Source organism: uncultured Pseudophaeobacter sp., assembly GCA_905479575.1.
In the GTDB taxonomy this organism is placed as follows: Bacteria; Pseudomonadota; Alphaproteobacteria; order Rhodobacterales; family Rhodobacteraceae; genus Pseudophaeobacter.
This window is the reverse complement of record CAJQNB010000041.1, coordinates 1-101,677: the sequence shown is the minus strand read 5'-3', so window position 1 is coordinate 101,677 and position 101,677 is coordinate 1. Positions and strand designations below refer to the sequence as shown.

98 protein-coding genes, 1 tRNA gene, 1 other RNA gene and 3 pseudogenes are annotated in these 101,677 nt (G+C 58.6%); 41 read left to right on the top strand and 62 right to left on the bottom strand.

Annotated features, from left to right (window positions below; genetic code table 11):
* Window positions 1–78: 78 nt before the first annotated feature.
* The 10 genes from QZ268_RS12575 to QZ268_RS12535 all read left to right on the top strand — a co-directional run bounded on the left by QZ268_RS12575 (window position 79) and on the right by QZ268_RS12535 (window position 9,420).
* Window positions 79–738, top strand: coding sequence for a hypothetical protein (locus tag QZ268_RS12575; protein ID WP_295453072.1), 660 nt, complete (start codon window positions 79–81; stop codon window positions 736–738).
* Window positions 738–1,388: a hypothetical protein gene (locus QZ268_RS12570; RefSeq protein WP_295453069.1), complete on the top strand. Its 651-nt coding sequence runs from the start codon at window positions 738–740 to the stop codon at window positions 1,386–1,388. Before QZ268_RS12575 ends, QZ268_RS12570 begins: the two co-directional genes overlap by 1 nt.
* Before the next feature lie 2 nt (window positions 1,389–1,390).
* Window positions 1,391–1,984 (top strand): hypothetical protein, encoded by a 594-nt coding sequence (locus QZ268_RS12565; RefSeq protein WP_295453067.1) that lies wholly within the window; start codon window positions 1,391–1,393, stop codon window positions 1,982–1,984.
* 2 nt (window positions 1,985–1,986) lie between these two features.
* Window positions 1,987–2,391, top strand: a complete 405-nt coding sequence (locus QZ268_RS12560) for a hypothetical protein (protein WP_295453064.1) — start codon at window positions 1,987–1,989, stop codon at window positions 2,389–2,391.
* Window positions 2,388–6,362, top strand: a complete 3,975-nt coding sequence (locus QZ268_RS12555; RefSeq protein ID WP_295453060.1) for a DUF1983 domain-containing protein — start codon at window positions 2,388–2,390, stop codon at window positions 6,360–6,362. The genes QZ268_RS12560 and QZ268_RS12555 overlap by 4 nt, the downstream gene beginning before the upstream one ends.
* Window positions 6,363–6,375: 13 nt before the next feature.
* Window positions 6,376–7,452 carry a pyocin knob domain-containing protein gene (locus tag QZ268_RS12550; RefSeq protein WP_295453057.1) on the top strand — a complete coding sequence of 359 codons (1,077 nt, stop codon included), beginning with the start codon at window positions 6,376–6,378 and terminating at the stop codon, window positions 7,450–7,452.
* An 11-nt stretch (window positions 7,453–7,463) separates the two neighbouring features.
* On the top strand, window positions 7,464–7,799 hold the full coding sequence (locus tag QZ268_RS12545) for a hypothetical protein (RefSeq protein ID WP_295453055.1): 336 nt from the start codon (window positions 7,464–7,466) through the stop codon (window positions 7,797–7,799).
* Window positions 7,800–7,802: 3 nt separating this feature from the next.
* Window positions 7,803–8,210 (top strand): DUF4376 domain-containing protein, encoded by a 408-nt coding sequence (locus QZ268_RS12540; protein ID WP_295453052.1) that lies wholly within the window; start codon window positions 7,803–7,805, stop codon window positions 8,208–8,210.
* 129 nt (window positions 8,211–8,339) lie between these two features.
* Window positions 8,340–8,543 carry a Com family DNA-binding transcriptional regulator gene (locus QZ268_RS20190; protein WP_365322199.1) on the top strand — a complete coding sequence of 68 codons (204 nt, stop codon included), beginning with the start codon at window positions 8,340–8,342 and terminating at the stop codon, window positions 8,541–8,543.
* Window positions 8,497–9,420, top strand: coding sequence for a DNA cytosine methyltransferase (locus tag QZ268_RS12535; RefSeq protein ID WP_295453050.1), 924 nt, complete (start codon window positions 8,497–8,499; stop codon window positions 9,418–9,420). The genes QZ268_RS20190 and QZ268_RS12535 overlap by 47 nt, the downstream gene beginning before the upstream one ends.
* Window positions 9,421–9,569: 149 nt before the next feature.
* Here the strand turns inward: QZ268_RS12535 and QZ268_RS12530 are convergent, their stop codons facing one another.
* Window positions 9,570–11,069 (bottom strand): RNA-directed DNA polymerase, encoded by a 1,500-nt coding sequence (locus QZ268_RS12530; RefSeq protein WP_295453047.1) that lies wholly within the window; start codon window positions 11,067–11,069, stop codon window positions 9,570–9,572.
* A gap of 232 nt (window positions 11,070–11,301) precedes the next feature.
* On the opposite strand from QZ268_RS12530, the gene QZ268_RS12525 reads away from it, so the two are divergent.
* From QZ268_RS12525 to QZ268_RS12515, 3 genes are all read left to right on the top strand, one after another.
* Window positions 11,302–11,529 (top strand): hypothetical protein, encoded by a 228-nt coding sequence (locus QZ268_RS12525; RefSeq protein WP_295453044.1) that lies wholly within the window; start codon window positions 11,302–11,304, stop codon window positions 11,527–11,529.
* A 475-nt stretch (window positions 11,530–12,004) separates the two neighbouring features.
* Window positions 12,005–13,897, top strand: coding sequence for a propionate-CoA ligase PrpE (prpE, locus tag QZ268_RS12520; RefSeq protein ID WP_295453041.1), 1,893 nt, complete (start codon window positions 12,005–12,007; stop codon window positions 13,895–13,897).
* Window positions 13,898–14,068: 171 nt separating this feature from the next.
* Entirely contained in the window at window positions 14,069–15,499 is a 1,431-nt protein-coding gene (locus tag QZ268_RS12515; RefSeq protein ID WP_295453038.1) for an amidase family protein, read from the top strand.
* A 460-nt stretch (window positions 15,500–15,959) separates the two neighbouring features.
* On the opposite strand, the gene QZ268_RS12510 is transcribed toward QZ268_RS12515, so the two are convergent.
* A complete protein-coding gene (locus QZ268_RS12510; protein ID WP_349376574.1) occupies window positions 15,960–16,715 on the bottom strand; it encodes an NAD kinase in 756 nt (251 codons plus the stop codon).
* A gap of 187 nt (window positions 16,716–16,902) precedes the next feature.
* Between QZ268_RS12510 and glyA the strand changes: the two genes are divergently transcribed.
* Window positions 16,903–18,198, top strand: coding sequence for a serine hydroxymethyltransferase (gene glyA / locus QZ268_RS12505; RefSeq protein ID WP_295453033.1), 1,296 nt, complete (start codon window positions 16,903–16,905; stop codon window positions 18,196–18,198).
* Window positions 18,199–18,387: 189 nt separating this feature from the next.
* Here the strand turns inward: glyA and QZ268_RS12500 are convergent, their stop codons facing one another.
* The 4 genes from QZ268_RS12500 to QZ268_RS12485 form a co-directional block, all read right to left on the bottom strand.
* Window positions 18,388–19,431, bottom strand: coding sequence for a succinylglutamate desuccinylase/aspartoacylase family protein (locus QZ268_RS12500; RefSeq protein WP_295453031.1), 1,044 nt, complete (start codon window positions 19,429–19,431; stop codon window positions 18,388–18,390).
* Complete coding sequence (gene rimK, locus QZ268_RS12495) at window positions 19,431–20,336, bottom strand: 30S ribosomal protein S6--L-glutamate ligase (protein ID WP_295453028.1); 906 nt, start codon at window positions 20,334–20,336, stop codon at window positions 19,431–19,433. The genes QZ268_RS12500 and rimK overlap by 1 nt, the downstream gene beginning before the upstream one ends.
* Window positions 20,333–20,788, bottom strand: coding sequence for a RimK/LysX family protein (locus tag QZ268_RS12490; RefSeq protein ID WP_295453026.1), 456 nt, complete (start codon window positions 20,786–20,788; stop codon window positions 20,333–20,335). The genes rimK and QZ268_RS12490 overlap by 4 nt, the downstream gene beginning before the upstream one ends.
* A gap of 162 nt (window positions 20,789–20,950) precedes the next feature.
* Entirely contained in the window at window positions 20,951–21,316 is a 366-nt protein-coding gene (locus QZ268_RS12485; protein ID WP_295453024.1) for a hypothetical protein, read from the bottom strand.
* 94 nt (window positions 21,317–21,410) lie between these two features.
* On the opposite strand from QZ268_RS12485, the gene QZ268_RS12480 reads away from it, so the two are divergent.
* Window positions 21,411–22,199: an alpha/beta fold hydrolase gene (locus tag QZ268_RS12480; protein ID WP_295453022.1), complete on the top strand. Its 789-nt coding sequence runs from the start codon at window positions 21,411–21,413 to the stop codon at window positions 22,197–22,199.
* A gap of 83 nt (window positions 22,200–22,282) precedes the next feature.
* Here QZ268_RS12480 and QZ268_RS12475 read toward each other — a convergent pair whose 3' ends face one another.
* Window positions 22,283–22,474 carry a hypothetical protein gene (locus tag QZ268_RS12475; protein ID WP_295453020.1) on the bottom strand — a complete coding sequence of 64 codons (192 nt, stop codon included), beginning with the start codon at window positions 22,472–22,474 and terminating at the stop codon, window positions 22,283–22,285.
* Window positions 22,475–22,561: 87 nt separating this feature from the next.
* Complete coding sequence (locus tag QZ268_RS12470) at window positions 22,562–22,960, bottom strand: rhodanese-like domain-containing protein (RefSeq protein ID WP_295453018.1); 399 nt, start codon at window positions 22,958–22,960, stop codon at window positions 22,562–22,564.
* Window positions 22,961–23,239: 279 nt separating this feature from the next.
* Between QZ268_RS12470 and QZ268_RS12465 the strand changes: the two are divergent.
* Together QZ268_RS12465 and QZ268_RS12460 are read left to right on the top strand one after the other, a co-directional pair.
* Window positions 23,240–23,692: pseudogene (locus tag QZ268_RS12465) on the top strand (transposase); the annotation flags it as partial.
* Window positions 23,693–23,696: 4 nt separating this feature from the next.
* Window positions 23,697–24,182 (top strand): annotated as a pseudogene (locus QZ268_RS12460) (transposase); the annotation flags it as partial.
* Window positions 24,183–24,324: 142 nt separating this feature from the next.
* Here the strand turns inward: QZ268_RS12460 and fabG are convergent.
* The 10 genes from fabG to QZ268_RS12410 form a co-directional block, all read right to left on the bottom strand.
* Window positions 24,325–25,041, bottom strand: a complete 717-nt coding sequence (gene fabG, locus QZ268_RS12455; RefSeq protein ID WP_295453015.1) for a 3-oxoacyl-ACP reductase FabG — start codon at window positions 25,039–25,041, stop codon at window positions 24,325–24,327.
* The gene (locus tag QZ268_RS12450) at window positions 25,038–25,463 is read right to left on the bottom strand and encodes a hypothetical protein (RefSeq protein WP_295453013.1); all 426 of its coding nucleotides are present in this window, start codon (window positions 25,461–25,463) and stop codon (window positions 25,038–25,040) included. Before QZ268_RS12450 ends, fabG begins: the two co-directional genes overlap by 4 nt.
* A complete protein-coding gene (locus QZ268_RS12445; RefSeq protein WP_295453010.1) occupies window positions 25,460–26,251 on the bottom strand; it encodes a beta-ketoacyl synthase chain length factor in 792 nt (263 codons plus the stop codon). The genes QZ268_RS12450 and QZ268_RS12445 overlap by 4 nt, the downstream gene beginning before the upstream one ends.
* Entirely contained in the window at window positions 26,248–27,438 is a 1,191-nt protein-coding gene (locus tag QZ268_RS12440; RefSeq protein WP_295453007.1) for a beta-ketoacyl-ACP synthase, read from the bottom strand. The genes QZ268_RS12445 and QZ268_RS12440 overlap by 4 nt, the downstream gene beginning before the upstream one ends.
* Window positions 27,435–29,630: an MMPL family transporter gene (locus QZ268_RS12435; protein WP_295453004.1), complete on the bottom strand. Its 2,196-nt coding sequence runs from the start codon at window positions 29,628–29,630 to the stop codon at window positions 27,435–27,437. Before QZ268_RS12435 ends, QZ268_RS12440 begins: the two co-directional genes overlap by 4 nt.
* Entirely contained in the window at window positions 29,627–30,055 is a 429-nt protein-coding gene (locus QZ268_RS12430) for a hypothetical protein (RefSeq protein ID WP_295453002.1), read from the bottom strand. Before QZ268_RS12430 ends, QZ268_RS12435 begins: the two co-directional genes overlap by 4 nt.
* Before the next feature lie 76 nt (window positions 30,056–30,131).
* Complete coding sequence (locus QZ268_RS12425) at window positions 30,132–31,061, bottom strand: hypothetical protein (protein ID WP_295452999.1); 930 nt, start codon at window positions 31,059–31,061, stop codon at window positions 30,132–30,134.
* Between the two features lie 338 nt (window positions 31,062–31,399).
* Window positions 31,400–31,801 carry a hypothetical protein gene (locus QZ268_RS12420; protein WP_295452997.1) on the bottom strand — a complete coding sequence of 134 codons (402 nt, stop codon included), beginning with the start codon at window positions 31,799–31,801 and terminating at the stop codon, window positions 31,400–31,402.
* Window positions 31,798–32,556: a glycosyltransferase family 2 protein gene (locus tag QZ268_RS12415; RefSeq protein WP_295452994.1), complete on the bottom strand. Its 759-nt coding sequence runs from the start codon at window positions 32,554–32,556 to the stop codon at window positions 31,798–31,800. Before QZ268_RS12415 ends, QZ268_RS12420 begins: the two co-directional genes overlap by 4 nt.
* Before the next feature lie 16 nt (window positions 32,557–32,572).
* Entirely contained in the window at window positions 32,573–33,307 is a 735-nt protein-coding gene (locus QZ268_RS12410) for a class I SAM-dependent methyltransferase (RefSeq protein ID WP_295452992.1), read from the bottom strand.
* 207 nt (window positions 33,308–33,514) lie between these two features.
* Here QZ268_RS12410 and QZ268_RS12405 point away from each other — a divergent pair, with 207 nt between their 5' ends.
* Window positions 33,515–34,291 carry a lysophospholipid acyltransferase family protein gene (locus QZ268_RS12405; RefSeq protein WP_295452989.1) on the top strand — a complete coding sequence of 259 codons (777 nt, stop codon included), beginning with the start codon at window positions 33,515–33,517 and terminating at the stop codon, window positions 34,289–34,291.
* Between the two features lie 50 nt (window positions 34,292–34,341).
* On the opposite strand, the gene QZ268_RS12400 is transcribed toward QZ268_RS12405, so the two are convergent.
* The 4 genes and pseudogenes from QZ268_RS12400 to QZ268_RS12385 form a co-directional block, all read right to left on the bottom strand.
* Complete coding sequence (locus QZ268_RS12400; RefSeq protein ID WP_295452985.1) at window positions 34,342–35,688, bottom strand: AMP-binding protein; 1,347 nt, start codon at window positions 35,686–35,688, stop codon at window positions 34,342–34,344.
* 2 nt (window positions 35,689–35,690) lie between these two features.
* Window positions 35,691–36,329: a hypothetical protein gene (locus QZ268_RS12395; RefSeq protein WP_295452982.1), complete on the bottom strand. Its 639-nt coding sequence runs from the start codon at window positions 36,327–36,329 to the stop codon at window positions 35,691–35,693.
* Complete coding sequence (locus QZ268_RS12390) at window positions 36,326–36,619, bottom strand: phosphopantetheine-binding protein (RefSeq protein WP_295452980.1); 294 nt, start codon at window positions 36,617–36,619, stop codon at window positions 36,326–36,328. Before QZ268_RS12390 ends, QZ268_RS12395 begins: the two co-directional genes overlap by 4 nt.
* 222 nt (window positions 36,620–36,841) lie before the next feature.
* A pseudogene (locus QZ268_RS12385) lies at window positions 36,842–37,291 on the bottom strand (transposase); the annotation flags it as partial.
* On the opposite strand from QZ268_RS12385, the gene QZ268_RS12380 reads away from it, so the two are divergent.
* Window positions 37,227–37,553 (top strand): hypothetical protein, encoded by a 327-nt coding sequence (locus tag QZ268_RS12380; protein WP_295453075.1) that lies wholly within the window; start codon window positions 37,227–37,229, stop codon window positions 37,551–37,553. The pseudogene QZ268_RS12385 and the gene QZ268_RS12380 sit on opposite strands and share 65 nt — an antisense overlap.
* A complete protein-coding gene (locus QZ268_RS12375; RefSeq protein ID WP_295452978.1) occupies window positions 37,550–37,975 on the top strand; it encodes a hypothetical protein in 426 nt (141 codons plus the stop codon). The genes QZ268_RS12380 and QZ268_RS12375 overlap by 4 nt, the downstream gene beginning before the upstream one ends.
* A 426-nt stretch (window positions 37,976–38,401) precedes the next feature.
* Here the strand turns inward: QZ268_RS12375 and QZ268_RS12370 are convergent.
* Window positions 38,402–38,488, bottom strand: a tRNA-Leu gene (locus QZ268_RS12370).
* Between the two features lie 264 nt (window positions 38,489–38,752).
* Here QZ268_RS12370 and hemN point away from each other — a divergent pair.
* Window positions 38,753–40,108, top strand: coding sequence for an oxygen-independent coproporphyrinogen III oxidase (gene hemN / locus QZ268_RS12365; protein WP_295452976.1), 1,356 nt, complete (start codon window positions 38,753–38,755; stop codon window positions 40,106–40,108).
* Between the two features lie 92 nt (window positions 40,109–40,200).
* On the opposite strand, the gene proS is transcribed toward hemN, so the two are convergent.
* The gene (proS, locus tag QZ268_RS12360; protein ID WP_295452974.1) at window positions 40,201–41,556 is read right to left on the bottom strand and encodes a proline--tRNA ligase; all 1,356 of its coding nucleotides are present in this window, start codon (window positions 41,554–41,556) and stop codon (window positions 40,201–40,203) included.
* Window positions 41,557–41,830: 274 nt separating this feature from the next.
* Here proS and QZ268_RS12355 point away from each other — a divergent pair, with 274 nt between their 5' ends.
* The 4 genes from QZ268_RS12355 (at window position 41,831) to QZ268_RS12340 (ending at window position 46,829) form a co-directional block, all read left to right on the top strand.
* Window positions 41,831–43,195, top strand: coding sequence for an FAD-dependent oxidoreductase (locus QZ268_RS12355; protein ID WP_295452972.1), 1,365 nt, complete (start codon window positions 41,831–41,833; stop codon window positions 43,193–43,195).
* Window positions 43,196–43,424: 229 nt separating this feature from the next.
* The gene (locus QZ268_RS12350; protein WP_295452971.1) at window positions 43,425–44,507 is read left to right on the top strand and encodes an AI-2E family transporter; all 1,083 of its coding nucleotides are present in this window, start codon (window positions 43,425–43,427) and stop codon (window positions 44,505–44,507) included.
* A 1-nt stretch (window position 44,508) separates the two neighbouring features.
* Entirely contained in the window at window positions 44,509–45,228 is a 720-nt protein-coding gene (locus QZ268_RS12345; protein ID WP_295452969.1) for a DnaA/Hda family protein, read from the top strand.
* A 56-nt stretch (window positions 45,229–45,284) separates the two neighbouring features.
* Window positions 45,285–46,829 (top strand): Ppx/GppA family phosphatase, encoded by a 1,545-nt coding sequence (locus QZ268_RS12340; RefSeq protein WP_295452967.1) that lies wholly within the window; start codon window positions 45,285–45,287, stop codon window positions 46,827–46,829.
* A 59-nt stretch (window positions 46,830–46,888) separates the two neighbouring features.
* Here QZ268_RS12340 and QZ268_RS12335 read toward each other — a convergent pair whose 3' ends face one another.
* From QZ268_RS12335 to QZ268_RS12320, 4 genes are all read right to left on the bottom strand, one after another.
* Complete coding sequence (locus QZ268_RS12335) at window positions 46,889–47,293, bottom strand: hypothetical protein (RefSeq protein WP_295452964.1); 405 nt, start codon at window positions 47,291–47,293, stop codon at window positions 46,889–46,891.
* 30 nt (window positions 47,294–47,323) lie between these two features.
* Entirely contained in the window at window positions 47,324–48,319 is a 996-nt protein-coding gene (locus QZ268_RS12330) for an endonuclease/exonuclease/phosphatase family protein (protein WP_295452961.1), read from the bottom strand.
* A complete protein-coding gene (locus QZ268_RS12325; RefSeq protein ID WP_295452958.1) occupies window positions 48,300–48,998 on the bottom strand; it encodes a molecular chaperone DjiA in 699 nt (232 codons plus the stop codon). Before QZ268_RS12325 ends, QZ268_RS12330 begins: the two co-directional genes overlap by 20 nt.
* A 103-nt stretch (window positions 48,999–49,101) precedes the next feature.
* Window positions 49,102–49,704 (bottom strand): VOC family protein, encoded by a 603-nt coding sequence (locus tag QZ268_RS12320; protein ID WP_295452954.1) that lies wholly within the window; start codon window positions 49,702–49,704, stop codon window positions 49,102–49,104.
* A gap of 263 nt (window positions 49,705–49,967) precedes the next feature.
* Between QZ268_RS12320 and QZ268_RS12315 the strand changes: the two genes are divergently transcribed.
* Window positions 49,968–50,435: a hypothetical protein gene (locus QZ268_RS12315; protein WP_295452952.1), complete on the top strand. Its 468-nt coding sequence runs from the start codon at window positions 49,968–49,970 to the stop codon at window positions 50,433–50,435.
* A gap of 169 nt (window positions 50,436–50,604) precedes the next feature.
* Here QZ268_RS12315 and scpA read toward each other — a convergent pair whose 3' ends face one another.
* On the bottom strand, window positions 50,605–52,734 hold the full coding sequence (gene scpA / locus QZ268_RS12310) for a methylmalonyl-CoA mutase (RefSeq protein WP_295452950.1): 2,130 nt from the start codon (window positions 52,732–52,734) through the stop codon (window positions 50,605–50,607).
* Entirely contained in the window at window positions 52,697–53,632 is a 936-nt protein-coding gene (locus tag QZ268_RS12305; protein WP_295452947.1) for a hypothetical protein, read from the bottom strand. The genes scpA and QZ268_RS12305 overlap by 38 nt, the downstream gene beginning before the upstream one ends.
* Before the next feature lie 180 nt (window positions 53,633–53,812).
* Here QZ268_RS12305 and QZ268_RS12300 point away from each other — a divergent pair, with 180 nt between their 5' ends.
* Window positions 53,813–54,259, top strand: a complete 447-nt coding sequence (locus QZ268_RS12300; protein ID WP_295452944.1) for a DUF4174 domain-containing protein — start codon at window positions 53,813–53,815, stop codon at window positions 54,257–54,259.
* Between the two features lie 61 nt (window positions 54,260–54,320).
* On the opposite strand, the gene QZ268_RS12295 is transcribed toward QZ268_RS12300, so the two are convergent.
* The 8 genes from QZ268_RS12295 to QZ268_RS12260 all read right to left on the bottom strand — a co-directional run bounded on the left by QZ268_RS12295 (window position 54,321) and on the right by QZ268_RS12260 (window position 61,169).
* Window positions 54,321–54,821, bottom strand: a complete 501-nt coding sequence (locus tag QZ268_RS12295; RefSeq protein ID WP_295452941.1) for a hypothetical protein — start codon at window positions 54,819–54,821, stop codon at window positions 54,321–54,323.
* Window positions 54,822–55,007: 186 nt separating this feature from the next.
* Window positions 55,008–57,059, bottom strand: a complete 2,052-nt coding sequence (locus QZ268_RS12290) for an acetyl/propionyl/methylcrotonyl-CoA carboxylase subunit alpha (RefSeq protein ID WP_295452938.1) — start codon at window positions 57,057–57,059, stop codon at window positions 55,008–55,010.
* Window positions 57,060–57,196: 137 nt separating this feature from the next.
* Complete coding sequence (locus QZ268_RS12285; RefSeq protein WP_295452935.1) at window positions 57,197–57,400, bottom strand: hypothetical protein; 204 nt, start codon at window positions 57,398–57,400, stop codon at window positions 57,197–57,199.
* 280 nt (window positions 57,401–57,680) lie between these two features.
* Window positions 57,681–58,037 (bottom strand): hypothetical protein, encoded by a 357-nt coding sequence (locus QZ268_RS12280; RefSeq protein ID WP_295452933.1) that lies wholly within the window; start codon window positions 58,035–58,037, stop codon window positions 57,681–57,683.
* Window positions 58,038–58,106: 69 nt separating this feature from the next.
* Entirely contained in the window at window positions 58,107–58,247 is a 141-nt protein-coding gene (locus tag QZ268_RS12275; RefSeq protein ID WP_295452930.1) for a hypothetical protein, read from the bottom strand.
* Between the two features lie 214 nt (window positions 58,248–58,461).
* Window positions 58,462–59,037 (bottom strand): DUF6497 family protein, encoded by a 576-nt coding sequence (locus tag QZ268_RS12270; RefSeq protein WP_295452927.1) that lies wholly within the window; start codon window positions 59,035–59,037, stop codon window positions 58,462–58,464.
* Window positions 59,034–59,453 carry a hypothetical protein gene (locus tag QZ268_RS12265; RefSeq protein ID WP_295452924.1) on the bottom strand — a complete coding sequence of 140 codons (420 nt, stop codon included), beginning with the start codon at window positions 59,451–59,453 and terminating at the stop codon, window positions 59,034–59,036. Before QZ268_RS12265 ends, QZ268_RS12270 begins: the two co-directional genes overlap by 4 nt.
* Window positions 59,454–59,636: 183 nt before the next feature.
* A complete protein-coding gene (locus tag QZ268_RS12260) occupies window positions 59,637–61,169 on the bottom strand; it encodes an acyl-CoA carboxylase subunit beta (protein ID WP_295452921.1) in 1,533 nt (510 codons plus the stop codon).
* Between the two features lie 410 nt (window positions 61,170–61,579).
* Between QZ268_RS12260 and QZ268_RS12255 the strand changes: the two genes are divergently transcribed.
* From QZ268_RS12255 to QZ268_RS12245, 3 genes are all read left to right on the top strand, one after another.
* Window positions 61,580–62,728 carry a M10 family metallopeptidase gene (locus QZ268_RS12255; protein WP_295452919.1) on the top strand — a complete coding sequence of 383 codons (1,149 nt, stop codon included), beginning with the start codon at window positions 61,580–61,582 and terminating at the stop codon, window positions 62,726–62,728.
* Window positions 62,729–62,776: 48 nt separating this feature from the next.
* Window positions 62,777–63,988 carry a multidrug effflux MFS transporter gene (locus QZ268_RS12250; protein WP_295452916.1) on the top strand — a complete coding sequence of 404 codons (1,212 nt, stop codon included), beginning with the start codon at window positions 62,777–62,779 and terminating at the stop codon, window positions 63,986–63,988.
* A 93-nt stretch (window positions 63,989–64,081) separates the two neighbouring features.
* Complete coding sequence (locus QZ268_RS12245; protein ID WP_295452914.1) at window positions 64,082–65,470, top strand: helix-turn-helix transcriptional regulator; 1,389 nt, start codon at window positions 64,082–64,084, stop codon at window positions 65,468–65,470.
* Between the two features lie 125 nt (window positions 65,471–65,595).
* Here the strand turns inward: QZ268_RS12245 and QZ268_RS12240 are convergent, their stop codons facing one another.
* The 4 genes from QZ268_RS12240 to betC form a co-directional block, all read right to left on the bottom strand.
* Complete coding sequence (locus tag QZ268_RS12240; protein WP_295452911.1) at window positions 65,596–65,835, bottom strand: YdcH family protein; 240 nt, start codon at window positions 65,833–65,835, stop codon at window positions 65,596–65,598.
* Between the two features lie 215 nt (window positions 65,836–66,050).
* Window positions 66,051–67,706, bottom strand: coding sequence for a choline dehydrogenase (gene betA, locus QZ268_RS12235; RefSeq protein ID WP_295452909.1), 1,656 nt, complete (start codon window positions 67,704–67,706; stop codon window positions 66,051–66,053).
* Window positions 67,707–67,909: 203 nt separating this feature from the next.
* Window positions 67,910–69,367, bottom strand: coding sequence for a betaine-aldehyde dehydrogenase (gene betB / locus QZ268_RS12230; RefSeq protein WP_295452906.1), 1,458 nt, complete (start codon window positions 69,365–69,367; stop codon window positions 67,910–67,912).
* Window positions 69,368–69,429: 62 nt separating this feature from the next.
* On the bottom strand, window positions 69,430–70,938 hold the full coding sequence (gene betC / locus QZ268_RS12225; RefSeq protein ID WP_295452903.1) for a choline-sulfatase: 1,509 nt from the start codon (window positions 70,936–70,938) through the stop codon (window positions 69,430–69,432).
* Window positions 70,939–71,299: 361 nt separating this feature from the next.
* Here betC and betI point away from each other — a divergent pair, with 361 nt between their 5' ends.
* Entirely contained in the window at window positions 71,300–71,875 is a 576-nt protein-coding gene (betI, locus tag QZ268_RS12220) for a transcriptional regulator BetI (RefSeq protein ID WP_295452902.1), read from the top strand.
* A 70-nt stretch (window positions 71,876–71,945) separates the two neighbouring features.
* On the opposite strand, the gene QZ268_RS12215 is transcribed toward betI, so the two are convergent.
* The 3 genes from QZ268_RS12215 to QZ268_RS12205 form a co-directional block, all read right to left on the bottom strand.
* Entirely contained in the window at window positions 71,946–72,911 is a 966-nt protein-coding gene (locus tag QZ268_RS12215; protein WP_295452900.1) for a DUF1036 domain-containing protein, read from the bottom strand.
* 121 nt (window positions 72,912–73,032) lie between these two features.
* The gene (locus QZ268_RS12210; RefSeq protein WP_295452897.1) at window positions 73,033–73,953 is read right to left on the bottom strand and encodes a DMT family transporter; all 921 of its coding nucleotides are present in this window, start codon (window positions 73,951–73,953) and stop codon (window positions 73,033–73,035) included.
* 120 nt (window positions 73,954–74,073) lie between these two features.
* Complete coding sequence (locus QZ268_RS12205; protein ID WP_295452894.1) at window positions 74,074–74,694, bottom strand: LysE/ArgO family amino acid transporter; 621 nt, start codon at window positions 74,692–74,694, stop codon at window positions 74,074–74,076.
* 128 nt (window positions 74,695–74,822) lie between these two features.
* Between QZ268_RS12205 and QZ268_RS12200 the strand changes: the two genes are divergently transcribed.
* From QZ268_RS12200 to QZ268_RS12190, 3 genes are read left to right on the top strand one after another with little or no spacing between them, the layout of a single operon-like run.
* On the top strand, window positions 74,823–75,728 hold the full coding sequence (locus QZ268_RS12200; RefSeq protein ID WP_295452892.1) for a LysR family transcriptional regulator ArgP: 906 nt from the start codon (window positions 74,823–74,825) through the stop codon (window positions 75,726–75,728).
* A 33-nt stretch (window positions 75,729–75,761) separates the two neighbouring features.
* Window positions 75,762–76,454 carry a nitroreductase family protein gene (locus QZ268_RS12195; RefSeq protein ID WP_295452890.1) on the top strand — a complete coding sequence of 231 codons (693 nt, stop codon included), beginning with the start codon at window positions 75,762–75,764 and terminating at the stop codon, window positions 76,452–76,454.
* 33 nt (window positions 76,455–76,487) lie between these two features.
* Window positions 76,488–77,336, top strand: coding sequence for an ATP-dependent Clp protease proteolytic subunit (locus tag QZ268_RS12190; RefSeq protein ID WP_295452887.1), 849 nt, complete (start codon window positions 76,488–76,490; stop codon window positions 77,334–77,336).
* Window positions 77,337–77,458: 122 nt separating this feature from the next.
* Here QZ268_RS12190 and QZ268_RS12185 read toward each other — a convergent pair whose 3' ends face one another.
* Window positions 77,459–78,199, bottom strand: a complete 741-nt coding sequence (locus QZ268_RS12185; protein ID WP_295452884.1) for a YebC/PmpR family DNA-binding transcriptional regulator — start codon at window positions 78,197–78,199, stop codon at window positions 77,459–77,461.
* 161 nt (window positions 78,200–78,360) lie between these two features.
* On the opposite strand from QZ268_RS12185, the gene QZ268_RS12180 reads away from it, so the two are divergent.
* Window positions 78,361–80,136: an SLC13 family permease gene (locus QZ268_RS12180; protein WP_295452882.1), complete on the top strand. Its 1,776-nt coding sequence runs from the start codon at window positions 78,361–78,363 to the stop codon at window positions 80,134–80,136.
* A 141-nt stretch (window positions 80,137–80,277) separates the two neighbouring features.
* On the top strand, window positions 80,278–81,948 hold the full coding sequence (locus tag QZ268_RS12175; protein WP_295452879.1) for an FAD-binding dehydrogenase: 1,671 nt from the start codon (window positions 80,278–80,280) through the stop codon (window positions 81,946–81,948).
* 401 nt (window positions 81,949–82,349) lie between these two features.
* Here QZ268_RS12175 and QZ268_RS12170 read toward each other — a convergent pair whose 3' ends face one another.
* From QZ268_RS12170 to mgtE, 4 genes are all read right to left on the bottom strand, one after another.
* On the bottom strand, window positions 82,350–84,128 hold the full coding sequence (locus tag QZ268_RS12170) for an SLC13 family permease (RefSeq protein ID WP_295452877.1): 1,779 nt from the start codon (window positions 84,126–84,128) through the stop codon (window positions 82,350–82,352).
* A gap of 198 nt (window positions 84,129–84,326) precedes the next feature.
* Complete coding sequence (locus QZ268_RS12165) at window positions 84,327–85,145, bottom strand: TIGR00282 family metallophosphoesterase (protein WP_295452874.1); 819 nt, start codon at window positions 85,143–85,145, stop codon at window positions 84,327–84,329.
* A gap of 133 nt (window positions 85,146–85,278) precedes the next feature.
* Complete coding sequence (locus QZ268_RS12160) at window positions 85,279–85,836, bottom strand: 5-formyltetrahydrofolate cyclo-ligase (RefSeq protein ID WP_295452872.1); 558 nt, start codon at window positions 85,834–85,836, stop codon at window positions 85,279–85,281.
* A gap of 60 nt (window positions 85,837–85,896) precedes the next feature.
* A complete protein-coding gene (gene mgtE, locus QZ268_RS12155; protein WP_295452870.1) occupies window positions 85,897–87,288 on the bottom strand; it encodes a magnesium transporter in 1,392 nt (463 codons plus the stop codon).
* Window positions 87,289–87,424: 136 nt separating this feature from the next.
* On the opposite strand from mgtE, the gene guaD reads away from it, so the two are divergent.
* The gene (guaD, locus tag QZ268_RS12150) at window positions 87,425–88,711 is read left to right on the top strand and encodes a guanine deaminase (RefSeq protein ID WP_295452868.1); all 1,287 of its coding nucleotides are present in this window, start codon (window positions 87,425–87,427) and stop codon (window positions 88,709–88,711) included.
* A 54-nt stretch (window positions 88,712–88,765) separates the two neighbouring features.
* Here the strand turns inward: guaD and QZ268_RS12145 are convergent, their stop codons facing one another.
* From QZ268_RS12145 to QZ268_RS12130, 4 genes are all read right to left on the bottom strand, one after another.
* Window positions 88,766–89,218: a CAP domain-containing protein gene (locus tag QZ268_RS12145; RefSeq protein WP_295452865.1), complete on the bottom strand. Its 453-nt coding sequence runs from the start codon at window positions 89,216–89,218 to the stop codon at window positions 88,766–88,768.
* A gap of 1 nt (window position 89,219) precedes the next feature.
* Complete coding sequence (locus tag QZ268_RS12140) at window positions 89,220–90,575, bottom strand: 8-oxoguanine deaminase (protein ID WP_295452862.1); 1,356 nt, start codon at window positions 90,573–90,575, stop codon at window positions 89,220–89,222.
* A 232-nt stretch (window positions 90,576–90,807) separates the two neighbouring features.
* Window positions 90,808–91,602, bottom strand: coding sequence for a histidinol-phosphatase (gene hisN / locus QZ268_RS12135; protein WP_295452859.1), 795 nt, complete (start codon window positions 91,600–91,602; stop codon window positions 90,808–90,810).
* Window positions 91,603–91,803: 201 nt separating this feature from the next.
* Window positions 91,804–92,172, bottom strand: coding sequence for a helix-turn-helix transcriptional regulator (locus QZ268_RS12130; protein WP_295452856.1), 369 nt, complete (start codon window positions 92,170–92,172; stop codon window positions 91,804–91,806).
* Window positions 92,173–92,522: 350 nt separating this feature from the next.
* On the opposite strand from QZ268_RS12130, the gene QZ268_RS12125 reads away from it, so the two are divergent.
* Window positions 92,523–93,479: an NADPH:quinone oxidoreductase family protein gene (locus QZ268_RS12125; RefSeq protein ID WP_295452853.1), complete on the top strand. Its 957-nt coding sequence runs from the start codon at window positions 92,523–92,525 to the stop codon at window positions 93,477–93,479.
* Between the two features lie 192 nt (window positions 93,480–93,671).
* On the opposite strand, the gene QZ268_RS12120 is transcribed toward QZ268_RS12125, so the two are convergent.
* A complete protein-coding gene (locus QZ268_RS12120; RefSeq protein WP_295452850.1) occupies window positions 93,672–94,553 on the bottom strand; it encodes a LysR family transcriptional regulator in 882 nt (293 codons plus the stop codon).
* A gap of 124 nt (window positions 94,554–94,677) precedes the next feature.
* Between QZ268_RS12120 and QZ268_RS12115 the strand changes: the two genes are divergently transcribed.
* The 3 genes from QZ268_RS12115 to QZ268_RS12105 all read left to right on the top strand — a co-directional run bounded on the left by QZ268_RS12115 (window position 94,678) and on the right by QZ268_RS12105 (window position 96,560).
* Window positions 94,678–94,911, top strand: coding sequence for a DUF1127 domain-containing protein (locus tag QZ268_RS12115; protein ID WP_295452848.1), 234 nt, complete (start codon window positions 94,678–94,680; stop codon window positions 94,909–94,911).
* A 293-nt stretch (window positions 94,912–95,204) separates the two neighbouring features.
* Complete coding sequence (locus QZ268_RS12110; RefSeq protein ID WP_295452845.1) at window positions 95,205–95,981, top strand: Bax inhibitor-1/YccA family protein; 777 nt, start codon at window positions 95,205–95,207, stop codon at window positions 95,979–95,981.
* Between the two features lie 105 nt (window positions 95,982–96,086).
* Complete coding sequence (locus QZ268_RS12105) at window positions 96,087–96,560, top strand: GNAT family N-acetyltransferase (RefSeq protein ID WP_295452842.1); 474 nt, start codon at window positions 96,087–96,089, stop codon at window positions 96,558–96,560.
* Window positions 96,561–96,651: 91 nt separating this feature from the next.
* Here the strand turns inward: QZ268_RS12105 and QZ268_RS12100 are convergent, their stop codons facing one another.
* The 7 genes from QZ268_RS12100 to gatC all read right to left on the bottom strand — a co-directional run.
* Window positions 96,652–97,092, bottom strand: coding sequence for a hypothetical protein (locus tag QZ268_RS12100; RefSeq protein WP_295452840.1), 441 nt, complete (start codon window positions 97,090–97,092; stop codon window positions 96,652–96,654).
* Window positions 97,093–97,382: 290 nt separating this feature from the next.
* A complete protein-coding gene (gene rpmG / locus QZ268_RS12095) occupies window positions 97,383–97,550 on the bottom strand; it encodes a 50S ribosomal protein L33 (RefSeq protein ID WP_008206879.1) in 168 nt (55 codons plus the stop codon).
* 214 nt (window positions 97,551–97,764) lie between these two features.
* An RNA gene (gene rnpB, locus QZ268_RS12090) (RNase P RNA component class A) lies at window positions 97,765–98,186 on the bottom strand.
* A 150-nt stretch (window positions 98,187–98,336) separates the two neighbouring features.
* On the bottom strand, window positions 98,337–99,077 hold the full coding sequence (locus QZ268_RS12085) for an N-acetylmuramoyl-L-alanine amidase (RefSeq protein ID WP_295452834.1): 741 nt from the start codon (window positions 99,075–99,077) through the stop codon (window positions 98,337–98,339).
* Window positions 99,077–99,871, bottom strand: coding sequence for a hypothetical protein (locus QZ268_RS12080; protein WP_295452831.1), 795 nt, complete (start codon window positions 99,869–99,871; stop codon window positions 99,077–99,079). Before QZ268_RS12080 ends, QZ268_RS12085 begins: the two co-directional genes overlap by 1 nt.
* Before the next feature lie 39 nt (window positions 99,872–99,910).
* Window positions 99,911–101,398: an Asp-tRNA(Asn)/Glu-tRNA(Gln) amidotransferase subunit GatA gene (gatA, locus tag QZ268_RS12075; protein WP_295452829.1), complete on the bottom strand. Its 1,488-nt coding sequence runs from the start codon at window positions 101,396–101,398 to the stop codon at window positions 99,911–99,913.
* Window positions 101,398–101,677, bottom strand: a 280-nt coding sequence (gatC, locus tag QZ268_RS12070) for an Asp-tRNA(Asn)/Glu-tRNA(Gln) amidotransferase subunit GatC (protein ID WP_295452826.1), incomplete at its 5' end; no start/stop codon positions are given. The genes gatA and gatC, both read right to left, overlap by 1 nt.

The following is a 101,677-nucleotide window of genomic DNA, read 5'->3' as shown; positions in this document are numbered from 1 at the left end:
GCGTCTTATGACACTCAAAAATCCCATGTCGATCACTCCATGTCTCCCTGAACAAAACCGTCAGGGCAATGTGTTCACATGGGTCAATTCTCAGTGACAATTTATGAGGCTACCGGGTCAGTTCTCAGTGACATTCAACACTCTTTGACCGAAGGCTTGGTAAGAGGCGGCGAAGAAGCCGCCGACGCCTGGGACAAAGTTAAGGCATCCATCGCGGCTGCGGCCCTAGAAGCGCTCCTTCTGGGTGGCGGCCCCTTGGGCAATCTCTTCGGCCTGGGTGGTAAGGATGGCGAACTCGGCGGCCTTGTGGGCATTTTTCTCGGCGGCTTGGGCCTGGCTGAGGGTCACGTCGGAATCGGGACGGTCCACGGCGACGGCGGCAACCGCGACGACAAGGTTCCGGCCTGGCTGTCCCCAGGCGAAACCGTGGTCCACGCAAAGGCCACTCGCAAGTACCGCCCTGTCCTGCAGGCGATGAATGACGGCGCCGAAATCCCCGGCTTTGCGAGCGGTGGCGAAATCCCCGGAGGCAAGGCAACTGGGGCGAACAGCTCGGCCACGGGCAGCGCGGGCGAAATTCCCTACGCCCGCGTCGTGATCCAGCCAAGCCCTCTGTTTCATAGCTACGTCGAAGAGGTCTCGGGCAGGATCACCGTCGAGGGTCTTCAAGACTACGACCGCAACACCGCCCCCGAGACCGCCCGACGCGCCCTGAACGACCCACATGGAATAGGCTAATGCCCGCAACCTGGCCCCTCCCCACCTCTGAATTCATGGACTTTTTGCCCATTGCAAAGGTCACGTCCTTTCCCGGCCGCGCGGTCACGACCACCGAAGGCGCGGACGGATCGATCATTCCCCATAAACGCGGTGCACGGCTCTGGCAGGGCAGCATCACCCTGGACATTGAAGCCCACGGTTTCTGGACCGCTATTGAAGCGGGTCTTTCCGTTCTCGAAGACCCCGGCGCGTCTTTTCTGTTCCGCGACCCCCGAATGACCGGCCCGATTGCTGACCCCGGCAAGGTCATTCTGGGCGCGGCCTCCCCCTATATCTCGGCCCTTTCCGTCAACAATCGGGAACTGACTCTCGCTGGCCTGCCACAAGGGTATGTTTTGCAACGGGGCGATTTGCTGGGCTTTAGCTACGGGGCAAACCCAACCCGCTATGCCTATCACCGGATTTTCACGGGCGGCACCGCCAGCCTGGGCGGCGAGATCACCGACATCGAGGTCACGCCAAAGATCCGCCCCGGAGCCGCGATTGGCGCTTCTGTGACGCTCGGAACCCCGGTCCTGAAGGCCGTTTTGAAATCAGCAAACTACGGCGCGAGCCGCTCAAATATCAGCGAAGGCGGGTCGTTTGAGTGGGTCCAGACCTTGAGGTAGAAATGTCAAATCTCAGTCCAGAAGCACAGGCACAGTTAGAAGAGCGCCGGGGCACTGAGGGCCACGCCCTTTTGTGGATCCAGGCGAAGAACCGCGAGACCGGCGCGCCAGAAGCCCTCGGACTTTGGAGCGGAGACGACCACCAGGAGTTCTTGATCGGGGGCGAAATCCGCACCTACTACGGTGCGGGCAATGTGATCGACGTGCCCCCAATCATCGCCAAACCCGGCTTTGTTGTGCGCAATTTGAGGATCAAATTACCGCCTTTAACGGACGAGGTTAAAACCCTTCTGCACGCCTATGAGCCACGCCTTGCCGCCGTCCAGATCCATTCCTGCCCGATGGATATCGACACCGGCGCCCCCCTCGGCGAGCCCGTGCGCATGTTCAAAGGTTTCCTGAACCAGGCCCCGCAGGAAATTGCCGCAAAAGGCGGCACGGGCTTTACCGAATTGGTGCTGGTCTCCGCTGGCCGCCGCCTGACCTTTGGCCTGCCCTTGAAGCGTTCAAGCGCTGAATTGCAACGCCGCAATCCCTTGGATCGGGGCCGCGAATACAGCGACGTGGCGGGCGAATGGTCGATCCGATGGGGCTGACAATGAACAACCGAGCGCCCCTTCTGTTTTGCTACCTGCGCGAAATCCGCGCAACGGGACGCCGCTTTCGGGCCGGGCGTTTTGACTGCGCGCTCTTCGCGGCCGAGTGGGTCAAGCGGTGCTCGGGCAAGGACCTGGCAGCGCAGTGGCGCGGAACGTACCGTCGCCTGGATCAGGGGCGCGACCAGCTCGCCATGGCAGGCTTTTGCAGCCTGGACGATCTGGCGGCGCACCACCTGGTCGAAATCGACGGCTGGTCCCAGGCGCAGGTCGGTGACATCGCCGCAATTCAGGAAGCTGGTGAAATCGCACTTGGCATCTTTGGCGGCCCGCAAATCCACGTCTTGAGCCTAGACGGCCTGGACTACCTCAACCCCGCCAGCGCCTACCGGGTGTTTCGCCCATGACCCGCCTACTGTCCTACGCTCTGATTTGCCTCTTTCTGTTCAGCCAACCCGCCCACGCGGCGCCCATTATTGGTGTTCTGGTGGCCCTCGGGCAGGCCTTCGCCGCCTCTATCACAGTAAAAGCCCTGGTCGCCGCCGCGCTCAAAACACTGATCACCACCGCCATTTCGGTGCTGATGGAGAAATACCAAAAGAGCAAGCGGCGTGACCCCGGCCTAGTCACCACTCACACGACCAAAGGCGGCATTGACCCGCAGGCCACTATCATCGGCCGCTACGCCACAGGCGGCCACGCCGTCTATCAAAACGGCTTCGGTGCGAACAATATCTACAACGTCCACGTTGTCGAGGTCGGGGACCTCCCCGGTGCCCGTTTGCGCCGCCTGGTGATTGACGGCGAGATCTCAGAAATCGGCACCGACTGGCAAGAGCCCTATGGCTACCCCATTGAAACCAAACGCCACACATCGACATCGTTTACAGGTTTCATTCGCTTTCTGGACGGTTCGCAAATCGCCGCTGACCCGGAATTGGTCGCGCGCTTCAAAGACGACCCGGAACGCCCCTGGACAGACGACCACATCCTGACCGGCGTCTGCTATGCGGTTCTGACTTTCTACCACATGGCCTATCTTTACCCCAATGGCCGTCCAGAATACCTCTTTGAGTTGGACGGCCCCGGTTTCTATGACCCACGCCAGGACAGCACCGTCGGTGGCAATGGGCCGCAGCGCTGGGACGCGCCGGAGACATGGGAATTCACCGACAATGCGATGGTGATTGCCTATCATATCCTGCGCGGGATCACTTTGCCTTGCGGGCGTATCTATGGCGGGGATTTCGACGCCGAAGACCTCCCCCTTCCCGACTGGTTCGCTGCGATGAACGCACGGGAGTTCATTGACGAAAACGGCGATACGCAGCCCGCGCGTTGCGGCTATGAGATCAAGTTTGAAGAGCCGCCGGCCGACATTCTCAAAGAACTGTTCGCGGCGGCCAACGCGCAGATCGTGGAAATCGGCGGCTATTGGTATCCCATTGTTGGCGACAGCGGCGACGCGGTGGCGGAGATCGTTCTGGACGCGGATCTGTCTGTCTCTGACGCCTGGACGCATGATCCCTTCCCCGATCTCAACAGCACCTTCAATGGCGTCATCGTCTCGCACCCCTCTCCTGAGGCGCTTTGGAACCCGTCGACATTGGAGACGATCTCCAAGGCCAACTGGATCGCTGAGGACGGCCGCGAAAAACTCTATGACCTATCTCTGCCCATGGTCTTTGACGCCAACCAAGGCCGCCAGATTGGTGACGCCCTGCTGAAGGAAAACCGGCGCTTCAGAACCCACAAATGGCCTATGCTGCCAGAGTTCTTCCGCCTGCGTCCGCTTCAGACAATCAACGCCACCTCCGAAGACTACGAATACACCTCAAAGAGCTTTCGCATTACTGAGGTTGCCTATGATCTGCTGACCCTGAATGTCTCGATCAGCGTGCGCGAATGCGACCCCGAGGACTATAACCCGGACCCCGCCCTTGCCCTGCCAACCGTCCCTCAGGTGACCAGCACGCCATCCCCGACCCACAGCGGCGTCACCGGTTTTGCGGTCTATGGGGCAGCGATCAAGGACGGCGCAGGCAACAACCGCGCGCCCGCTATTCGTATCGTCTGGGATGGCGACATTGCGGACGCAACCGACGGGCTGGCATTCCGGGTCAAAGTAGTCGGCGCCTCTGAAATCATCACGGCCAGCACTCAGGACGTCAGCGCCGGTGAGTTCGTCTTTGCGCCGACCATCCGCGCGACAGACTATGTGGTCCAGGCCAAACCAGTCGCGAGAAACCGCGCCACGAGCTGGTCTGCCTGGTTACCGGTCACGACCCCGGACGTCGGGATCGCCCCTGCTGATCTTTCGACCGAGACCTTTGAAACTCTGTCGGACGCGGCCTTTGACGTGGCCTCTGTCCTGGACGATGAGTTGCTCGCCGCCCGCATAGATCCGCTGGATACCGCGCTGGAAGTTCAGGCGGTCTCGCAACAAACACAGGCCGACGCCCTGAACCAGATCGGGGAGCAATCCCTTTGGGCGCTCACCCATCTTGCCGGGCTGGACAGTTTGATGGCAGACGCGGGGATCGTGATAGACTCCGAGACCGGCGCGGTCAGGATTTATGGGCTGGAAGCCGAAGGCGAGCGGATCAGCCAGGTTGAACTCCGCATGAGCGCGGCCGAGGGCACTATCAACCTTGCGGCCACGCAGGCCTGGGTAAATCAACAGATCACCCTGGCGGCCTTAGATCCGTCCGGCCTTCCGCTAGTCGATGATCTGCAGTTAAAATTGAACCAAGTTGAAATCGACCTGGACGCCGCCGAAGCCGCGCTTGCCTTGATGGCCTCTCAAACCACCGTCACCGGCATTGACGCCCGCCTTTCGCAGGCGGAACTTGACCTGGACGCCGCCGAAGCCGCCATCACGCTAAAGGCCTCGCAGTCAGAGTTCACCGGTCTGCAAGACCGCCTGCAATCCGCCGAAATCCAGATCAGCGCCATGGATGGCCCCCAAATCAGCCAAACAGTGGCGGATACGCGGAACCAACAAGCCGCACAGGATCTTGCGGACCTCGCCACATTGGAACAGTTGCTCCAGAGCTATGAAAACCGCGAAGCCTGGCGCGTGGATCTGGCCTATGCCTCCCAGGACCTGCGCGCCCACGTCGACGATCAGGGCGAGGCCTTTGCAGCGCAAACGGCGGCGCTTGGCGCTGTGATCGCAGACAACGCCGCCCTGATCGAGGCGGAACGCACCGCGCGGGCCAGTGAGACCGCCGCCATTGCCCAGGACATCGTACAACTGGACGCACAACTGGGCGGCGCGGGTGACACACTCGCAGGCCATTCCGCTGCGATTTCAGAGCTGGCCACCGAGATTGAGCTTGTAGACGGCGTGGTTGCGGCGCAGGCCACAGCTCTCACGGCGGTGCAAGCCGAGCTGGACGGCGCGGGTGACACACTCGCGGGCCATTCCGCTGCGATTTCAGAGCTGACCACCGAGATTGAGCTTGTAGACGGTGTGGTTGCGGCGCAGGCCACAGCTCTCACGGCGGTGCAAGCCGAGGTGGACGGCAACAGCGCCGGAGTTTCTCAGTCGCTGGCCGCTATCGGCGGCATTAATGCTGAATACACTTTGCAGCTCGACGTCAACGGCGTGATCTCCGGCCTGGTCGTTCGCTCCGAGCTGGACGACGAAGGCGCGGTTGTTTCTGACACGGTGTTCAAATCGGATCGTTTCGCAATCGTCGGGCCGAACGGAAGCAACCGCACCGCGCCATTTGTGGTCTACACCAGCTCGCGCACCATTGACGGCAAGCTGTTTCCGGCAGGCGTCTACATGGAAAACGTGTTCCTCGGCCGAGCCAGTATTGGCCGCGCGCAGATCGAAGACACCATCCAGAGCGACGACTACGCCGAAGACGCCGACGGCATTCCGACGGCCGGGCTGAAGCTGGATTTTGCAACGGGCCTAGTCAAAGCGGCGGGCGTTGTTTTGTCCCGCCCAATGGTCCTGGCGAAAGGGTCGTTCACCCTGACCGGCAACATTCAAGACGGCAACCAATGGGCCTTTGTGAACACTGGCATCCGTGTCGGGAAATCCGACGTCTGGCAGGCCAGCTCGGTTGCCCTGGTCGCGGCTGCTTCGGTGACGACTGGAGCAACCGCTCCCGGTGGGTTTGATCCAAATAATGCGCTGTGGTCCCTGAACGCATCCATCCAGCCGGGCGCGCGCTGGAATGGATTTGGCGGGGTCAATCCTGACCCATCAGCGAACTGGCAAAAAGACCCGAACAAGCTGGTGACGCCCTACTGGTCCAGCGGCACCGACCAGCGGGTCTTTCTCAAGATCGATCTGGAGGCCACCCAAGGCGTCTATTTCAGCAACCCCAAAATCGAATGGACCGTGTTCCAGGTAACCTAAAGGAGGCCCCGTCATGGCATGGGTAAAGACAGGTACTGTATCAGTTGAAAACGGCTCTGCCGTGGTGACCGGCACCGGCACCAGTTGGTTCGGCAGCTTGCAGACAGGTTGGGGCTTTGTCGGCCCAGATGGCCGCACCTACGAGGTGTTTTCGGTTGAGAGCGCCACGCAAATCACTCTGGCCTCCCCCTATATGGGAGCCACCGCAGCCGGGCAAACCTACGCGGCCTTTCCCACGCAGTCTTTGGCGCATGATCTAACGGCCCGGCTGCAGGATCTGATCAGCAACTACCAAGGCATCTATGACAAGGCCGGTCAGGGCCGGTTCCCAGGCGACGTGGTCTTTGACGCCGACCGCGATACCGGCATGACAAACCCCGCAGGAAACGCCATTGGCCTCAAGGCCGGTGACGTTCTTCAGCTCATGCTCGCGGGTGGGGTTGCCAGTGGCGCGGCGGTGCAGAGCGGCCCTTTGGATGTGACGCCGGGCAAGATACCGCTAGTCGGCGGGTTTGGCTGGGGTGAAATTGCTGCGCCAGTTCCGAATGATAATATCGACAATATTGTCGCCTCTGGGAACTATCTGATAAACGCTCAGGTTATTGCGGCTTCCGCAGATATTCCTCCTTGTTCATCTGGCTCTTGCCTGCTGCATCTCCAGTACAACGCCTCAAATGCGGCGCAGTTGTTTTTCTCCCACGGCAACAACCTCAGTTACCATCGCATCAAAGACGCCGGTGTTTGGTCAGACTGGAAAGCTCTCAACGCGGCCTCCGGCAGCAACGCAAATGGCGAGTGGGTAAGGCTTCCGAATGGCACCCAGATCTGCACCAATCAGGCCTTCCAAACCAGCGACACTGCCGACACGACCTGGACCTATCCTGCCAGTTTCCTCTTTCCCGCGTCACCTGGGCGGCCTGCTGTTTCCGGGGCTGTCTCTGCCCTGTCATCAGCGCCAGCTTTTTTGTCGATCGGTGGGATCGCGGGGAGCGGAACCGTTGCGACTGATGTGGCCGTTCGGGCCGTCAATCTTAACGGCGACAGGGTTGCTCTGGCCGCCAGCCTCATCGCCATTGGCCGATGGTTCTAAAGGAGAAACACATGATGAAAATCACTTGCCTATGCATCGCCGGTCTACCCGGCCAACTGGAAACCATCGCCAGCGTCAGCGGCGATATTCTTACCGTTGATAGCGTCGCCTTTGACCTGTCCTCCGTGCCCGAAGGCGGCTTTGCTGAGCCAGAGGGCGATCATCCGTTTGCGGGGCGCATTGAGCGCACGGGGGGCGTTCTGCACCTTGCGCTGCGCTGGCACTATGACGCTGCCACGGCAGAGCCGATCCAGCCCGCCACAGCGCCGGTTCTGACTGTCACCTCGGGGCCGGTCCCAGATCCGGTCACTCGCTTGCCGCAGTCCCCCACAGTAGACGAGGACTAACCCATGAGCTTTTCCCTTGCTATCACCACCGCCGAAGAAATCGCCGTCACCGCGCGTGCTGCCTTAGTAACAGATCTGGCTAACACCCGCTGGAAACATGAAGTGGGCGGCCTCACCTTGCCAGACGGGGCAATAGTCCGCACCGACCGCGAAACCCGCGCCGCTCTGACCGAGGCGGTCAACTCGCTATCAAATGGGCTAATGCAGGCTCCAATTGCCTGGAAGATGGCCGCAGGCTGGACGGATCTGTCGCAACAGGATCTCGAAGCGATCACCGCCGCCGTGTCAGCTCACGTGCAAGCCAGCTTTGCCGCTGAGCGCGCCGTCCAGGAGCAAATTGAAGCCCAGGATGATTTGACGGGCTTCGACCTTCAAACCGCCTTTGAAGAGGCTTTAAACGCCTCCCAGTAATGGGAGGTTAAAGGGTGCTACAACACCCCTTAACACGGGTCCAAATTCTGACAATGACCCCGCCGACCAGCGAATTCTTCATGGCCGCTCCCTGTCCTCGAGGACCCGGCCTTCATGAGGTGATTCCACTTGACGTTGCAAGACCAGCGTTGCGGCGAATGCCGTAGATTGCTATTCAAAATTGAGCCTGGCGCATTAAGCGGCGCGCTCTCTATCAAGTGCCCAAGATGCAAGGCACATAACACCCTGAGGCCACAGAGCCCTTCACCAAAGCGCCAGGAGCGCGATGGAAAGGACCCACAGTGTGGCTCTTCACTCCCCCAACCGATCTAACGACCTTCTCGGCATCAGCCTTTGTGCCGGTGTCGGAGGACTTGACCTCGGCCTACATCTCGCAGAACCCGGGTATCGAACTGTGTGTTATGTCGAGCGAAACAGTTTCGCCGCGGCCACTCTCGTGGCGCGGATGGCAGACACGTCCCTGGCTCCGGCTCCTATATGGGACGATCTCAAATCCTTCGATGGCAAGCCGTGGCGTGGCCGCGTTCATATCATCACTGCCGGTTATCCCTGCCAGCCGTTCACACTATCCGGCGTGCGAAAAGGCGAGGATGACCCCCGCCACCTCTGGCCAGACGTCGCCCGGATCGTTGACGAAGTCAGGCCAGAATGGTGCTTCTTCGAAAATGTCGTCGGCCATCTCACCCTTGGCCTGCAAGACGTCGTCAGAGACCTTCAGAGCGTGGGCTACAGCGTTGCAGCGCGCGTGCAATCGGCGGCTGAAGTCGGCGGGTCTCATATCAGGCAAAGGCTCTTCATTCTGGCCCACGCCAACGGTCAAACAGGGAGGCAACAAGACATCAATCCGAATGGGGCCAAACAGCTTCCTCTTTGTGGCGGACCAGAACCAGATCGGCGGTCAGGTCTCACTGAGGACCGCGGCAACGTGCTGGACTGTGATGTGGGAATTATTGACCGCAACGGGGTGGCAGCCAGGCCCCCTGGCCTCTTCCCCCCGATGCCTGGTGACTTTGCAGGCTGGGGACGCACACTCGAAAGGGAAAGCGTTTTTCCAGCCCAACCCTGCCTTCAGCGACTGGATGATGGGGTGGCCTGTGGGGTGGACCGATCCGCTGCAGCCGGTAACGGGGTGGTCCCAATGGCTGCAGCACGCGCGTTTGTTGAGCTAAAGAAAGAATTCCCGGCTTAGGCCGGGAACCACAATTGCCGTATGTCCCTCGGGACGGCCGCTATGCGCAGTTAGTGACCTTTGCAAAGTCGCCAAATCGGCCCCTTTGAGGGCAAATAAATCCGCTGGTGCGGTGGATCCCAAACGGTGGCGATTACGCTTATAAAAAATTATCCGTATTCCTTCCAGAAAGCGTCAAACTCTTCATTCTGAATATCGGGCGGCAGGTTTTCTAAGATTGCCCTGTCAATGATTGAGAATTTATCAAGAGCATTACGGAACTCTTGCCTACCGATCCAATCGTTCGGCCACAGGGACTGAGCGCCCTCGTCCTCCACGAGTTTGCACATAGGCTCAACGCTTAGGAAACCAATGAAGTTAGGCTGGGCAATCCGTTGAAGCCAAATTTCCATGTAGCCGTTGTTGGGTATTCTTTTTGTTCGTTGCTCCACTAAGTTAAACAAATCTTCGCGCTCACTGGTTTCCAAGTAGAGCATAATCTTGCTAATGGTCGTCGCAACTGCAGGGAAAACCGCTGGTGTCTTGGCCGCAATATCAAGAAGGATTGCGGAAAGAACTGTTGGGTTTTCGATCTTCCAAGCGTTTTTAGGCAAACGTCGTTCGAGACGATCCAGAAATTCCCTGATTAGGAACTTTGTTGCGCCAGACCCTGGCGTCTTGTTGCTGAAGCGATGAATGATCAGAAGTTCTTTTTGAAGCGTTGTTTGGCGACGGGTTAGCGACAGGGCGTCGATTTTGTCCTGCTTTACAGCCCCTAGAACAACGTTTGAAGAGCGTAGTGTTTTCGATGCACCCAGCTTCATGCCGAACATATGTAGACATTCAGAAATGGCTTTCAAACCTTCAGCGCAGTCCGCATCTGAGTTGGCAAAAATCCTATAGTCATCTCTGTACCTTAGAATGATGATACCTGTTTTACCCTGCAGCTTCCTTTTGATGTATGTATCGCAGTAGCCGAGAATCAGCTCTGCAAGCAGATGTGAAAGCAGTGAGGCTTGAGGAATGCCGTTTGTCTGTCCTTCTCTTGAACTTACTATCAGATTGTCAATTTCGTTTCCGAGAATGGGTTTCCCACGGTTCGCCTTGGCATCGGCCCGATCATGCAGCGCCCATGCAATGGCATGGGTGTAGATTGATGGATAACAGTTTGAGACATCTGTTAAGCTGACGTGGCTATATTCGAGCGAAAGTTCCAACGAGCGCTGTTCGATCTTCTTCCACCAGTTAAGGATCTGTTGTTTTTTAGGGCTGTCTCCTGCTTCTAGAATGACAACTGGCATTGAACAACATTCCACGATTCCACCTGAGAAATGGGCGAATCTGTCTTGGATTTGTTTCCAGTTCTCCTTTTGGGTGATGATATCCACGCATTTAGCGTAGATGACGGGGTGCATTAACTCGAAGGGTCGCCAGCCGATGTCGCCATCTTTGTTGAACATCAAGGTGTAGTTCAACCCCTCGTGGTTCCTTGGTTTCCACGCAGTAATCTCCTTTATGGTCATCTGTTCCACTTCGGAAAGAGTGAATTCAAGAAGGGGCTGGACATTGAAGTATGGCGGTAACTCCATGTCGAAGTATGAGTTGGTTCGGCAAAAATATGATCTTGCCTCTTCTGCGGACAGCTCGTTGAGGAATTTCGGCTCTTCCATAAAGGTTTGTGCCCCCCTTTTGTGGTGTTTAAGGTGGCGCGGCGAACCACTTTTAGGTTGCTTATTCAAATCGGCAAATCGATTTATAAGTGTAGGGTTCCACATTATGAATGCAATCGAATAAGTCGAACTTGGTGTGCCTGGGGGCTCCTTCGGGCTGGGAGCAGGCGCTAGCGCCAATCGAGGTTGAGATGCTATCTGTAGCGGTGACATCCAGCAAGGAATCCAAGCCATGCGCAAATTGAAACCCGTCCGGGAGCGCGCCGCCCGCGCTCTGTGTAAGTTAGAAGGCCTTGAACCAAACATAACAATGGAGGGGGCGCCCATGTGGTGCTCGTTCCTACCGGAAGTCGATGCCGTTCTGAGGGCAGCACTCAAACCCGAATGCTGGGAGGCCTTGAAAGATACCTCTGATGAGCTGGAAGCCGAGCACCTTCAAAAGCCTTTAAACACCCTTTAAAGACCTCCGCCGCCCGATGATTTAAACGGTTTGGGCGGCGGATTTTTGGAGTTTGAAACGGGAAGTGTCCCAAACCTCCCTCGCCGCCTCAAACCAGCCGCGCGGCTATGGGCTGGTCAAAGGCTCGATTTGGGGTTAGAAAACAGGGAATTCGCCAAATTAGTTTGCTGCAACGGGAAGTGTCCCGTACTGCAACGCGAAGTGTCCCGCTACATACAACGCGAAGTGTCCCGCTACACGTAGCGCCCTAATCGAGCCTCACATTCTTAGCTAGGCCAGGTTAGCAAATTTGCAAAAATTGTTAAAAACTGCCCGAAAGTCCGCAATACCGCTGGGTTTGCAAAAATTTGCATGGTCTTTGCGGCCATAGTGCAAATTTTTGCGCGGCGCTGTGACGCAAGGTTATGATGATTACTTGCTCCAGAGCCACGCTTACGCATAACTCGTTTGAGAACAAAACGCGTGGAGGACGCCGATGTCTTACAAAGAGATATATGCCAACTGGAAAGCCGATCCTGAAGCCTTTTGGATGCAGGCCGCCGAGGCAATTGATTGGGTGGAGGCCCCAACCAAAGCGCTGACCGACAAAGGTGAGGGGCTCTATGAATGGTTCGCGGATGCCCGCGTCAACACCTGCTACAATGCGGTGGATCGCCATGTAGAGGCCGGCAGAGGGGAGCAGACAGCGATCATCTATGACAGCCCCATCACCCACACCAAGCGCGAAATCTCTTATGTGGAGCTGCGCAACCGCGTGGCCAATCTGGCAGGCGCCCTGCGGGCCAAGGGCATCGAGAAGGGTGATCGCGTCATTATCTATATGCCGATGATCCCCGAGGCGCTGGAGGCCATGCTGGCCTGCGCCCGTATTGGCGCGGTGCATTCGGTTGTCTTTGGGGGCTTTGCCGCCAATGAGCTGGCGGTGCGCATTGATGACGCCACCCCCAAGGCCATCATCGCCGCCTCCTGCGGGTTGGAGCCTGGCCGGGTGGTGCATTATAAACCCCTGCTGGACGGTGCCATCGAACTCGCCTCGCACAAGCCTGATTTCTGCGTTATTTTGCAGCGAGAACAAGAGGTTGCCGAGCTCGTCGAAGGCCGGGATGTCAACTGGCACGGCTTTCAATATGGTGTGGAACCGGCCGACTGTCTGCCAGTGGAGGGCAATCATCCTTCTTATATCCTCTACACCTCAGGCACCACTGGCCAGCCCAAGGGGGTGATACGTCACACCGGCGGGCAATTGGTGGCGCTGAACTGGTCGATGAAAAACATCTACAACGTTGATCCGGGCGATGTGTTTTGGGCGGCGTCCGATGTGGGCTGGGTCGTCGGACACAGCTATATCTGCTACGCGCCGCTGATCCATGGTAACACCACCATCGTCTTTGAGGGCAAACCCATCGGCACGCCAGATGCGGGCACCTTTTGGCGGGTGATCTCGGAACATAAGGTCAAAAGCTTCTTCACCGCCCCCACCGCATTCCGTGCGGTAAAACGCGAAGACCCCAAGGGCGAATTTGTCGGCAAATACGACCTCAGCTGCCTGGGCCAGGTCTATCTGGCTGGCGAGCGCGCCGATCCTGATACCATCACCTGGGCGCAGGAAAAGCTGAATGTGCCAATTGTAGACCACTGGTGGCAGACCGAAACCGGCTGGTCGATTGCCGCCAACCCGCTTGGCATTGAAGAACTGCCCACCAAACTTGGCTCCCCTGCGGTGCCGATGCCGGGCTATGAGGTGGATATCCTGGACGAAGGCGGCCATCCCGTTGCCGCCGGAGAGCTGGGGGCCATTGCCATCAAGCTGCCCCTCCCCCCTGGCACCTTGCCAACCCTGTGGAACGCCGAAGCGCGCTTTAAGAAAAGCTATCTAACCACCTTCCCCGGGTATTACGAAACGGGCGATGCGGGCATGAAGGACGAGGACGGCTATCTCTATATCATGGCGCGCACGGATGATGTGATCAATGTTGCCGGCCACCGTCTGTCCACAGGCGCCATGGAAGAGGTGCTGGCAGGCCACCCGGATGTGGCGGAATGCGCAGTGATTGGCGTCGCTGACCCGCTGAAGGGCCAGGCACCACTGGGCTTCCTCTGCCTCAATGCCGGTGTCGGTCGCGACCCCAGCGAAATTGTGGCCGAAGTGGTCAAGCTGGTGCGCGAAAAGATCGGCCCTGTGGCCGCCTTCAAACTGGCCGTTGTGGTCGACCGGTTGCCCAAGACCCGCTCGGGCAAGATCCTGCGGGGCACCATGGTCAATATTGCCGATGGCACCCCCTGGAAGATGCCGGCCACCATTGATGACCCGGCAATTCTGGATGAAATCACCGGCGCCCTTCAGGGCCTTGGCTTTGCAAAGGCCTAACAGCTGAGCCTTGTGGTCGAAGGGCAGCCCAACCTTTCGACCACATAACGCACAGCTCTGCCGGTTTCTTGTCCGATGAGCTAAATTCTAGAAAAGGAAACAGAATTTACCTCTGGTTTCCCTTGCAACCGCAAACCACAGCTCTACCCTGCCGCGCAGGAGATGAGCAAAATGAACACAGATGATATTTGGCGCCTGAGCGCCACCGAACTTTCCACCCGAACCCGCGCTGGCGATGTTTCCGCCGAAGCGGCGGTGCAGGCCTCGATTGACCGGATGAATGCGGTGAACCCCGGCCTGAACGCGGTGGTCGAAGACTTGAGCACCGAGGCCCTGACCCGTGCCCGGGAACTCGATAAAGCCCGCGAAGCCGGTGCGGCGCCAGGGCCGCTTCAGGGGCTGCCTGTCACCATCAAGATCAACGTCGATCAGGAAGGCCATGCCACCTCTAACGGGGTGACAGCCTTGAAAGACCTGATTGCCCCCGGGGATGCGCCCGTGGTCGCGAATCTGGAAAAAGCCGGCGCCGTGGTGATTGGCCGAACCAATACACCCGAGTTCTCCTTTCGCGCCGATACGGACAACCCGCTGTTTGGCCGCACCCATAACCCCTGGGGACGACATATTTCCCCCGGCGGCTCTTCTGGGGGGGCGGGTGCAGCAGTGATGGCAGGCATCGGCGCCCTGGCCCATGGCAACGATATCGGCGGCTCGCTGCGGTTTCCGGCGGCTGCCAATGGTGCGGTGACGGTTAAACCAGGTCTAGGACGTGTGCCCGCCTGGAACCCCAGCCAAAAGGCCGAACGCGGCATGCTGGCGCAGTCCATGTCGGTTCAGGGGTTGATTACCCGCTCGGCTGCGGATCTGCATCTGGCGATGCCTTCGCTGATTGCACCAGATCCGCGCGACCCGTTTCATGCCCCCCTTCCCTGGCGTGGCGCGCCTCTGGACGGCCCGATCAAGGTTGCCTTTACCCGCAACACCTTTGGCTATGACCTGCACCCGGAGGTCAATCTGGCGCTGGAGACCGCGCGCGATGCGCTGACAGATTCCGGGTATGTCGTTGAAGAGGTCGAGCCCCCTAATGCCTTTGACGCCGGGCGCACCGGCTATCGGGCGCTGATGGGCGAAGTCTACGCAATGATGAAGCAGGATGTGGACGCCGCCGGATCCGATACCGTGCGACAGATCTTTGAGGTCTATTTCCAGGAGTTCCCGCCCTTTGCCGGTACCGAGCTGTTGCAGATGATGGCCAAGCGCAGCCACTATGCACGCGAATGGTCCCTGTTCATGCAGGACTATCCTCTGGTTCTCACGCCGTTTCTGCCGCAGCCGTTTTTCAAACCCGACCGCGATACTGAAGGTGCGGAAGGCGTGCATGAGGTTCTGGGCTGCGCCGTCTATTCCTATGCAATGAATTATCTCGGCCTGCCTGCGGGCTGCGTCCCTGCGCGACTGGCACCACTGGCAAGCGGTCCCCAGCCGATCAATGTGCAGATCGTCGCCCGTCGCTGGCGCGAAGACATGGCGGTGGACGCCTGCATTGCGATCGAACAGCGCGTTGGGAGGTTCAGTCCACACCTTTGGGATCTCATGGCCTAAACCAAACCCTGCCGCAGCAGGTGTTTTGACCCGAGCCATGCCATCAAACTCCAAGGGAGCGGGCGGTGCATCAGCCGCCCGCTCCCTGTCTGTCTGTGGGTGTATATTGCCAGCGAACTGCAGTGCCGCCGGACGCCTTGCGGACCAGACGCCACAAAAAGAAACCGGGAAATGGATCAGTCCATTCCCGGCACCTTTCATACCATGAAAACTAGCTCACACAGGACGATCATTCGCCAAGGGCCAAAATCGTCTCTGAAAACAAGGGGTAGCTTCAGCAGAATGCACACAACGCCAAAACTGCAGCTACCGTACCGCCAGGATGCCCCAATCAAAGCGGACCAGGCCAGCCTTTTCACAATAACCTGATCGCATTTCGCACAAGATTTCTACAGCTGGGAAAAAAGTCACAGTTATTCGCTTGAAATTTCTTGCCTTTCACAATTCCCAAAGGACGGTCTCAGGTGAACTGCTCGGAGATGAGGCGTTCCTCCAGGCCATGGCCTGGGTCAAACAGAATTTTGTGGCGGATGCTGGGTTCGGTCTGAATTTCGACCCACTGAATATCCGGGCAGGAGATCGAATCCGCATCTGCCATGACCGGGCGCTTGTCTGCTTCCAGCACGTCAAAGCGCACTTTGGCACCGCTGGGCAGCAACGCCCCCTGCCAGCGACGCGGTCGAAAGGCCGCAATTGCTGTCAAGGCCAGCACATCCGATCCAATCGGCAGGATCGGCCCATGGGCGGAATAGTTATAGGCGGTGGATCCCGCCGGCGTAGAGACCAGCGCCCCGTCACAGACCAGCTCTGCCAGTCTTTGGCGCCCGTCGACCGATATCTTCAGCCGCGCCGCCTGCGGGCCCGCCCGCAACAGGGAAACCTCATTGATCGCCAAGGCCTTGTGGACGGCCCCATCGCGGTCCATCGCAGTCATCGACAATGGGTTGATAATTTCTTCCTCTGCCGCCTCAAGCCGGGCAAGCAGACCATCCTCATGGTATTCATTCATCAAAAACCCAACCGTGCCCCGGTTCATACCATAGACGGGCAAGGCCAGATCAACCGCCTCGTGCAGGGTTTTCAGCATAAAGCCGTCCCCGCCAAGCGCCACAATCACATCGGCATTTTCCGGCGGCGCATTGCCGTGCAATTTGACCAGGGTGTCACAGGCCGTTTGCGCCACGGGGGCATCACTGGCCAAGAAGGCGATTCTCATTGTCACAAAACCCTGTTTCCGGAGTGAGCCATTTTGTTCCGAAACAAGCACAGCCGAGCCACAAAGACCAGTGTTGCCGCTCTATGTTCCGTTATTGCCGCTTTACAGCCTTTAAGATCTGTGAAGTTTCCGATAGGAAATCTCTCAGATTACCCAATCTTGCCACTTGCTACTTAGCGGAGCCACCATGACAGCGACCACCCGTGATCCCGGATTCTTCACTCAATCCCTCTCTGAGCGTGACCCAGAACTCTTTGGCTCAATCACCGACGAGCTGCACCGCCAGCGCGACGAAATCGAGCTGATTGCCTCCGAGAACATCGTTTCCGCTGCCGTAATGGAAGCGCAGGGCTCTGTGCTCACCAACAAATACGCCGAAGGCTACCCCGGTCGCCGCTATTATGGCGGCTGCCAGCACGTCGACGTTGCGGAAAACCTCGCCATTGACCGCGCCAAGCAGCTGTTTGGCTGTGAGTTTGCAAATGTGCAGCCCAATTCCGGTTCGCAGGCCAACCAGGGTGTGTTCCAGGCGCTGATCCAGCCCGGTGATACCATCCTTGGCATGGATCTGTCTGCTGGTGGTCACCTGACCCATGGCGCACGCCCCAACCAATCGGGAAAATGGTTCAACGCCATTCACTATGGTGTGCGCGAAGGCGACAACCTGATCGACTATGATCAGATCCAGGCGCTGGCAACCGAGCATCAGCCCAAGCTGATCATTGCGGGCGGCTCTGCCATCCCACGTCAGATCGACTTTGCCAAGTTCCGCGAAATCGCCGATTCCGTGGGCGCCTATTTCATGGTCGACATGGCCCATATCGCCGGTCTGATTGCCGCCGGAGAGCACCCCTCGCCCTTCCCGCATGCCCATGTGGCAACCACCACCACCCATAAAACTCTGCGTGGCCCGCGCGGCGGCATGATCGTCACCAATGACGCGGATATCGCCAAAAAGGTCAACTCGGCGATCTTCCCCGGTATCCAGGGTGGCCCATTGATGCATGTGATCGCAGGTAAGGCCGTTGCCTTTGGTGAAGCGCTGCGTCCAGAGTTCAAAGACTACCAGAAACAGGTTCGCGCCAACGCGGTCGCCCTGGCAGATGAGCTGATCAAAGGCGGGCTGGATATCGTCACCGGCGGCACCGACACCCATGTGATGCTGGTCGATCTGCGCCCCAAAGGCGTGACCGGCAACATCGTCGACAAGGCCCTGGGCCGCGCCCATATCACCACCAATAAAAACGGCATCCCCTTTGACCCGGAAAAGCCAATGGTGACCTCTGGTATCCGTCTAGGCACCCCTGCGGGCACCACCCGCGGTTTTGGTGAGGCTGAATTCCGCGAGATTGCTCAGTTGATCGTCGAAGTGGTCGATGGTCTGGCCGCCAATGGCGAAGAAGGCAATGCCGAGGTCGAGGCCACTGTCCGTGGCAAGGTCTCTGCGCTTTGCGCCAAATTCCCGCTCTACCCCAACCTCTAAGGTCGGATAAGCAACGTAATGACAGGGGCGCCGCAGGATCTTTCAGCGGCGCCTTTTTCATACCTGCTAAACGTGATCTCGACGCGACCACGACGTTTATAGCGGCGCTTCCACATAGACACAGAGCACGGCAATATGGGCGTCTGTCTGCACCTTCGCCGAGGCTGGGGTTGCAAGGTCACCCTGCGATCAGATGATTTCACCCTCATCAAACATTGGATCGTCGGCCAGCTGTGTTGAATGTTCATCCATCGCGTCCTCGGCCTGTTCTACTGACCGAACCCGTGCGAGATGGAACACCGCATCGCCTTCGTTCACAATCGGCAAGACCGCGCGCCCGACAATGATACCGCTGAAAGGTGCCTCGATCTCACGTTCCAGTTCTCCAAAGGGATCAGAGACAACACCGAGCAAATCCCCTTTGTGGACCAGTTCACCGTCGGATTTCAGACTGCGAAACAATCCGCCCATCGGCGCGCGCAGCCATTTGCTGGCGGTACAAAACTGCGGCTGCCCCTTGGACGCAGCAACGCCACGCCCTGAAATCATGCTGAGCGATTTCAAGACCCGCAAAATTCCGACCTGCCCAGCGCGCACAGACACCTCGTCAAAGCGCAAGCCTTCGCCAGCTTCATAGAGCAAAACAGGTGTTCCCAGATCTTGGGCCGCCTGCCGCAAAGACCCTTCGCGGATTGTCGATTCCATGATGATTGGCGCCCCAAAGGCATCCGCCAGCTTACGGATCTCGGTTTCACCCGGTGACACCCGCACCTGCGGGTAGTTGGTGCGGTGGATGGCGGCTGAATGCAAATCAATACCGAGATCCGCCCGCGACACAATCTGGGTCAAAAACTGATTGGCCAGTCGCGCAGCAAGCGAGCCGCCTTCGCTGCCGGGAAAGGATCGGTTGAGATCCCGCCTGTCGGGCAAGTAGCGGGATTTATTGATAAACCCAAATGAGTTCACAATTGGCACCACGATCAATGTCCCGCGCATTCCACGCAAAGCAGAGGACTTGAGCAAGCGGCGCACGATCTCGATGCCGATCACTTCGTCGCCATGGATACCGGCGCTGACAAACACCGTGGGCCCGTCTAGCTTCCCATGGATCACATGCACAGACATCATGACCGGTGTGTGATCAGACAAGGAACTGACCGGCAAATCAATGGTCTGGCGGCTACCCGCGGCCACCACTTCACCGCCGATTTCGAACGCAGGCCGTTTGGGCATTAGCCTTTGCCCTTTGTCTTGGTGGCACCGGGCTTTGCGCTCTTCTCGATGAACTCAATGATCTTGCCAGCGATATCAAGGCCGGTTGCCTTTTCGACACCTTCCAGACCGGGAGAGGAGTTCACTTCCATCACCAGCGGCCCATTGTCAGAGCGCAACATATCAACGCCACAGGCATTCAACCCCATCGACTTGGCAGCGCCAACCGCAGTGGCACGTTCGGCAGGCGACAGCTTGATCACCTCAGCTGTGCCCCCGAGATGAAGGTTGGAGCGGAATTCGCCCTCGGCGCCTTTGCGTTTCATCGCTGCCACCACCTTACCGCCAATTACAATCGCGCGGATATCGGTGCCGCCGGCCTCTTTGATAAATTCCTGTACCAGGATATTTGTTTTTGTCGCCCGAAAGGCCTCGATCACGGATTTGGCAGAGCGGTCAGTATCCGCCAAAACCACGCCCATGCCCTGGGTGCCTTCCAGCAGTTTGATGACCAAGGGCGCACTGCCTGCCACTTTCAGAACTTCTTCGGTTTGTTTGGGATCATGGGCAAATGTGGTTGCCGGCAGGCCGATACCATCGCGCGCCAACAGCTGCATTGAGCGCAGCTTGTCACGTGAGCGGCCGATGCCGACGCTTTCGTTCAATGGATAGACACCCATCATTTCAAACTGCCGCAACACTGCCATGCCATAGAAGGTAATGGATGCGCCAATCCGAGGGATTACCGCGTCATAGCCTGTCAGCTTTTCGCCGTTGTAATAGATTTCGGGACGCCGCGACACGATGTTCATGTAGCACCGCAGGGTGTCGACAATTCGAATTTCATGGCCGCGGGCCTCGGCGGCTTCAACCAGGCGTTTATGGGAATAGAGATTCGGATTTCGGGCAAGCATGACAATTTTCATGAAGGCGAGCTCCTTTCATCAGAGTGTTGGGCCGAAACTGGCGTCGTCAGATTGCTTTTGCTGGGATCGACAAGGATATTGTGTCGCCGCAAAGCGGTGCGTCCGACAATCATTCGAAACTTCATGTCTGAGCGCTCAGTCAGCGACAGATCGATCTTCCACAGGCGGCTGCCAATCCGAAATTTGGTTCGAATGACGACACGGGACTGCGGGATGCCACTGGTGTTGCGAATATCCCGTTGGTCGAAAATCGGGCATTCCACATCCGTATCCAGCGCGTCATCATCGAACCGGGTGTGAAACTTGACCCAAGGGACGCCATCGCGTTCAAAGCTCACGATATCGGTCGCATGCAGGGCAGATGTACGCGCCCCGGTGTCTATTTTTGCTTTGAGGTTTCTGAGACCCAGAAGCGGCAGATCGACACGCTCCCGCCAGCCAACAATGAGCATACAACGCATCTCCAGTTTCTCTATCGCATCCACCATGACAGCTTCACGCGGGCGTACCAACCTTATTTGTTGAGCTGGATTAGGTAGATGCTACAGCCGCCTGCTGCCAGGACCCCGCGCCGAACATCCCCCAACAGGCCGGTAACTAGACCGTTCTGCAGGTCAGATAAACCCACGCCAACGCAAAACAGTCACCAGCAGCACAAACACCACCAGTATAGCGAAGGCCATACTGCCCAGGATCTCGAGCATACGTCCCTTGCGGCGATCTGCGGTGTCGATCTTTTTCAGGTGGTTTCTCACTTCCCGCGCTGCCTGTTGCAGGGATTTTTCATCCTGGGTCTGGCGCAGCTTTGGATGCTCCAACATCGGCAAAGCATTGGCCAGACGCATCCCTTGTTTATAAATTCGCCGCGGCAGCTGACGCCGCGCCTTGCCTAAAGCGGATGCCAGATCCCCCGAGACCTCGGCATGGGATCTCAACAACTCCTGCACCTCTTCGATATCGGCAAAGATGTCTTGCGCCATTGATCTGTGCTCCGCTTTTGGGACGCTGTGCTCGCCCCGGTTTCCTGCCCCCAGTAGTTACCGCAAGCGTCCCTGCGCCTCAATGGGTCTGGCCATGCCCTGGCCGCAAGGCTATCACTGGCGCATGCTGAACTACATTCTACATGGTACCCCCACCGATAAACCTCCCTTGCTGGTTGCCCATGGTCTCTATGGATCTGCGCGCAATTGGGGGGTGATCTGCAAACGGCTCGCGGATGAGCGCCAGGTTGTTGCCGTTGATCTGCGCAACCACGGGCAAAGCGCCTGGAGCGACAGCCACAGTTATCCGGAAATGGCCGAAGACCTGGCCGAAGTCATCGCAGCGCACGGGGGCCATATGGATGTGATCGGCCACTCCATGGGCGGCAAAACCGCCATGATGCTGGCCCTCAACCACACGGAAATGGTGCATCGCCTGATTGTCGCCGATATTGCGCCTGTGCCCTATAGCCACAGTCAAATTCAATTCATCGACGCAATGCGCGCAGTGAATTTTGACCAAGTGGAACGGCGCGGCGATGTTGAGCAACAATTGGCAAAAGCGGGTGTCGAACCTGCCCTGCAGAGCTTTTTCACCCAGTCCCTAGATATCCCCAACAAGGGATGGCGGCTCAACCTGGACACCCTGGCGCGGCATATGCCCGACATCATGTCTTTCCCTGAGACCGAGGCCCAATGGCAGGGATCTGTGCTCTTTCTGTCTGGTGGCAATTCGGACTACGTGCGGCGCGAAGACCGCGACGTCATCCTCGCCCGCTTCCCCAACGCCCGCTTTGCCAAGATCCCCGGGGCCGGTCATTGGCTCCATGCAGAAAAGCCGCGCGCCTTTGAGGCCAATGCCCGCGCCTTTCTCAACGCCTGACTGCCATAAACAGGACCACCCCAAAGTCCGTGAGCTTTGGGGGCCACCTTTTGCCAGATTGGTGGATCAGTCCCGTGAAACAGTTAGTGGGCTCCGTTCTGATAGAGCTGGCGCGCCACCAGCCAGGCCACCGGCAGGCCCAGAACCGCGCCGCCAACAGCCGCAAGCAAGATCGCATTTACCGACACGAATCCAGCCACCAGAACGGCGATAACACCGACGCCAGCCAGGCTACTGCCGATCAGGGAATAAAGAATGGATGCAAGGCGTAACATACAGGCCTCCTCGACTATTGGGTTTCGAATGTGAATCATGTCTTACCCAAATCTGCGCACCCGTTCTTTGATCCGGATCAGTTCACCTCAAAGCCCCATGCCGCGATCGACAGGTTCTTCTACCGGCGCCCCAGCCTCTTTCCACTCAGCAAAGCCACCTAGGTTGTAGACCTCGTCGTACCCCATGTCTTTCAGCAGCTTGCCCGCAAGGGCCGCACGGCCACCACTAGCGCAATGCAGTACCACAGGGCGATCCGCACGCAGGGCCACATCATAAAAGGGGCTGGCAGGATCGGCGCGAAACTCCAACATCCCACGCGGAATATGATGCGATCCAGTCGCGCGCCCCTGCGCTTCCAATTCAGGGGCGTCGCGCACATCGAGCAACAAAGCCCCTCGCGCGATCAACTCCTGCGCCTGGGCCACCGGAATGCGCGCCACTGCCGCATTTGCGTCAGCCATCATCTCTTGCAAGGAAATTGCCATTTATCTCTCCTGGAGCTCATAGGCATCACCGGATGCCTGCCGCTTTGATCCAAGATGGCGCTGTTCGAAAGCTGAGAAAACCCCTGTTCAACGGGATGTGACTATTTGGCCAAAGGCCAATCATACAGGCCAACACCGCGATGTATTGCCCAGTCATCGCCATTGCTGGCGGCAAAACCGTCACGCGGCTTTGTTGATGGCATGGATGCCCCCTCCCGACGGCATCATAATGTGCCAAGGTGATGTTTTCTGAAGACATCACAGAAGGAGAGAGCAACCATGTCCGAAGTTACCATTGTCGGGATTGATCTTGCAAAGCGCGTTTTCCATTTGCACGGCGCGCGCGACGATGGATCTGTCATGTTCCGCAAGCAGCTTTCACGGGCTCAGCTGCTCGCGTTCATTGCCTAACATCCGAGGTGCATTGTAGCCAAGGAAGCTTGCGCCATGGCACACGGGTGGGGGCGCGATTTTGCCGCCTGGCTCGGGCTCGTGCCAAAACAACACTCGACGGGCGGCAAGCCGCGGCTCGGGCAGACCCCGAAGATGGGGCAGCGCGACATCCGCAGGCTGCTGGTCTCGGGTGCGATGGCCGTTCTTCAGGCGGTCGAGCGGTTTGATACGCCGAACAACGGCTGGCTGAAATGCCTGCTGCCCCGCAAACCACGCATGGTCGTCGCGAGCGCGCTGGCCAACCAGATGGCGCGTGCCCTATGGGCGATGCTGACGAAACAAGTTGAAGCAGCGCGGATTACTGTCCATTTAGCTCGTCTCCGAGATGGTCTGGGTTCCGCCGCCGAATGGTAAGCGCGGGCGAACCCAGAGTTTCAGTGATGCGGCGATCCAGGCGGGCCTCAGCCTGAAGGTGCTGTTCGGAATGCCGCTTCGGCAGAGTGAGCCAGTGAAGGCGCCACTGGTTCGAGCCCACTGGCGAACGGGGGTCGTTCAGAGCCTGTTGCGTTTGCCGGGTCTGGATTGGTCTGCGCCGGATTTCAGCACATTGAGCCGAGGTCAAAAGACACTGAACGTGAACCTGCCTTATCGTGGTTCCAAGGGCCCACGAAACCTCCTTGTCGACAGCACGGGGATCAAGGCCGAAGGCAAAGGCGAGTGGAATGCTCGCAAGCATGGTGGTCCAAAACGTCAGCTCTGGCGCAAGATACACATAGGAATTGACAAAGAAACGCTGGAAGTGCGAGCCGTGGAGGTCACGACCAGCAGTACCTGTCACAGAACCCGCAGGATAACTCCCTCCGGGGAAAGGGGGAGTCTGTCCTTCAGTCGATTTGCGCAACAAAGCCGCTCAGATCTGTTGGCTGAACTTGAGGGTTGTATTAACGATACTGACCCCGCCAAAGCGGGACTTAGGAACAGCCGCCATCAATGCTGATCTGCTGGCCGGAAATGAACCCGGCCTTGTCGCTGGCCAGATAGCCGACGAGGGCGGCAACTTCCGCGACCGTGCCGGCGCGGCGTGCTGGCGTCATTTTGACCAATTCGTCGTAGTTGCTGAGGTTGGTGGTTTCGGCGGTGTCGATCAGCCCCGGGGCCACCACATTGGCGGTGATGCCACGCGAGCCGTATTCCTGGGTCAAGGATTTCATCAGGGGCAGGAACCCGCCCTTTGCGGCGGCGTAGTTGGTCTGGCCGCGATTGCCGCGCACAGCCGTGAGGGAAGACAGCGCAATAATGCGCCCCCATCTGCTGCGCAGCATTGGCATGATCAGGGGCCGCACCGCAGAGTAAAAGCTTGTCAGATTGAGGTCGATGACATTTTTCCAGTCGTCAAACGCCATCGCGGCAAAGGGTTTGTCGATTTGCCCACCGACGCAATGCACCACCACCTGTATCGGCCCTTCTGTGGCAAGCGCCTCCAGCTGATTGGCGGCCTCGGGGGCCAGAATGTCCAGCTGCAGAGCCTCGGCGCTGCCGCCATTTGCCGTGATGTTGTTCACGCAGGTCTGCGCCTGATCCAGATTTTTGTTCGCATGAACAAAGACATGCATCCCCATTGCCGCCAACTCACTGCTCACGGCCTGCCCAATCGGGCTGGATCCGCCTACCACCAAGGCCCGCTTCATTCTGCTTCTCCCTGCATCTTGAGGGTTGCGCGACCCTCGATGTATCTTTGCTCCTGAGAGCTGATTTCAAAATCATAAAGGGCACCGTTGCCGTCAAAATGCAGCTGACGGGCCGTGATATGCAGATTGTCAGAGCAATCAATCACTGTGGAGGTCAGGAGGTTGACGTTCTGCAGACCAATCAACAGGCCAGTATGGTTGCCTTTCAAATCCCCAATCGAGGCATGGGCCGCTGCTGCTTGTGCCCCAAGCTCAACAAGATTGGCGGCGTATAGGATACCGTTTAACCGCAGTGGGTAATCTACCTCACCGTGAGCCACGCCCAGGCAGTGGATTACCGTGTCGTCGACCGAAATAATCCGTTCAATCAGCCGCATTGCCCCCTTGTGGGGCATGCGTTCCAATACGTCGTCAAAGGTCACAGCAGGGTCACCTCTAGGTTTAAATTCATCCCACCGTTGAGCCCAAGAGTAACATCGCCTGCGTCTCTTTCGACTAGTTTTTCAAATAGGGGCAGGATGGAAAACACCGGGTTCAGGGTTGCAAGCGCTGCTTGGGCATATCTGGTCCGGGGGCGTGTTTCAGCCCGTTGTGCCAGCGAGAAGGCGATGCTGGCAAAGGACTGTGGGCTTTGTCGGCTGGACAGGGCCAGACCGGCACCAGCGGGGCAGGTTAGGAAATGTGATGTATCAAGCGGTGCAGGCAGCGGCGCATCAAACAGCACCACCCCAACGGGGCGCTGTTCAAGCTGCACCTGCAACAGGGCCTTTAGCAGGCTGGATCCTGCGGTATGATCGGCGCCACAGATGCTGGTGGCGGCTGTCTTGATGCTCTGTGCAATGGTCCACTGGCCCGAGGCCGCATTATGCACCGAGTTCTGGAACCGGGTGGGTCGGATTGCCATGGTCGGGCCGCGCAGCGCTTCCAGGATCAGCTGTAGGGTCTCGCCTTCTCCATAGGCGGAGCCAAAGACCCAGGCTGCATCCTGTGCCAGTGCCGGGGCAATGTTTTCCGCCGCCTGTATCGCCAGAAGCGTTTGCGGGCTATAGCGCCGACGGGCGCGTGCAGGGATGCTATCGGGGCTGGGTTTCCAGCCTTCGGGGAAGGTGGTAAAATTGGCGGTCGCAAGTGATTTCGCCAGGGGCTCGGTATGCTCTTTTGAGGGCGCGATCAGCGAAACGGCATCTACAAAGATCTGTGTCTGGGTCATCGGCTTAGCACCAATGCGCAGTTGGAGCCGCCAAAGCCAAACGAGTTGCTGACAACATGTTTCAAAGGTGCGTTGCGGCATTGTGCGGCGACGTTTGGCAGGGCCTTGGGATCCAGTTTTTCGAGGCCGGGGTTGCCGGGAATGATGCCGTGTTCCAGCGCGTAGAGACATAACACCGCCTCGGCGGCACCAGCGGCGCCCAGGGTATGGCCAATGGCGCCTTTCAGAGAGGAGGCGGGGACCTGCGCGCCGATCGCAGAGCTGACGGCCTGAGCTTCGGCCGCGTCATTCACAATCGTGGCGGTGCCATGCAGATTGACGTAGTCGATATCCCCCGCTGTAAGGTCGGCACGTTGAAGCGCCTGACGGATTGCTGTGGCGGCCCCGGCCCCGTCTTCGGGAGGGGTGGACATATTGGTTCCATCCGAGCTTTCGCCAAAACCGCTCATCCGGATGCCGTTTTTACTGTCACGTTCGACGATCAAAAAGGCTGCGGCCTCGCCGATGGACAGGCCATCACGGTTGCTGTCACAGGGTTTACAGGGGCTGCGTGAGATCAGTTCCAGGGATTCAAACCCATTTAGCGAAGTCAGGCAGAGACTGTCGACACCGCCAACCAGCACCGCATCACAAAGACCGGCCTCGATGAGTTGATAGGCGTCAACCAGCGCCTTTGCCGAGGAGGAGCAGGCGGTTGAAATCGAATAGCTTGGACCCTGGAAATCCAGATAGTCCTGCAGAAAAGCCGCAACAGCCTGTTGGCTGTCATGATGGCGCATCGAATAGCTTTTGGGCATTGGAGCGTCGTCATCCCGCGCGCGATAAACACGTTCCAGCATCTCAACGCCTGCAGTGGAGGTGCCTATGACGATGCCACAGCGTAGCGCGCCCCATTTTTCCCGCGTTGCCAGTGCTGCCTGATCAAAGCCATCGCTTCCCAGTGCGGCCAGGGCCAGGCGGTTGGCCCGATTGTCATAGGCGCTCAGCTCTACCGGAAAGCGGAGGTCGGCCAGGTCATCAACTTCACCGAGAAAACAACTGAAGGGCAGGTCCAGATGATGGTCTGCGCGCAACCCGGAGGTGCCATTACGCAGCGCCGTCACATGGGCGGCACGTCCGCGACCCAGGCAGGACACAAGCGCGCTATGGGAAATGCCGATATTATTGGCACCTGGTAAATTCGTCATAGGTCTTCATTTCGTTTTGTCTGTGCAAGAGTCAGAAACAGCATCAACATCAATCCCATAGTCACTGTTGTACCTATCTGATGAAGGATCTGAACTTCAGAAAGAGAAAGAACAAGGAAGGCGATCAGGGTGGATCCCGCGCATACAAAGACTGATCTGGCAGAGGTCTTGCTGTCTTTGTCTCCCTTCATGCCGGTCAGGATGAGATCATAATCCACGCCAATTCCCACAACAAGAGCCATAGCGACGATGTGAAAGATGCTGAACGCACCGTAAACCGCGATGATGATGCAGGCGCTGCCGCCCAGAACCGCGCAGCAAGTGCGGAAAATGCGCAGGGCTTCACTCCGGCTGCCCAGTCCAACAGCCAGCACCCCCATACCGCAGAGCAATCCAGCAAGAAGCCAGGAGGCAATGCGACTGCGCAGATCTGTCATGGTTTGGCGAATGGGGGCCAGTAGGTCGACCAGCTCAGCGCCTGGGGTGGTGAGGGTCAGATCCAACTGAGAGCTGCCCTGTGGCAAGACCAGTTCAACCCTTTCCTTCCAGCGCCCCTCTGAGACCGACAGCCGCCTGGCCAAGCCCTGCAATTCCGGGAACCTGCTCAGGTCTTCCGGCTGCAGGCCTGGGGCCAGGAGGGCGCGTTCAAACGCAAGGGTCTGTTGCTCGGCAAAGGCAACGGCCATGCCTGCCTGCTCCAGTGCCAGTTCTGCCTCGGCTTGGAAGTCGGAAACTGAGCTGTGAAGGGCGCGCGAGGGGGAGAGCCATTGAGAGAGCATCTGATACGAGTGCAAATCCCCGTCTTCGATGGCCTGATCCAATTTTGCTGCCAGTTGCACCTCGTTTTCAAGCAGCGCGCTGAGCGTTTCGCCCTCTACGTCGATGGCATAAGTGCTGGAGGGCAGGACCAGTTTTTGGTTCAATTCCGCCAGCTCTGTGCGGATGTGCTCTGGCGGTTCAAAGAGAGTGATGGGGGGTGGTTGATTAAACAGTACCACTGTGACGAGCCCAGCCCCAATGAGCGTGGCCTCGATCCAGGCCTTGGCAGGCAGGTAAAAGCCAAAGGCGCTGAGCGCGATGCCGCGTATTTCCGCCCTTTTGGGCACGGGCATCACGACGGAGGCAATGGCGGCGACGGACAGCCCGACCAGGATAAAGACCCCGGCTTGAACCAATGCGGGAACCTGTGTGCCAACCATGGCCAAAAACGAAAGCCCGGTGGTGGCAGCGCCCAGCAGGATCAGCCTATTGGCATTGCTGCGGCGACTGCCATGATGGGCCATGACATGGATCGGATAGTCCAGTGCCAGCCCCAAAAGAACGCCACCAAAGGCCAGGGCCAGAATATGCACCGAGCCAAATGCCAGATTGACCACGCCAATGGCTGCGGCCACTCCCAGGGCGAGGGGGAGAAAGGTATGCACCACCAAGGCCACCGAGCGCAGTGACCAGATCAGCCAAATCACCAAAAGCAGGCTGGCGATAGTTGAGGCGCGCGCCGAGGCTGTGGAGTTGAACTGGGTGGTCTCTGCGGCGATCACCCGGACCCCTAGCAGATGCGCCGTCATCCCCTTATGAGCGGCAAGGTCACGCAGTGCCGATGACCAATCCTGTAGCGCCTGGGCGTCAAAGGGGAACTGTACCAAGCGGATATGCAGAATTGCTGCGGAGTTATCGTTGGATTGCCAAACGCCGTTTACAACCGGGAAGGCGTCTCCGGGGCTCTCAAACCGCTTTATGATGCGCCAATAGCTTCCTGTTGGATCCCGCAGAAAACGGTCCCCAAACACGATGCTCGCCGCATCGGAAAAATAGTCTTTTGCCTCTACGAGCCGCCGAACCATGCTCTGGCTCTCCAGATCCGACTGTGCTGGCGGGGCCAGCTTGAGCCGGTTTTCCCAGACCCAGCTGTCAAATTCTTCCGAGGGGGCCGGCGTGGTGACAAGAACCTCATCGACCAAAGGGTCTTGCCTCAGGTGGTGTGCAATTTCTTTTGCTGCTCTGTTGCGCTGGGAGACCTGCTGGTGGCTGAGCGCGACAAGCACATCCAGCCCGGTACCATCGGTGAGAGAGGGGAGCCCGGCATTGTCCCCGACGGTCAGGGCCTCGGTGTCAGAGCTGATCGTGACCCAGGGCGCCAAGAGCAACACCAGTCCGATCAGACCCAGAACAGCCAAGATAATCCGCGTCATTGCGACACAAACCTGATTTGACGGTTTTGATTGCCTGCCATTTCAAGGTCGATGGCCTGCAAGGTCTCGCCACAGCCGGAAAAGACAATGCTGCCGCCGCCATTTTGGCGCAGCGAAATGCGGGCGGTCCAGCCCGTTGATGTGGATGTAATCTTATGGGGCAGCGGCGGCAGTTCAGAAATGCCCTGATTGAACACTGCCGCTTGCAGGATAGTAAAAAACGCATGCATGCGTTTGGGAATTGCGCGGGTGATCTCTGTTCCGTCACGCTGGATGGTGATGGTCTTGGCGCCGATTGTCATATCTTCTGCTTTGGGCGTGATTTGCCGCCGCACCAGGGATTTATCGCGGGTCAGGACAAAGACACCGCCATTTTGGACTGCAGTGCCAAAGGCCGGATGTACAATGGTTTCCACGTAGGCCACTGAGCCGTCCACAGAAATGGGCTCAGCCCTCAAGGCGAGCTCCAGCGTTGCAGGGGCCGGCTGCGAGCAGCTTGGCTCAGCGGCGCCAGATATCGAAGAAGTTGAACCAGTTATAAGGATCGACGCGACACCAGCCTTCAAGAGCCTTTGCATAGTCCTGCGCCATATGTGCAGCGGCTTCAGCGCGCTCGGGTCGTGGCACAGGCGCCCCATCATAGAACTGTGTGAATTCAGCGGCATAGTGGTCTCTGGATTCCCATCTGGCGAAACTAAGGATAATTGGAACCCTGGCTGCCATTGCAGTCAGGTAGGGGGATAGGGGCACTTCTATATCATCGCCCAGAAATGAGACATCCTGTTTTGCACGTACAGTCGCATCGGGCAGCCGATCCCCCAGAATGGCCACAAACTCGCCGCGGCTCAGGGCATCAGAAACCTGGATCATGGCCATGGGGCCATTTTCCAAAGCGATGATCTTTTCGCTGACGTCCGGGTTGATGCCTTCCAAAATGCCGGTGCTTTTGCTGGCGTGTTGCGTGAACATCATATAGCGAACCGACAGGCCTGGAAGCTCTCGATCCAACGCTCTGAGGGCTTCAAAACTACCGTAATGCGCGCCTAGCAACACGGCCCCTTTGCCCTGGTTTACCAGGTCTTGAATAGGCTCCGCACCGCGCGTCGACACGGTAAACTGCTCAACCCCGCGCCCCAACAACCGCACCCGGTCAAAGAAGGCATGGCTGAAGGTCCTGGCGTGCCGCATGCGTTCCAACAGCGTTGGCGCGCGGCCCAGAATGCGGGTGAGAAAGGCGATCGAGGCTCGGGTGCTCAACCGTCGTTTGTCGATCGCAAAGACCAGTGCAATACCCCAGAGCAGGGGCACGTATATCAGGCTTGGGGGTCTGCTTGCCAGTAGCCGCATGAATTTCAACTGCCACAAAGACCCAGATTCCCTGGCTTTGGTCCAGCCAGTCGCCTGGTCCACCCCGGTTTCTTGCTCAGCCATTGGTCGGCCGCAGTTCTACCCGCGCATTTGCCAGGGTTTCTGTCCCTGAGATCCACGCAAGTTTCGCAAGGGTACCCCCTGCCCCTATTTCCAAGGTGATTTCATACGGCTGATCTGGGATGAGTTGGCGCAGAAACTTCATGCGTTGAACGCATTTCATCTCATATCCGATGTCGCGTAAGGCCTGTTCGGCCAGACCCAACAGAACCGCCCCGGGAACAATTGGGTTCCCGGGGAAATGGCCGTCCAGGCACCTGGACTTGGGATCAACGCCCTCTGATCTGATCAGCTGCACAGCCAAGCCTCCGAGCAGATGTGCCGGATTGGATAGTTGGGGGTTACTTCAGGCAAAAGATCACATCGTTGGTCAGGTTTTCGATCCAGCTGTTGTAGCGTTTGTGGATGGTGTTCTTTTCGGCGTCGAATTTCATGTTCTTCGAGTCTCTGTAAGAGATCTTGAAGGCCTGGCTGCTGTATTCAACGTCAACTTCAACATAATGTTTGCCGCGCACCGTCAGTTGGCCGATCAATTTGCCTTGTGCGACACGGCTGAACTTCCAGCCACGTGCCGAGCTGCAGGTTTTAAGGGCATTCTCCACACCACGGATCGTGGTGTTCTTTGATGTCACTTCGCTGAGCTGAACATAGGACGTCCGGACTTTCTGCAAAGCCGCCGCGGTTGTCGCTGTCAGCGGTTGCAGGGCCAGGGCGCCCAGGAAGGCATAGGTCAAAAGTTTCATTTCGTCTCTCCTCGATTATGTTTCTGGTCAATAAGTCCCAAGGCCTTCAAAAAGCCCATTGGGCGCAGGCCTCTAAGAAGTAGAAATTCGGTGACAAGCCCAAACAGCCGCATGAAGTCACGCAGGGGGTCAAAGTGGCTTGGGCGCAGGACAAAGCCCTCATAGCGGGCTTTCAGGGGCACGTATTCAAAGGGAATTCCCTTCTCCGCAGCATAGAGCAGTGCGGCGGTTTCAAATTTGAACCCCCCAATATGGCGCCTGGGAATGTCCAGCCGCTTCAATGCGGTCGCGGGGTAGAGCCGCATGCCACATTGGGCGTCCTTGATCCGGCGGCCGCAGGCCCAGCCAATAAAGAAGTTGCCAAATTTGATGCCTTTGCGGCGGGACCCGGGCATGTTTGCCATATCGGCAGAGCGATCCCCCATGACAATGGCCAGGGGATTATCCTGATGCTGCGCCAGAAACTTGGGGATATCCGCAGGGTCGTGCTGCATATCAGCATCCAGCACGATCACTGCCGTTGCACCTTTGTCCAGTGCCGACTGGAAGCCTTCGACCAGGCGATCCCCCTTGCCCAGGTTGGTTTCGTGACGCAGCACAGTAGCGCCGGTGCTGGATAAGGAGCCCGCCGTGCCATCCGTTGATCCATCATCGACCACAATGACCTTGTCCACCAAAGGGATGGTTTCCTCGACCACCTGCCGAACGGTCAGGATCTCGTTGTGTGCCGGGATCAGAGCAAAAGGACTGGCCATGAGGGATCAGCGTCCGCTATCGGCGCGCGACATATTCGGAAAAACAGCCCAGCAACGAGTTGTGCTCGACCGTTGTGAACCCGGCTTTGCGCAGGCTGTCCAATACGTTTTCTATTGGTACCATCTGATCCATGGATTCCCAGTAATAGCGCATCAGACGAAACACATTACGGTCTCTGGTCAGGATCATCGCCACTGTAGGCAGGATATGCTTGAAGTAGAGACGGAACAGGGCCTTGGGAATGGCTTTTTCTGGTACTGTCACATCCATGATCAGCACCTTGCCGCCGTCTTTCAGAACGCGGTGATACTCAGTGAAACTGTCATCTAGGCTGTCCACATGACGCAGGGCAAACCCCATGGTCAGAAAGTCGAAGCTTTGGTTTTCAACGGGTAGTTTTTCCGCTGTGGACTGGTGAAAAGTCACCGGAACACGTTTCTTGGCCTCTGCGATCATGCCGGCCGAGGGTTCAACGCATTCAATCTGTTTGGGGTCATCCAGAATGGTCATCAGCGCCCGTGCCACCTGACCGGTGCCGGTGGCAACATCAAGCACCCGCATCTCGGAGGTCACACCATTGCGGCGCAGGGCCTCGCGGCGATACCAGTCGCCAGAGCCGAACCAGCCCCATTTTGCGATGGCCTCATAGTTTTTAGCAGTGTCGTCAAACACCTGACGCAGGAAGGCCTGCTTTTCTGCGTGTGACTCGTAATACTCACCAACTACGATTGGTTTGTTGCCGTCGGACATTGATAAGACCTTGTCGCCTAGATATTCGGCCAAAACTCTCGAATCAGATCCTTGGCTCTTCAGCGCAACTTATACCAGTAGAGAAATCAAGCCTGCCAGCCCTGCAAGGTGCTAAACCTACACGGCGCAGTGGTTTTAAAAGGTGTTTGTAGCGTTACATTCGACGTGTATAGACGGTTTTGCCCTCGTACCAAGCTGATGGAAGTCATGAATACCTTTGCCCGCGAAGAAAACGTTCAGTCAAAACGGCTTTTGCCATATTTAGCTGCCTGGCTGAGAACCCGTGTCTATGAAGCCTTCGTTTTCCTGGTCAGTATTACAGCAGGCGCCTGCATCATTTTTTACCTGCATTGGCGGCCAACGCCGGTGTTGGTGCGCCGATTGCTTCGGTTTTGGTCCTGTGGGTATATTTATGGTGCCAAATACATCCTTGGGGTGACTTACAAGATCGAAGGTCGGGAACACATTCCCGCTGGGCCTGTGATCTATATGGGCAATCACCTTACCGCCTGGGAATCTGTGATGATGACGGTGCTGGTGCCCCATGTGAACATGGTGACCAAGCGCGCTGCTATGTCTATTCCGGTGTTCGGTTGGGGTTTGAAACATGCGCCAATGACCCCCATTGATCCCGAGACCCCAGGCAAAAACATCCGCCGCCTGTTGAAAGAGGGCAAGACCTCGATCCGCGAAGGTAGGAGTATGGTCATTTTTCCAGAAGGGTCCCGCGTTCCCATCGGAGAAACCCGCCCCTACGCGCGTGGGTTTGAGATCCTGTACAAACACTGCGGTGTGCCGGTTGTGCCTTTTGTGACGGATTCAGGTCTTCATTGGCCATCGGGCTACGCGACAAAACCACCCGCAGTGATTACGTTGCGGTTTCTGCCGCCCATCGAAGCAGGCAAAAACCCAAATGAATTTGCAGCAGAGCTGGAAGAAAGCGTTCGCACGGAGGCGGCAAAACTGATGGCTCCGCAGGTATAAGCCTGCGAGCCAAAATTCGCGGACCCGAGCCAAAGCGCACAGACAGCGGGCTAGCTCTGCAATCCGGCTTTTTTCAACAGTTCTAGCGTTGTTGCGCGGGTGATCTTTCCGGTAGCAGAGCGGGGAATTTCGGGTAAAAATAACAGCTTTTTAGGAACAAAGGCCGCGTCGAGATGGCGCAAGAGGTGGCGGCGCACCAGGCTGCGTATCTCTGTTTCTGACAGGGAACTGTCCAGAGGCGGCACCACTGCTATGGCCAGGGCATCGGACTCGCTGCGCTTGGCGTGCAGGAAAACCCCATCGGATATTTCGGAAACCTCCGAAAGGATCGCATTCAAGGCCGCAAGCCTGTTCCGCTTTCCCCGCACGCTCACCATGTCGCCGGCGCGGCCAAGCAAGGTAAAGCGCCCATCGGGATGTTGCTCGATCTCGTCTTCCAGCGCGATAGGTTCTGGCAGATGCGGTGCAAATGCCAGGCAGGTTGCCTGCGCCTTTTTCAGCTCAAACCCAGCCGAGAGGCTCCAAGCCTGTTCATGTGCGGTTTGTCGCAGCGCCATGGAGCCGGTCTCGGTGCTGCCATATATCTCCATGACCTTCAGGTTTTCTCTGCGGGCCAGTTTCTGAGCCAGCGCCTGAGGGAAGGGTGCTGTGGCGGAGAGCACGCAGATGATTTCCGGTGCGGCCAAAATGGCAGCCTCAAGAAACCGCAGATGTGCAGGGCTGGTGATCAGTACAAGTTTGGAAATTCCGCAGGCGCGCGCCGCCTCAACCGCCGCTTCCAGGTCGGCGGGATAAAAAATGGTGTCCCGATAGGTCGCGTGGCCAAAACCAAGCGTGGCAAAGATTGTGGCTTCCAGCCCGTACATATGACCATGCGGCGTGGTGCCCAGCAGCCCGACCTCTGATGGGGACGCATCCAGATCCTGAATGATCTGATCGGTTATCGCCGCACCGCCGCGTAGCATCTTCCAGGTTTTGACGTTACATTTTGGCTGCTTGGTCGAGCCTGAGCTATAGACGCGAATTTCTGTGGAACTGTCTTGCAGCAGTGTTGCAAAATCCCGAACCTCTACCTCTCCGGGCTGCGCAGCTTCAAACGACAGGCGGGGTGCAAGCGCGTCATGATCTGCGTTGGTGCTCAGAATAACTGGGGCGGGCGCATCGGAAATCGCGGAGCGGATCGCCTCTGGTGCCAGCGACGGCGGCAGGACAATCGTTTGTTTGTTCAACAACCCGGCGACAATGCCGAGGGAGAATTGGTAGCGATCCTGAAACAGGTTGCAGATCGATCCCGCCCCCTGCACCTGACCGCGCAGGGCAGCAATATCGGTGACAAATTGCTTTTGATCAATAGTGCCATCTTTTGAAAAGAACAGGTTTCTGTCTGCTGCATACATGTTCAGATGTCCAATTTCTTCCAGGTATCACGCTGCATTATCAATGATATAGAGCGCTGCCAGGTTTCCGGCCGTTTAAACCGGAGGCGGGCAATTTCATGAGATATGACAAACCACAGCACCTGAGCAACCAGAAGCGTGACCAATATCACGCTAGCAAGGGGGCGCAGGGGTTCACTCCCAAGGGCCAGTAGGCCCAAACCAGCGCAAAACAGACCGACGCCCAGCCAGACCCCGCATTGCCGCCTTAGGTAGGCCGTGAACTCTGCAGATGGGTTTGGTCCTAGATGAGCGGCGGTGACGAACTGGAGCAAAACGCTGGGCTGCCCGCGCAGTAGATTGTGGCCAAAGACATAGGCCATGCTCAGGTTGATTGCGATGACGGCGAGATAGGGCACAAATTGCAGCTCTGGCTTCCAGAACGCCAGGAGTACCCCCAAGGCCCCCCCGATCCTCAGCAGGATTAGTCTGGCCCATTGAAGGCCGCAGACATCACGCAAGAACAGCGAAAAGACATGCAGGGTGAACAGAATGAATACAGCATTCAGCAGAGGCGAAGCAAACAGCCAGCAGGAGACAAGCAAGGCACCCGTGACGGCCGCCCTCAGATGAGGAGGCCAGCCTGCTGGATTTAGGCTCACGTCTTGCGGTTTTCCGCGATGTGACTGGAAAGAGCACGCACGCAAGAGAAGATCTCTTCGTTACGCTCATCATCGGAGCGCAGTTTGAAGCCATAGGTCTCGCTGATGGCAAAGGCGATTTCCAGGGCGTCGATGGAGTCAAGCCCAAGCCCCTCACCGAACAGAGGAGCATCAAAATCGATTTCCGCAGCAGTCACGTCATCCAGAACCAATGCCTTCACAATCAATTCAGCGACTTCAATCTGTAGCTTTTCAAAATCGCCCTGATCTGCAAGTTGGGTTACTGACATGTCTGCTCCATTTTTTGGCACTGCCCCGAAGCAGATTTCGCTACGGCCTGTTTAGTGGCAATTTATTATCTGCCGGGAACTGTCCCGTCTAGCCAGAAATGGGGCGAGTTTATTCGCTATCATGCACAATCACCAGACGAGTAACCTGGAGGCTTAGTGAAGTGGCCCGGCTTTGTTACGCAAATCGTCTGAAGGACAGAATCCCCCTTTCCCCGGACGGAGTTATCCTGCGGGCTCTGTGACAGGTTTGCCAAGAGCGGTGTAGTGGTTCAAGACGGCGATCCGGAATTGGATCTCAGCGATCTATCGCTCGAAGTCTCGGGCCATCAAGGATTGGTCCAATTGCTTCACACAGTGCATCTTGGTCTCGACGCGGCTCCTGCGGTGATATCCGCTGCATCGCTTCCAAATGGTTCGTCGAGGTAGCGCGAGGCATCCACTGCATCGTTCCGAGCGATGGCTCCGGCCGGGGTGGGTTGCCGCGGTTTGGCGTTCTTGCGTGGTGGTAGGACAGCATGGGCACCACGAGCGGCACTCGCGTCATGGCATTTCTTTGTCAATTCCTATGTGTATCTTGCGCCAGAGCCGACGTTTTGGACCACCCTGCTTGCGAGCATTCCACTCGCCTTCGCCTTCGGCCTTGAGCCGGGAGCTTGCGCCGTCGCGTAGGACTGCAGGTCTGCTCAAGCAGCTGCGGGAAATCCTTTTTCTCGAACACGTCGACGATCCTGGTCGGATTGAATCAGGGGTCTTCGCGGCCATTGACCCCGCCGATCCGGTCGTCGAGGATATCTGCCTGCTGGCGGAGGGTCTGGCCCAAGCATTGCGCAACTCTCCGACCGTCTCGGGACTTCTTGGCTGTTCGATTGATGTCAATGGCACACAAGGTCCTCATTACAGCGTCGAAGCCCAAAAAATGGGAGACCTGAAATGAGCGCAGAACTTTCCCACCGAGAGTTTCTGTTGGCGTTAACTGCGGATGCAGTGATGCAAGCGCGCATCGTGCGTGACCAGCTCCATGAAGTCATCATCCCGTCACTGCCTCCGCATAGGTGCGTGCTTGCCGAGGCAGTGAAACGCCACCTGCATGCGGATGCACTGCTCACTGAGCCACTTTTGCGCGACCTGGAGATCTTGATCGATTTCATGCGGGTAGAAATCGAAAAAGGTATTCAGACAACGTGGATCGCCGATGAGCACAAAGTGCATGGCGGCCATCATGAGCGCCATTTCGATACGCGCGCACATTCTCTGGCGGTCGCTGTCGGGAATCCGGTCGGCCTGTACGAAGCCGCCACCGAAGTCATCGACTATGCGAAAGCGGAGCGTCTGATTGACGATCTTCTTCAAGAATGAGCCAAGACGGCGCCTATCATCGGCGCCGTCATCTTGAGGGCAGAGATGCCCAGGGACTGGTTTAGACAACCAATCTCATGCGTGCCGACACCCATACCTTCTGCTGCTCAAGCGTCGGCACGCCTTTTGACAGAAATCGGCGGTGATACCGCGGAGAACGCAATTCTGGGCCAACCCGGATAGCGGGGCGGTGCAGTTGTCGAGGATGGCCTGGGTTTGTCAGACGGTTGTCGAGAGGCGCATTTCGTAGCCAGTGTATGCGGAGGATTTTCCTGTCGCTTTGGTCTCCGCCCTCGCAGCTTCAGCGAGTAGATTCTGGTCGGGATGCGGACCCCATAAGGTGGAGCAGTTTGTGGGGCAATTTGAGAACTCAAAATGGCAAACCCCTTAAAAAACATATCTTGTTGATTTTTAGGGGAGTGATCTTGGTGCCCAGGAGAGGACTCGAACCTCCACATCGTTGCCAATACTAGCACCTGAAGCTAGCGCGTCTACCAATTCCGCCACCTGGGCAGGTGTCGTGTTGGGGCCGTATAAGGCGATGCGCGGCGGGCGTCAAACGGAAAAGCGAAGCTAGGGCCATAAAAAATCACGACACCGTGCAATAGCAGGCAGGATCCGGGGAGGTTTTCATAGTCAGGTTTCTTTTCAACAGCTTATCCCGCCAGCCAGAGGGAGGTCAGAGGGCGGGTAAAGAGGGAAGTAAGAGGACCAAATTTTCTTCCCTATTTGATCCTGCGCAAAGCGAGATCACGGATTAAGGGACAAATGGGAGTCATGAAACAGATTGATCGCCTTGCTGCGCTTGGGCTTTTTGACAGCCGCGTGCCCCGCTATACTTCCTATCCCACCGCGCCGGTGTTTAGCCCCAATATCGGGCTGATGTCGCAACAGCGACAGCTGGCAGCCCTGGACCCAAAGGTTCCGGTCTCGGTCTATATCCACATCCCCTTTTGCGAACGCCTTTGCTGGTTCTGCGCCTGCCGCACCCAGGGCACCCAATCGCTGAGCCCGGTTGAGAGCTATATAGGCACGCTGGAGGCCGAGCTGGCCTTGCTGGCAGACACCCTGCCAAAGGGCCTGCGCATGGGGCGGCTGCATTGGGGCGGTGGCACACCCACCATTCTGCCCCCTGCTTTGATCCACAGGCTGGCGCGCGCCGTCAAAGACGTGTTTGCGCAGACACCGGACTGGGAGTTCTCGGTGGAAATCGACCCAACCCTGGTGGACCGGGACAAAATCGCCGCCCTTGCCGCCGAGGGCATGAACCGGGCCAGTATTGGCATCCAGGATTTTGATCCCCTGGTGCAAGAGGCCATTGGCCGCCAGCAGCCCTATGAGGCAACCCTGGCCTGTGTCGAAGATCTGCGCGCTGCCGGGATTACCTCGCTGAATGCCGATCTGGTCTACGGTCTGCCGCATCAAACCCCGGCTCGCATGGCGGATACGCTGGACAAGGTGCTGAGCCTCAAGCCCGACCGCATCGCCCTGTTTGGATATGCCCATGTGCCTTGGGTTGCCAAGCGCCAAAAGCTGATTGATGAGACGGTTCTGCCGGATGATCAGGCGCGCTTTGCCCTGGCGGGACAATCGGCAACCGCCTTTGCCGAAGCCGGGTTCCAAGCCATTGGTATCGACCACTTTGCCCTGCCGGACGACGGCCTGGCCAAGGCGGCGCGCAGCGGTCATCTGCGACGCAATTTTCAGGGCTATACAGAAGACATCTGCCCCGCCCTCATTGGTATTGGTGCCTCGTCCATCTCGCGGCTTCCAGGTGGCTATGTGCAGAATGCCGCGGCCACTCCGGCCTATATCAAACATATCGAAGCCGGGCACCTGGCTGGCGCACGAGGCCACGAGATGACGCAGGAAGACCTGATGCGCGCCCGCGCCATTGAAATGATCATGTGTGATTTTGCCTTGGATCGAGAGGCTCTCACGCAGCAATTTGGCACGTTGACCGCCGGGCTGGACGCGGATCTGGACCAGGTGGTTGGCCGCTTTGGCGATCTGGTCAGCCTGACGGATGCAAAGCTGGAAATCACCGAAGATGGACGCCCGATGACCCGGATTATTGCCAGCCTGTTTGATGCCCACATGCCAGCGGATGCCAAATTCAGCCGCGCCTCATAACGCGGAACATACCGTAAATTCAAAAAAGGGGAGGCGCGCCATCTGGCCCGCCTCCCCTAGACGCCATGTAAGTCTTGCCGCCCAATCTGGGATCAGAAACCCCGGGTGGCCCCGTGCTTGGCATAGATTGCGGCGATCTTTTTCACCGCATCTTCCGGGCTCAGCTCTTCGCTTTCGCCGCTGCGACGCGAGGTCAGTTCAACCACACCGTTTTTCAGACCACGGGGGCCAACAGTGATGCGCCAGGGCAGGCCAATCAGATCCATGGTGGCAAATTTGCCGCCGGCGCGTTCTTTACGGTCATCATAAAGCGGCTCCAGCCCCAGTGCGGTCAGCGCCGCATACAGCTGGTTACAGGCAGCGTCTGCCTCGTCATCGCCCTGCTTGAGGTTGACGATACCACAGTGGAACGGCGTCACGCCTTCGGGCCAGATGATGCCCTTGTCGTCATGGCTGGCTTCGATGATGGCGCCCAACAGACGCGACACACCAATGCCATGCGAGCCCATGTGAACCGGGGTGGGTTTGCCGTCTGGCCCCTGCACGGTTGCGCCCATGGCCTCGGAATATTTGGTGCCAAAATAGAAGATCTGGCCAACCTCGATACCGCGCGCCACCCGGCGGCGCTCTTCTGGCACCTCGTTGAACAGCGCCGCATCGTGGGTCTCATCGGTGCGGGCATATTTTGAGGTGAACTCCTCCAGCACGCTCTGACACTGCTCGACACTGTCATAGTCGATTTCACGATCCCCAAAACTCAGATCGGTGACGGCGCTATCATAAAAGACCTCGCTTTCACCGGTTTCCGCCAGCACCAGGAACTCATGGGTATAATCGCCACCAATTGGCCCGCCGTCAGCGCGCATCGGAATGGCTTGCAGGCCCATGCGTTCATAGGTGCGCAGGTAGCTGACCAGGTGACGGTTATAGGCGTGCAGCGCGTCCTCCTGGGTGAGGTCGAAATTATACCCGTCTTTCATGTAGAATTCGCGCCCCCGCATCACGCCAAAGCGCGGACGGATCTCATCGCGGAATTTCCACTGGATATGATAGAGGGTCAGCGGCAGATCCTTGTAGGAACTGACGTTGGCACGGAAAATATCGGTGATCAGCTCTTCATTGGTGGGACCATACAGCATATCGCGGCCATGGCGGTCGCTGATGCGCAGCATTTCGGCCCCATAGTCATCATAGCGACCGGACTCTTGCCACAGATCCGCCGATTGGATGGTGGGCATCAGCATCGGAATGTGGCCGGCGCGCTGCTGCTCTTCGTGCACGATGCCTTCAAGCTTTTTCAGCACTTTGAAGCCAAGCGGCAACCAGGAATAGATGCCAGCAGAGGATTGCTTGATCATTCCGGCGCGCAGCATGTAGCGGTGGCTGACAATTTGGGCCTCGGAGGGGGTCTCTTTCAGAACAGGCAGGAAATAGCGGGACAGGCGCATGATGGCTCCAGAGCTGATGTGGTTCGTGTTTTCGCGATCCCGCCCGGTGTAGTGGCTGCGACGAAGGCGAGCAAGAGCAGAGGCACGAAAGCACGGACCGCCTGGCAAGCCGTCGGCCCGACCCAAGTGATTTTTACCGGCCTGTCAGCGCGATGTTGTCACTTTTCCATCCGAGCAGCGCAAAAATAACTTGAACGACCATACAAGAATATATCTGTTAGCGGAAACCTCACGACCAGCCCGGAGCTGCTTCGCTGTCTTTAAGGAGAAAGACTTGACCAAAACCATTCTTGAACCAGCCCGTGAGATACCGGTGATCCATGAAACCGAGGTACTGGTGGTGGGCTCTGGCCCCGGCGGGCTGGCCGCAGCATTGGCTGCGGCACGGGCTGGTGTTGCCGTGACTCTGCTGGACCGGTTTGGCTGTTTTGGTGGCAATATCACCACCGTCGGCGTGGAGGGCTTTGCCTGGTATCGTCACGAGCAAACGGTTGAGGCCGGGGGGATAGGCTGGGAATTCGAAGACCGTGCCAAATCCATGGGCGCCGCCGTACCCGAAAGCCAATCCCTGTCCTATGAGCTGGACAGCGAGGGCTTCAAACTGGTGGCAGATAAGCTGGTAGAAGAGGCCGGAATCCACCCCATGCTGCACCGGGTCTTTGTGGCCCCGATCCGGGAAAGCAGCCGTGTCACCGGCGTCATTGTCGAAAGCAAGGCAGGCCGCGAAGCGGTGCTGGCCAAACGGGTGATCGACGCCACTGGGGATGCGGACATTGCCCATATGATGGGGGCGCCTACAGTGAAAACCCCGGTGGAGGAAATGCAGGCGGCCAGCGTCATGTTCCACATCGCAGGTGTCGACAAGCAAAAATTCATCGAGGGCGTCAAGGCCGACCCGCAGACCTATGCTGACTGGTCCACTGGCGAATGGCAGGTCGAAACCTCCGGGAAAGAAGACGAGATGTATTCGCCCTTTTTGGCCAAACCCTTTGGACAAGCGATCCGCGACGGGGTGATCCCCGCGCATCTCAACACCATTGGCGGCACCTGGGGCGCGGTGCATGACAGTGGCGAGATGACCTATATGAACCTGGTGCATCTGGCAGGCATCGACGGCACCGACCCCGACAGCATGACCATTGGCGAAATCGAAGGCCGCAAACAGGCCATGTTGGCGATAAAAGCGCTGAATGCCTACACGCCGGGCTGCGAAGCGGCGCGGTTGCGCAATTTTGGCATGACCATCGGCATTCGCGACACCCGCAAGATCGACGCCCACCACAATATTACCGAGGATGAGACCCGCAACCAGGGCCGCTTTGACGATAGCATCGGGATTTATCCGGAATTCATTGATGGCTATGGCGTGTTGATCCTGCCCACCACCGGACGCTACATGCAGATCCCCTATCGCGCCATGTTGCCAAAGGGAGTCGAAGGTCTGCTGGTGACCGGTCGCGCCATTGGTGGCGACAGAATCGCCCATGCCGCCACCCGCAACATGGCCTGTTGTGCCGTCGCGGGCCAAGGCGCAGGCATTGCTGCGGCCCTGTCCGTCAAGTCAGACTGCGCGCTGGAGGCTGTGGACATCACCGCTTTGCAGGCGGAACTGAAACGCCAAGGCGTCAGGATCGAGTGACCTGCCCCATCCCGGCGCTGTTCTCGCCTTGGGCAGGACCACACCACCCCGGCAACACAGCCTGGGTGGGATTCGCAGGGACCGGAGCACGCGCCAAAGTAGGACTTTCGGCGCAAAAAAACAGCTCAGATTAACCCCAGAGCCGCGCGCTCCTCTTGCAAGGGGCGCGGCCTTGGGCGATGACTGAGCAAAGATCCTACGGATCAGTCCGCAAAAAGGCAGCGCAGTCATGGCCCTTCCGGCAAAAAAACAGTTCAAATACTGGGGCATTGCCGCCCTGATTTTTTCCATTGTGATGTGGTCGCTGGGCGACGTTTTACTGCCATTTGTGCTGGGCGCGGCCATTGCCTATCTGATCGACCCTGTTGCTGATCGACTGGAAACCATGGGGCTCAGTCGGTCGACGTCCACGGCTGTGATTGTCGTGTTCTTGATGCTGATCTTTTTGCTGGCTTTGCTTGTCTTGCTGCCGACGCTGATCAATCAGCTGATTGATCTGACCGAGACCCTGCCCAAGGCCTTTCGGGATCTGCGAGCCTTTGCGCAGACTCATTTCCCTTCTGTCTTTACCGAAGGCAGCCGGGCGCAACAAACCATTGCCTCGATTGTTGGCACCTTGCAGGGCAAAGGGATTGAACTGGTTGAGGGCATCGCCGGATCCGCAGTTTCGCTTCTGAATGTATTGGTATTGTTTATCATTGTTCCAGTGGTTGCCGTCTATTTGCTGCTCGACTGGGACCGTATGATAGCCCGTGTGGACGAACTGCTGCCGCGTGATCACGCCCCAATCATCCGCCGCCTGATGTCGCAGATCGACGCGGTTCTGGCCTCCTTCATTCGCGGCATGGGCACCGTCTGCCTGATTCTGGGCAGCTACTACGCTGTCACCTTGATGCTTGTCGGCCTCAACTTTGGCCTGGCGGTTGGCTTTATTGCCGGAATGGTCACCTTCATTCCCTACCTCGGAGCGCTGATTGGCGGCGCGTTGGCCATTGGCCTGGCCCTGTTCCAGTTCTGGGGCGACTGGTGGTCGATTGGCATCGTCGGCGCCATCTTTGCTTTTGGACAGGTGATCGAAGGCAACTATCTTACCCCTAAACTGGTGGGCAACTCCGTCGGATTACACCCGGTCTGGCTGTTGCTGGCGCTGTCGGTTTTTGGCGCCCTTTTTGGATTCGTTGGTATGCTGGTCGCCGTGCCCCTGGCCGCCGCGCTCGGGGTGGTTGCGCGTTTCCTGGTAGAACAGTATCTCGACAGCCGATTGTACCGGGGCTTGGAACACCCGGCCTTGCAGCAAAAAGACGAGACCTGAAATGGCCCAACAGCTGAGCTTTGATTTGCCCGCCAAAACGGCCCTGGGGCGGGATGACTTTTTTGTCGCCCCCTCCAATGCTATGGCTGTGGCCTTGTTGGACCCTTCCTTTCACTGGCCCAGCGGCAAACTGGTTCTGACCGGCCCTGCCGGCTCTGGCAAGACCCATCTCGCCCATGTCTGGGCCAGTCAGACCGGTGCCAAGATCCTGCAGGCCAGCAGCCTGCGGGAAGAGCAGGTGCCCAAATTGGCGCAGGCGCCGGTGGTGGTGGAAGATGTTCCGGCCATTGCTGGCAACCCAGAGGCCCAAAACGCCCTGTTCCACCTACACAATCTGGTTCTGTCCAATGGCCATGCGCTGATGTTGACGGGGCGGGCTGCGCCGAATCTTTGGCAACTGTCGCTGGCAGATCTGCAAAGCCGGGTGCAGGCCGCGACCCACGCCGAGCTGCAAGCCCCGGATGATGCGTTGCTTGCCGTGGTTCTGGCAAAACTGTTTAACGACAGGCAGGTAACGCCAAAACCTGATGTTATACCTTATCTGGTAGCCCATATGGATCGCTCATTTGCAGCTGCGGCTGTCATCGTAAAACAGCTTGATAGTCTGGCGCTCTCCGAAGGACGCACCCTGTCGCGCCCTCTTGCGGTCAGGCTGATGTCACAAGACCTTCCAAATGATCCGCTACAAGTAACCAAAAATGTAGCATATACCAGCGATTGACCCAAATCTGGGCATGGCCCATCGTGATAACACAAAGCAGAATTGATGAGGCGACCATGACCCCAGCCAAGGCCAGCTCCGCCCCCGATGGAGGCCCTTTTGGTCGCCCCGTTTTTGAAGACCCCAGCGCCCGCGCCCTATCGCGAGTCGGCGTGGTTGATGTCGGCTCCAACTCGGTTCGTATGGTGATCTTTGACGGCGCTGCACGTAGCCCGGCCTATTTCTACAACGAAAAGATCATGTGTGCCCTGGGCGCGGGCCTGTCAGAAACGGGCAAGCTGAACCCCAAGGGGCGCGTCCGGGCGCTGGCAGCGCTGCGCCGGTTCCAACATCTTGCCCAGGGCATGGGGCTGCCGGGCCTGTCAGTGGTGGCCACAGCCGCAGTGCGCGACGCCGAGGATGGCCCGGCGTTCTGCGAGGAAGTCCTGCAGGAAACCGGGCTGAAAATCTGGGTGATTGACGGGCGCGAAGAGGCCCGGCTGTCGGCCCAGGGTGTGTTGCTGGGCTGGCCCGGGTCTTATGGGCTGGTGTGCGATATTGGCGGCTCCTCGATGGAGCTGGCTGAAATCCACGATGGTGAGGTTGGAAAGCGTATGACCTCCTCGCTTGGGCCGCTGAAACTGCGTGACATCAAGGGCGGGCGTCGCGGGCGCAAGGCGCATATATCTGCGGTCATGAAGGAGCTGAGCACCGAAATGGGGCGGCAGACGGATCGCCTGTTTCTGGTCGGCGGCAGCTGGCGCGCCATTGCCCGTGTTGACATGATGCGGCGTGGCTATCCCCTACGGGTTTTGCATGAATACCGTATGACCGCGCGGGATGTCCGGGAAACCCTGAAATATATCGATACCAATGATATCGAAGATCTGCGCACCGCCTGTGGTATCTCTGCCGCGCGGATGTCGCTTGTGCCCTATGCCATCGACGTACTGTCGCGCCTGGTCAAAACCTTCAAGCCCAAGGATATTGCGGTGTCCAGTTATGGCATTCGCGAAGGCCTGCTCTATGAGCAGATGCCGCAGCGGCTGCGTAACCGGGACCCGCTGGTGGAATCCTGCCGCTTTGCCGAGTCCAAAGACGCGCGACTGCCAGGCTTTGGCAAAACGCTCTATGATTTTGTTCTGCCGCTGTTCAGCTCTGGCCCGCACGCCCAGAAGCGCCTGATCAAGGCCGCTTGCCTGCTGCATGACGTCAGTTGGCGCGCCCACCCGGATTATCGCGCCGAAGTCTGTTTTGATAATGCAACCCGCGCCAATCTTGGCGGCTTGAAACACTCTGAACGGATTTTTCTCGGCCTGGCCCTGCTGCATCGCTACCGCAACAAAAGACAGGGCACTGCCTTTGAGTATCTTTACGACCTTTTGGACGAAAAGGGCCAAAAAGAAGCTGAGATCCTAGGCAAGGCCATGCGTTTTGGCGCTATGCTGATGGTCAGCGAAGAGGGTGATATTGGCACGTTGAAATGGCAGCCCCGCAAACGTCATCTGTGTTTGGAACTGCCCCGCGCCTGTGAGGATCTGTTTGGTGAAGTGGCCGAGAGCCGTCTGAAATCGCTGGCTGAGGCCTTGGAGGCTGAGCTCAGCGTCAAGATCACCAAATAAGGTCGGCTGATGTGATCACATGGGAGCTCTGCTTTGGCAGCGACCGCATGTGCTATCGCTCACAGATCTGTGGACCCGTCGCCTGCCCCGTCAGCTGAGCCACCTTCAGGTGGCGTGCTGTCTGGTTCATCTGGTTTACGGCGAATGATGATATCGCCATTGGGCAAGATTTCCGGCGCCTCATAGCGGCTCCAGTCTTCGACTTTGCCCGCGATTTCTGTCAATGCCGGGCCCATTTCCGCCAGGAAGCTCTGCATTGAGGGGCCAATCTGAGACATCAGCCCTTCCAGCTCCTCCAGGGAAGGCGCCATTTCTTCGCGCAAGCCTTTCCAAAACAGCTCAGCCCCGCGCTCCATCAGGCTGGAGCCCCCACTGTCGCCATCCTGCGGGACACTGTCCTGGGCAACAAGCGGCGAGGCCATCAAAAAACTGGCGATCAGGGCGGGAGCGAAAATATGTTTCATGGGGTCAATATAGTCTCTCTGTGTAAAAAATTAAGTCAGCCCAAGGTCCAATGAGACCGGAAAATGATCAGACGCCGCCAATAGCGCCTCCCGCAGGGGAATGTCGCCATAACACTCGGCATCCTCAAACGGGTGCCAGATACGCCAGCGCGGTGCGTAGGCCTCCAACCCGTGGGAAATCATGATATAATCAAGAAGCGCACCAAAATAGCGCTTGGTTGCGGCGTTGTAAAACCGGGAGGTCGAGGGCTGCACAATCTCGCGCGGTTTCAGCAGACCTTGTGCATGGGGATCGGTCAGCTCTGTCCCCATGACGATCTCAACCGAGGATTTTCCAAACAGGCGCTCATATTCGTCCAGCCCTGGACCGTCATTGAGATCCCCCATGACAATCACATGTTCGCCGGCCTCGGTGTGGTCTGCGACACGCCGATGCAGCCAGATCGCCTGGGCCAGCTGCTTGCGCCGGTTGGCGATGGAGAGCCGCACCACGTCTTTGGCGTTTTCAGCCCCATGGGGGGCCTTTGATTTCAAATGCGCACCGATCAGGCGCAAAGTCATGCCCTCTTTGGTGTTGACCCGCAGTTCCAGCGGCGGCTTGGAAAACCGGACCCGGTCCATCCGGTCATCCACATCCAGATCAATATGAAAGCTATCATCAAAGCGTGGCGTGTCTTTGCTGACCTGGGGATCCACCTTCACGGTCAGCACCGTTGGATCATAGAGCAGCGCGATTTCTTGATGGGTGTCGGTGGCAAAACCGGAAACCGCAGTATCCGTGCGCAGGCCTGCCTCGGCGGCAAAGCGTTCCAACGCTCTTCTACAGCTCTGATTTCGCCCGGTGTTAGGCGCCTCCACGACCATAACCGCATCCGCATCCAGGCGTTGCAGCACATGGGCAATACCCCGGCCCTGGGTGTAGCGATCGACGCCATAGCGCCCAGAAGATTCACCATCGAGCATCAAATTGTCAGCATCGTCAAACAGATGCGCAAACCATTCGATATTATAGGTGACCAGGCGCATGTTTTTCACATCCGTTGATCTGATCCCAGGCGCGGTTGATATCTATCATGCGTTTTTCCGCCAGCCGCACGGCCTCTTCCGGTACTCCGCGCCCGATCATTGCATCCGGATGGGTGTCGCGCACCAGCTTGCGCCAATATTTGCGGATCTCCTCACGCGGCATATCCGGGGACACGCCAAGCACCGTATAGGGATCCTTGGGAGCATCCGGGACAAATCGCGCCCTAAGCGCCTGAAACTGCTGTGGTGTCTGGCCAAAGATCCGGCTCACATCCTCCAGAAACTCGTTTTCACCGGGATGATAAAAGCCATCTGCCATGGCGATATGGAACAGCCCCTCCATCAGATCACACAGGGTGCTGCTGTCCGAGGCAAACATCCGTTGGATACGCGCCGCATAGTCCTGATATCCGGCAATATCTGTCCGAGCCATATCAAAGACCCGCGCCGCGCCGGCCTCGTCGTTTTGGGCGATCTGGAACACTTCGCGAAAGGCGGTGACCTCATCCCGAGTGACCTGGCCGTCTGCCTTTGCCATTTTGGCGCCCAGAGCCACCACCGCAATGGCAAAGGCTACCGATCGCTCGGGCGGGGTGCGCAGGCGGTCAAAAACATCCGCAAGGCTTTCGCCCTTTCCAAGCGCAGACAGCGCATCTGAGATTCGGGACCAAAGAGTCATATCAATACCTTAGCTGGAAACCCAGCCGATGTCAGTGCTGCCACGCGTTGCCGCTGCACACCGCGGCGGGCAACTGGCAAATCACCGCCGGTAGCGTCTGATTTCAGCGCAGATGGCGGCGCCCGTGGGGCGTGTCAAACTCAGCCTCAAACCCCATCGGACCGGTCTCAAAACTGATCCGCGGATCAGACATGGGCATCACCTCTTGCAAAGCGCCCGCCTCGGGGTGGGAAATCACCAGGTGGTGCAGCCGACAGCCCTGCTGCTGCAGACTGGGCGCCGGATGGGCAGAATGCCACTCAATCAGTGCTGGAAACATATTGTCATAGGGCAGAATCCCGTCCGCCGGCACCGCCATATCCCACTTCAGATCGCCCCGCGTCAGCGAAACAGGCTCCCCTGCCCCCTTTGGCAGCCCGGCCAGTTGTGCGGGCAGATCGGTGCAGCGGCAAATCCAGTTGCTGATCCGGGGCGCCCCGGTAAACCGGTCCAGATCAAACCAGCAGGGCCGCCGCTGTGGGGTGGCAGATGGATCAATGGCGATGGCTTCAAGATAAAGCCCATCCGCCAGCCCAAGCAGGTAATTATGGGTGCCAAACATCGCATGTTGCCCGCCTGGCTGCAGCGCCACGCCAAGCGCCTCTTCCACGTGAACCCGCGCCTCTTCCAGAGTTGCGCCTGCGACGGCCAGGTGATCCAGTTCCATCATGCTCTCCTATTTTGGCCACACCCTAGCCGGCCCCTTGCGACATTCAAGCGCAAAGCTGAGGAGGTGATCACTGGCAGACATTCATAGTTTGGAAACCATAAGGTACTGCCAGCGCTTGAATTATGGCCTGCCCCCTATGAAATTAAGGAAACTTTGGGCATGGCGCGGGCTTCAGATAATGAGGCCCCTTCTTCCATGTCCGTGTCAAAAGCGCGCCAGGACACCTGGTGCCGTGTGAACGAGGTATAGGAGGTCATCTGATGCTGATCCAAGGTTCAATGAGCCAGGAACTACTGTCGAGCCTGAATAGGAAATCGACAAAGATGAATGGTGAGCAAGCAGAAAAGCTCGCAGCCTTTCTGTCCAGTTTCGAGCCTGACAAGCTATTGGACGCCAATGCCCGCACAATGCTCATTCAGGTCAAAGACCCGGACCTGGGCAGCGGAAAAAATCTTGACGCAGCCTTGGCGGGGTCAGGCAGCGCGGCAGCCGAGCGGGCAGCCCAATCCGGAGCCGATGCGGCCTTGCGCGCGGACCGCCCGCTGCCGCCACAGGAAAGGCAGGGGATTTCGACCGTTGACGACGAAATTGTCGAGCTGATCGCCGCCACCGTTGAGGCCTATGATTCAACCAGTGAAGACGCGTTGAGTTTAGGCGACACCGTTTTGGCCGCCTTGGAAGAGGCGGGCTATGATAAGTCACAACCGGCCATCGATTTTTACGCGTGAGGGGCTGAAACGGCTGCGCACACCAGATCCAGGCCAGTGCAAGGCCGCGCTCCAAAACCGGTTTAAGGCTGCAACACATATGGGCGCAGGAAGACCCGCGCCCATAGATCTGATGACCAGAATATCCGGCGGATCCAGTCTATGACCGGATCTGCACCTGTGTCTTTGCTCAGCTGCGGGCTTCGCGGATCAGTTTCAGGACATCCTGCGCCGCTTCGGGGATGTTGGTGCCGGGGCCAAAGATCGCTTTGACGCCGTTGTCATAAAGGTACTGGTAGTCCTGTTGCGGAATAACTCCGCCGCAGATCACCAGAATATCCTCGGCGCCCTGCTCTTTCAGTTCCTTTACCAGCTGCGGTGCCAGGGTTTTGTGACCTGCCGCCTGGGATGAGATACCGATAACATGCACATCATTGTCGATGGCATCCTGCGCCGCCTCGGCGGGGGTCTGAAACAGTGGACCTACGTCCACATCAAACCCGATATCGGCAAAGGCTGTGGCGATTACCTTGGCGCCCCGGTCATGCCCGTCCTGGCCCATCTTGACCACCAGAAGACGCGGACGACGCCCTTCTTCTTCGGCAAAGGCTTCGATGCTTTTCTGGATCTCGGCAAAGCCTTCGTCGCCCTCATAAGCCGCGCCATAAACCCCCGCCAGAGTTTTCACCTCGGCGCGGTGACGGCCAAATTCTTTTTCCATCGCCATGCTGATTTCTCCAACTGAGGCCCGCATCCGCGCCGCTTCGACAGCAGCTTCCAGCAGGTTGCCGCCATTTTTGGCACGATTGGTCAACTCATCCAACGCAGCCTGACAGGCCGCCTCGTCGCGCTCGTCGCGCATTTTCTGCAAACGGGCAATCTGGCTTTCGCGCACGGCCACGTTATCCACGTCCAGGATGTCGATCGGGTCTTCTTTTTCCTTGCGGTATTTGTTGACGCCGACAATCACCTCTTCGCCGCGGTCGATCATTGCCTGACGACGGGCGGCGCTTTCCTCGATGCGCAGCTTGGGCATGCCAGAGGCCACGGCCTTGGTCATGCCACCCATTTCCTCAACCTCCGACATCAGCGCCCAGGCCTTGTCGATCAGCTCGTTTGTCAGGCTTTCCACATAGTAAGAGCCGGCCAGCGGGTCGACCACATTGGTAACACCGGTTTCTTCCTGCAACACCAGCTGGGTGTTACGGGCAATACGCGCCGAGAATTCGGTGGGCAGCGCGATGGCTTCGTCCAGCGCATTAGTGTGCAGCGACTGGGTGCCGCCCAAAACCGCCGACATCGCCTCATAGGCGGTGCGGATCACGTTGTTATAGGGGTCTTGTTCCTGCAGGGACACGCCCGAGGTCTGGCAGTGGGTGCGCAGCATCTTGGACCGGTCGGACTTGGCGTCAAATTCGGTCATGACGCGATGCCACAGGGTGCGCGCCGCGCGCAGTTTGGCGATTTCCATGAAGAAGTTGGTGCCAATGGCAAAGAAAAAGCTGAGACGGCCGGCAAATTTATCCACATCCATACCCGCCTCGGTGGCGGCGCGGACATATTCGCGACCATCAGCCAGCGTATAGGCCAGCTCCTGCACCAGATTGGCACCGGCTTCCTGCATGTGGTAGCCGGAAATCGAGATCGAGTTGAACTTGGGCATCTCATTGGAAGTGTATTCAATGATATCCGAGATGATCTTCATCGAAGGCTCTGGCGGATAGACATAGGTGTTTCGCACCATGAATTCCTTCAGAATATCGTTCTGAATGGTGCCCGCCAGCAGTGCCTTGTCATGGCCCTGCTCTTCGCCCGCCACGATGAAGCTCGCCAGGATCGGGATCACCGCGCCGTTCATGGTCATCGACACCGAAACCTTGTCGAGCGGGATACCGTCAAACAGGATCTTCATGTCCTCAACAGAATCGATGGCAACGCCAGCCTTGCCCACATCGCCCACAACCCGTTCGTGATCGCTGTCATAGCCCCGGTGGGTGGCCAGATCGAAGGCCACGGAAACCCCCTGCTGGCCCGCTTCCAGATTGCGGCGGTAAAAAGCGTTGCTCTCTTCGGCGGTGGAAAAGCCCGCATATTGCCGAATGGTCCAAGGGCGGCCTGCATACATCGTGGCCTTGACGCCACGGGTAAAAGGGCCAAAGCCGGGCAGCGTGCCCATATGCGGCAGCTCGGCGGTGTCTTCAGCCGTATACAGCGGCTTGACCTCAATACCTTCCAGTGTCTTCCAGGTCAGGTCTTCGAGTGGGCGGCCACGGAGCTCTTTTTCAGCCAGAGCCCGCCAATCGTCTGTCTTGCTTGTCATGGGGTCTTCCTCTTGTCATATCTGTTTGGGGCAGGTTTAGTCCTGCCGCCTGGTGTTCTGGATCCTGGACCAGCTGCGCCAGCCCATCGGCGCCGGCAGTCAGCCACATCAGATCATCTGAATAATTCTCGCGCAGCATAGCGCTTTGGGTCTCGTCAAAGGGGCGCCAGCGCCCCTCTCCTTCGGGCAGCTCAAGGGCTGTGTTTGTCAGCACATGGGCCCGCAGATCTTCCAGCCGCAAGGAGGCGTTGAGCCGCACCCGTGCATGGTTGCGCGGGGCTTCGCAGTTGCTCAGCAGTTGCAGTTGCAGTTCAGGGCGGCCACAAAAGATCTCAAAGGGCAGGACCTGGATCTCCACCCCGGGCATGGCGCAGGCGATATCGGAAATAACATCGCGCCAGCTGCGGCTGCTCTCGGCAAGGTTTTGCAATTGCAAATGCGACGGGACGCGGTGCCCCCGGGTGACCGCATAGGTCAGGGCAGAGGTCCAGTAGCTTTCCAGGCTGCGAATATTGAGCGCCACAGAAGAAATCTGGCCATCAAAGGCTTCGGCGTAGCGTGCCAGCCGCTCCCCGACGCCACTATAAAGCCCGCCGAGCCGCAGATTTGTGCGGGTGCTGCCGATGAGGTTTTCATCACTGACAATAAGTTGCTGAATGCCGCGCTCCCGGCTGTGGTTCAGGTTCATCCTGATCCGCCCCTGCGCCCGTTTTGCCAGCGCTGTGGAATTCACCACCGAAGGTGTGGGCAAGACCCCGTGCAGCAAGCCATTGCGGGTGCGTCGTGGTCCCCAAAACCCTATCCCTTGCGTTTCAAGCTCTGCTGCATTCTGGCGCAGGTATTCCTGAAAAGAGGTGGTGGCACAGCGGTGTGCCCCAAGATGAAGACAGGTTTGCATCGCATTTCCAATTCTTTGGACGGGAGGCGCGTTCCGCACCTCTGAAAAGGGAGACTGCGCGATCATTGTCCACAGACCCTCTCAAAGCGATTAACAAGCGTGGTTTTTTTTCTGCAAACAGGCCGATTGCCCATCGCATTTATGCGCCATGCGCATATATTGAGGCCAACAGGAGAGATTATGAAACCAATCCTAGCCCTTGTTTTGTCGAGTTTTCTTCCGCTTACCCTAGCTGTAGCAGCCCAAGCTTCAGAGCCTGAGCCCCCCACGCTTGTGCAGCCCGGAGAAGAGGTCGATCTGTCCAGTTTTCTGTGGCACAAGCGCCCAATTGTTGTCTTTGCCGACAGCCCGGAAGACCCCCGGTTCAAAGAGCAAATGATCCTGTTGACCAGCGAGGCAGCGGCCTTACTGGAGCGCGATGTCGTGGTCCTGACCGATACCACCCCAAAACCCACCTCGGCGCTGCGCAAGCAACTGCGCCCGCGTGGGTTCATGCTGGTCCTGGTGGGCAAGGACGGAGGCGTGAAGCTGCGCAAACCACATCCCTGGACAGTCCGCGAGCTGTCGCGCACCATCGACAAGTTCCAGGACCGTCTGCGAGAGGTCGAAGATCGGCGCGAGAACTGAGAGCCATTCGCGCGCCAGCCGCGCCTTTTACGCATGGGAGTTTGCGCGTTTGGCCAGGGGTTTAGCCGTTGCTGCGCACGTAGATCACTGCCTTGGCCTGTGAATCCACAATCATTACGCCGTGCCCTTCGGGGATAAAGGCCATGCGCGAGCTGGGGTTCATAATCGCCTGATGGTAGATGGATTTCACCAGCTCGCTCATGCAGTTGACCCCGGCCAGGCCGGAGTTGAGCACGCTGATCCCATGGGGCAGATCGCGCGACATGATCGCTTCGACCAGCGCATTGGGGGATTTGTCGCCAACCTTGAACACCACCGGCTGCCCATCGGCCAGCATCTTGAGCCCGGTATCCACCGAACGCGCGGCGCCAAGCAGCGACGAGATGCGTGGGCTGTCGGTGTGAAACACTGCCGCCGTGCAGGTGCCGTTGGATTTGAAGAAATAGGTATCGCCCAGTGTGACCCATTCGGAGAGCTGAACACGCAGCTCTTCTTCCTTGTCCAGCGCGCAGCCTGACAGAAGAAACAAAGCCGAAATCAACGTTACTGCCAGTCGAAACATGTGCCACCCTGCGATAAACCAATGGGATTGATCTCGCACAGAGGTCTGAAGATTTGGTGCATGCACCTGCATTGCATGTGGAAAAAGCAGGCTCAGCGCGACCCGAAGGTCGCAACTGACACCGGAATTTCGCGGCCAGAGCACCCTGCCCCGCCCGTGAAATCCGGCTTATGCCTGCTTCTGTGATCACCCCTCAAATTCCATGATCACTTCGTCAACCGCCAGGCTGTCGCCTGCACTTGCGTTGATCTTGGCAATCACGCCTTTCTTTTCGGCGCGCAGAATGTTTTCCATCTTCATCGCTTCAACCGAACACAGGGCCTGGCCTTCCTGGACTTCGTCGCCAACCTCGACATCGATTTTCACCACCAGACCGGGCATCGGGCAGAGCAGCAGTTTCGACGTATCAGGCGCCACTTTTTCCGGCATCAGTTCGGCCAGTTCCGCCTGACGCTTCGTGCGCACATGCACTTTGATATCAGCACCACGGGACCGGATACGGAAGCCACCCGAAATCTTGCCCACTTTCAGCACCAGCGGGGTGCCATCCACATCGATTGTCGCCAGCTGATCCCCTGGCGTCCAATCGCTGGCGATGCGCATGGCCGCGCCATCCTGGAAGGTGACCGTGGCCCCCAACTGGTCGGCCTCAATGCTGACCGGGAAGTTCTGTCCCTGCAGGGTAACAACCCAGTCGCTGCCAACCCGGCGCTCGTGATTGTCCATCCGGCCAGACACCCGCGTGCGGCGGATTTCGGCAACCCGGTGCATCGCAGCCGCCGAGGCCGCAATCCGGCGCAGCGCCTCTTCGGGCAGATCAACACCAACAAAACCTTCGGGATACTGTTCTTCGATAAAGGCGGTGGTCATGGCGCCCTCAATGAAGATCGGGTGATCCATCACCGCCGACAGGAAAGGCAGGTTGTGGCCAATACCTTCGACCTCAAACCCGTCCAGCGCGTTGCGCATTGCTTCGATCGCCTGATCGCGGGTGGGTGCCCAGGTGCAAAGCTTGGCGATCATCGGGTCATAATACATCGAGATTTCGCCGCCCTCATAGACGCCGGTATCATTGCGCACCGCGATGCCCGCGCCCGCAGGTGCATCGCCCTGCCATTTGCCATTGTCCAACAGCGGACCACCCGACAGCTCAGCCGGGGGACGATAGCGGGTCAGACGGCCAATCGAGGGCAGAAAGCCCCGATAGGGATCTTCGGCATAAAGACGGTTTTCAATCGCCCAGCCATTCAGCTGCACGTCGTCCTGCGAAATCGTCAGCGGCTCACCATTGGCGACCCGGATCATCTGTTCCACCAGATCGACACCGGTGATCAGCTCAGTCACCGGGTGTTCAACCTGCAAACGGGTATTCATTTCCAGGAAGTAGAAGTTCTTATCGCCGTCCACGATGAATTCCACTGTCCCGGCAGAGGCATAATCCACCGCCTGCGCCAGGGCGACAGCCTGCTCCCCCATGGCCTTGCGGGTGGCTTCATCCAGGAAGGGGCTTGGCGCTTCTTCCACAACCTTCTGCTGGCGACGCTGGATCGAACATTCGCGCTCGCCCAGGTAGATGCCATTGCCATGGGCATCGCAAAGCACCTGAATTTCGATATGGCGCGGTTGCGTCACAAATTTCTCGATAAAGATCCGGTCATCACCAAAGGAACTCGCCGCCTCGTTCTTGGAAGACTGAAAGCCTTCGCGGGCCTCTTCGTCGTTCCAGGCAATCCGCATGCCTTTGCCGCCACCGCCAGCTGAGGCCTTGAGCATCACCGGATAGCCGATCTCGCGCGAGATCTTTACCGCCTCATCGGCGTCTTCGATCAGGCCCATGTGACCAGGAACTGTGGAAACACCCGCTTCCTTGGCGATTTTCTTCGAGGTGATTTTATCACCCATCTTTTCAATGGCCCCCACAGGCGGGCCAACAAAGGCAACACCCTCGGCCGCCAGGGCTTCAGCGAACTTGGAGTTTTCCGACAAGAAACCATAGCCAGGATGAACCGCCTGAGCGCCGGTTGCGCGAATGGCCTCCATCACCTTATCGATAACAATATAGGACTGATTGGCAGGGGGGGGGCCGATATGAACCGCCTCATCGGCCATTTGCACATGCAGGGCCTGCTTATCCGCATCCGAATAGATGGCAACGGTTTTGATACCCATCTTGCGGGCGGTCTTGATAACACGGCAGGCGATCTCGCCCCGGTTCGCGATCAGGATCTTTTCAAACATTGGCAGTCCCTTGTTCTTTTGTATGCCGAAATGCAAAACGCCGCAGGCGAGCTCTGGGCTCGCCGGCGGCGCTTGCGTGAGTATCTGCTGTCGCCCGAAGGGGCTGACAGATCAGTGAAACTGGTGCTGTAGTCGCCCTAGCAACGGCCAGGGTTTTCCTTGCAATAGATAAGATTGGCCGCTGTACCGACGGCCGCACCGGTGAGCAAATGCCCCCCCAGCAAAGCCGATCCGACGGCCCCGGCACCGGCGCCAAAGGCGACTTGTTCGCCGGTGGTGTCGCCACAGGCTGACAGGGCTGTGCAAAGCCCCAACGCAGATGTGAAAAGGATTGCCCGCATAGTATTTTAACTCCTTTTTGTGGAGAGCGCTGCTCTCTTCTCCAACAAGCAGTTGTCGGGCCAGCGGGCAACAAATCAGTGTGTGAGCCGCAAAAATGAGCAGCCCTGCGCCCAAAGGTGCTGCGCGCTCGGCGGGCTTTCGCCACTGGCGCCGCCCTGCCCGCACCGCGAGCCTGTTCAGCAGGGTTAAACAACGGGGCGAAGCCCACAATCCGACCGACGACAACAGTGCCCATGCCCCGCCCCCGCTGGTCGCCTGCGCCTGGCTTCGCCCCGCGCATCACAGGCTTTTCCCCTCAAAGGCTTCCGGAAAGGACCGCTGAGCCAGCTCTACATCAAGAACCAGAAGAGCCTCATAGGAAGCCGGATCAAAGGGATCTTCTGCGGGGAGAACTTCACGGCCAAAAAGCCAGCTCAATCGGCCCGCATCCAGGTTGCCCCGTTCAAAGGGCTGGTCGCCAAACTGCTGCAACAAAGCCTGCATAAAGGCGGCATCAGCACGCCGGTCTGCCGGTTTGCGATCCCGGAACCGTTCGCGTTTGGTCAGCTCGGTCACCCCTTTGGGATTGGGGCGACGAACGACAAATTGAAAATCTGTTCCCGGCAGACGGCCAGGAAACCCTCGGTGCTTTAGCATGATGGTGCCTCCGATCCGGCACCCCGAGGGACGGCTGGGGCCGGCCACAGGGCCGGACCCCATGTGTCGTTACTTGTATTTTCCGGTGTATACTGGCTCAACCGAGATGGGTTCGGGATCGACCACAACGAACTCTTCTTCACGGTTACCACAGGCGGCAACCATCGCCAGCAGACCTGCCAGCGTGATAAACTTGATGCTCTTGGACATTTCTGTCTCCTGAATGTGTTTAAGAGACCGCCAGGACCTGCAGCGCTGTCCAGCCTCAACCTCAATTTGCGAAGGGTACTGTGACCATTCGCGCCAAGAATAGCCCGATTACCGGGTGAATCACATCGAAAACCATCCCGAACAGGGGGCTGTGGCCGCAAAGCCGCAAAACACCGCCCATCGCAAGAGTGCGCCGCAAGATGTTGTAGAGACATCAAAAAGCCTCCCAAATGCAGCGACCTTCACCAGGACGATAGGCTTCAAAAAACTGGGTTGCGTCGGGATCCGGAGTGCCAAATTCTACCGGGCGGTCCGAAAAGGAGATCACCACCATGCTGGGGGACAGGGCATGCTGGGCCAAATAGTCCAGCGCCAGCGAGTCGCACAGATAGTCCATATCCGCAGCGCTGCGCTGGAAATCCGCGCCCGCTTCTACGCCCGCTTCTGCCCCCTCCGGCGCCTGACGCGAAATTCCGGGCACAACAAACCGGAACCGCGCCCAAAGCGCACCAGGACTGTCGTCCAGCAAGACTTCCGACAACAGCACCTGCTGCCCCGAGGGCACCGTCACAGGCACAAAGGCCCCAGAAAGCGCGGCCTCCTCAGCCTCAAGGATCTGAGCCGCAAGCAGCAGACAAAGGCCACCGCCAAAAAAGACCTTTTGTACAGGGGGAAACAGCCAATCACCAAATCCGCAACCCCACCCCCCAATGACTTGGGCTCCTCCGGGCGGGGCTGCTGGCGCTGCGCCACTGGCGCGCGCTGTCTGGTATTGGTGCTGGCAGATCATTGTCCAGTCTCGGCCTCTTTGTCAAACCCTGTTGTAGATTTGTGCAGTTTTACTTCTGATTGCGCGCTCTTTAAGCGCTTCTTGTCTCGCCTTGCATGTCGCAGCCAACGGCTGCGCTTTGCCTCATCCTCCAGTACCGCCTTGATTTCAGAGGCCAAGTTACCCGGAACCCGCCCAGCCACACGACCACCCGCTGTGACCAGCAAGCCATCGCCCTGCTCTTCGACCTTCACCACTGGAGAAAAGCCCCGCACGGCCTGAACCGCCCGCCACATGTCTTGGCGGATCTGCTGCGCCAGTCGCAGCGGCTCCGCTGGAGGTAACACCACGGACACGGCGACATCAAAGCGCGGCGGGACTTGGCGCGCCACTGTCAAAGAGCCCTCTTCGCGAAAGATATGCCACTTGCCGCGCATCACGTTGCGCCAAGCCCACAAACCGCAAGCAGACCACCAGCTTCGAGCGCGCCGCAAACCACAGCTGACACCGTGCACGCCTGATCTTTCCGAAGCCCTGTCATTGCCTCACGCTTTCCTTTTCATCTTTCCAAAAATACCTTCGGGGGTGCGGGGGCAGACAGCCCCCGCGACAACACCCGCTCAAAGCGGAATGTTGTCGTGCTTTTTCCACGGGTTTTTCAGTGACTTGCCCCGCAGGGAGGCAAACGCACGCGACACCCGGCGGCGGGTGGATTTGGGCTGGATCACCTCGTCAATAAAGCCCCGCTCGGCTGCCACAAAAGGATTGGCAAACCGGTCCTCATAGTCTGCTGTATGGGCCGCGATCTTTTCCGCATTGCCCAGATCGGCGCGGTGAATGATCTCGGTGGCACCCTTGGCGCCCATCACCGCAATTTCCGCCGTGGGCCAGGCATAGTTGAAATCGCCGCGCAGGTGCTTGGAGGCCATAACGTCATAGGCGCCGCCATAGGCCTTACGGGTGATCACAGTGACCTTTGGTACCGTGGCTTCGCCGTAGGCGAACAGCAGCTTGGCACCATGTTTGATCACACCGCCATATTCCTGGCTTGTGCCAGGCAGGAAGCCAGGAACATCCACCAGGGTCAGGATTGGAATTTCAAAGCAATCACAGAAACGCACAAACCGCGCTGCCTTGCGCGAGCTGTCGATATCAAGGCAGCCCGCCAGCACCATTGGCTGGTTGGCAACCACACCCACGGTCTGGCCTTCAAGGCGGATAAAGCCGGTGATGATGTTTTTGGCGTAGTCTTCCTGAATCTCGTAGAAATCCCCCTCATCCGCCACTTTGGTAATCAGCTCTTTCATATCGTAGGGCGAATTGGGGTTCGCCGGGATCAGCGTATCCAGGCTGTCCTCGATCCGACCGGGTTCATCAAAGAAGGGCCGCACCGGCGGCTTTTCACGATTGTTGAGCGGCAGAAAGTCAACCAGGCGGCGGACCTCGGCCAGGGCCTCGACATCGTTTTCAAAGGCCGCATCAGCGACAGAGGACTTTTTGGTATGGGTGGACGCCCCGCCCAGCTCCTCGGCGGTGACGACCTCATTGGTGACAGTCTTGACCACATCCGGGCCGGTCACAAACATGTAAGAGGTGTCTTTCACCATAAAGATAAAATCAGTCATCGCGGGCGAATAGACCGCACCACCGGCGCAGGGCCCCATGATTACCGAGATCTGCGGCACAACGCCGCTGGCCATGATGTTGCGCTGAAACACTTCAGCATAGCCTGCCAGCGAGTCGACACCTTCCTGGATCCGGGCACCCCCAGAATCATTCAAACCGATGATGGGCGCGCCGTTCTGAATGGCCATATCCTGGATCTTGCAAATCTTTTGCGCATGGGTTGCGGACAGGGATCCGCCAAAGACCGTGAAATCCTGGCTAAACAGATAGACCATGCGCCCGTTAATGGTGCCCCAGCCGGTGATGACACCATCCCCCGCAGGCTTTTGTTCTTCCATGCCAAAATCGGTGCAGCGGTGCGACACAAACATGTCGAACTCTTCAAAACTGCCCTCATCCAGCAGAAGCTCGATCCGCTCGCGTGCTGTCAGCTTGCCACGCCCGTGTTGCGCGTCAATGCGGCGCTGGCCGCCACCAAGTCGCGCGGCATCGCGACGGTCTTCCAGCTCGGACAGAATATCTTTCATGGCACAGATCCCCATATAGAATTTGCCGCAGACTACCGCCGAGAGGCGCCAAGCCAAAGGCCTAAATGGCAAATTTGCAAATATTTTGCATATCAATATCGAATAGTTGAATATTTGCTAACCTTCTCGCATTGTTTCCAAATTCGATTCAATGCAACACATTCTTGCCGTAATGCGTTCACCCTTCGTTCAGCATCAAGGTCGCAGGATCAGGCTCGTCTCAATCAAATTCGGGCAGAGCAATGTTAAGTCGCGATGAAATAATCAAGGCCATGCAATACGAGCGTTTCCACATCAGCAACCCGCTCAACACCACGGGCAGCGCCCCGATCAAGATAACCTACCAATATGCTGGCGGAAGCGAACCTGGAGACCTGCCTACGCAAGCAGACTATGACGGATGGCGCCGCATGAAGGACGCAGAAAAAGCCAGCTTTGAGGCGGCATTGGAGCATATTGAAAGCTACCTCAACGTCGATTTTGTTCAGACCAAACGTACCAGTGACCCGGATTTGAACGTGGCCGCCGTCAGCCTACCCGGCGCCACCATTGGCAGCGGTGGCTACAGCATTCGTTACCAAGACAAGAACATAACCCAATGGGATGGCTTTGTTGCCTATGACGCAACACTGGACTTGACGTCTGAGCGCCATACAGACCTGCTGCTGCATGAGCTGGGACATGCCATGGGGCTACGCCATACATTTGAAGCCGATATTCCCCTGCCGACCCAATATGAAAGCAACCTATTTTCTTTGATGTCCTACCGGGCCAACCCCTTCAACGGCGCGCATAGTGATGCGCTTATGCTGTTTGATGTGCTGGCCCTGCAAAACATCTGGGGCGCTGCAGTCAACAATGAAGAAAACAGCCGCTACACTGGCTGCAGGACCAATACCGTGGACAGCATCTGGGACAGTGGCGGCATCGACGCCCTGGATGCAACGGGTCGCACACACCCGGTGACCCTGGACCTGCGACAAGGGGCTTTCTCTTCCTTTGATACGGAGCATGACCTGATTATAACCTTCAGCACCGAGATCGAAAACGCCTATGGAGCCAAGGGCAATGACCGGGTTATCGGCAATGGTTTGGACAACCTGCTGCGCGGCCATGGCGGCAGGGATCTTTTGGCGGGCAAAGGCGGCGACGACCGGATGAAAGGCGGGGCTGGCGGTGACACCCTGTGGGGGGATCAAGGGGATGATGTGATGCTTGGGGGCCGTGGCGGCGACCGGATGCGCGGTGGAAGTGGCGATGACTTTCTCAGTGGCAACCGCGGCCAAGACAGGTTGGATGGTCAGGCCGGTGATGATTTTCTGATCGGCGGACGCGGCAAAGATGTCTTCATCTTCAAGAATAATGGCGGCTCGGATACCGTCGGCGACTTCAAACCCGGCAAAGATCTTCTGAATATTATCGGCCATGGCACTAGCGCGGATCTGCTGGATCAAGCACGAGACACAGACGAGGGGCTCTTGTTTGAGTTTGGCGCTGGTGACAGCCTGCTGCTACAGGATGTCACATTGGACAGCCTGGGCGATGACTTTCTCGTTTGAGACGATCTTAGAATAGACAATCCCAAAAAGCTAATCTAAGCCCAAGATATGCAAAATTCCCCAAGCTCCCCAAAGCGCGTACTGAGCAAACCGCATATTGCAACATTGATCCTGCTGGCCGGTCTCTCCGCGCTGGGAATGAACCTGCACCTTGCCGCTCTGCCCAGTATGTCCAGCCATTTCGAGGTTGACTACCGAGTGATGCAGCTGTCGGTTTCGCTGTACCTCGCTGGCAACGCAGTTGTGCAGATATTTGTGGGGCCAATTTCGGACCAGATGGGACGCCGCCCGGTGCTCCTGGCCAGCATGGCTTTGTTTCTGGTGGCGACGGTGGGCTGTATCTTTGCCACCAACGTGGAGGTGTTCTTCTTTTTCCGGGTGGCGCAGACTGTCGTCGCCGCCACCATGGTGCTAAGCCGCGCCGCGGTGCGGGATATGTATGATACCAATGACGCAGCCAGCATGATCGGCTATGTCACCATGGGAATGGCCATCGTCCCGATGATTGGCCCCGCCATCGGCGGCTTTCTGGACCAATGGATGGGCTGGACTGCGGTGTTCTGGGCGCTCTTTTTGATGGGTGCCCTGACCCTAGCGATTACCTATTTTGATTTTGGGGAAACCGCACATAAAAGCGGCAAAACGCTGGGTGCACAGTTCGCCGAATACCCTGAACTGCTCTGCTCTCCCCGCTTCTGGGGCTACTCTCTGGCCTCAGGCCTCGCCTCTGGCTCATTCTTTGCCTATCTCGGCGGTGCGCCCTTTTTGGGCACCGAGATTTATGGCCTCAGCAGTGCGGAAATTGGTATCTACCTCTCTGCGCCGGCTGTTGGTTACTTCGTTGGCAACTTTCTCTCGGGTCGGTTTTCTGGTCGGGTCGGGATCAACCGAATGGTGCTGTGGGGCTGTATCATCAATGGGGTTGGCGTGCTCGTTTCGCTCATTATCGCCCTGGCAGGTGCTGATACCTTCCTCACCTTCTTTGGCTTTATGTGCTTTGTCGGCCTGGGCAATGGAATGGCCATTCCCAATGGCACCACCGGCGCGATTTCCGTCCGCCCGCATCTGGCGGGCACCGCCTCCGGCCTGAGCGGCGCCATTATGATTGGCGCCGGCGCTGCGCTGAGCGCCTATGCCGGCTTTCTGTTGAAACCCGATTCTACGGCTGTGCCCCTCTTGCTGTTGATGTTTGCCACCGCCATCGCCGGGCTGGTGGCGATCCTGCTGGTAATCCTGCGTGAAAAGCAATTGAACAGCTAGGCTCAGGATCCATTCATCCGGAGCCGAACTTGCCGCGCCTGTAACTTTGCAATTATACTGCCTTTGGATAGCAGGTTTGCAAAGGTATCTCCAATGGCGACACAGAAACTCTATGCAGGGGCAAAACTGCGCGAAATGCGGACCCGGCTTGAGCTGACACAAAAAGGATTTGCAGCCAAGCTTGGCGTGTCATTGCCCTACCTCAACCAGATGGAAAACAACAACCGGCCGGTATCGACCACCGTCGTTCTGGCGCTGGCGCAGGAGTTTGGCCTGGATGTGACGGAGCTGTCGACAGGCGACAGCGAGCGGCTGGTGAGTGACATGCGCGAAGCCATCGCTGATCCGGTCTTTGCCGATGAGCCCCCGCCCCTGGCCGATCTGCGGCTCACGGCCTCCAATGCCCCTGCACTGGCCCGCGCCTTTCTCAGCCTGCATCGCGCCTATCGCCAAACCCATGAACGGCTTGCCTCGCTGGATGAGGCCCTGGGGCGCGAGGATTCCCGCATTCAGGCCAGCCCCTGGGAAGAAGTGCGCGACTTTTTCCATTATTGCGACAACTACATTGATGCCATGGACCGGGCCGCCGAACGCTTTGCCGGGTCCGCAGATGTGCGGCTTGCTGCCACAACTGCGCTGGAAAACGCCGGCATCACCATTTCCATCACCGATATGGACGGGCTGCGCGGCTATGATCCGAGCACCCGTACGCTGCGGCTCTCTAATCGGTCCAGCCCGCCGACGCAGGTGTTTCAGCTGCTTTTGCAGGTGGCGCTGCTTAGCCAGGAAAGCCTGCTGGAGGCGACATTGGATTTTGCCCGCTTCCAAAGCGATGAGGCCCGAGCCATCGCCAAAATTGGCCTCGCCAACTATTTCGCCGGGGCCGCGCTGATGCCCTATGGTCGCTTTCTTGCTGCCGCCCAAGAGGACCGTCACGACCTGGAGCGCCTCGCCACCCGGTTTGGTGCCTCAATCGAACAGGTGGCGCATCGCCTTTCAACGCTGCAACGTCCCGGCGCCAAGGGTATTCCGTTTTTCTTCGTCCGCGTGGATCAGGCAGGCACCATCACCAAACGCCACTCTGCCACACGGCTACAATTTGCCCGTTTTGGCGGTGCCTGCCCCCTGTGGAACGTGCACCGCGCCTTTGAAACGCCTGGGCGTTTCCTGCGGCAATTGGCCGAAACCCCGGACGGGGTGCGCTATATCTCGCTGGCGCGGGATGTGTCCAAATCAGGCGGCTCCTTTGGCTCGCCCGTGCGGCGCTACGCCATCTCTCTGGGCTGCGAAGTGCGTCATGCTCAGGCCCTGGTCTATGCTGACAATCTGGAAATGAGCCATGCCTCCGCCTATGAGCCCATCGGCATTTCTTGCCGCATCTGTGAGCGTAAAACCTGCCATCAGCGCTCGGTTCCGCCATTGGAACGCCGCCTCAGCATCAACAATGATCAGCGCGGCATTCTGCCCTACGAAGTAAGCTGAAGACCAGCTGCCCCCAGAGCTGAACAACAAAAATGGGGGGCGTCAAACGCCCCCCTGATACTCGTGACTGAACATATCACTGCGCTGCCTCCATCTGTTTCAGATCTTCGCAGCCCTAGCAGACATCAGGCCTTGGCCAGGATGTTCCAGATCTCGTCTTTCAATGCGCCGCGCTTTTTGCGCAGTTCCACCTCGGCCAGCTCTTCCAGTGGCTCGACGTTGGTTTCGGCGCGGTGTACCGCGCGGTTGACCTCATGGTACTCATCCGCAAGCTTGGAAAAATGCGCATCGTTTTGTTTCAACTGGCTCATGGCTTCCACTTTGTCGGGGAATTCTTCTGCCAGTTCATGGGGGGTATTGGACATCTGTTCGCTCCTTATATTTGGGTCAAGAACAGGCTATTGCCCCCAGCCCTCCGTCACATTGACGCGGATCAAACAAACATCTGAAAACACAAATATGGCGGCATTTTTTCTGCCCCAAATCCCGTAGGCAAACAGCCCAGCCGCCGACGAAAAAAGCCGCCGCTCCCAAACAACAGGAACGACGGCTTGCCGCCTTTGTGGACTGCAAAACAGCCCTAACGTTGGCTCTCCTGCCAGTTTTTATTGAACCAGGGTTCGGCATTAGAGGCAGGCAATCGCCGTCCCAGAATATGGTCTGCCGCCTTCTCCCCTGTCATGATTGAGGGGCCGTTCAGGTTACCATTGGTAATGCGTGGAAAAATGGAACTGTCGGCAACGCGCAGCCCTTCGACGCCAATCACCCGACATTCAGGATCAACCACTGCCATCGGATCCTCCAGCGCGCCCATTTTACAGGTGCCACAGGGATGATAGGCGCTTTCCGCATGTTCACGGATAAAGCCGTCAATCTCCGCATCGCTTTGCAAAGCGTCACCAGGCTGGATCTCGTGCTTCACAAAGGGCGTCATGGCCTCCTGTGCAAAGACCTCTCGCGTCAGGCGCACACATTTGCGGAAATCAATCCAGTCCTGTTCCGTCGACATATAGTTGAAGAAAATCTTTGGCGCCTCTTTGGGGTCAGCGCTGGCGAGGGTAATCTCGCCACGCGATTCTGAACGCATCGGCCCCACATGGGCCTGAAACCCGTGCCCTTCAGCCGCAGCCTGACCGTCATAGCGCACCGCAATGGGCAGGAAATGGTATTGGATATCTGGATAATCGACCCCTTTGTCGGACCGGATGAAGGCCGCGCTTTCAAACTGGTTCGAGGCCCCCAGCCCGGTCTTGCTAAAGAACCACTGGGCCCCAACCCAGGCCTTGCCCAAAAGGTTCCAGTATTTGAACAGGGTGATGGGCTGTTTGCAGGCATATTGGAAATAGAATTCCAGGTGATCCTGCAGGTTTTTCCCAACGCCGGGACGGTCTGCAACCACCTCGATGCCATGCTCCGCTAGCTGTTCCGCCGGACCAATGCCCGACAGCATCAACAGTTTCGGCGAATTGATTGAACTGGCGGCCAGAATGACCTCGATCTCGGCCTCAATGACCTCAACCTTGCCGCCGCGCTCAATCTCGACCCCGGTGGCGCGGCCTTCGGTGATCACCACCTTGCGGGCAAACCCCCGGATCATCTCGCAATTGTCCCGCTTGAGCGCAGGCCGCAGATAGGCATTGGCGGCTGACCATCGCTGGCCTTTGTAAACGGTCATCTCCATAGGGCCAAAGCCCTCTTGTTGCTCACCGTTGTAATCTTCGGTCACCGGGTAGCCCGCCTGCGCGCCTGCCGATACAAAGGCATCATGCAGTGGGTTGTCGCGGGGGCCACGGGTCACATGCAGCGGGCCATCCGTGCCGCGCCAGTCGGCATCGCCGCCCTGCCCGCGGCTGTCCCAGGTTTCCATCCGTTTGAAATAGGGCAGCACATCCGCATAGGACCACCCCTGGGCGCCGCTTTCGGCCCAATGGTTGTAATCGCCCGCGTGGCCGCGCACATAGACCATGCCGTTGATAGAAGAAGAGCCGCCAACCACCTTGCCGCGCGGTGTCACCAACTCACGATTGTCCAAATGTGGCTCGGGCTGGGATTTGTAGCCCCAGTCGTAGAGCGACATATTCATCGGATAAGACAGCGCTCCCGGCATCTGGATCAGCGGCCCGACATCCGTGCCACCATGTTCGATAACCAGAACGGATTTCCCCGCCTCAGACAGACGATAGGCCATGGCGCAGCCCGCCGAGCCCGCCCCCACAATCACATAATCCGCTTTCATCACTTCTCTCCGTCGCGCATTTGGGGCTGGTCAAGACAGCCGTCAGGCCCCGCGCGCCGGCGCGGGCTCGTCCTTGAGGCAGCCCAAAATCGCCTCTTCATTGGCTTGAGATCTGCTGAGGCAGGCATCGCGGCCTCAGCAGCCCCTTGTCTTTGCCCATTCGGGCAACGGGGCGGGTGGGTGGGCGTTGCCTGAATGGGCAATCAGAACGCCGCCTCAACATCGCCCATACGCACGTAAACCGATTTCACCTGGCTAAAATGCTTGATCGCCTCTTTGGAGTTCTCACGCCCCACGCCGGATGCCTTGACCCCACCAAAGGGCGCTTCAACAGGTGCGTCGTTGTAGGAGTTGATAAAGCAGCTGCCGGCCTCCAGATTGCCAATCACCCGGTGTGCGCGGGTGAAATCCTTGGTGAACACCCCGGCGGACAGGCCGAACTCGGTGTCATTGGCACGCGCCACCACCTCTTCTTCGCTGTCAAAATCCAGTACTGACATGACCGGGCCAAAAATCTCTTCGCGGGCAATTGTCATATCATCGGTGACATCGGCAAACACGGTGGGCTGCAGGTACCAGCCCGGCATGTCGCAGCGTGCGCCGCCACAGATCAGCCGCGCCCCCTCGGCTTTGCCCTTTTCAATGTAGCCCAGAACGATATTCATCTGGTTTTCATTGACCATGGGACCAAAACTGGTCGCCTCATCCATGGGATCGCCAATAACCGCATTGCCGGTCCGTTCCGCCAAACGCGCCAGGAATTTCTCCTTGATGCCTTTTTGAACAAACACCCGCGTGCCATTCGAGCAGACCTGCCCGGAGGAGTAGAAATTGCCATTAATGGCTCCGCCCACGGCATTGTCGATATCCGCGTCATCAAAGACGATCATTGGCGATTTACCACCCAGCTCCATGGTGACATGTTTCATGTCGGCAGCGGCCGCAGCATAGACTTTCTTACCGGTGGGCACCGATCCGGTCAGCGAAACCTTGTCGACGCGGGGATCTGTCACCAGCGCGGCACCCACCTCGCCCATGCCCTGAACCACGTTAAAAACCCCGGCTGGCAGCCCGGCCTCATGCAGGACCTCGGCAACCTTCAAGGCACAGAGCGGCGTGGCCTCAGAGGGTTTGAACACCATGCTATTCCCACAGGCCAGCGCAGGCGCGCCCTTCCAGCAGGCAATTTGCGTCGGGTAGTTCCAGGCCCCAATCCCAACACAAAGCCCCAGGGCCTCGCGCATGGTATAGACCCAGTCCTCGCCCAGTGGGATATGCTCTCCGGTCAGGCTGCCAGCCAGGCCGCCAAAATACTCCAATGCGTCGGCACCAGAAGTGGCATCCGCCACCAGAGTCTCCTGCAGCGGCTTGCCGGTATCATAGGTTTCCAACACCGAAAGTTCGTGATTGCGCGCGCGGATGATGTCAGCAGCCCGGCGCAGGATGCGGCCACGCTCAGTCCCACTCATCTTGGCCCAGGCCTTTTGAGCAGCCTTGCCACTGGCAAGGGCCTGTTCAACGATGGCCGGGGTTGCGGCGTGTACCGTGGCGATCTGGTCGCCGGTCGCAGCATAAATCACCGGGATTGGCGTTCCGGCGGTGTCTTCGACATAGGCGCCATTGATGAAATGGCTGGCTTTGGGTTGGGCGGGATGAGTCATGATTTTATGCCTCCGGCGGGGATATTTGGGGCCAAATGAACTGGCGGGATTTAAATTTCGGGCTATTCGCCACGGGGAAAGCGTTTGGTGTCCTCAAGCGTGTTGAGATCCATGTGGTTGCGCATGTAGCGCTCGGAGGCTTTTTGCAGTGGCTGGTAATCCCAGGGGTAGTACCCCCCCTGGCGCAGGGCCTCATAGACCACCCAACGACAGGCCTGGCTGGCGCGGACATCGGCGTCAAACCGGGCCAGATCCCAGCGCGCTTCGGACTTGGCCTTGAGCGTCTGAAGGGTGCCTGCATGGGCCGGATCATCTGCCAGATTGTGACGCTCCAGCGGGTCGGCCTCCAGATCAAACAGCTGATCCGGGTCCAGGCTGCAGCGGTTGTATTTCCACTTGCCATAGCGCAGGGACACCAGCGGCGCATAAGAGGCCTCGGCGGCATATTCCATTGCTACCGGAGCGCTGCGCTCCACACCTTTGGCCAGGGGACACAGATCTTCGCCATCGGTCCAGGGGGCGATCTCTTCCATCGGCAGACCGGCCAGCGCCCCCAGGGTCGGGTTCACATCCAGCGTTGACACCGGAGTTTCAACCAGCCCTGCAGGCAGGTCGGGCGAGGAAATCATCAGCGGCACCCGCGCCGAGCCGTCATAAAAGCTCATCTTGAACCAAAGGCCCCGCTCGCCCAGCATATCGCCGTGATCCGAGACAAACAGGATGGTGGCTTCTTGCCGGGTGTCTTCCAGCACCTGCAGGATCTCCCCGATCTTGTCATCCAGATAAGAGATATTGGCAAAATAGGCGCGGCGCGCCCGTTTGATATGGTCCTCGGTGATGTCAAAGCTGCGCCAGTCATTGGCGTCAAAGATCCGCTTGGCATGGTTGTCGTGATCCGCGTAGTCCATCGCCGGGGTCTGCGGCAGCAAATGCTCGCAATCCTCATAGAGATCCCAGTATTTTTTGCGGGCGACATAGGGATCATGGGGATGGGTAAAGCTGACCGTCAGTGCCCAGGGGCGATCGTCCAACCCGCGCGACAGCTCATACAGCTTGGCGGTGGCGTTATAGGCGACCTCATCATCGTATTCCATCTGGTTCGAGGTCTCGGCAACCCCGGCCCCGGTGACCGAGCCCATGTTGTGATACCACCACTCAATACGCTCACCAGGTTTGCGATAATCCGGCGTCCAGCCAAAATCGGCGGGGTAGATATCGGTGGTCAGACGATCCTCGAACCCATGCAGCTGGTCGGGGCCGACAAAATGCATCTTGCCCGACAGGCAGGTGTAATAGCCGGCGCGGCGCAGATGATGGGCATAGGTGGGAATATCAGAGCGGAACTCAGCCGCATTATCATAAACGCCAGTGCGCGAGGGCAGCTGCCCCGACATAAACGAAGCACGCCCCGGCGCACAAAGCGGCGACGCGGTATAGGCATTGGCAAAGCGGGTTGAGCGCGCCGCCAGCTTTTTCAGGTTTGGCGCATGCAGCCAGTCCGCGGGCCCATCCGGAAACAGTGTCCCGTTCAACTGATCAACCATAAGAACCAGAATATTTGGCTTTGTCATCTGCATTGCGTCCTATGTTTTCAGGGGCTTCACCCCATTTTGTTCCGTTCGTCTTAGCCCCACACCGGAGCGATACTTTGTTTACGTCACTTTCTGACGCGCCACCTCCTTGTCGACGGTGCAAAGGCGGCAAGTCAAAGCCTGTCAATGGAGCAAGGCTCCCATGATGGTTGTTGCGCCCGTGGACCCGGCCCCTGAACCTGGACCCGCGGAGTTGGCCCCGCGGAGTTGGCCCTGTGGACATCGAAAGGCCTTCTAGCATGAAAACCTACCCCTCCAAACATATTTTTGAATGGTCATTCAAGTTTAGTTTGAGACATCAACAGTTGAAACCTGCCTCCAAGTGGCGCAAAACTTCGTCATGGGAAGAAAACGCATTAGAGACATTCGCAACGAAGAGCTGATCGCAGCCACCATTGTCGCTGTTCACAAACGCGGCTACTCTGTTGTTACAATGGCAGAAATCGCGCGAGAGGCTGGTGCCTCTGCGGCATCGATCAACTATTACTTCGGATCAAAGGAAGGCCTGATGGAGGCCACTATGCGGCATTTGCTGCGTAAATTGCGCACCGCGATGATTGCTGGCTACAGCGCAGCCAGAACGCCGGAAGAGCGGCTTTATGCGGTAATGGATGCCAATTTCTCGGATGCGCTTTTTACTGTGCCGCAGTGCAGTCTCTGGATGCAGTTCTGGGCCAACGCCCCCTATTCACCCCGCCTTGCGCGGCTGCATCGAATCAATCGCACCCGTGTCCGCAGCCATGTGCGGGCTGAGCTGGCCAATCTGTTGCCCGCTGAGCAAATCGAAACAGCGCGCAGCGCCCTGCAGTGCTATATGGATGGCGTCTGGCTGCAAGCTGCGCAATCAGAAAGCAGTGTCGACGCCAAAGCTGCCCGCCTGGCAGCGCACCGGGTGGTTGATCTGTCCCTCTCCTAGCCCCATTCAGCCAAGGCCTGCCCACTCGACAGTGTTCTGGTGCCAGAACGAGACTACCAGCTTGGCGGGGTCAAGGCGATGAATGCCTGAAATACCGATGTTCTGTGCGCCTGGGCAAGTAGATCAACTCCAGAACCGTCTCGGACACCTTTTTGATCTCGTAGCATAACCCGGTGCCACCCTGACTGTCCCACGCATAAAGGTAGGGGCCAAAACCGTCAAATTCATCGCAAAACGGCATCACCGACAGATATTCCAAAGAGGTCAGCGCACCGCCGTAGTTGCTCTGCCTCTCATTGCCGATAATTGTAAATTGATCCTTGCTATCGGTCTCGGAAAACCAGTTCCCCTGCAACTGCTTAAGCACCCTGTCCTCTTCGTTTGGCGCCCGCACCTTTACCGATCGCAAGGCAATCTCGACCGAATGGTCAAAGAGCCCGACCCAGTCTCCTTCGATCTGCACCGGCGTTGCTTTGGCCATCCCCCGTAAGGTCGCAAAAACCTCTGGCGGTGTCCTGTTGTCTTCGACCACGGTGAAAACCCGTCCCGAGCCGATAAACCTGCAAAACTGGAATCTGCCCCGAAACATAACGCTGCAATCTAGAAACACGACCTCCCCGGAAAACGGGCCCCCCCAGGTTCCCGGCTCTCGACTGGCGCGCACCTCCAAGGGGGTGGAATGCGTGCTCAGGTTCTGGCGAAAATTCTTGTTGCCAAGGCCAGTATCTATTTTTGCAAAATAGGTTTTGTCATGGCCACGTGCCTCACAATCATTGTCCCCGCCGATGGTGAAAAGCTCTGGCTGGGTACAAAAGGAAAGCATGTCGTGGTGGAATGTCCGCTCCGGGTTTCGGGCGTGATAATAGTAGAACCGATACTGCAAATCGCCATGGATCGGCGTCACGCAGTCCGAGGCGTCCACTGTCCACCAGCCTTCTGAGACCCAGTGCCCGTCTTGTTTGAACCCCACCGCCACTTCGTGGGGCAGGTCAGTGTCATTGCAGATCATCAGCTCAGCCCGGGCTGGGCTGATCAACCCGCTGAACAGACAGATAAGCGCACTTAGAATTATTTTTTTCTGCAAAATTATGGGTAAAGCTCCCCACGCATTACACAGGCATCCCTGTCAGTTCCAAACTCTAGCACCGTCTTGAGCCCTACACCTTTGTTGCAGCATCAGGAGGCGTAATCGCCCGCCTTTTTAGCATTGCCTCGCGCCAGGTGATAAAGCTGATGGCAGCCAGGATAAGCCCACCACCAAAAACGACCCAGATGTCCACTGGCTCGGAAAACACCAAGGCTCCCAGTAACGTCGCCCAGATCAGTTGAAGAAAGGTAACCGGCTGTGTCACCGTCACCGGGGCTGCCGCAAAGGCAAGCGTCATGGTGAAATGACCCGCAGTGGCAAAACAGGCCACAGCAAAGAGAATGGCAAGTTCTCCCAGGCTCGGAGTGACCCAAACCACCGCCGCAAAGGGGGCCAGCCCCAGCGTCACCCAGATCGACAGCATGGCCACCACCATCACCGGGTTGGTGTCGTCGACAGTAAACTTGGCCAGCAGGTATGAGGCGCCAAAGGCCAGGGCGGTAAACATCATGGCAATATGTCCCGGAGAGATCTCTCGGAACCCGGGGCGCAGAATGATCACTGCGCCGATCAGGGCTGCAACAACCGCTGCGATCCGTCGCGCTGCCAGTTTTTCACCCAAAAATACGGCCGCCCCCAGGGTCACATAGATCGGCGACAGGTAGTTCATTGCCGTCACCTCGGCCAAGGGGATCTGGGTCATGGCAAAAAACCACAACATAACGCCGCCGGAATGCACCACGCCTCGGCCGACAAACAGGAGCCAGAGTTTTGGCGTTAGCGCTGTCTTGCGCAGACTTCCAATCAATGGGATCAGAAACACCAATCCCAGCAGATAGCGCAAAAAAGCAGATTCAGCCGGGGGGATACGGTCGCCAAGGTATTTCACCAGAGCCGTCACCGCCACAAAGCATAGACCCGTTACAAACATCCAGAAAACACCAAGCATTGGATGTTTACTGCTCTCGGGTTCTGCCACGTGCCTAGTCATTTTCAATCTGCCTGTTCATGGCGCCGACAGAACACACATTCGGCACGCCATACAACCCTTCACAAGTAAATCACCTCAAATGAGATTGCTTGACCGCCCCCCTGCGCAAGCCGCCACTTCTCACATCAAGAGCAGCTTTAGCGAAATGGCCCACATGGTCAGGCCAACAAGGACATCCAGAACCTGCCAGGCGCCAGGGCGGGCAAAAACTGGCGCCAACAGGCTGGCGCCATAGCCCAAAGAAAAGAAAAACGTAAAACTGGCCAGCATGGCGCCAAGACCAAAAACCAGCGGGTCGGCATATTGTGCGGAAATAGACCCCAGTAAAACAACCGTATCCAGGTAGACATGTGGGTTCAGCCAGGTCAGGGCCAGAACCGTTGTGAGCACGGGTAAAAGCGGCCTTTTGCCAGCGTCCTGCCCAGCGTCAAGCATCTCACCGCCGCGCCAAGCGGCCAACAGGCTGCGGGCGCCATACCAGGCCAGGAACGCCGCGCCACCAAACCGCATCACCGGTTCGAACCAGGGAAAGGCCACAGCCAGGGATCCAAAGCCAAGGACACCAGCAGCAATCAACAAGGCATCAGATCCGGCACAGGCCAGGCAGACCCAGAACACATGCTGACGCCGCAGCCCCTGGCGCAACACAAAGGCATTTTGTGCGCCAATCGCTAGGATCAGGCTAAAGCCAAGACCAAAGCCGGCAAACAGGCTGGGCGGGAGAGACGTCAGTAGCGGCATAAACTGGGTACTTTCGGTTGTGCGGTGTCTGGTATCGCTGGCGGCCTCAGCCCCCGATCCTGACTTTGACTACCCTGCACCAATAACGTAGTAAAATTAATTACACTCACCCAAAGTAAGACATTCTAATGCAATTTGACCCCAACCACCTTTCGGCGCTGGCCGCCGTCCTGCGCCTGGGCAGCTTTGAGGCCGCAGCCCATAATCTGTCTGTCACCCCCTCGGCGGTGTCACAGCGGATCAAGGCTCTGGAAGAGCGGGTGGGTACGGCCCTGGTCAAACGCGGGCTGCCCTGCACCGGCACAGAAGCCGGGCTGCGGCTGGCAAAACACGCCGAAGATGTCGCGATACTGGAGGGTCAGGTGTCCAACGCCCTGGCGCTGGACCAAAACAGCCCACAGACGCCGCCGCATCTGCGCATTGCCGTCAATGCCGACAGCCTGGCGACCTGGTTCATCTCTGCCATGGCGGCCACGCCGGGGCTGCTGTTTGATCTGGTCATTGATGATCAGGACCACAGCACCGATTGGCTGAAACGCGGCGAGGTCTCCGCCGCCGTCACCAGCCACAGCGCCCCGGTCACCGGCTGCAATGCCCAGCCCCTGGGCGCGATGCCCTATGAGGCCAGTGCCAGCCCCACCTTCATGCAAAAATGGTTTGGTCAGGGCATCACCCCGGAAACGCTCGCCCAGGCGCCGCAGCTGATTTATAATGCAAAGGATGCCCTGCAACAGCGCTGGGTCCAGCAGCAGTTTGGGCGCCAGATCACCGCCCCCTGCCATTTCATCCCCTCAACACAGGGGTTTGCCGACGGGGCGCAGGCAGGCCTGGGGTGGGGCATGAACCCGGTTCAACTGATTGAGCCCGCGCTGAATTCCGGCGCCCTGGTGCCTTTGCTGCCCAACAGCGCACTAAAAATTGACCTCACATGGCAGGTGAGCCGTGTTATGGCCTCAGCGCTGGCGCCTTTGACACGGGCAGTGTTAGGCTCGGCCAAACAACATCTGATCCAGCCCCCCCGCAGGGGGGAGTAGATCGCCCCCCGTCCCCGCTCTGGAGCACCCAACATGTTCGCAAAATCTGCCCTCAGTTACGCGCCGGTGCCGCTGCCAGATCGTGCGGACTACTCTGATGCGGAGATGCAAACCAAAGCAGCAGAGTACCTCGCGCATATGCAGCGACGCCACACAGTGCGCGATTTCACCACGCGGCCGGTTGCCCGCACGGTGATTGAGCAATGTATCAAAACCGCCGGTACGGCGCCTTCGGGGGCCAATCATCAACCCTGGCATTTTGTCGCCATTGCTAACCCCGCGTTGAAACAACAGATCCGCCAGGAGGCCGAGGCAGAAGAGCGCCGGTTTTACGCCGGTGGCGCCGGGGACGAATGGATCAAGGCACTGGAGCCCATTGGCACCACTGCCGAAAAGCCGCATCTGACCATAGCGCCCTGGCTGGTCGTCGTCTTTGCCCAGCGCTGGGGAGAGTTTGACGACGGCACCCGCTACAAAAACTACTACGTTCCCGAAAGCGTCAATATCGCCACCGGATTTCTGTTGGCCGCGCTGCATACTGTCGGGCTGTGCAGTCTGACCCATACCCCCAACCCGATGAAGTTTCTCAATGCCGCACTTGGGCGTCCTGCCTCGGAAAAGCCCACGATGATCATCGCCGTAGGACATCCCAGCCCAGACGCCAAGGTGCCCAGCGTTGCCAAGGTGAAAAAGCCCCTGCAAGACATTTCGACGGTTTTTGAATGAGACGCCTCATCCGCCCAGGCTTTGGTTGGCTAGATGAGTGCTGAGCCGCGCAGCCTAGGCGCAAGCCTCCTGTGGCATATCCTGCTGCCACGCGGGCTGGCGCTGCTGCTGTGGTGGGGGGGCAATCACCTGATCCAAATGCCGCCCAGCCTGGTCTGGGGGCTGATCGCTGCGGATTTTCTCTGCCTGCTCTGGGTAAGCCGTGCCTATCTGCGGGTCGCCGACGCCCATATGCTCAGCTCTGGGGCCATGGCGCCGATCTGGGGCGGCTATCTGCTGTTGCTGCTCTCGGTGCTCGCCTCACTGTCCCTATGGTGGCAGGCCCTGCTGATCGCCAACCGCCCGCCCGAAGGGCTCAGCTATTCTGAACAGCGTGCCCAGGACCATGCGGATCGCTACAGTCTGACCCTGTCACAGGATGGGCGCGCGTTGATTTTTTCCGGCGAGGTAACCTTTGGACTGACCAAGACCATCAAGGCGCAGCTGCTGCTGCACCCCGAGGTTCAGCAGCTGCAGCTTACCAGTCCAGGCGGCCATATCTATGAGGCTCGCGGGGTGGCCCAGCTGATCCGGGTGCAGGGGATTTCCACCCTGGCACCCGGGCTCTGTGCCTCGGCCTGTACCCTGATATTTGCTGCTGGAACCACGCGTCAATTGGGCCCCAAGGGACAGCTGGGATTTCATGGCTACTCGCTTGAAATATTTGGCGGTTTGCCGCAGATCGACCTGATGGCGGAGCAGCGCAAGGACGGGGATTTCCTTGTTGACCAGGGTGTCACCCCTGGTTTTATCCAGCAGATCTACGCCATTGCCCCAACAGAGCTTTGGCGGCCCAGCCCGGAGCTGCTATGGGCTGGCGGCATGTTGCGCAGTGCGCCTTAGACCATTCAATCCCCCACCCACTCCCTCCCCCACAAAGAGGTCACCCACAAACAGAAAGCCCCCGAAGGATCGGAGGCTTTCGTGAGTATCCAGGGTTTGGACAGCCAATAAGGCAGAGCAGATCAGAGCTGCTCCATCACCTCGTCAGAGGCTTCAAAATTGGTGGTGACGCGCTGCACATCATCGTCGTCTTCCAGCGCATCCACCAGCTTCATCAGCTTTTGCATGCCTTCAAGGTCCAGCTCGGTGGTGGTGGTCGGTTTCCACACCAGCTTGGTGCTCTCAGATTCGCCCAGCTCTTTTTCCAGCGCATTGGACACATCGTTGAGCTCGCTGTCTTCGCAATAGATCGTGTGGCCATCCTCAGTGGATTCCACGTCTTCGGCGCCCGCCTCGATCGCGGCCATCATCACCGTGTCGGCATCGCCAACCTCCGCCTTGTAGGTCACTTCGCCTTTGCGATCGAACATAAAGCCAACCGACCCCGTCTCGCCCAGGTTGCCGCCGTTCTTAGAGAAGGTCGAGCGCACAGTGGAGGCGGTGCGGTTTTTGTTGTCAGTCATGGTTTCGACGATGACGGCGACACCGCTGGGGCCATAGCCCTCATAGCGGATCTCATCATAGTTTTCAGCGTCGCCGCCAATCGCCTTTTTGATCGCACGTTCGATCACATCCTTGGGCACCGACTGGCTTTTGGCCTCTTTGACAGCCATACGCAGACGGGGGTTCTTATCGACATCAGGGTCGCCCATCTTGGCGGCCACGGTGATCTCCTTGGCCAGTTTGGAAAACAGTTTCGACCGCACAGCGTCCTGACGGCCCTTGCGATGCTGGATGTTTGCCCATTTTGAATGGCCTGCCATGGTAGATCCTTTGTGTCGTGCATGCTTGAATTGGCGCTCATATAGCCTGTGGCAGGGGCAGCTTTCAAGCACTGCTGACAGGCAAGCAGAATCCGGGGCAATATCCGGCAACAACGCCAGTGTCGCCTTGCCCCTGTTGCGCCAATGGCTAGAGTGGCGCCATGACATTTGAACAGACCGCATTGTTTGCCATTTTCGCCGCCGTCTTTGGCATGTTCCTCTGGGGACGCTTTCGCTACGACATCGTCGCTTTCTCAGCGCTGATGATCGCTGTGGTGCTGGGCCTGGTCCCCACCAAGGAGGCCTTTTCCGGCTTTGGCCATCCGGCGACGCTGGTGGTGGCGCTGGTGCTGATCGTCTCGGCCGGGCTGGTGCGCTCGGGGGCGGTCTTTTTGATCACCCGAACCCTGGTGGACAGCTCGCGCACGCTTGGCAGCCATATCGGGCTGATGGGCGGCATCGGTGCGGTGCTTTCGGCCTTTATGAACAATGTCGCGGCGCTGGCGCTGCTGATGCCGGTGGATATACAGACCGCCCGCAAGGCCGGACGCGCACCGGGGTTGAGCCTGATGCCGCTGTCCTTTGCCACCATCCTGGGCGGCATGGCGACGCTGATCGGCACGCCGCCAAATATCATCATCGCCGCGATCCGACAGGAGACCATGGGCGAACCCTTTGGCATGTTTGATTTTGCGCCGGTGGGCGGCATTGCAGCCCTTGCCGGGCTTGCCTTTGTCGCCCTGATTGGTTGGCGCCTGATCCCCCAGCGCGAAACTGGCGCGGGCAATACCGAGGCGCAATTGGCTGATTACATGGCAGAACTCACAATACCTGATGAATCAAAGCTGATCGGCAAACGGCTTGGCATGCTCGACAAAGACGCCGAACAGGCGGATGTCGCCATTCTGGGATTGATCCGCGATGGCAAGCGCCGCTATGGCCGCTCCGCCGGATCGGTTCTGCAGGCTGGCGATACCCTGGTGATCGAAGCCAGACCCGAGGCGCTGGACGAGTTTCGCACCTCGCTGTCGCTGAATTTTTCTGACGCCGCGCGCCAGGAAAAGCTCACCGCCGCCGGTGAAGGGCTGGAAGTCATTGAGGTGGTGGTGCCGGAAACCTCCCGCATCAATGGCCGCTCGGCCCAGGCGCTGGGGCTGGCCTGGCGGCAAAGCGCCGTTTTGCTGGGCCTGTCGCGGCAGGGGCGACGCCTGACCAAACATATCCGTCAGACAGAAATCGAGGCCGGCGATATCCTGCTGCTGCTCTGCCCCCGGGATCGCGGCGCCGATGTGACCGAATGGTTGGGCTGCCTGCCTTTGGCTCAGCGCGGTCTGGCTGTGACCGCCGATGACAAGACCTGGGCGGCAATCGGGATGTTTGCCTTGGCCGTGCTCGCCGCCTCGCTGGGACTGGTCTACCTGCCGGTCGCACTGGGGCTGGTGGTGGTTGGCTATGTGCTGATCAAGGTGCTGCCGGTTGCGGAAATCTATGATCACGTGGAATGGCCGGTGGTCGTTTTATTGGGGTCGATGATTCCCCTTGGCGCCGCCCTGGATGCTTCCGGCGGCACCGCCTTGATTGCCAATGGGCTGATCGACCTTACCGCGGGCCTGCCCTCCTGGATGGTGCTGACGGTTCTGATGGTGGTCACCATGACCCTGTCTGATGTGTTGAACAATACCGCCACCGCCATTGTTGCTGCCCCCGTTGGCATCCAGATGGCCAATGCAATGGGGGTGTCTCCCGATCCGTTTTTGATGGCGGTCGCCGTGGCCGCCTCTGCGGCCTTTCTCACCCCGATCGGGCATAAGAACAACACCCTGGTCCTGGGCCCCGGTGGCTATCAGTTTGGTGACTACTGGCGCATGGGGCTGCCGCTGGAGATCCTGGTGATCGCCGTTTCGATCCCGTCAATCCTGGTCTTTTGGCCAATGTAGCCCCCCCCGGCCAATGGAGACCGAACCTAACCTGTGAGGCGGCCGGCAGGTGTGATGCTGACCTCACGGCACAGCCCCTAAAGAATTGCCCTGAATCACGGGCTGCGCATAGGCTGAACAAAACCGAAGCGGGAGGGGCAGATGAGCGACAGTATAGATACCCATGCAGATGTGATCATTGTTGGAGCCGGCATTGCTGGGCTTGTGGCCGCCTGCGAACTGGGCGATCGCGGCAAGCGGGTGATCCTGCTGGACCAGGAGCCGGCGCAGTTTCTGGGCGGACAGGCCCATTGGAGCCTTGGCGGGCTGTTCATGATCGACACGCCGGAACAGCGGCGCATGGGCATCACCGACAGCCACGACCTGGCCCGGCGGGACTGGCTGGGCAGTGCTCAGTTTGACCGCGCCGAGGACGACTGGCCAAAGCAATGGGCCCGCGCCTATCTGGATTTTGCCGCCAGTGAAATGCGCCCCTGGCTGCATGAGATGGGCATGCGCTGGTTTCCCATCGTTGGCTGGGCGGAACGCGGCGGCAGCGGCGCCGAAGGCCATGGTAATTCGGTTCCCCGCTTTCACGTCACCTGGGGCACAGGCCCCGGCGTTGTGGCGCCTTTTGCCACCCGGCTGCAGGCCCATGTCGCTGCCGGGCGCGTGATCTGCCGGTTTCGCCATCAGGTGAGCCATATCATCGTGCAGGCAGGAGAGGTCAAAGGTGTCTCTGGCGAGGTACTGGCCGCAGATTCCGCCCCACAAGGCGCTAAGACAAACCGCAAGGAAATCGGCGAATTCGAGGTCTACGCGCCCTCGGTCATCGTGGCCTCAGGCGGCATTGGTGGCAATTTGGACCTGGTGCGCAAAAACTGGCCTCGTGACCGGCTGGGCGCGCCGCCAGAAAACATGGTGGCGGGTGTGCCCTTCCATGTGGATGGGCGGATGATCCCCATTGCCGAGGCCGCAGGCGGACATGTGATCAATGGCGACCGCATGTGGCACTATACCGAAGGCCTGCGCAACTGGGATCCAATCTGGCCCAACCATGGCATTCGCATCCTGCCAGGACCGTCGTCGATGTGGTTCGATGCGCTTGGAAACAGATTGCAGGCGCCCTGCCTGCCCGGCTTTGACACCCTGGCGACCCTGAAAGAGATCCTGAAAACCGGCTATGATTACAGCTGGTTCGTGCTGAGCCAAAAGATCATCGAAAAGGAATTTGCCCTGTCAGGATCGGAACAGAACCCCGACCTCACCTCAGGCAAATGGCTGGAGGTGATCCGCGCCCGCCTGATGTCGCGCGGCAGTGCCCCCGCCCCGGTGGAAGCCTTTAAGAAACACGGGCAGGATTTTGTTGTCGCCGATACACTGGCAGAACTGGTCGAGGGCATGAACCGGATCGCCGAGGTGCCGCTGGAAGAAACCCATCTGCGCCGCCAGATCGAGGCCCGCGACGCCCAGGTAGACAATCCGTTTGCCAAAGATGCCCAGGTGATTGCCATCAATGCCGCCCGCAACTATCGTGGCGATCGGCTGATCCGCACCGCAAAACCGCATCGCATACTGGAGCGCAAGAATGGTCCGTTGATTGCCGTTCGGCTGAACATCCTCACCCGCAAGACCCTGGGCGGGCTGCAGACAAATCTGGACAGCCAGATGGTCGGCGCCGACGGGGCGGCGGTGCCGGGGCTGTTTGCAGTCGGCGAAGCAGCAGGGTTTGGCGGCGGGGGCTATCACGGCTACAACGCGCTGGAGGGGACTTTTCTCGGCGGTTGCCTGTTCTCTGGTCGCCAGGCTGGACGATCTGATTTGATTGCCTGAAGCCTGCGAGGAACGAAAACACCGCTACATTTCAGCTGTGCAATCGCGCCGTCTGCAGTCTTGTGCTCCTGCGCCGCCTGTGACAGCGCAGATTGGCGCGCACAAAGCGCTGGGGTTACGCCATGCCTGCGGAATGCCATGGCCAAGGTGTGTCCGGGCCCAAGCATGTCATGACCCAGTCATGTCATAGCCTGGGACAGCAGTGCGATCCCGGATGCAGCAACGAACAAGAAAACCAAAAATCCACGTCTAAAACTCATCAATACGCCCTCGTCAAAAATATCTATCCATCTAATATAGGGCGAAGATTACAAATTTCACTTTTTGCCGCAGATTTTCGGCAACATCCTGCCTCAGCCATCCGCTCTCAAGCTGGGCCTTAGCGGCCTTTCAGGCTCGGCTCACAGGGGCCAGAGGTAAGGGATCAGCGCCGAGGCCAACAGCCCAATACTGAGATTAAGTGGAATGCCAACCCGCAGGAAATCGGTGAATTTATAGCCACCTGGACCATAGACCAGCATATTTGTCTGATAACCGATGGGCGTGGCAAACGAGGCCGAGGCCGCCACCATCACCGCCACCACCAGTGGGCGCGGGTCAACGCCAATGGCCTGCGCCAACCCAACCGCAATAGGCGTCACCACCACCGCAACAGCATTGTTGGACACCAGCTCGGTCAGTACCGAGGTCAGCAGATAGATCGCCCAGACCAGCACAAAGGGCGGCAAACCTGTCAACGCCGGGGCTATTGCCTCAGCAATCAGGCTGACCGCGCCCGAGCTTTCTAGGGCAGCGCCAATGGCCAACATGGAAAAGATCAACGCCAGAAGGCGCCCATCGACAAAAGAAAAGGCTTCATCCGCATCGATGCAGCGGGTGACCAACACCAGGGCCACAACCACAATAGACAGCAACAGGATCGGCGCCACCCCAAGTGCCGCCAGCCCGACGATCGATAACAGGCCAACAATCGCCAAAGGCGCGTGGCTGCGCCGGTAGGCCCGCTGGGTCGGCTGCGAGACATCCGCCATATCCATGTCGGCTGCCAATCGTTGAATATCACCCGGAGTGCCTTCCAGCAGCAGCGTGTCACCAACCCGAACCACCAGATCATCCAGCTGGACGCCAATGTTCTGATTGCGTCGGTGCACCGCCAGAACATAGACACCATAGCGCCGCCGCAGACGCATGGCCCCCAGAGAGCGCCCCACCAGACGACAGCCCGGCGTCACCAGCACCTCTACGGTCTTGGTCTCAACTGCCGAAACCTGATCCACCCGCTTTAGTTCCTTATTGGCCTGCAGGCTCAGCAGTTCTGTCATCTGTGTGCGCAGCACCACCCGGTCACCCACCTGCAGCTCGACACCTTTGAGGCTGCGCCGCAGCGAGACGTCGCCGCGCACCAGGTCAATCAATCGCACGCCGGGGCGTTTGAACAACTGCACCCCAGTGACTTCGCGGCCAATCAGGTTGCTTTCGGGGGGGATAACCGCCTCGGTGAAGAACTTCATTTTCGAGCGATCACTGAGCAACATAGCCATGCTGTCACGATCCGGCAGCAGACGGGGCGAGATATAACGCAGATAGATCATCCCCCAAATCACCAGAACGATGCCCAAAGGCGTGACCTCAAAGATAGAGAAAGGCTCCAACCCTTGGGCCCGGGCCACACCGTCAACCAACAGGTTGGTGGAGGTGCCAATCAGGGTCAGCGTACCACCAAGGATGGCGGCATAGCTCAGCGGGATAAGCATTTTTGACGCCGTCACCCCCAGGGTACGGGCAATCTGCACAAAGACCGGGATCATCACCACCACCACAGGGGTGTTCGAAACCACGGCAGAGGCCGCGACCACAAAGACCATCAACAAGGCAATGGCGCGTTTGGGGCTGATTTCCGCCTGTTTGCGGGCCCGGGCGGTAAAGGCATCCAGCGCCCCGGTGCGCACCAAGGCCCCCATGATGATGAACATCGCCGCAATGGTCCAGGGTGCGGGGTTGGACAACACCGCAATGGCGCGGTCATAAGGGAGAACCCCGGTGACCAGCATCAACGACACCCCGGTCATCGCAACCACTTCAGTTGGATAAATCTCGCGCAGGAAGGCGACAAACATCAGCCCAACGATGGCCAGGGACAGCAAAGCGCTGCCGTTCTGGGAAAAACTGATCAGATCCATTTTATCGATTGTCCCCAATTGCCCTGGCTGAGCCGACACATCGGCGCCAAACTCTGCCACCAGCGAGTTTCTCTCATCGCAATTGGCGGAGCAATGGTTTCATGCCGCAACAGCGATGCAATCGCGGCACAAAAGGATTTTATGCAACAAAAACGGTACGGTGAGAGAATTTCTTCCTCAAAGCCAAACGCCGCAGGTTCAATCCTGCGGGCCGGAGGGTTGCAACAAACCACCATTGCGCACCATATGGATCTCCTTGGCTTCGCCGGTGCGATCATCCGTCACGATCAACGCCCCCGACAGGGTTGCCTCACCTTCGGCCGGCGTAAAGCGGCTTTTGGGCATCCCGGTCAGGAACCGGCGCAGGGGCTCGGTTTTTTCCATACCAATCACCGAGTTATAATCGCCGCACATGCCCGCATCAGTCAGGTAGCCTGTGCCATTGGACAGGATCTGCGCATCGCCTGTTGGCACATGGGTATGGGTGCCTACAACCAGCGAGGCCCGGCCGTTGCAGAAATGCCCCATGGCCATCTTCTCGGAGGTGGCTTCGCAGTGCATGTCAACAATCACAGCCTGAGCCAGACCTCCGCGCGGATGCGCCTTGAGCACGGCCTCAACCGCACCAAAGGGATCATCAAAGGCCCGTTTCATAAACACTTGGCCCAGCGCCTGTGTCACCAGCACCTTGCGCCCGCCAGTGGCATCGAACAGGCGGTGTCCCCGCCCCGGCGCGCCTTTGGCAAAATTCAAAGGCCGGATGATACGCGGCTCTTTTTCAATGTATTGCAGCATGTCTTTTTGATCAAAGGCGTGATCGCCCAGGGTCAGACAGTCCGCGCCGGCATCCAGCAACAGCTTGGCATGTGCCCCGCTCAGCCCCATACCGTTGGACGCGTTTTCCCCATTGACCACGACAAAGTCGAGCCGCCATTCCTGACGCAGCCGCGGCAGGTTTTCGGTGATAGCGCGGCGCCCGGCGCGGCCCATCACATCGCCTAGAAACAAAATTCGCATTGGGCTGTCCTAGGCCGCCCAGCCTGGCAGGACAAGAGCCCGGAGCATGTTACCCACGGATTTTTGACTCTCCTGCGGCATTCTCGCCGGGCCAAATTCCATGTGCTTGGGCCCAAAGCCACAAATGGGGAGGCTAAAACTGCACAACGCGGCTTTCTGTCACCACCATATCCAGGGGTTGGTCGGTCTCTTCCAGGGGCAGCTCTGCCGCTTCCTGGGCGTCAAAGGCAAACCCAATGGCCAATGTGGCGCGTTTGCCGCGCAACAGCTCCAGCGTGCGGTCATAAAAGCCACCACCATAGCCCAGACGCCCGCCCCGGGCATCAAACGCCACCAGCGGCACGATCAGGATTTCCGGTTCAAAAAAGTCGTCGACTTCTGGCACGGCTGCGCCAAAGGGACCATCGCGCAGGGCACAATCCGGCTGCCAGCGGCTGAATTTCAGCGGCAGCCCCTGTCCCTGGATCACCGGCACCCCAACCGGCCCATGGGCTGCGGCCTCTGCCATGGCGGGCAGCGGGTCGATTTCGGTGCGGATGGGCAGAAATCCAGACAGCGGCACGCCGCGATATCCCGCCAGCACTTCGGAGAGATGCCCGGCCGCACCTGGAATTTTGAGGTCAAAAGCGGCCTTGCGCCGCGCAAAAGCAGCCTTGCGGGCTGCCGCCTTTATCTCGGTCAGGTCGCTCATCACGCTCTCCTCTTGAAAGTTGCTCGCCTGCGTAAAAATCAGGACCTGCAAAACCCTGGGCTACAAAAGCACCCAGGCCGCCAGCCCCAGGAAGGCAAAGAACCCAACCACATCCGTCACGGTTGTTACAAAGGCACCAGAAGCCAGGGCCGGGTCAACGCCCATTTTCTCTAGTAGAACCGGGATCACGGTGCCTGCCAGCCCCGCGACGACAAGATTGATCACCATTGCGGCAGCTAGCACCCCGCCCAAGCTCGGTGAGCCAAACCAGATAACGCCAACCACGCCCATGACAACGGCAAAGATCACCCCGTTGACCAGCCCCACCAGCACTTCGCGCCGGATCACCCGCCAGACGTTGGAGCCGGTCAAATCGCGGGTCGCCATCGCCCGCACCGCCACGGTCAGCGACTGTGTCCCCGCATTGCCCCCCATTGAGGCCACGATCGGCATCAACACCGCCAGAGCGACAAACTGGGCAATGGTGGCCTCGAACTGGGCAATCACCAGCGAAGCCAGCACTGCAGTCACCAGATTGACCGCCAACCACGGGAACCGCCGTTTGGTGGTTTCGATCACCCGGTCCGCCAGCGAGCTTTCATCGCCAACACCCGCCAGACGCAGGATGTCTTCTTCGTGTTCTTCATCCAGCACCGCCATGGCGTCATCAATGGTGATCACCCCGGCCAGACGCCCGTCACCGTCCACGACGGGCGCAGAGATCAAGTGGTACTGGTTAAAGGCATAGGCCACGTCTTCCTCATCCTGATCGGCGGGAATGACCTGAAAGGTCTCTTCCAGCAGATCCGTGAGTGGCACTTCGCGTTTGGTGCCCATGATCCGGCCAAGGGTCACATTGCCGATGGGGCGCAGTCGCGGGTCCACCAGTACCATGTGGTAGAACTGTTCCGGCAGGTCCTCGGATTCGCGCATATAATCGATGGCCTGGCCGACGTTCCAATGTTCGGGCGCCATCACCACTTCGCGCTGCATCAGGCGGCCAGCGGAATTTTCCGGGTAGCTCAGCGATTGCTCAACCGCGACCCGGTCGGAATCCTCCAGCGCCTCCAGAATGGCCTCTTGCTGTGGCTCTTCCAGGTCTTCGACCAGATCCACAACATCATCGGTTTCCAGCTCGCGCACCGCATCCGCCAGAACCGTTGGGTTCAGCGTGGCAATCACCTCTTCTCGGATGCTTTCATCCAGTTCCGACAGGATCTCGCCGTCAAATTCGCGACCAAAAAGCCGGATCAGCCGGGTCCGGTCATAGCTGTTGATCTGCTCCAGAAGGTCGGCGATATCCGCCGCGTGCAGATCCTCCATCAGCGTGGTAAGCGCTGCCTTGTCATCGCGGTCAACTGCAAACAGGATACCTGCAACGAGTCGCCTGTCGAGATCATACCCTTCGTCTTTGGGCTGATCACTGCCGAGGGTATCGTTGCCTGTGCTCATGTGCTGCCCTTTGCTAAGATTGGTTGCAAATTACTAGAAGCAGTTACCAGAAAACAATGACAATACGATAATTTACCGGAACTGTGAGCGCGCGTATCCTGCGGGCTGCGATTTGGCAAGAAAAGGACGCCCCAAAATGCAGAGCGAATTTATCCTGCGCGGACATGTGCTGTCCTTTACCGCCTCCCCCTTTGCGATGGCAACGCCAGAGGAGGCAGTGCAGATCAGCGCCGCCGTGGCGCTGGCACAGGGCCGGGTTGTCGGCTGTGGCACATTTGGAGACATGTTGGCCCTGCAACCACAGGCCGAGGTGATCGACCACGGGGCCAGGCTGATCCTGGCCGGCTTTGTCGATGCCCACGTGCATTACCCGCAGACCGCCATTATCGCCAGCTGGGGCAAACGGCTGATCGACTGGCTGAACAGCTATACCTTTCCCGAGGAAATGCGCTTTGGCGACGCGGCCTATGCCCGCGAGATCGCAGACCGCTATCTGGATCTGACCCAGGCCAATGGCACCACCACAGTCTGCAGCTTTGCCACCATCCACCCCGAAAGCGTCGATGCCTTCTTCAGTGCGGCACAGGCCCGTGGCCAAAGGGTGGTCACCGGCAAGACCTGCATGGATCGCAACGCCCCCACAGAGCTGCGCGACACCGCCCAGTCCGCCTATGACGACAGCAAGGCGCTGATCCAGCGCTGGCACGGGGTGGACCGGCTGGAATATGCCATCACGCCGCGGTTCTCCCCCACCTCCACGCCGGAGCAGCTAGAGGCCATGGGGGCGCTCTGGGGCGAACACCCCGAATGCCTGATGCAAACCCACCTGAGCGAACAGCTTGATGAAATCGAGTGGGTCAAATCCCTGTTCCCCCAGGCGCGGGACTATCTGGATACCTATGAAGAATTCGGCCTGCTCGGCGCCCGTGGGCTCTATGGCCATGCCATCCACCTGGAAGAGCGAGAGCGCCACCGGCTGCGCGAATATGGCTCTGCATTGGTGCATTGCCCGACCTCCAACACCTTTATCGGCTCTGGCCTGTTTGACATGGATGGCTTGATGACAGAGGGCCAGCGCATTGGTCTGGCCACAGATACTGGCGGTGGCTCCAGCTTTTCGATGCTGCGCACCATGGCCGCCGCCTATGAGATCGGCCAATTGCGGGGCCGCCCACTCCATGCCGCAGAGCTGATCTGGCTGGCCACCCAAGGGTCAGCCACCGCTTTGCGCATGGAAGAAAAGATTGGCAATATCGCCCCTGGGCTGGAGGCCGATCTGGTGGTTCTGGACCTCGCCTCCACCCCCGCCATTGCCCAGCGCAGCGCCCGTGCTGGCGATCTCTGGGAGGCGGTGTTCCCAACGCTGATGATGGGGGACGACCGCGCCATTGCCGAGGTCTGGATCAACGGCGTGCGCCAGTAACCACGCAGGCATCTGGATGAAATGGCGGGGGCCTCCCTCCCAGCCCCCTACCTCTCAGCATCCCGGGCGTGCCAAGACCATCACCCAGATGTTGCCCTCTGCGCGCACCACCGCAAACTCGCTCACGTCCCGGTGCAGCATATTCCTGCGGTGGGCTGGAGACTGCCGCCAACTGTTCATGGCACTGGGCAGGCTTGGCTGGCCCTTGGCAATGTTTTCAGCAACCACACACCAACCATATCCGTGCTTGCGCACCCGGTCTCCGACGCGGCTGCCGGAGCTGCCCTGATGTGAAAAGAAGCCGCGCCGCCGCATGTCCGTTGCATGCCCCAGGGCCGCCTGTTCCAGCCTGGGCGACCAGCCCAACGGTGCCAGGCCCTGCTGGGCACGCAGATCATTCAGACCACGCAATGCCGCCTGGCGATCAACATCTTTGGCAAGCGCAGCCCCAGTGCCCATGCTCAGGCAAAGCGCCAGGCTGATCACAGATTTAGAAAGGGGTTTCATATCATCCCGCCAACATCAAAGCCTGCGCCAAACGGTGATGACGCTCCAACAAGCGCGGCAGATCCAGCGTCGTTACCTCGCCATTGTTGATCACCTGGCGGCCCTCCACAAAAAGGTGTTTGACCTGCGAAGGCCCCGCCAACAACAGCGCCGCCGGATCCCAGCTGCCACTGGAGGCCACGCCCGAGACATCCCAGATCGCCACATCAGCACGCTTCCCCGGCGCAAGCCGCCCGCAATCCGAGCGCCCCAATACATCGGCACCACCACGGGTGGCAATCTGCAGCGCCTCATAGGGGCTCATGGCGTCAGCCCCCTGGGCCACACGCTGCAACAACAGTGTCTGGCGCGCCTCCCCCATCAAGTTGGCCATATCGTTGCTGGCAGATCCATCAACCCCCAGCCCCACCGGCACCCCCGCATCCCGCATCTGGCGCACCGGCGCGATGCCCGATCCCAGGCGGCAATTGGAACAGGGGCAATGGGCCACCCCGGTGCGGCTGCGGGCAAAGAGATCAATCTCAGCCGGGTTCAGCTTGACACAATGGGCATGCCACACGTCCGGCCCGGTCCAGCCCAGATCCTCGGCATATTGGCCGGGACGACAGCCAAACTGCGCCTCGCTATAGGCGATATCTTCATCGTTTTCAGCCAGATGCGTATGCAACATCACGCCTTTGTCGCGGGCCAATACAGCCGTGTCGCGCATCAGCTCCCGGCTCACCGAAAAGGGCGAACACGGCGCCAGCCCCACCCGACACATCGCGCCTTCACCCGCATCGTGAAACCCATCCACCACCCGGATCATATCGTTCAGAATGGCCGCCTCTGCCTCCACCAGATGATCCGGCGGCAAGCCGCCCTTGCTTTCGCCAATGCTCATGGCACCCCGGGTCGGATGAAACCGCAGCCCCACCTCAGCAGCAGCATGGATGGTATCCTCCAGCCGGGCGCCATTGGGATAGAGATACAGATGATCCGAGCTCAGCGTGCAGCCGGACAGGGCCAGTTCAACCAACCCCAACTGAGCCGAGACAAACATCTCCTCCGGGCCAAACCTGCTCCAGATCGGATAAAGCCGCTGCAGCCAGCCAAAGAGCAAAGCATCCTGAGCCCCAGGCACCGCCCGTGTCAGGTTCTGATAGAGATGATGGTGGGTATTGACCAATCCCGGCGTCACCACGCAGCCTTCACCGCGAACCACCTGCGCCGCGCCTCCCCGCTCAGACGTGGCAAGCCCCTGCCCCACGGCAGCAATTTCACCGTCGCGGATCAACACATCTGCCCTGTGCACTACCCGCTCATCATCATCCATGGTCAGGATGGTATCGGCATTTTGAATGAGGATCTCGCCCATTTAGCATACTCCATAAAGGCCCGACTCGGTTCATGGAGTTGCAACAAGGCCGACAGAGAACGGGCAAAGGACTCGACCTGAGCCAAAGCTACCCCAGACCCAGCCTAATCCTCAAGACTGAAAACCGACGCACCTAGCCCCTCTAGGTTTCATCTTTCCCCAAATATCTCGGGGGAGCGGCCTCAGGGCCGCGGGGGCAGAGCCCCAACTGCGCCACCCTCTCCCTACCAGCTTAGCCCTGCCAGTTCAGGCGCTGAAGGGCCGCCGCGTGCAATTCCGGCGTCGCGGCGGCCAACGCCCGCCCGCCTGCGTGGACCGGCCCGCCCTGCCAATCGGTGACGCGCCCTCCCGCCGCCTCGATCACCGCAATGGGGGCCTGAATATCATAAGCGTTGAGCCCCGCCTCGATCACCAGATCAACCTGACCGGCAGCCAGCAGCGCATAGGCATAGCAATCCATGCCATAGCGGGTCAGCTTGACCTGCTGCGCCACACGTTCAAAACCTGCGCGCTCTTCAGGGCTGCCAACCTCTGGAAAGGTGGTGAACAAAATGGCTTCACTCAGATCCTGTATGGAGCGAGTTTTTAACGGCCTGCGTCCCAATGGCCCGGTCATTTCGGCCAGGTCTGCACTGCCAGAGAAGCGCTCAGCGGTATAGGGCTGATCAATCACCCCCAGAATGGGTCCCGCATCTTGCGACAAGGCGATCAATACCCCCCAGGTCGGTGTGCCGCTGATAAAGCCGCGTGTGCCATCAATTGGATCCAGCACCCAGGTGCGCCCCGACGTGCCAGCCTTGGCCGGAAACTCTTCGCCCAGGATACCATCCTGTGGCCGCAGCTCGGCCAGCAGGGCCCGCATTGCCTGTTCTGCCGCCCGATCCGCGATTGTAACCGGATCAAATCCTTCGCTCAGCTTGTTCTCCGCACCCAGATCGCCGCTGCGAAAATACGGCAAGATCACCTTACCAGCGGCATCGGCCAATTGGTGCGCAACCTGCATGTCGCTCAAAGCTGTCTGTGTCATCTATCCACCTGAAACATTTTTATCTGAAATACTCCGGCCTCAGAACAGCCCGGCAAAGCAGCCATGCCCAACCAGTTAGGCCAAATCAGTCATGCAAAAACCGGTGCCACTCTCGTGACGCCGGTTCAAGCAAAATATGCAACGGCCTTGGGTCTTGCAGCCACCGGGCTGCTTCATGCAAAACGCATCAGGCCGGGACGATTAAGCGACGTCACTCAGGACGCGGGCCAGTTCAAACAAGCGCCGACGCTGGTTTTCTGGAATTGCATAGTAAGAGCGCACCAGATCCAGAGCCTCTTTATCGCCCATCAGATCGTCAGGCACTGCGGATTTTCCGCCGGCCTTGCCCTCTTCATCAAGCCCTTCAAAGAAAAAGCTGACAGGAACATCCATCGCATCCGATATGTCCCAGAGCCGCGAAGCGCTGACGCGGTTTGCACCGGTTTCATACTTCTGGATCTGCTGGAACTTGATACCAACCTGTTCGGCCAGCTGTTGTTGGGTTTTCCCAATAAGCCACCGGCGGTGTCGAATACGTTTGCCAACATGAACATCTACAGGATGAGCCATTCGCTATCTCCTAGTTAAACAAAAAATCCCTGCCCGGATATGGGATCATATTTCAGCAGCAACGCAGGTGTTCAAAACACCCGGCACCAGTGACATACTCAACCATCACGATCAGAGCTCAACCTCAGCCCCAACAGTAAGACCTTCGCAGTTGAATTCAAGCCTGACACTTCACCCGTGCACCTACAATGAGGCAAATGTATGATTTTACCTATCATTTTGGTGGGGTCATATATACTTTGGGATAGGTATTTGCGCCTCCCCATAAATAGCGAGGTGCATAAATTGGCACAGTTCGGTTCGTTCAACAGCGAATCACCTGCACACAGGAAGAAAGACGGACAAAAATCATGCTGGCCTATCGCATCAACAGTTTTAGCACTCCTCCCCTTCTGGAAGAGATCGCCAGCCCCACTCCTGCGGCACATGAGGTCAAGATCAGGATCCGCGCCTGCGGTCTCAACTTTGCGGATTTGCTTTTGCAAAAAGGCACATACCAAGACACCCCCGCCCTGCCCTTCACTCCGGGCCTAGAGGCCGCCGGGGAGGTGATGGACTGTGGATCAGCGGTGACAAATCTGGCCCCTGGTGACCGGGTAGCAGTGTTTGGTGGCCAGGGGGGGTTGGCGCAGGAAGGCGTCTTTGATGCAGCCCGTGTTATCCCCATCCCCGATGATATGGGGTTTGAGGATGCCGCAGCCTTGCAGATCGCCTATGGCACCAGTCACGTGGCGCTGGACCATTGCGCGCGCCTGCAGCCAGGAGAGACTCTTTTGGTCACTGGTGCTGCGGGTGGCGTTGGATTGACGGCGGTGGAAATCGGCAAACTGATGGGCGCCCGTGTTATTGCCCATGCACGCGGAGCGGGAAAACTGGAAGTGGCGCGGGCCGCGGGTGCGGATCACCTGATTGACGCCAGTTCGGACCTGCGCAGCCAGGTAAAATCCCTGGGCGGTGCGGATGTGGTTTATGATGCGGTGGGCGGAGAGGTCTGGAAGGCTGCTTTTCGTGCCACCAACCCCGGAGGCCGGTTGTTGCCCATTGGTTTTGCCAGTGGCGAGGTGCCGCAAATCCCGGCAAACCATCTGCTGGTCAAGAACCTCACGGTGATCGGGTTTTACATTGGTGGCTATATGAAGTCCCATCCAGAAGTCATCCAGCGCTCGCTGTCGACCTTGATGGACTGGCACAGCGCCGGGCGCATCTCCCCTCATATCAGCCATGTTTTGCCGCTGGCGCAGGTCGCAGAGGGCATGGAACTGCTGCGCAACCGCGCCTCGACTGGTAAAGTGGTGATCACCCCCTGACCACCCAGACTGACCTGGCCGACCTGGCCGCTGAAATCCCAGCCAGGACCCGCGGCCCTACCAAGGGAAAGACGCGGAAGCTCTGGGACGGGCACAGGCAGAAGCGCAAAATGGGGCAGACCGGACAGCGCCCTGCTGCGCTGCCCCGCTGTTGCCGATATGTAGGCTTGCAGGCGCTTTGGCGGCCTAGCTTTAGCCTGCAGAGCGCAACTGAACCGGGCGTAGGGCAGCGTAGCCCTGGCGGATGACCAGGGCAAGATCCCCAACATAGCTGGCCCTGACACTCGCCGCCCCATAAAGGTTGATATGCTGGATCGGCAGCTCTGGCAGCAGCCCCCCGTGGTCGATCGCCTCTTGATGGGCGGGGATTGTCCCCTCCAGCAAGACGCCAACCGCCAGATCGGCGCTGATCGTGGCCTCTACTGTGCGATCAGATTCGCTGTCGACCGCCATATCCCATTCGACCCCCGCCTCATCCAGTTTAGCCGTGGCCACCGGACGAAAGATGCAGGCGCGACAAAACCCCAGCCGCAGCGGCTTTTGCCGCCAGGCAGAGCCATTAGGGGCGCCAACCCAGCGCAGGGGCATCTCGTGGATGGTTTCGCCGCCCTCGCTGGCACCGCTTTCGGTGGTCAGAATCAGATCATACGTCCCCTTGGCAAAGCCAGCCTTCAAATCGCGGGTATTAGATGTCACCAGATTGACATTCACCCGTGGAAAGCTGGCATTGAAGCGCTGTAACACCTGGGGAATGACCGGGTAGACCACATCGTGGGGCACCCCCAACACCACCTCGCCTTCATAGGCCTGGTCCGTCAAACGCCCTATGACCTCATCATTCAGCGCAACCATACGCCGGGCATAGCCCAACAGCTGTTCCCCTGAGGGCGTCAAGGCGATGGTCCGTCCCGAGCGATCCAGCAGCGCCAGGCCCAGAAGCTCTTCCAACCGCTTGAGCTGCATCGAGACCGCCGACTGGGTCAGATGCAAAAACCCCGCCGCCCGCGTTACGCCGCCATAGTCTGCCACGGCAACAAAAGACCGCAGCGTGGTGATATCCAAATTACGCGCCATCACAACCTCTGATGTGTTTCATCAAAAACATTCGTTTTCAAAATAGATCATAAGCGCGCATATACATCAACAGAAATGATGCAGACCCAGAAACATATCAAATTCTAACGAAAGGACAAGAAAGATGACCTATAGCGTAAACGCCCACCACTCAGCCCAAGCACTGCCAGGTACAAAGGCACCCGCCCGCTTGAGCCTGTTGTCCTTTGTGACAACCCGCCTTGAGCTGCTGCGTCAGCGTCGCGCGCTGCGCGCCCTAGATGCCCGCGCCCTGGAAGATATCGGCATCAGCCGCCGCGACGCCCTGCAAGAGGCCGGCCGTTCGGTCTGGGATGCCCCTGAGAGCTGGAAAGACTAACCCGTTGATCCAACACACCTTGGCTGGAACCGTCAGGCCGTTTATCTTGGCAAAAGCCGTCAGGCCGTTTTTCCGCTTCCAAGCTGATCAAACAGCGAGTGACCCCAAAACCAAACCAACACGAAGACCTGCCCAATCTATGCGGCAGGTCTTTTTACGTTTTTAAGCTGTTTCTCTGCACAAAGACTTGAACGCTTGCCCAAGACACCCGATATTTAGCGGGAACGCCACTTGGTCCGTTATGACGCGGGCTCGGCTCGGCGAGGGAGAATTTGGAACGGAGACCATGATACATGGCACAGTTTGATACGATGAGATCCGCAGCAGGGGTAAGCTCTGCTCAAATCGACGCGGGGCTACGCGCCCATATGAATAAGGTCTACGGCACAATGTCCGCAGGCCTGTTTATCACCTTTCTGGCTGCTTGGGCCCTGTCCAACCTGGCGGTGACCTCTGACCCAGCCAACGCCACAGCCATGATCGCCGAGGGCAAATACCTGACCAGCTTTGGCAATGCGATTTACCTGTCGCCGCTGAAATGGGTGATCATGCTGGCACCGCTGGCCTTCATCTTTGGCTTTGGTGCCGCCGCCAACCGCATGCCCGCCGCCGGTGTGCAGCTGCTGTTCTATGCTTTTGCCGCCGTCATGGGCCTGTCGCTCAGCTCGATCTTCCTAGTCTACACAGGTCAGTCGATCATTCAGGTCTTCCTGATCACAGCGATCTCTTTTGCTGGCCTGTCCCTGGTGGGTTACACCACTAAAAAGGACCTCAGCGCAATGGGCGCTTTCCTGATCATGGGACTCATCGGTCTGATCGTTGCCTCTATCGTCAACATGTTCTTGCAGTCCGGCGCCATGGCCTTTGCGATTTCCGTCATTGGGGTGCTGATCTTTGCCGGCCTCACCGCCTATGACACGCAAAAGATCAAGACGACCTACCTTGAGATGGCCCATACCGGCGATCAGGAATGGCTGGGCAAGGCCGCGATCATGGGCGCGCTGAGCCTCTATCTGGACTTCATCAACCTTTTCGTCATGCTGCTCCAGCTGCTTGGAAACCGCGAATAAGCGACACAGACATTCCAAGACCTAAAGCGAGGGGCGGATCACAAGGATCCGCCCTTTTTGTTTTTGCAGATTATTTCATCCCCTTATTGAGACTTAGGAACACCAATGGAAATTCTAGACCTGCCGCCCAGCCAGGCCAGCCGCCTTGTCCCGCTCTTGCAAGAGCTGCATGCCCTGCATGTTGAACATCAGCCCGCCCGCTACCCGGCAGCCCCCTCAGACGCGGCGCTTGAGCAGTGGTTGCAGGGCTGGCTACAGGAAGACGCGATCACCGCCCTGATCGCTGAGAGCCCCCAGGGGGCGCTGTTGGGCTATACCATCTTTGGCATCGAGCACCGCCCGCCGCTGCCCATCCGATTTGAGGAGACCCGCGTGATGGTACATCACATCGCCACCGCCAAGGCGTTTCGCCGCATGGGCGTTGGCCAGGCCTTGCTCACGGCGGTCAAACAGCGGGCAGAGGCCGAAGATGTCAGCACCATTGCCACCACCTATGCCCCCTTCAACAGCGCCTCGGCGGGCCTGTTTGAAGGTCTGGGCTTGCAGCCGGTCGTGACCATGGCTGAATGGCGAGCCTAACGAGCTGGCCGCGCTGAGCCAGGGTCGACCTCAGGGCGACCCTAGGGCGAACGCAGGCCGAAACCTGTTGGGAAGGGAAGCGCCTGGGCTGTTAACTACAGGACAGCCCTGTTGCCAGCGCCAGTGTGCCACCTCTGCCGCCGACCACTTGCACCCGCCCAACCGGGCGACAGCCCGATTCTACGGCCACAAGACTGCGAAAGGCATCGGGTTCTAGATTGGGGAGGCTGGCAATCACACTGCGCTTTGGCACGCTCAGAACCGCCAATCCCATGCGATCTGCCCGCATGAGAGACAGAGACAGCGACCGCCCCAAAACCTGCACCACCCGCTGCTGACTGCCAGAGGCAACCGGTTCATTTCCTCGGACGGGCTGCACCGCCACGCTGTCCAGATTTGTTTGCGGCCCGCCAACCTGCAGGTCAGTGGCCGCGACCTCCATGGGCAGGGGAACAACATTTGCCGAAACCGGGATAGCCTCGGGACCAACCGCAAACACAAACGCGGCGCTAAACAACATACTCTTTACCATGACAACACCCATTTTCACCATTCCACCCCACCTACCTAGGCAAAGAATGGGGCAAAATCAGGCCTTACCAAATTTAGAATGATGCGCTTTTTCAGCTGTTTCCAATTGAATTTTAGCGACCCTCAGATGGCCAGATGGCTGGACACACCCGCACCAACCGCCGCCTCAACAGGCCCTTCGCGCAAAAGGTGCAGTCAGGTAATGGCGGGGCCTCAGGGCGCAATAAGGTCGAAAACGAAAAAGGGCCACGCATTGCGTGACCCTTAATACCTTGAAAGAACAAGAAAGGCTTACTTGATTTTGCCTTCTTTGTACTCAACATGCTTGCGCACAACCGGGTCATACTTACGGATAACCATTTTCTCGGTCATGGTGCGTGCGTTCTTTTTGGTCACGTAGAAGTGGCCAGTGCCCGCGGTCGAGTTCAGGCGGATCTTAATTGTGGTAGGCTTCGCCATGGTGCTTCTCCTGCGTCCGAAAAGGCAGGGGCCTCTCGGTAAATTCCTATACGAGCGTGGCTTGTACCCGTCACAGCCTCCGAGTCAATAGGATTCCCACAGCTTTGCCCTGGAATTCGCCATACAGCTCTTCTTTCTGCCTCTTGTTCCCCAAAACCGGCCGCGACAGCCGCCGTGCTGCCGCTCCCCCTTAGGAGGTTTGCTGTGTCGGAAAATGCGCAGAAGGCCTGTAAGCCGGATTTTGTCCCAGAGCTTGCGCTCCTTAGACGACCATTCCTCTGCGATGCATATTGCTATGCACCTCTAGCTGCCAACCCGGTCCCTCTCGGCTAAAGCAAGCCTAGCAGCGGTTTCGGCTGGTGCCGACCTGCCTGCGCGGGGACCCTATTTGGCATTGCTCCCGGTGGGGCTTGCCTTGCCACCCCTGTTGCCAGCGGCGCGGTGGGCTCTTACCCCACCGTTTCACCCTTACCACGCCAAAGTGATCACCCGAAGGCAGCCACGGCGTGGCGGTTTGTTTCTGTGGCGCTATCCGTCGGGTCACCCCGCCCGGGCGTTACCCGGCACCGTTGCTTTAGGGAGTCCGGACTTTCCTCGCGAAGGGCAAGCCCTCAGCGCGGCCGTCCAGCCTTCTGCGCCTTGCCCGCCTATTCCCCCCGGCAACGCGCGTCAAGCGGTAAGCGAACAGGGGCTCTGCCCCTCTTGGCCTTTGGTCCAATGAATAGGTTTTGGGATTTGCGTTGGCCAATACTATCTCGCAGCGCGCGGCAAAGCCCCGCATATCGCTTAAACCCAGATCTCTGATTGCGCCAAAGGTGCCAGATCTTCCGCAACCAACGGCCCCGTCGCCCAGGGCCGGTAGCGGGATCGCAGGGCAGACAAGAGCGTCATATCATCAACCGCAGCGGTATATCCCAGATCGCGCGCATAGCGGCGGAGCATATCTTCCAGTGCAACGCCAGGGTCAAGCAGGCTTGCTCCAAGAGTTGCCGGGACCGCCCGCGCCAATCCAAGGTTCGCAAGCCGCGCCCAGTCGAAGCGCGGGCCCGGGTCAGCCTTGCGCCCCGGTGCCATGTCAGAGTGACCAATCACCCCTTCTGGCGCAATCGACCAACGCGCAAGGATTTGAGCCAGCGCGCCCTCCAGCACAGCCATCTGCGGTTCAGAAAAGGGATGCGTACCGGTGTTGTCCAGCTCAATACCGATAGAGCGGGAATTGATGTCATCCAACCCGGACCATTCTCCCGCCCCAGCATGCCAGGCGCGCTGGTCTTCAGACACCATCTGCCAAAGACGCCCATCGCCCCCAATCAGGTAGTGCGCGGAGACTTCAGCCGCTGGATCACAGAGGCGCGCCAAAGCCGCCTCAGCGCTTTGCATTGCGGTATAGTGCACCACAACCAGACTGGGGCGCAGCCCGTCCCGTCGCGCCCCAAAATTGGGGCTGGGACACCACTGGGCCTGCAGTGGAGGGACCGCACCAACCGCGCCAGAACCGTCCACCGAAACCTCCCCCAGATCGGGCATCAGGACTTGCCGCGTACTGCCAGCCGATAGGGGCTGGGATCCCAGCTGCAGGCATAGCCGTCTCCATCCGGATCCAGCGCTTTACGATCCCGCTTTGGGCCCCCCGCCTGAAGAAAGGCAATCTGTGCCTGATCGGGCGAGCGGAACCCGGCGCAATTACGTGCAGACCGGCTGCGCAGATTGATCCCGGCACGGCTATAGACTTTGGTCCCAACCGGATGGGAGGTGCTGAGGGCGTATTGCACGATATTTGGGTCGCGGCTGCCAGTCTGAGACGGCAAGGCCGTGGGCGCGACCTGCTGGTATTGCGAGCGCTGATTGGCCAAGCGTTGCGCGTCACTTTCAATTGTTTGACGCGCGGCGACCGCGTCAAAATTGTTTTCATCGGAAATGCCCGGATTGCCAATCAAGGCGGGTGCCGGATTGGAGGGGCTTGCCTCTACCGGTGCCTGCCCGGAATTGGCTCCGGCGGCCTGTAGGGCGGCCCGGGTTTCTGCCGCGATATCAGCCGCCGCAGTGCTGCCACTGCCCGATCCATAGCTCGACGCGACACTGCTGCTGGCAGGGCTGCGTGGCGCAGTGGGCAACGGCTCATTTGCGAGTGGCAGAGTTTCGCTGGAAATCCGAGCCGGCGGCACCAGAGGATCGCCAGTGATGGTGGTCCCCGCCGCGGGCGGCGGGGCAAAGGGGTCGCCATCAATGCCGACGCCCGCTGCGCTATCTGGTACCGGTGGGCTACATGCTGCGAGGGATAGAATACTGCCAAGGGCAACAAGTGTAACAACGACACGCATAGGCTTTACCTGTTTATCTGCTCTTCTTTGAGAGGATCTTTACCACCATTTTCCGGGCTTTGCCACAAATCCTGTGGATTGCTCCAGTGCATAGGCGGTGTTCAGCAGGTCACCCTCTTCCCAAGGACGGCCAATCAGCTGCAGGCCAAGCGGCAATCCCTGGCTGTCGAGCCCAGCTGGCAGAGCAATGCCCGGCAACCCTGCAAGGTTCACTGTGACGGTAAAGACATCCAGCAGATACATTGCAACTGGATCCGCATCCGACATCTCTCCCAGACCAAAGGCGGCCGACGGTGTGGCCGGAGTCAGGATCGCATCCACACCCGCTGCAAAGACGTTTTCAAAGTCTTGCTTGATCAGGCTGCGCACCCGGCGTGCCCGGTTGTAATAGGCGTCATAAAAGCCTGCCGACAGCACATAGGTACCAACCATGACACGGCGCTGCACCTCGTCGCCAAAGCCCTGAGCGCGGGTTTTTTCATACATCTCGGTGATGCCATCGCCGGCCTCCAGCGTGGCACGGTTGCCGTAGCGCACCCCGTCATAGCGCGCCAGGTTACTGGACGCCTCGGCCGGTGCGATCACATAATAAGCCGGCAGCGCATATTTGGTGTGCGGCAACGAGATGTCGATAATCTCGGCACCTGCGTCCTTCATCATCGCGATGCCGTCCTGCCAAAGCGTCTCGATCTCTTCGGGCATGCCGTCCATGCGGTACTCGCGGGGGATACCAATCTTCTTGCCCCGGACATCGCCGGTCAGCGCCTTCTCGAAATCAGGCACGGCCAGATCGGCACTGGTCGAATCCTTGGGGTCATGGCCACACATCGCCTCTAGCATGATGGCCGCATCGCGCACGGATTTGGTCATCGGTCCGGCCTGATCCAGAGACGAAGCAAAGGCCACGATGCCCCAACGCGAACAGCGCCCGTAGGTCGGTTTGATCCCCACGATTCCGGTAAAGGCCGCAGGCTGGCGGATGGAGCCGCCCGTATCGGTGCCGGTTGCGGTCAGACACAGGTCAGCCGCCACCGCCGCCGCAGACCCACCGGATGATCCACCCGGCGTCAAGGCACTGGCATCATTGCCGCGCCGCCACGGGTTCACCGCATTGCCGTAAACGGATGTCTCATTCGACGACCCCATGGCGAATTCGTCCATGTTCAGCTTGCCCAGCATCACCGCACCTGCATTAAACAGGTTCTGGCTGACCGTGCTTTCATACTCCGGCAAGAAACCCTGCAAGATACGGCTGCCCGCCTGTGACGGCACGCCCTTGGTGCAGAACAGGTCCTTGATCCCGATGGGCAAACCGCACATCGCAGGGGCATCGCCCTCTTTCAGTCGCACGTCCGCCGCCGCGGCCTGTGCCATGGCAATCTCAGGCGTGCGGTGCACAAAGGCGTTCAACGCCCCTGCCCCGTCGATGGCTTTCAGGCAGGCTTCGGTCAGTTCCTTCGACGTGGTGTCGCCCGCGCGCAGGGCATCACGGGCATCGGCCAGCCCCAGTTTGTTCAGATCAGACATTATTCGATCACCTTTGGCACGGCAAAGAACCCCTCGCGCGCGTCCGGAGCGTTCTTCAGCACAGCCGCCTGCCGGTTGCCGTCATTGACCACATCTGCGCGGCGTTTCAGACGCTGGGGCGTGACGGACGTCATCGGCTCCACACCGTCCACGTCCACTTCGCTCAATTGCTCGATAAAGCCCAGAATAACGTTGAATTCCTGTGCCAGCGCGGGCAGCGCCTCGGGGGCGACCTTGATCCGGGCCAGTTTCGCCACGCGCGCGGCTGTGCTTTCATCA

Excerpts from the sequence above, each read along its gene's own strand:
- QZ268_RS12415 (WP_295452994.1), bottom strand. The coding sequence starts at position 32,556 with ATGGCCAGTCCTTTTGCTCTGATCCCGGCACACAACGAGATCCTGACC.
- QZ268_RS12410 (WP_295452992.1), bottom strand. The coding sequence starts at position 33,307 with ATGTCCGACGGCAACAAACCAATCGTAGTTGGTGAGTATTACGAGTCA.
- QZ268_RS12185 (WP_295452884.1), bottom strand. The coding sequence starts at position 78,199 with ATGGCAGGCCATTCAAAATGGGCAAACATCCAGCATCGCAAGGGCCGT.
- QZ268_RS12550 (WP_295453057.1), top strand. The coding sequence starts at position 6,376 with ATGGCATGGGTAAAGACAGGTACTGTATCAGTTGAAAACGGCTCTGCC.
- QZ268_RS12325 (WP_295452958.1), bottom strand. The coding sequence starts at position 48,998 with ATGACTCTTTGGTCCCGAATCTCAGATGCGCTGTCTGCGCTTGGAAAG.
- QZ268_RS12510 (WP_349376574.1), bottom strand. The coding sequence starts at position 16,715 with ATGAGAATCGCCTTCTTGGCCAGTGATGCCCCCGTGGCGCAAACGGCC.
- QZ268_RS12575 (WP_295453072.1), top strand. The coding sequence starts at position 79 with ATGGGTCAATTCTCAGTGACAATTTATGAGGCTACCGGGTCAGTTCTC.
- QZ268_RS12420 (WP_295452997.1), bottom strand. The coding sequence starts at position 31,801 with ATGAAACTTTTGACCTATGCCTTCCTGGGCGCCCTGGCCCTGCAACCG.
- betI (WP_295452902.1), top strand. The coding sequence starts at position 71,300 with ATGGGAAGAAAACGCATTAGAGACATTCGCAACGAAGAGCTGATCGCA.
- QZ268_RS12540 (WP_295453052.1), top strand. The coding sequence starts at position 7,803 with ATGAGCTTTTCCCTTGCTATCACCACCGCCGAAGAAATCGCCGTCACC.
- QZ268_RS12115 (WP_295452848.1), top strand. The coding sequence starts at position 94,678 with ATGACCTATAGCGTAAACGCCCACCACTCAGCCCAAGCACTGCCAGGT.
- QZ268_RS12335 (WP_295452964.1), bottom strand. The coding sequence starts at position 47,293 with ATGAAACATATTTTCGCTCCCGCCCTGATCGCCAGTTTTTTGATGGCC.
- QZ268_RS12170 (WP_295452877.1), bottom strand. The coding sequence starts at position 84,128 with ATGGATCTGATCAGTTTTTCCCAGAACGGCAGCGCTTTGCTGTCCCTG.
- QZ268_RS12445 (WP_295453010.1), bottom strand. The coding sequence starts at position 26,251 with ATGACCCAGACACAGATCTTTGTAGATGCCGTTTCGCTGATCGCGCCC.
- guaD (WP_295452868.1), top strand. The coding sequence starts at position 87,425 with ATGCAGAGCGAATTTATCCTGCGCGGACATGTGCTGTCCTTTACCGCC.
- QZ268_RS12285 (WP_295452935.1), bottom strand. The coding sequence starts at position 57,400 with ATGCGGGCAATCCTTTTCACATCTGCGTTGGGGCTTTGCACAGCCCTG.
- QZ268_RS12275 (WP_295452930.1), bottom strand. The coding sequence starts at position 58,247 with ATGTCCAAGAGCATCAAGTTTATCACGCTGGCAGGTCTGCTGGCGATG.
- QZ268_RS12350 (WP_295452971.1), top strand. The coding sequence starts at position 43,425 with ATGGCCCTTCCGGCAAAAAAACAGTTCAAATACTGGGGCATTGCCGCC.
- QZ268_RS12485 (WP_295453024.1), bottom strand. The coding sequence starts at position 21,316 with ATGGCGCAAGACATCTTTGCCGATATCGAAGAGGTGCAGGAGTTGTTG.
- QZ268_RS12340 (WP_295452967.1), top strand. The coding sequence starts at position 45,285 with ATGACCCCAGCCAAGGCCAGCTCCGCCCCCGATGGAGGCCCTTTTGGT.
- rpmG (WP_008206879.1), bottom strand. The coding sequence starts at position 97,550 with ATGGCGAAGCCTACCACAATTAAGATCCGCCTGAACTCGACCGCGGGC.
- QZ268_RS12565 (WP_295453067.1), top strand. The coding sequence starts at position 1,391 with ATGTCAAATCTCAGTCCAGAAGCACAGGCACAGTTAGAAGAGCGCCGG.
- QZ268_RS12145 (WP_295452865.1), bottom strand. The coding sequence starts at position 89,218 with ATGAAACCCCTTTCTAAATCTGTGATCAGCCTGGCGCTTTGCCTGAGC.
- QZ268_RS12205 (WP_295452894.1), bottom strand. The coding sequence starts at position 74,694 with ATGCCGCTACTGACGTCTCTCCCGCCCAGCCTGTTTGCCGGCTTTGGT.
- QZ268_RS12130 (WP_295452856.1), bottom strand. The coding sequence starts at position 92,172 with ATGGCTCATCCTGTAGATGTTCATGTTGGCAAACGTATTCGACACCGC.
- QZ268_RS12165 (WP_295452874.1), bottom strand. The coding sequence starts at position 85,145 with ATGCGAATTTTGTTTCTAGGCGATGTGATGGGCCGCGCCGGGCGCCGC.
- scpA (WP_295452950.1), bottom strand. The coding sequence starts at position 52,734 with ATGACAAGCAAGACAGACGATTGGCGGGCTCTGGCTGAAAAAGAGCTC.
- QZ268_RS12085 (WP_295452834.1), bottom strand. The coding sequence starts at position 99,077 with ATGCCCGATCTGGGGGAGGTTTCGGTGGACGGTTCTGGCGCGGTTGGT.
- hisN (WP_295452859.1), bottom strand. The coding sequence starts at position 91,602 with ATGACACAGACAGCTTTGAGCGACATGCAGGTTGCGCACCAATTGGCC.
- glyA (WP_295453033.1), top strand. The coding sequence starts at position 16,903 with ATGACAGCGACCACCCGTGATCCCGGATTCTTCACTCAATCCCTCTCT.
- QZ268_RS12490 (WP_295453026.1), bottom strand. The coding sequence starts at position 20,788 with ATGCTCATTGTTGGCTGGCGGGAGCGTGTCGATCTGCCGCTTCTGGGT.
- QZ268_RS12475 (WP_295453020.1), bottom strand. The coding sequence starts at position 22,474 with ATGTTACGCCTTGCATCCATTCTTTATTCCCTGATCGGCAGTAGCCTG.
- QZ268_RS12260 (WP_295452921.1), bottom strand. The coding sequence starts at position 61,169 with ATGAAAGATATTCTGTCCGAGCTGGAAGACCGTCGCGATGCCGCGCGA.
- QZ268_RS12210 (WP_295452897.1), bottom strand. The coding sequence starts at position 73,953 with ATGACTAGGCACGTGGCAGAACCCGAGAGCAGTAAACATCCAATGCTT.
- QZ268_RS12345 (WP_295452969.1), top strand. The coding sequence starts at position 44,509 with ATGGCCCAACAGCTGAGCTTTGATTTGCCCGCCAAAACGGCCCTGGGG.
- QZ268_RS12160 (WP_295452872.1), bottom strand. The coding sequence starts at position 85,836 with ATGAGCGACCTGACCGAGATAAAGGCGGCAGCCCGCAAGGCTGCTTTT.
- QZ268_RS12200 (WP_295452892.1), top strand. The coding sequence starts at position 74,823 with ATGCAATTTGACCCCAACCACCTTTCGGCGCTGGCCGCCGTCCTGCGC.
- QZ268_RS12245 (WP_295452914.1), top strand. The coding sequence starts at position 64,082 with ATGGCGACACAGAAACTCTATGCAGGGGCAAAACTGCGCGAAATGCGG.
- QZ268_RS12180 (WP_295452882.1), top strand. The coding sequence starts at position 78,361 with ATGACATTTGAACAGACCGCATTGTTTGCCATTTTCGCCGCCGTCTTT.
- QZ268_RS12290 (WP_295452938.1), bottom strand. The coding sequence starts at position 57,059 with ATGTTTGAAAAGATCCTGATCGCGAACCGGGGCGAGATCGCCTGCCGT.
- QZ268_RS12295 (WP_295452941.1), bottom strand. The coding sequence starts at position 54,821 with ATGTTTCGACTGGCAGTAACGTTGATTTCGGCTTTGTTTCTTCTGTCA.
- QZ268_RS12240 (WP_295452911.1), bottom strand. The coding sequence starts at position 65,835 with ATGTCCAATACCCCCCATGAACTGGCAGAAGAATTCCCCGACAAAGTG.
- QZ268_RS12300 (WP_295452944.1), top strand. The coding sequence starts at position 53,813 with ATGAAACCAATCCTAGCCCTTGTTTTGTCGAGTTTTCTTCCGCTTACC.
- QZ268_RS12265 (WP_295452924.1), bottom strand. The coding sequence starts at position 59,453 with ATGCGCGGCAAGTGGCATATCTTTCGCGAAGAGGGCTCTTTGACAGTG.
- QZ268_RS12440 (WP_295453007.1), bottom strand. The coding sequence starts at position 27,438 with ATGACGAATTTACCAGGTGCCAATAATATCGGCATTTCCCATAGCGCG.
- QZ268_RS12100 (WP_295452840.1), bottom strand. The coding sequence starts at position 97,092 with ATGGTAAAGAGTATGTTGTTTAGCGCCGCGTTTGTGTTTGCGGTTGGT.
- QZ268_RS12500 (WP_295453031.1), bottom strand. The coding sequence starts at position 19,431 with ATGCCCAAACGGCCTGCGTTCGAAATCGGCGGTGAAGTGGTGGCCGCG.
- QZ268_RS12470 (WP_295453018.1), bottom strand. The coding sequence starts at position 22,960 with ATGGCAATTTCCTTGCAAGAGATGATGGCTGACGCAAATGCGGCAGTG.
- mgtE (WP_295452870.1), bottom strand. The coding sequence starts at position 87,288 with ATGAGCACAGGCAACGATACCCTCGGCAGTGATCAGCCCAAAGACGAA.
- betC (WP_295452903.1), bottom strand. The coding sequence starts at position 70,938 with ATGACAAAGCCAAATATTCTGGTTCTTATGGTTGATCAGTTGAACGGG.
- fabG (WP_295453015.1), bottom strand. The coding sequence starts at position 25,041 with ATGAAGCGGGCCTTGGTGGTAGGCGGATCCAGCCCGATTGGGCAGGCC.
- QZ268_RS12390 (WP_295452980.1), bottom strand. The coding sequence starts at position 36,619 with ATGTCAGTAACCCAACTTGCAGATCAGGGCGATTTTGAAAAGCTACAG.
- QZ268_RS12435 (WP_295453004.1), bottom strand. The coding sequence starts at position 29,630 with ATGACGCGGATTATCTTGGCTGTTCTGGGTCTGATCGGACTGGTGTTG.
- QZ268_RS12525 (WP_295453044.1), top strand. The coding sequence starts at position 11,302 with ATGCGCAAATTGAAACCCGTCCGGGAGCGCGCCGCCCGCGCTCTGTGT.
- rimK (WP_295453028.1), bottom strand. The coding sequence starts at position 20,336 with ATGAAAATTGTCATGCTTGCCCGAAATCCGAATCTCTATTCCCATAAA.
- QZ268_RS12480 (WP_295453022.1), top strand. The coding sequence starts at position 21,411 with ATGCCCTGGCCGCAAGGCTATCACTGGCGCATGCTGAACTACATTCTA.
- betA (WP_295452909.1), bottom strand. The coding sequence starts at position 67,706 with ATGAAAGCGGATTATGTGATTGTGGGGGCGGGCTCGGCGGGCTGCGCC.
- QZ268_RS12140 (WP_295452862.1), bottom strand. The coding sequence starts at position 90,575 with ATGGGCGAGATCCTCATTCAAAATGCCGATACCATCCTGACCATGGAT.
- QZ268_RS12195 (WP_295452890.1), top strand. The coding sequence starts at position 75,762 with ATGTTCGCAAAATCTGCCCTCAGTTACGCGCCGGTGCCGCTGCCAGAT.
- gatA (WP_295452829.1), bottom strand. The coding sequence starts at position 101,398 with ATGTCTGATCTGAACAAACTGGGGCTGGCCGATGCCCGTGATGCCCTG.
- QZ268_RS12080 (WP_295452831.1), bottom strand. The coding sequence starts at position 99,871 with ATGCGTGTCGTTGTTACACTTGTTGCCCTTGGCAGTATTCTATCCCTC.
- QZ268_RS12535 (WP_295453050.1), top strand. The coding sequence starts at position 8,497 with ATGGAAAGGACCCACAGTGTGGCTCTTCACTCCCCCAACCGATCTAAC.
- QZ268_RS12545 (WP_295453055.1), top strand. The coding sequence starts at position 7,464 with ATGATGAAAATCACTTGCCTATGCATCGCCGGTCTACCCGGCCAACTG.
- QZ268_RS12375 (WP_295452978.1), top strand. The coding sequence starts at position 37,550 with ATGAGCGCAGAACTTTCCCACCGAGAGTTTCTGTTGGCGTTAACTGCG.
- QZ268_RS12315 (WP_295452952.1), top strand. The coding sequence starts at position 49,968 with ATGCTGATCCAAGGTTCAATGAGCCAGGAACTACTGTCGAGCCTGAAT.
- betB (WP_295452906.1), bottom strand. The coding sequence starts at position 69,367 with ATGACTCATCCCGCCCAACCCAAAGCCAGCCATTTCATCAATGGCGCC.
- QZ268_RS12330 (WP_295452961.1), bottom strand. The coding sequence starts at position 48,319 with ATGCGCCTGGTCACCTATAATATCGAATGGTTTGCGCATCTGTTTGAC.
- QZ268_RS12125 (WP_295452853.1), top strand. The coding sequence starts at position 92,523 with ATGCTGGCCTATCGCATCAACAGTTTTAGCACTCCTCCCCTTCTGGAA.
- QZ268_RS12400 (WP_295452985.1), bottom strand. The coding sequence starts at position 35,688 with ATGTATGCAGCAGACAGAAACCTGTTCTTTTCAAAAGATGGCACTATT.
- QZ268_RS12570 (WP_295453069.1), top strand. The coding sequence starts at position 738 with ATGCCCGCAACCTGGCCCCTCCCCACCTCTGAATTCATGGACTTTTTG.
- prpE (WP_295453041.1), top strand. The coding sequence starts at position 12,005 with ATGTCTTACAAAGAGATATATGCCAACTGGAAAGCCGATCCTGAAGCC.
- QZ268_RS12110 (WP_295452845.1), top strand. The coding sequence starts at position 95,205 with ATGGCACAGTTTGATACGATGAGATCCGCAGCAGGGGTAAGCTCTGCT.
- QZ268_RS12555 (WP_295453060.1), top strand. The coding sequence starts at position 2,388 with ATGACCCGCCTACTGTCCTACGCTCTGATTTGCCTCTTTCTGTTCAGC.
- QZ268_RS12250 (WP_295452916.1), top strand. The coding sequence starts at position 62,777 with ATGCAAAATTCCCCAAGCTCCCCAAAGCGCGTACTGAGCAAACCGCAT.
- QZ268_RS12120 (WP_295452850.1), bottom strand. The coding sequence starts at position 94,553 with ATGGCGCGTAATTTGGATATCACCACGCTGCGGTCTTTTGTTGCCGTG.
- QZ268_RS12105 (WP_295452842.1), top strand. The coding sequence starts at position 96,087 with ATGGAAATTCTAGACCTGCCGCCCAGCCAGGCCAGCCGCCTTGTCCCG.
- hemN (WP_295452976.1), top strand. The coding sequence starts at position 38,753 with ATGAAACAGATTGATCGCCTTGCTGCGCTTGGGCTTTTTGACAGCCGC.
- QZ268_RS12280 (WP_295452933.1), bottom strand. The coding sequence starts at position 58,037 with ATGCTAAAGCACCGAGGGTTTCCTGGCCGTCTGCCGGGAACAGATTTT.
- QZ268_RS12305 (WP_295452947.1), bottom strand. The coding sequence starts at position 53,632 with ATGCAAACCTGTCTTCATCTTGGGGCACACCGCTGTGCCACCACCTCT.
- QZ268_RS12255 (WP_295452919.1), top strand. The coding sequence starts at position 61,580 with ATGAAGGACGCAGAAAAAGCCAGCTTTGAGGCGGCATTGGAGCATATT.
- QZ268_RS12425 (WP_295452999.1), bottom strand. The coding sequence starts at position 31,061 with ATGGCTGAGCAAGAAACCGGGGTGGACCAGGCGACTGGCTGGACCAAA.
- QZ268_RS12320 (WP_295452954.1), bottom strand. The coding sequence starts at position 49,704 with ATGGAACTGGATCACCTGGCCGTCGCAGGCGCAACTCTGGAAGAGGCG.
- QZ268_RS12175 (WP_295452879.1), top strand. The coding sequence starts at position 80,278 with ATGAGCGACAGTATAGATACCCATGCAGATGTGATCATTGTTGGAGCC.
- QZ268_RS12530 (WP_295453047.1), bottom strand. The coding sequence starts at position 11,069 with ATGGAAGAGCCGAAATTCCTCAACGAGCTGTCCGCAGAAGAGGCAAGA.
- QZ268_RS12270 (WP_295452927.1), bottom strand. The coding sequence starts at position 59,037 with ATGATCTGCCAGCACCAATACCAGACAGCGCGCGCCAGTGGCGCAGCG.
- QZ268_RS12190 (WP_295452887.1), top strand. The coding sequence starts at position 76,488 with ATGAGTGCTGAGCCGCGCAGCCTAGGCGCAAGCCTCCTGTGGCATATC.
- QZ268_RS12405 (WP_295452989.1), top strand. The coding sequence starts at position 33,515 with ATGAATACCTTTGCCCGCGAAGAAAACGTTCAGTCAAAACGGCTTTTG.
- QZ268_RS12515 (WP_295453038.1), top strand. The coding sequence starts at position 14,069 with ATGAACACAGATGATATTTGGCGCCTGAGCGCCACCGAACTTTCCACC.
- QZ268_RS12560 (WP_295453064.1), top strand. The coding sequence starts at position 1,987 with ATGAACAACCGAGCGCCCCTTCTGTTTTGCTACCTGCGCGAAATCCGC.
- proS (WP_295452974.1), bottom strand. The coding sequence starts at position 41,556 with ATGCGCCTGTCCCGCTATTTCCTGCCTGTTCTGAAAGAGACCCCCTCC.